This is a genomic window from Candidatus Pelagadaptatus aseana, from assembly GCF_040362265.1.
Lineage (GTDB): Bacteria > Pseudomonadota > Gammaproteobacteria > Pseudomonadales > Cellvibrionaceae > Pelagadaptatus > Pelagadaptatus aseana.
On record NZ_BAABNJ010000003.1, the window covers coordinates 56,496 to 171,838 of the forward strand.

The 115,343-nt window shown below is 51.8% G+C and carries 101 protein-coding genes (2 of these 101 cut by a window edge); 48 read left to right on the forward strand and 53 right to left on the reverse strand.

The window, feature by feature from the left end:
- The 7 genes from ACPXV9_RS05020 to ACPXV9_RS05050 all read left to right on the forward strand — a co-directional run.
- Positions 1 to 932: the 3' portion of a phosphotransferase family protein gene (locus ACPXV9_RS05020; protein WP_423895137.1), read on the forward strand. Its footprint begins 109 nt before the window's first position; 932 of the gene's 1,041 nt are visible here — the last part of the coding sequence; its start codon lies beyond the left edge, outside the window; it ends in the stop codon at positions 930 to 932.
- A 35-nt stretch (positions 933 to 967) separates the two neighbouring features.
- Entirely contained in the window at positions 968 to 1,732 is a 765-nt protein-coding gene (locus ACPXV9_RS05025) for an SDR family oxidoreductase (protein ID WP_423895139.1), read from the forward strand.
- A gap of 97 nt (positions 1,733 to 1,829) precedes the next feature.
- Positions 1,830 to 2,603, forward strand: coding sequence for an SDR family NAD(P)-dependent oxidoreductase (locus ACPXV9_RS05030; RefSeq protein WP_423895141.1), 774 nt, complete (start codon positions 1,830 to 1,832; stop codon positions 2,601 to 2,603).
- A gap of 21 nt (positions 2,604 to 2,624) precedes the next feature.
- Positions 2,625 to 3,377, forward strand: a complete 753-nt coding sequence (locus tag ACPXV9_RS05035; RefSeq protein WP_423895143.1) for an SDR family NAD(P)-dependent oxidoreductase — start codon at positions 2,625 to 2,627, stop codon at positions 3,375 to 3,377.
- Between the two features lie 28 nt (positions 3,378 to 3,405).
- Positions 3,406 to 4,077 carry a nitroreductase gene (locus tag ACPXV9_RS05040; RefSeq protein WP_423895145.1) on the forward strand — a complete coding sequence of 224 codons (672 nt, stop codon included), beginning with the start codon at positions 3,406 to 3,408 and terminating at the stop codon, positions 4,075 to 4,077.
- Positions 4,078 to 4,204: 127 nt separating this feature from the next.
- A complete protein-coding gene (locus ACPXV9_RS05045; protein WP_423895147.1) occupies positions 4,205 to 4,714 on the forward strand; it encodes a DUF3087 family protein in 510 nt (169 codons plus the stop codon).
- Between the two features lie 134 nt (positions 4,715 to 4,848).
- Positions 4,849 to 6,576: a sensor domain-containing diguanylate cyclase gene (locus ACPXV9_RS05050; protein WP_423895149.1), complete on the forward strand. Its 1,728-nt coding sequence runs from the start codon at positions 4,849 to 4,851 to the stop codon at positions 6,574 to 6,576.
- 13 nt (positions 6,577 to 6,589) lie between these two features.
- Here the strand turns inward: ACPXV9_RS05050 and ACPXV9_RS05055 are convergent, their stop codons facing one another.
- From ACPXV9_RS05055 to ACPXV9_RS05070, 4 genes are all read right to left on the reverse strand, one after another.
- Positions 6,590 to 7,147, reverse strand: coding sequence for a DUF2058 domain-containing protein (locus ACPXV9_RS05055; protein WP_423895151.1), 558 nt, complete (start codon positions 7,145 to 7,147; stop codon positions 6,590 to 6,592).
- Positions 7,148 to 7,181: 34 nt separating this feature from the next.
- The gene (locus tag ACPXV9_RS05060) at positions 7,182 to 8,060 is read right to left on the reverse strand and encodes a hypothetical protein (RefSeq protein ID WP_423895153.1); all 879 of its coding nucleotides are present in this window, start codon (positions 8,058 to 8,060) and stop codon (positions 7,182 to 7,184) included.
- A gap of 163 nt (positions 8,061 to 8,223) precedes the next feature.
- The gene (gene uvrB, locus ACPXV9_RS05065) at positions 8,224 to 10,221 is read right to left on the reverse strand and encodes an excinuclease ABC subunit UvrB (RefSeq protein WP_423895155.1); all 1,998 of its coding nucleotides are present in this window, start codon (positions 10,219 to 10,221) and stop codon (positions 8,224 to 8,226) included.
- A 2-nt stretch (positions 10,222 to 10,223) separates the two neighbouring features.
- Positions 10,224 to 11,033 (reverse strand): DUF599 domain-containing protein, encoded by an 810-nt coding sequence (locus ACPXV9_RS05070; protein ID WP_423895156.1) that lies wholly within the window; start codon positions 11,031 to 11,033, stop codon positions 10,224 to 10,226.
- 81 nt (positions 11,034 to 11,114) lie between these two features.
- Between ACPXV9_RS05070 and ACPXV9_RS05075 the strand changes: the two genes are divergently transcribed.
- Positions 11,115 to 11,684, forward strand: coding sequence for a tRNA-uridine aminocarboxypropyltransferase (locus tag ACPXV9_RS05075; RefSeq protein WP_423895158.1), 570 nt, complete (start codon positions 11,115 to 11,117; stop codon positions 11,682 to 11,684).
- Between the two features lie 105 nt (positions 11,685 to 11,789).
- Positions 11,790 to 14,705: an insulinase family protein gene (locus ACPXV9_RS05080; RefSeq protein WP_423895159.1), complete on the forward strand. Its 2,916-nt coding sequence runs from the start codon at positions 11,790 to 11,792 to the stop codon at positions 14,703 to 14,705.
- Between the two features lie 86 nt (positions 14,706 to 14,791).
- On the opposite strand, the gene arfB is transcribed toward ACPXV9_RS05080, so the two are convergent.
- A complete protein-coding gene (arfB, locus tag ACPXV9_RS05085; protein ID WP_423895161.1) occupies positions 14,792 to 15,211 on the reverse strand; it encodes an alternative ribosome rescue aminoacyl-tRNA hydrolase ArfB in 420 nt (139 codons plus the stop codon).
- Positions 15,212 to 15,350: 139 nt separating this feature from the next.
- On the opposite strand from arfB, the gene ACPXV9_RS05090 reads away from it, so the two are divergent.
- Together ACPXV9_RS05090 and ACPXV9_RS05095 are read left to right on the forward strand one after the other, a co-directional pair.
- Positions 15,351 to 15,689 (forward strand): MazG-like family protein, encoded by a 339-nt coding sequence (locus ACPXV9_RS05090; protein WP_423895162.1) that lies wholly within the window; start codon positions 15,351 to 15,353, stop codon positions 15,687 to 15,689.
- A gap of 45 nt (positions 15,690 to 15,734) precedes the next feature.
- Positions 15,735 to 16,349: a helix-turn-helix domain-containing protein gene (locus ACPXV9_RS05095; protein WP_423895164.1), complete on the forward strand. Its 615-nt coding sequence runs from the start codon at positions 15,735 to 15,737 to the stop codon at positions 16,347 to 16,349.
- 33 nt (positions 16,350 to 16,382) lie between these two features.
- Here ACPXV9_RS05095 and ACPXV9_RS05100 read toward each other — a convergent pair whose 3' ends face one another.
- Entirely contained in the window at positions 16,383 to 17,081 is a 699-nt protein-coding gene (locus ACPXV9_RS05100) for a sensor histidine kinase (RefSeq protein WP_423895166.1), read from the reverse strand.
- Between the two features lie 21 nt (positions 17,082 to 17,102).
- Positions 17,103 to 18,740, reverse strand: a complete 1,638-nt coding sequence (locus tag ACPXV9_RS05105) for a response regulator (protein ID WP_423895168.1) — start codon at positions 18,738 to 18,740, stop codon at positions 17,103 to 17,105.
- Between the two features lie 132 nt (positions 18,741 to 18,872).
- Between ACPXV9_RS05105 and cmoA the strand changes: the two genes are divergently transcribed.
- On the forward strand, positions 18,873 to 19,613 hold the full coding sequence (gene cmoA / locus ACPXV9_RS05110) for a carboxy-S-adenosyl-L-methionine synthase CmoA (RefSeq protein WP_423895170.1): 741 nt from the start codon (positions 18,873 to 18,875) through the stop codon (positions 19,611 to 19,613).
- A complete protein-coding gene (gene cmoB, locus ACPXV9_RS05115) occupies positions 19,610 to 20,581 on the forward strand; it encodes a tRNA 5-methoxyuridine(34)/uridine 5-oxyacetic acid(34) synthase CmoB (protein ID WP_423895171.1) in 972 nt (323 codons plus the stop codon). The genes cmoA and cmoB overlap by 4 nt, the downstream gene beginning before the upstream one ends.
- Before the next feature lie 69 nt (positions 20,582 to 20,650).
- Here cmoB and fldB read toward each other — a convergent pair whose 3' ends face one another.
- Entirely contained in the window at positions 20,651 to 21,193 is a 543-nt protein-coding gene (gene fldB, locus ACPXV9_RS05120) for a flavodoxin FldB (RefSeq protein ID WP_423895173.1), read from the reverse strand.
- A gap of 231 nt (positions 21,194 to 21,424) precedes the next feature.
- Here fldB and ACPXV9_RS05125 point away from each other — a divergent pair, with 231 nt between their 5' ends.
- Both ACPXV9_RS05125 and ACPXV9_RS05130 read left to right on the forward strand, forming a co-directional pair.
- Entirely contained in the window at positions 21,425 to 22,114 is a 690-nt protein-coding gene (locus ACPXV9_RS05125) for a response regulator (RefSeq protein ID WP_423895175.1), read from the forward strand.
- Positions 22,115 to 22,133: 19 nt separating this feature from the next.
- Complete coding sequence (locus tag ACPXV9_RS05130) at positions 22,134 to 23,516, forward strand: ATP-binding protein (protein WP_423895177.1); 1,383 nt, start codon at positions 22,134 to 22,136, stop codon at positions 23,514 to 23,516.
- A gap of 17 nt (positions 23,517 to 23,533) precedes the next feature.
- Here the strand turns inward: ACPXV9_RS05130 and ACPXV9_RS05135 are convergent, their stop codons facing one another.
- On the reverse strand, positions 23,534 to 24,199 hold the full coding sequence (locus ACPXV9_RS05135) for an energy-coupling factor ABC transporter permease (RefSeq protein ID WP_423895179.1): 666 nt from the start codon (positions 24,197 to 24,199) through the stop codon (positions 23,534 to 23,536).
- A 278-nt stretch (positions 24,200 to 24,477) separates the two neighbouring features.
- Here ACPXV9_RS05135 and ACPXV9_RS05140 point away from each other — a divergent pair, with 278 nt between their 5' ends.
- From ACPXV9_RS05140 to ACPXV9_RS05165, 6 genes are all read left to right on the forward strand, one after another.
- Entirely contained in the window at positions 24,478 to 25,404 is a 927-nt protein-coding gene (locus tag ACPXV9_RS05140; RefSeq protein ID WP_423895181.1) for a GGDEF domain-containing protein, read from the forward strand.
- Between the two features lie 267 nt (positions 25,405 to 25,671).
- Complete coding sequence (gene bfr, locus ACPXV9_RS05145) at positions 25,672 to 26,136, forward strand: bacterioferritin (protein WP_423895183.1); 465 nt, start codon at positions 25,672 to 25,674, stop codon at positions 26,134 to 26,136.
- 36 nt (positions 26,137 to 26,172) lie between these two features.
- On the forward strand, positions 26,173 to 26,640 hold the full coding sequence (bfr, locus tag ACPXV9_RS05150) for a bacterioferritin (protein ID WP_423895185.1): 468 nt from the start codon (positions 26,173 to 26,175) through the stop codon (positions 26,638 to 26,640).
- Between the two features lie 208 nt (positions 26,641 to 26,848).
- Positions 26,849 to 31,762, forward strand: coding sequence for a response regulator (locus ACPXV9_RS05155; RefSeq protein WP_423895187.1), 4,914 nt, complete (start codon positions 26,849 to 26,851; stop codon positions 31,760 to 31,762).
- Positions 31,762 to 32,799, forward strand: coding sequence for an HD domain-containing phosphohydrolase (locus tag ACPXV9_RS05160; RefSeq protein WP_423895700.1), 1,038 nt, complete (start codon positions 31,762 to 31,764; stop codon positions 32,797 to 32,799). Before ACPXV9_RS05155 ends, ACPXV9_RS05160 begins: the two co-directional genes overlap by 1 nt.
- Before the next feature lie 67 nt (positions 32,800 to 32,866).
- A complete protein-coding gene (locus ACPXV9_RS05165) occupies positions 32,867 to 33,874 on the forward strand; it encodes an AraC family transcriptional regulator ligand-binding domain-containing protein (RefSeq protein ID WP_423895189.1) in 1,008 nt (335 codons plus the stop codon).
- A 75-nt stretch (positions 33,875 to 33,949) separates the two neighbouring features.
- Here ACPXV9_RS05165 and ACPXV9_RS05170 read toward each other — a convergent pair whose 3' ends face one another.
- From ACPXV9_RS05170 to ACPXV9_RS05190, 5 genes are all read right to left on the reverse strand, one after another.
- Positions 33,950 to 35,110, reverse strand: a complete 1,161-nt coding sequence (locus tag ACPXV9_RS05170; protein ID WP_423895191.1) for a CaiB/BaiF CoA transferase family protein — start codon at positions 35,108 to 35,110, stop codon at positions 33,950 to 33,952.
- A gap of 15 nt (positions 35,111 to 35,125) precedes the next feature.
- A complete protein-coding gene (locus tag ACPXV9_RS05175) occupies positions 35,126 to 36,277 on the reverse strand; it encodes an acyl-CoA dehydrogenase family protein (protein ID WP_423895193.1) in 1,152 nt (383 codons plus the stop codon).
- Positions 36,278 to 36,330: 53 nt separating this feature from the next.
- Entirely contained in the window at positions 36,331 to 37,983 is a 1,653-nt protein-coding gene (locus ACPXV9_RS05180) for an AMP-binding protein (RefSeq protein ID WP_423895195.1), read from the reverse strand.
- A gap of 84 nt (positions 37,984 to 38,067) precedes the next feature.
- Positions 38,068 to 40,224, reverse strand: a complete 2,157-nt coding sequence (locus ACPXV9_RS05185) for a 3-hydroxyacyl-CoA dehydrogenase NAD-binding domain-containing protein (protein WP_423895197.1) — start codon at positions 40,222 to 40,224, stop codon at positions 38,068 to 38,070.
- 46 nt (positions 40,225 to 40,270) lie between these two features.
- On the reverse strand, positions 40,271 to 41,479 hold the full coding sequence (locus tag ACPXV9_RS05190; RefSeq protein ID WP_423895199.1) for an acetyl-CoA C-acetyltransferase: 1,209 nt from the start codon (positions 41,477 to 41,479) through the stop codon (positions 40,271 to 40,273).
- A 112-nt stretch (positions 41,480 to 41,591) separates the two neighbouring features.
- Here ACPXV9_RS05190 and ACPXV9_RS05195 point away from each other — a divergent pair, with 112 nt between their 5' ends.
- A complete protein-coding gene (locus ACPXV9_RS05195; RefSeq protein WP_423895201.1) occupies positions 41,592 to 42,641 on the forward strand; it encodes an AraC family transcriptional regulator in 1,050 nt (349 codons plus the stop codon).
- 9 nt (positions 42,642 to 42,650) lie between these two features.
- On the opposite strand, the gene ACPXV9_RS05200 is transcribed toward ACPXV9_RS05195, so the two are convergent.
- Genes ACPXV9_RS05200 through ACPXV9_RS05220 form a run of 5 tightly spaced genes read right to left on the reverse strand, consistent with a single transcriptional unit; the run spans position 42,651 to position 45,837 of the window.
- Positions 42,651 to 43,052 carry a GFA family protein gene (locus tag ACPXV9_RS05200; RefSeq protein WP_423895203.1) on the reverse strand — a complete coding sequence of 134 codons (402 nt, stop codon included), beginning with the start codon at positions 43,050 to 43,052 and terminating at the stop codon, positions 42,651 to 42,653.
- 27 nt (positions 43,053 to 43,079) lie between these two features.
- Positions 43,080 to 44,228, reverse strand: a complete 1,149-nt coding sequence (locus tag ACPXV9_RS05205) for a low temperature requirement protein A (protein ID WP_423895204.1) — start codon at positions 44,226 to 44,228, stop codon at positions 43,080 to 43,082.
- A 19-nt stretch (positions 44,229 to 44,247) separates the two neighbouring features.
- A complete protein-coding gene (locus ACPXV9_RS05210) occupies positions 44,248 to 44,610 on the reverse strand; it encodes a hypothetical protein (protein WP_423895205.1) in 363 nt (120 codons plus the stop codon).
- Positions 44,611 to 44,653: 43 nt separating this feature from the next.
- Positions 44,654 to 45,211 (reverse strand): carboxymuconolactone decarboxylase family protein, encoded by a 558-nt coding sequence (locus ACPXV9_RS05215; RefSeq protein WP_423895207.1) that lies wholly within the window; start codon positions 45,209 to 45,211, stop codon positions 44,654 to 44,656.
- A gap of 44 nt (positions 45,212 to 45,255) precedes the next feature.
- Positions 45,256 to 45,837, reverse strand: coding sequence for an NAD(P)H-dependent oxidoreductase (locus tag ACPXV9_RS05220; protein WP_423895209.1), 582 nt, complete (start codon positions 45,835 to 45,837; stop codon positions 45,256 to 45,258).
- A 136-nt stretch (positions 45,838 to 45,973) separates the two neighbouring features.
- On the opposite strand from ACPXV9_RS05220, the gene ACPXV9_RS05225 reads away from it, so the two are divergent.
- From ACPXV9_RS05225 to ACPXV9_RS05235, 3 genes are all read left to right on the forward strand, one after another.
- The gene (locus ACPXV9_RS05225; protein ID WP_423895211.1) at positions 45,974 to 46,330 is read left to right on the forward strand and encodes a winged helix-turn-helix transcriptional regulator; all 357 of its coding nucleotides are present in this window, start codon (positions 45,974 to 45,976) and stop codon (positions 46,328 to 46,330) included.
- A 58-nt stretch (positions 46,331 to 46,388) separates the two neighbouring features.
- Positions 46,389 to 47,339: a class I SAM-dependent methyltransferase gene (locus tag ACPXV9_RS05230; RefSeq protein ID WP_423895213.1), complete on the forward strand. Its 951-nt coding sequence runs from the start codon at positions 46,389 to 46,391 to the stop codon at positions 47,337 to 47,339.
- A gap of 210 nt (positions 47,340 to 47,549) precedes the next feature.
- Entirely contained in the window at positions 47,550 to 48,359 is an 810-nt protein-coding gene (locus tag ACPXV9_RS05235) for a substrate-binding periplasmic protein (protein ID WP_423895215.1), read from the forward strand.
- A 52-nt stretch (positions 48,360 to 48,411) separates the two neighbouring features.
- On the opposite strand, the gene ACPXV9_RS05240 is transcribed toward ACPXV9_RS05235, so the two are convergent.
- Positions 48,412 to 49,215 carry an enoyl-CoA hydratase/isomerase family protein gene (locus tag ACPXV9_RS05240; protein ID WP_423895217.1) on the reverse strand — a complete coding sequence of 268 codons (804 nt, stop codon included), beginning with the start codon at positions 49,213 to 49,215 and terminating at the stop codon, positions 48,412 to 48,414.
- Between the two features lie 184 nt (positions 49,216 to 49,399).
- On the opposite strand from ACPXV9_RS05240, the gene ACPXV9_RS05245 reads away from it, so the two are divergent.
- The 3 genes from ACPXV9_RS05245 (at position 49,400) to ACPXV9_RS05255 (ending at position 53,234) form a co-directional block, all read left to right on the forward strand.
- Positions 49,400 to 50,398 carry a GlxA family transcriptional regulator gene (locus ACPXV9_RS05245; protein WP_423895218.1) on the forward strand — a complete coding sequence of 333 codons (999 nt, stop codon included), beginning with the start codon at positions 49,400 to 49,402 and terminating at the stop codon, positions 50,396 to 50,398.
- Between the two features lie 89 nt (positions 50,399 to 50,487).
- On the forward strand, positions 50,488 to 51,951 hold the full coding sequence (locus ACPXV9_RS05250) for a flavin-containing monooxygenase (RefSeq protein ID WP_423895219.1): 1,464 nt from the start codon (positions 50,488 to 50,490) through the stop codon (positions 51,949 to 51,951).
- Positions 51,952 to 52,058: 107 nt separating this feature from the next.
- Positions 52,059 to 53,234: a TMEM143 family protein gene (locus ACPXV9_RS05255; protein WP_423895221.1), complete on the forward strand. Its 1,176-nt coding sequence runs from the start codon at positions 52,059 to 52,061 to the stop codon at positions 53,232 to 53,234.
- Positions 53,235 to 53,290: 56 nt separating this feature from the next.
- Here the strand turns inward: ACPXV9_RS05255 and ACPXV9_RS05260 are convergent, their stop codons facing one another.
- The 7 genes from ACPXV9_RS05260 to ACPXV9_RS05290 all read right to left on the reverse strand — a co-directional run bounded on the left by ACPXV9_RS05260 (position 53,291) and on the right by ACPXV9_RS05290 (position 60,858).
- Positions 53,291 to 54,490 (reverse strand): hypothetical protein, encoded by a 1,200-nt coding sequence (locus tag ACPXV9_RS05260; protein WP_423895223.1) that lies wholly within the window; start codon positions 54,488 to 54,490, stop codon positions 53,291 to 53,293.
- A gap of 109 nt (positions 54,491 to 54,599) precedes the next feature.
- Positions 54,600 to 56,012, reverse strand: a complete 1,413-nt coding sequence (locus ACPXV9_RS05265) for an SPOR domain-containing protein (protein WP_423895226.1) — start codon at positions 56,010 to 56,012, stop codon at positions 54,600 to 54,602.
- Positions 56,013 to 56,316: 304 nt separating this feature from the next.
- Positions 56,317 to 57,204, reverse strand: a complete 888-nt coding sequence (rluB, locus tag ACPXV9_RS05270; RefSeq protein ID WP_423895228.1) for a 23S rRNA pseudouridine(2605) synthase RluB — start codon at positions 57,202 to 57,204, stop codon at positions 56,317 to 56,319.
- A gap of 41 nt (positions 57,205 to 57,245) precedes the next feature.
- Positions 57,246 to 58,178, reverse strand: a complete 933-nt coding sequence (gene scpB / locus ACPXV9_RS05275; protein ID WP_423895229.1) for an SMC-Scp complex subunit ScpB — start codon at positions 58,176 to 58,178, stop codon at positions 57,246 to 57,248.
- Between the two features lie 55 nt (positions 58,179 to 58,233).
- On the reverse strand, positions 58,234 to 59,064 hold the full coding sequence (locus ACPXV9_RS05280) for a segregation and condensation protein A (protein ID WP_423895701.1): 831 nt from the start codon (positions 59,062 to 59,064) through the stop codon (positions 58,234 to 58,236).
- A 244-nt stretch (positions 59,065 to 59,308) separates the two neighbouring features.
- Positions 59,309 to 59,929: an L-threonylcarbamoyladenylate synthase gene (locus tag ACPXV9_RS05285; protein ID WP_423895231.1), complete on the reverse strand. Its 621-nt coding sequence runs from the start codon at positions 59,927 to 59,929 to the stop codon at positions 59,309 to 59,311.
- A gap of 50 nt (positions 59,930 to 59,979) precedes the next feature.
- Complete coding sequence (locus tag ACPXV9_RS05290) at positions 59,980 to 60,858, reverse strand: PHP domain-containing protein (protein WP_423895233.1); 879 nt, start codon at positions 60,856 to 60,858, stop codon at positions 59,980 to 59,982.
- A 17-nt stretch (positions 60,859 to 60,875) separates the two neighbouring features.
- Between ACPXV9_RS05290 and ACPXV9_RS05295 the strand changes: the two genes are divergently transcribed.
- The 9 genes from ACPXV9_RS05295 (at position 60,876) to ACPXV9_RS05335 (ending at position 67,564) form a co-directional block, all read left to right on the forward strand.
- Entirely contained in the window at positions 60,876 to 61,622 is a 747-nt protein-coding gene (locus tag ACPXV9_RS05295; RefSeq protein WP_423895234.1) for a VC0807 family protein, read from the forward strand.
- Between the two features lie 51 nt (positions 61,623 to 61,673).
- A complete protein-coding gene (locus ACPXV9_RS05300; protein ID WP_423895236.1) occupies positions 61,674 to 61,973 on the forward strand; it encodes a YciI family protein in 300 nt (99 codons plus the stop codon).
- 156 nt (positions 61,974 to 62,129) lie between these two features.
- Positions 62,130 to 62,804, forward strand: coding sequence for a TIGR04211 family SH3 domain-containing protein (locus ACPXV9_RS05305; RefSeq protein WP_423895238.1), 675 nt, complete (start codon positions 62,130 to 62,132; stop codon positions 62,802 to 62,804).
- Positions 62,805 to 62,838: 34 nt separating this feature from the next.
- Entirely contained in the window at positions 62,839 to 63,366 is a 528-nt protein-coding gene (locus ACPXV9_RS05310; protein ID WP_423895702.1) for a peptidylprolyl isomerase, read from the forward strand.
- 3 nt (positions 63,367 to 63,369) lie between these two features.
- Complete coding sequence (locus ACPXV9_RS05315) at positions 63,370 to 64,140, forward strand: pyridoxine 5'-phosphate synthase (RefSeq protein ID WP_423895239.1); 771 nt, start codon at positions 63,370 to 63,372, stop codon at positions 64,138 to 64,140.
- Between the two features lie 131 nt (positions 64,141 to 64,271).
- On the forward strand, positions 64,272 to 64,685 hold the full coding sequence (locus ACPXV9_RS05320; protein WP_423895241.1) for a CBS domain-containing protein: 414 nt from the start codon (positions 64,272 to 64,274) through the stop codon (positions 64,683 to 64,685).
- Between the two features lie 41 nt (positions 64,686 to 64,726).
- On the forward strand, positions 64,727 to 65,623 hold the full coding sequence (locus tag ACPXV9_RS05325; protein WP_423895243.1) for a Rossmann-like and DUF2520 domain-containing protein: 897 nt from the start codon (positions 64,727 to 64,729) through the stop codon (positions 65,621 to 65,623).
- The gene (locus tag ACPXV9_RS05330) at positions 65,620 to 66,768 is read left to right on the forward strand and encodes an NAD(P)/FAD-dependent oxidoreductase (RefSeq protein WP_423895244.1); all 1,149 of its coding nucleotides are present in this window, start codon (positions 65,620 to 65,622) and stop codon (positions 66,766 to 66,768) included. Before ACPXV9_RS05325 ends, ACPXV9_RS05330 begins: the two co-directional genes overlap by 4 nt.
- A 19-nt stretch (positions 66,769 to 66,787) precedes the next feature.
- A complete protein-coding gene (locus tag ACPXV9_RS05335; RefSeq protein ID WP_423895246.1) occupies positions 66,788 to 67,564 on the forward strand; it encodes a TrmH family RNA methyltransferase in 777 nt (258 codons plus the stop codon).
- A 4-nt stretch (positions 67,565 to 67,568) separates the two neighbouring features.
- Here ACPXV9_RS05335 and ACPXV9_RS05340 read toward each other — a convergent pair whose 3' ends face one another.
- The 4 genes from ACPXV9_RS05340 to ACPXV9_RS05355 form a co-directional block, all read right to left on the reverse strand.
- The gene (locus ACPXV9_RS05340) at positions 67,569 to 68,801 is read right to left on the reverse strand and encodes an MFS transporter (protein ID WP_423895248.1); all 1,233 of its coding nucleotides are present in this window, start codon (positions 68,799 to 68,801) and stop codon (positions 67,569 to 67,571) included.
- Positions 68,802 to 68,996: 195 nt separating this feature from the next.
- Positions 68,997 to 70,286, reverse strand: coding sequence for an ammonium transporter (locus ACPXV9_RS05345; protein WP_423895250.1), 1,290 nt, complete (start codon positions 70,284 to 70,286; stop codon positions 68,997 to 68,999).
- Between the two features lie 235 nt (positions 70,287 to 70,521).
- Positions 70,522 to 72,585 carry a transglutaminase TgpA family protein gene (locus tag ACPXV9_RS05350; RefSeq protein WP_423895251.1) on the reverse strand — a complete coding sequence of 688 codons (2,064 nt, stop codon included), beginning with the start codon at positions 72,583 to 72,585 and terminating at the stop codon, positions 70,522 to 70,524.
- Positions 72,586 to 72,606: 21 nt separating this feature from the next.
- Positions 72,607 to 73,587 (reverse strand): DUF58 domain-containing protein, encoded by a 981-nt coding sequence (locus tag ACPXV9_RS05355; RefSeq protein ID WP_423895253.1) that lies wholly within the window; start codon positions 73,585 to 73,587, stop codon positions 72,607 to 72,609.
- Positions 73,588 to 73,742: 155 nt separating this feature from the next.
- Here ACPXV9_RS05355 and ACPXV9_RS05360 point away from each other — a divergent pair, with 155 nt between their 5' ends.
- The 3 genes from ACPXV9_RS05360 (at position 73,743) to ACPXV9_RS05370 (ending at position 76,043) form a co-directional block, all read left to right on the forward strand.
- A complete protein-coding gene (locus ACPXV9_RS05360; protein ID WP_423895255.1) occupies positions 73,743 to 74,303 on the forward strand; it encodes a DUF416 family protein in 561 nt (186 codons plus the stop codon).
- Positions 74,304 to 74,386: 83 nt separating this feature from the next.
- Positions 74,387 to 75,592 (forward strand): Na+/H+ antiporter NhaA, encoded by a 1,206-nt coding sequence (gene nhaA, locus ACPXV9_RS05365; RefSeq protein ID WP_423895256.1) that lies wholly within the window; start codon positions 74,387 to 74,389, stop codon positions 75,590 to 75,592.
- A gap of 31 nt (positions 75,593 to 75,623) precedes the next feature.
- On the forward strand, positions 75,624 to 76,043 hold the full coding sequence (locus tag ACPXV9_RS05370; RefSeq protein ID WP_423895258.1) for a hypothetical protein: 420 nt from the start codon (positions 75,624 to 75,626) through the stop codon (positions 76,041 to 76,043).
- Between the two features lie 279 nt (positions 76,044 to 76,322).
- On the opposite strand, the gene ACPXV9_RS05375 is transcribed toward ACPXV9_RS05370, so the two are convergent.
- Positions 76,323 to 77,708, reverse strand: a complete 1,386-nt coding sequence (locus tag ACPXV9_RS05375; RefSeq protein WP_423895260.1) for an RICIN domain-containing protein — start codon at positions 77,706 to 77,708, stop codon at positions 76,323 to 76,325.
- A gap of 92 nt (positions 77,709 to 77,800) precedes the next feature.
- On the reverse strand, positions 77,801 to 78,355 hold the full coding sequence (locus ACPXV9_RS05380) for a hypothetical protein (protein ID WP_423895262.1): 555 nt from the start codon (positions 78,353 to 78,355) through the stop codon (positions 77,801 to 77,803).
- Between the two features lie 247 nt (positions 78,356 to 78,602).
- Here ACPXV9_RS05380 and ACPXV9_RS05385 point away from each other — a divergent pair, with 247 nt between their 5' ends.
- The gene (locus ACPXV9_RS05385; protein ID WP_423895264.1) at positions 78,603 to 80,102 is read left to right on the forward strand and encodes an EAL domain-containing protein; all 1,500 of its coding nucleotides are present in this window, start codon (positions 78,603 to 78,605) and stop codon (positions 80,100 to 80,102) included.
- An 18-nt stretch (positions 80,103 to 80,120) separates the two neighbouring features.
- Here ACPXV9_RS05385 and ACPXV9_RS05390 read toward each other — a convergent pair whose 3' ends face one another.
- The 18 genes from ACPXV9_RS05390 to leuC all read right to left on the reverse strand — a co-directional run bounded on the left by ACPXV9_RS05390 (position 80,121) and on the right by leuC (position 102,430).
- Complete coding sequence (locus tag ACPXV9_RS05390) at positions 80,121 to 81,317, reverse strand: PilT/PilU family type 4a pilus ATPase (RefSeq protein WP_423895266.1); 1,197 nt, start codon at positions 81,315 to 81,317, stop codon at positions 80,121 to 80,123.
- 89 nt (positions 81,318 to 81,406) lie between these two features.
- The gene (locus ACPXV9_RS05395) at positions 81,407 to 82,528 is read right to left on the reverse strand and encodes a zinc-binding dehydrogenase (RefSeq protein WP_423895268.1); all 1,122 of its coding nucleotides are present in this window, start codon (positions 82,526 to 82,528) and stop codon (positions 81,407 to 81,409) included.
- 36 nt (positions 82,529 to 82,564) lie between these two features.
- Entirely contained in the window at positions 82,565 to 83,482 is a 918-nt protein-coding gene (locus ACPXV9_RS05400; RefSeq protein ID WP_423895269.1) for an AAA family ATPase, read from the reverse strand.
- 24 nt (positions 83,483 to 83,506) lie between these two features.
- Positions 83,507 to 84,703, reverse strand: a complete 1,197-nt coding sequence (locus tag ACPXV9_RS05405; protein WP_423895271.1) for an O-succinylhomoserine sulfhydrylase — start codon at positions 84,701 to 84,703, stop codon at positions 83,507 to 83,509.
- 160 nt (positions 84,704 to 84,863) lie between these two features.
- Positions 84,864 to 86,408 (reverse strand): amidophosphoribosyltransferase, encoded by a 1,545-nt coding sequence (purF, locus tag ACPXV9_RS05410; protein ID WP_423895273.1) that lies wholly within the window; start codon positions 86,406 to 86,408, stop codon positions 84,864 to 84,866.
- A gap of 10 nt (positions 86,409 to 86,418) precedes the next feature.
- Entirely contained in the window at positions 86,419 to 86,913 is a 495-nt protein-coding gene (locus ACPXV9_RS05415) for a CvpA family protein (protein WP_423895275.1), read from the reverse strand.
- A gap of 135 nt (positions 86,914 to 87,048) precedes the next feature.
- Complete coding sequence (locus ACPXV9_RS05420) at positions 87,049 to 87,606, reverse strand: SPOR domain-containing protein (RefSeq protein WP_423895277.1); 558 nt, start codon at positions 87,604 to 87,606, stop codon at positions 87,049 to 87,051.
- A 31-nt stretch (positions 87,607 to 87,637) separates the two neighbouring features.
- Entirely contained in the window at positions 87,638 to 88,882 is a 1,245-nt protein-coding gene (gene folC, locus ACPXV9_RS05425; RefSeq protein WP_423895279.1) for a bifunctional tetrahydrofolate synthase/dihydrofolate synthase, read from the reverse strand.
- 338 nt (positions 88,883 to 89,220) lie between these two features.
- Complete coding sequence (accD, locus tag ACPXV9_RS05430) at positions 89,221 to 90,087, reverse strand: acetyl-CoA carboxylase, carboxyltransferase subunit beta (protein ID WP_423895281.1); 867 nt, start codon at positions 90,085 to 90,087, stop codon at positions 89,221 to 89,223.
- A gap of 48 nt (positions 90,088 to 90,135) precedes the next feature.
- The gene (trpA, locus tag ACPXV9_RS05435; RefSeq protein WP_423895283.1) at positions 90,136 to 90,945 is read right to left on the reverse strand and encodes a tryptophan synthase subunit alpha; all 810 of its coding nucleotides are present in this window, start codon (positions 90,943 to 90,945) and stop codon (positions 90,136 to 90,138) included.
- Between the two features lie 6 nt (positions 90,946 to 90,951).
- Positions 90,952 to 92,175: a tryptophan synthase subunit beta gene (gene trpB, locus ACPXV9_RS05440; RefSeq protein WP_423895285.1), complete on the reverse strand. Its 1,224-nt coding sequence runs from the start codon at positions 92,173 to 92,175 to the stop codon at positions 90,952 to 90,954.
- 54 nt (positions 92,176 to 92,229) lie between these two features.
- The gene (locus tag ACPXV9_RS05445; RefSeq protein ID WP_423895287.1) at positions 92,230 to 92,847 is read right to left on the reverse strand and encodes a phosphoribosylanthranilate isomerase; all 618 of its coding nucleotides are present in this window, start codon (positions 92,845 to 92,847) and stop codon (positions 92,230 to 92,232) included.
- A 121-nt stretch (positions 92,848 to 92,968) separates the two neighbouring features.
- On the reverse strand, positions 92,969 to 93,856 hold the full coding sequence (gene truA / locus ACPXV9_RS05450) for a tRNA pseudouridine(38-40) synthase TruA (RefSeq protein WP_423895288.1): 888 nt from the start codon (positions 93,854 to 93,856) through the stop codon (positions 92,969 to 92,971).
- Between the two features lie 87 nt (positions 93,857 to 93,943).
- Complete coding sequence (locus ACPXV9_RS05455) at positions 93,944 to 97,669, reverse strand: FimV/HubP family polar landmark protein (RefSeq protein WP_423895290.1); 3,726 nt, start codon at positions 97,667 to 97,669, stop codon at positions 93,944 to 93,946.
- Between the two features lie 372 nt (positions 97,670 to 98,041).
- Entirely contained in the window at positions 98,042 to 99,151 is a 1,110-nt protein-coding gene (asd, locus tag ACPXV9_RS05460) for an aspartate-semialdehyde dehydrogenase (RefSeq protein WP_423895292.1), read from the reverse strand.
- Positions 99,152 to 99,241: 90 nt separating this feature from the next.
- Positions 99,242 to 100,327, reverse strand: coding sequence for a 3-isopropylmalate dehydrogenase (leuB, locus tag ACPXV9_RS05465; protein WP_423895294.1), 1,086 nt, complete (start codon positions 100,325 to 100,327; stop codon positions 99,242 to 99,244).
- A gap of 17 nt (positions 100,328 to 100,344) precedes the next feature.
- Positions 100,345 to 100,998 carry a 3-isopropylmalate dehydratase small subunit gene (leuD, locus tag ACPXV9_RS05470; protein ID WP_423895295.1) on the reverse strand — a complete coding sequence of 218 codons (654 nt, stop codon included), beginning with the start codon at positions 100,996 to 100,998 and terminating at the stop codon, positions 100,345 to 100,347.
- Between the two features lie 13 nt (positions 100,999 to 101,011).
- Positions 101,012 to 102,430 carry a 3-isopropylmalate dehydratase large subunit gene (gene leuC, locus ACPXV9_RS05475; RefSeq protein ID WP_423895297.1) on the reverse strand — a complete coding sequence of 473 codons (1,419 nt, stop codon included), beginning with the start codon at positions 102,428 to 102,430 and terminating at the stop codon, positions 101,012 to 101,014.
- 486 nt (positions 102,431 to 102,916) lie between these two features.
- Between leuC and ACPXV9_RS05480 the strand changes: the two genes are divergently transcribed.
- Entirely contained in the window at positions 102,917 to 103,780 is an 864-nt protein-coding gene (locus ACPXV9_RS05480; RefSeq protein ID WP_423895299.1) for a LysR family transcriptional regulator, read from the forward strand.
- Here the strand turns inward: ACPXV9_RS05480 and ACPXV9_RS05485 are convergent.
- Both ACPXV9_RS05485 and ACPXV9_RS05490 read right to left on the reverse strand, forming a co-directional pair.
- Positions 103,777 to 103,998, reverse strand: coding sequence for a DUF2835 domain-containing protein (locus ACPXV9_RS05485; protein WP_423895301.1), 222 nt, complete (start codon positions 103,996 to 103,998; stop codon positions 103,777 to 103,779). The genes ACPXV9_RS05480 and ACPXV9_RS05485 overlap by 4 nt on opposite strands.
- Before the next feature lie 39 nt (positions 103,999 to 104,037).
- Positions 104,038 to 108,954: an NAD-glutamate dehydrogenase gene (locus ACPXV9_RS05490; protein WP_423895303.1), complete on the reverse strand. Its 4,917-nt coding sequence runs from the start codon at positions 108,952 to 108,954 to the stop codon at positions 104,038 to 104,040.
- Between the two features lie 255 nt (positions 108,955 to 109,209).
- Here ACPXV9_RS05490 and ACPXV9_RS05495 point away from each other — a divergent pair, with 255 nt between their 5' ends.
- The 6 genes in view from ACPXV9_RS05495 to ACPXV9_RS05520 are tightly spaced (at most 19 nt apart) and all read left to right on the forward strand, a layout consistent with a single transcriptional unit that may run on beyond the window.
- The gene (locus tag ACPXV9_RS05495) at positions 109,210 to 110,169 is read left to right on the forward strand and encodes an AAA family ATPase (protein WP_423895305.1); all 960 of its coding nucleotides are present in this window, start codon (positions 109,210 to 109,212) and stop codon (positions 110,167 to 110,169) included.
- On the forward strand, positions 110,162 to 111,133 hold the full coding sequence (locus tag ACPXV9_RS05500; RefSeq protein WP_423895307.1) for a DUF58 domain-containing protein: 972 nt from the start codon (positions 110,162 to 110,164) through the stop codon (positions 111,131 to 111,133). The genes ACPXV9_RS05495 and ACPXV9_RS05500 overlap by 8 nt, the downstream gene beginning before the upstream one ends.
- Complete coding sequence (locus ACPXV9_RS05505) at positions 111,121 to 111,702, forward strand: DUF4381 domain-containing protein (protein ID WP_423895308.1); 582 nt, start codon at positions 111,121 to 111,123, stop codon at positions 111,700 to 111,702. Before ACPXV9_RS05500 ends, ACPXV9_RS05505 begins: the two co-directional genes overlap by 13 nt.
- Positions 111,696 to 112,733 carry a VWA domain-containing protein gene (locus ACPXV9_RS05510; protein WP_423895310.1) on the forward strand — a complete coding sequence of 346 codons (1,038 nt, stop codon included), beginning with the start codon at positions 111,696 to 111,698 and terminating at the stop codon, positions 112,731 to 112,733. The genes ACPXV9_RS05505 and ACPXV9_RS05510 overlap by 7 nt, the downstream gene beginning before the upstream one ends.
- Complete coding sequence (locus ACPXV9_RS05515; protein ID WP_423895312.1) at positions 112,726 to 114,654, forward strand: VWA domain-containing protein; 1,929 nt, start codon at positions 112,726 to 112,728, stop codon at positions 114,652 to 114,654. The genes ACPXV9_RS05510 and ACPXV9_RS05515 overlap by 8 nt, the downstream gene beginning before the upstream one ends.
- 19 nt (positions 114,655 to 114,673) lie before the next feature.
- On the forward strand, positions 114,674 to 115,343 hold the 5' end (the start) of the coding sequence (locus ACPXV9_RS05520) for a BatD family protein (RefSeq protein WP_423895314.1). The gene runs 1,031 nt beyond the window's last position; only the first 670 of its 1,701 coding nucleotides appear in the window; the start codon lies at positions 114,674 to 114,676; its stop codon lies off the right edge, out of view.

Below are 115,343 nucleotides of genomic sequence, written 5' to 3' on the forward strand. Positions count from 1 at the left end.
CCAACCCGACCTTTAAAATTGAAGCGACTTCCGGCACCTATGTGCTGCGTCGCCAGCCTCCGGGCAAACTGCTGAAATCTGCCCATGCTGTGGATCGCGAATACCGCATCCTCAAGGCGTTGGCCGACACCGACGTGCCGGTCGCCAAGGTTTATCACCTGTGTGAAGACCGCGATGTACTGGGCTCCATGTTTTACGTCATGGAATTCTGTGACGGCAACATTCACTGGGATTCAGCACTGGCCGATGCCGACAGCAACGAACAGCGCGCTGCCATGTACGATGAAATGAACCGCGTCCTGGCCGCCATCCACTCAGTGGATTTGGAAAAAGCGGATCTGTTGGATTACGGCAAACCCGGCAATTATTTCCAGCGCCAGTTCGATCGCTGGTCCAAGCAATACAAAGCCGCCGAACTCGAGCCCATTGCCGAAATGGACCAGCTCACCGAATGGCTGGGAAGCAATCTGCCAGAGGATGATGGCAAGGTTTCCATCGCCCACGGCGACTACCGTCTGGACAACGTCATGTTCTCCAAGGACAACGGGAAAATCATTGCCGTACTGGATTGGGAGCTGTCCACTCTGGGGCACCCCTACTCCGATCTGGCCTACCAGTGCATGTGCCTGCGTTTGCCACCCAGTGAGGCGAAAAACACCATGTCCGGTCTGATGGGAGTTGATGCCGCCGCTCTGGGCATTCCTTCGGAAGAAGAATACGTAGCCGCTTACTGCAAACGCATGGGCATCGACAAAATTGATAACTGGAATTTTTATCTGGCCTTCAGTTTCTTCCGTCTGGCCGCCATTGCTCAGGGTGTCGCCAAACGCGCCGCCGACGGCAATGCCTCCAATAAATCAGCCGGCAGTATCGGCGCCATGGTCAAGCCCATGGCGCAAATGGCACTGGCTATCGCACTCAATAAACAATAAGTGCCGCGACCAATAATTTTGAAAGAGAGAAACACATGAGTACAACACTGTTTGATTTAACCGGCAAAGTGGCCCTGGTAACCGGCGCCAGTCGTGGCATCGGCGAAGAAATCGCCAAACTGTTTGGCGAGCAAGGCGCCCACGTCATTGTCTCCAGCCGCAAAATTGATGATTGCCAGAAAGTCGCCGACGAGATCGTCAGCAATGGCGGCAAGGCCGAGGCCATCGCCTGTCATATTGGCGACATGGATCAGATTCAAAACATCTTCAGCACCATCAAAGACAAGCACGGTAAGCTGGATATTCTGGTCAACAACGCCGCGGCCAACCCCTACTTCGGTCATATCCTCGATACCGATCTGGGCGCGTTCAATAAAACCGTGGACGTCAATATCCGTGGCTATTTCTTTATGTCTGTCGAAGCGGGCAAGATCATGCGCGAAAACGGCGGTGGCTCTATCGTCAACACGGCTTCGGTTAACGCCCTGAACCCGGGCCCCGGTCAGGGCATCTACTCCATCAGTAAGGCCGCCGTGGTAAATCTGACCAAAGCCATGGCCAAGGAATGCGCGCAGTTTGGCATTCGTTGCAACGCCCTGCTGCCCGGCTTGACCAAGACCAAGTTTGCCGGCGCCCTGTTTACCAACGACGACATTTACCAGCACGCCATTCAGAATATCCCCATGGGACGTCACGCCGAACCACAGGAAATGGCCGGCACCGTATTGTATCTGGCATCCGACGCCAGCTCCTACACCAATGGTGAGTGCATCGTAGTCGACGGTGGCATGACCATCTGATCAAGCCAGCCATCACTATCGGCTATTACCCACATCCCTGCGCAAGCGGGGATGTGTGGATTTAAACTCCAGAAATAACCAAGAACAGAGAGAGAATATGTCGCGCTTTAACGATCAAGTGGTCATGATTACCGGAGCCAGCGGTGGTCTCGGTCGCGAAGCCGCCCTAAGCTTTGGCAAAGCTGGCGCCAAACTGGTGCTGTCCGATGTCAACCAGCAGGCCCTGGCGGATCTGACCGAAGAACTGCAAGGTTTGAACATTTCTGTATTCAGCCAGACTTGCGATGTCACCAATCCCGAGCAAGTACAAAACTTCATCGACGCAGCCGTAGCCCACTATGGCAAGTTGGATGCCGCCATCAACAACGCCGGCATTGATCCCGCACACAACAAACTGGCTGACACACCGGTCGATGATTTTGATCGGGTGATGGACATTAACGTCAAGGGGGTCTTTCTGTGCATGAAGGCGCAAATTCCTCATATGCAGCAGCAAGGTGGCGGTAATATTGTTAATGTATCTTCCGTTGCCGGTGTCGGCGCCGCGCCGATGATGTCATCCTATGCCGCCAGCAAGCACGCCGTATTGGGGCTGACCCGGTCGGCTGCGGCCGAATATGGCAAGCACAATATTCGGGTCAATGCGGTTTGTCCCTACATCACCCGCACGCCAATGCTGGATCAAACCCTGGAACTGTTCCCCGAAAACGAACGCGAAGCGGTACTGAGAGACATCACCAAAAACACGGCCTTGAAACGCGCCGCAGAACCACACGAAGTCATCGAAGCCATGCTGTTTGCCTGTGACAAGAACAACAGCTTTATGACCGGACACACTCTGATGGTAGACGGCGGCTTTAGCGCCATTTGATTTTTACAAAGGACTAATTTTATGGATCCCTTACTCGATTTTACCGGCAAAGTTGTACTCATCACCGGTGCCGCCAGCGGCTTCGGAGCCCAGTTGGCTGAAGAATTTTCCAAGCGCGGTGCCAAGCTGGTACTGGGCGATATCAATGAGCCCGGTCTGGAAGCCGTTGCCTCCAATCTGCCCGGCGATGCCACCACCGTCCTGTGTGATGTTTCCCACGAGCGCGATTGCCAGGCCATGGTCGAAGCAGCCGTAGAAATCTATGGCCGATTGGACATTGCCATTAATAACGCCGGCGGCGGCCACCCCATGGGCTCTATCCATACCCTGACCGAAGACATTATGGATCAACAGTTTGCCCTCAACACCAAGGGTGTGATGTTTGGCATGAAGCACCAGATTGCGCAAATGTTGAAACAGGAAGACGGCACCATTTTGAATGTCAGCTCCATGGCGGGTCTGGGTGCGTCGCCTAAAATTGGCGCCTACGGTGCCGCCAAACACGCCGTAATTGGTTTAACCAAAACCGCAGCAGTGGAATACGCCAAGAAAGGCATCCGCGTTAACGCCGTCTGCCCGTTCTTCGCGCTGACGCCACTGGTTACCGACAGCGTGCTCGGCGAATCCCAGGACTTCCTGAAACAGGGAGCCCCCATGAAGCGCCTGGGCGAAACCGAGGAGATCACCAACCTGATGGTCATGCTCTGCTCACCGGGCAACAGCTATATGACCGGGCAGGCCATTGCCATTGATGGTGGTGTTTCCGCCCTGTAAGCAAATCAACAGAATCAGAGAGAAGCCAATGGACGTTATTGAAGCCATTCAAACCAGAATCTCGACTCGGGCGTTTACCGACGAGCAAATATCCAAAGAAGCCATTCAGGAAATTCTGGATATCGCCCGCTATTCACCCTCAAGCTCCAATCTGCAGCCCTGGAAAACCATTGTGGTCACCGGTGATGAGAAAAAAGCCATTACCGATTTGGCCCTGCAAACCCTGATGGCCAATCCGGCGGGTGAAGATGATGAGTACCCCATCTACCCCAAAGACTTGCCACAACAGTATCAGGAGCGTCGTGCCGGTGTCGGCAAGGCCATGTATGAGCTGATGGGCATCGAGCGCGATGATGCGGCGGCTCGACAAGGCTGGATGCTGGAAAACTTCAATTTTTACGGTGCTCCAGCTGCGATTTTCTTCACCATTGACCGGGTTCACGGCCGCAATCAATGGGCCTCACTGGGCATGTTTATGCAGACCGTTTGTCTGGTGGCCGAAGCCAAAGGTTACGGCACCTGCATGCAGGAAATCTGGGCCATGGTGCGCAAAACCCTGCACAGTCATCTGCAGTTAAGTGACAATGAAGTAATTTATGCCGGGATGGCGCTGGGCGTACCCGATAAAACCAAAGCGGTTAATACTCTGCGCACAGAGCGTGAATCCGTCGACGACTTTGCCACCTTTATCGGTTTTTAACGATATTGGTTTAGCAGAACGCCATTGACGATCCCGGAGGGGTGGACGAGATTATCGCCCACCCCTTTTTCGTTTCAGGGTAAACTGTGGGGCAAACACCACCTCACTCTGAATTCAGGTATCCCTTGTGCAACTTCACCCCATAGACAAAGCGGTTTATCAACACCGCCACAAGCGTGTAGTCATCGCCCTGATTGCCGCTCTGACAATTCTGTCACTGACTTTCTCAAGCTTACTTATTGCGTTCTATGGCAGCCCGGAAGACGGCAGCAACACCGCGCTCAATGCCGCTGGGGTCTTGCTGGCTGTTGCCGTGCTGCTGGTTCTGGGCAGCAAACTCAAACACAAGCCCTACTTCGCCGAGGTCCTCTATGTCTGGCAACTGAAACAGGAACTCAATCAGATCAATCGACGCATCAGCAAAATCAAAGTGGCAGCAGAGCAAGGCGACAGCAATGCCATGGTCATTCTCAATTATTGCTATAAAGCCTCCGAGCAGCTGTGGCAGCTGGAAAACAATACGCTGGTTATGGAAGAACTCCATAAATGGATGGCCGATCTGGAGCTGTGGCAAAAAAAGTACAATGTGCAACCCTCTCTGGAAGATTATCAACGTGAACTGCTAAGTCGCTATTGAAACAAGACTCTGGATGACAACCCTGACAATTCTGCCCGGAAGTATTATGCGCAAAGGCTTTTGATAGGTCATACTGTAGCCGTGAGGGTTTATATGATATTGGCTAGATTACGCCATAAGGTACTGCGCAGTTCATGGACGACCGCTTGAAAAGCATCCAACTATTTTCGGGGCTATTGCTATACCTGCTTGCCTGTACAGTCAGGGCAGATGCCCTTAATGTTTCAGTGGAATACCAGAGTGCCGTTGGCTACTACGCCAAAGTGTTACCAGAAACCCATCAGACACTCACCGCAAACGACATCCTCGAGCATGATCAAGCCGGTGAACTGAATCGCTATTACTATCAGGCTTTTTTCGGAAAGTTATCCTCTCCTCCCCTCTGGGCATTGTTTCAGATTGATAACGACACAACGGTTAATGTCACTCGGCGATTCAATGTCAAAAATGCCTGGATCGATGAAATCGATATTTATCTGTTCCAAGACGGCGCTCAAATCCGAGCCATCCATACCGGTGATCGCTACCCGTTTCAGCAACGACCTCTGCAGCAACGCTTCTTTGCCTTTGATCACGATTTCACGCCAGGTCGCACCACGGTGATCATGCGTCTGGCAACGCCGGATGCGTTTATTGCCCCTGTGTACTTTTCCACTCCGACCACCGACAACCAACAGCAAGTCCTTGCCGGTTACGGTCACGGTTTGATATACGGCGTGGTCGGCGCACTGTTGATCTACAACCTGATTCTCGGGATCAGTCTGAAAAGCCGAAAATATCTGTTTTACTCCTGTTATATGGCTGCCTTTCTGGCCATGAACCTGACCTATACGGGCCATAGCTACCCACTGTTCTGGCCTGAATCCCCAGCGATTCAGGGCTTTTCGATTCCAGTGCTGATGACAGTACACGTGATATTCGGGCTCACCTTCGCTTCGAGTTTTCTGGCGATATCCCAGCACCTGCCCAAATTGCACTGGGCGATCAGCAGAGGCTGCTGGTTTATGGCCGCCAGCCATTTATTGGCCGTAGTGCTGGACGATCAGAGTCTGGCGATCAATCTGGCCTTTATCTACATGCTGATTTGCACTCTGGGGATGATTGCCATCGGCTTTATTTCGTTGCGCATGGGTGAACGAACCGCGGCTTATTTCCTGCCGGCCTGTATTCTAGGCGCAGGGGGGGCTGCCATTACCTGCATCACGGTTATGGGGGTAATTCCATTCAACCCCTATACTTATGCCGCAGTCGATGTAGGCATGACACTGGAGGCCATTCTGTTTGCCGTGGCACTGGCCAAGCAAATGAACCAGTTCAAGGAAGAGAAACTGCAGGCAGAAAAAATGGCCCGCATGGATCCTTTAACCGGGATCGATAACAGGCGCGGTTTCTTCGAACAATTGACCCCGATCTGGAACGGCATTCTCAGAAACAATCATGCGGCATCGGTGATAATAATAGACATCGACCATTTTAAATCCATCAACGACAATTATGGCCATCATCATGGTGACGCCGTTCTGATCAAGGTTTCCAACGAGCTTCGCAAACTCACTCGTAACAGCAACCTGTTATCACGCTGGGGCGGTGAGGAATTTATTGTTTTTTTACCGGAGACCGACCTGAACAAAGCGCTTCAGGCTGCAGAACGATATCGACAGGCCATTGAAGCACTGGACATCAATATTGAGGGCAGCAAACTGTTTCTCTCAATCAGCTTGGGAGTTGCCGAAAAGCAATCTTTTGAAAGCTCCATTGATGACCTCATAGTGAGCGCAGACAACAGGCTCCTCAAGGCGAAAGAACTGGGCAGAAATTGTATTTATGCAGGCTCAGAAGTCGAAACGTCAAAGCCCGCATAGCCACTTGTCCTGATTACCACATCAGATCATCGGGAATCTGGTAATCCGCGTAAGGATCGTCTTCATCAATATCGGCAGTCTCCTGCCTCGAAATCACACATTCCTGATCGCGCTGACTGATTTTATCGGCCACCGCCGCCGGCACCAGTTCATAATCCGGCTCTTGCTGACCCACATGAACCAACTTAACAATGGCCAATTGGCCTCTTTCCAGCTGCTTCTGAATGATTCCAGTAACGTGAATCTTTTTGATCGATTTGCCATCGGTAAAGTTGTACCCCAACAGATCCGCACCGGAGCCTTTCTCAATCCGATTCATGCTGATCAGCTGTCTTATCTGGGCCTGAATGGCTTTCTTTTCCTGCTCCGCTTTGCGTTCTTCATTTAACTGACGGTCACGTGCCGCTTTATCTTCACGGGCTTTTGCCGCAGCGGCCTTGGTTTCATCCACAACCACCTGTTTGGATTTCTTCTGCACCTTCTGGGCTTTACGCTTGTCTTTACTGGCCTTTTTGGCCTTCTTGGCATCCACCAGCCCGGCTTGCAGTAACTGATCCTGTAATGAACTCATAACATCAATTCCGACTTAATAAACTTTAAAATTTTTAATAAACCTTGATACCGAACGACAACAGCTTGCGAGCTAAAACCTCATCCAGATTGGCAAGATCATCATCCTCCAGCTCAATCAGATTCAGATTGTGGCTACGATATAGATCGAGCTTTGCCAACTTATCGGACAACTGCGCAGGGCTGCTACTGCCACCCCAGTATTCAATAAACACTCTGGCTGATGGCAGGTAAAAATCGCTGCAATGATTGCTGTTTTCAACAGGCAATGGTCTGTCACAGGCATGAGCAAGACCATTGATGTACAGCCAATTATCAATCAGTGTGTACGCCTTGGTATTCGAGCGATGGCCATCCAGACACTGACCACCATCGCGATCATCTTCACCATCAATTTCACCTTCGCCTTCCGACAGGGAAAGTGCCCTGATTCGAGCCATTAAAGCTTTATGTCCGGACAACTCGGCAGGCCAAATGACATAAAGCGCACCGCTCTTTTCATGCTGTACCGGCTGACCACCCAACGCTTTACCGGCGTCAGTCAACTCCCAGCCATTGATGTGCTTTTCCATCCAACCCAACTCCGCCAACACCTGATTCACCAGCCGGCCACTAACACCAAACGGTTTACCCAACGCTGTGGCTGTCACGGGTTTGTCTTGCAGTTCCTGCAACATCGGGTGTTTTAAAACGTCCTCAGGCCAGACGATGTAGGTACCAAACTTATCGGATGTAAAATACTCCCCACCTTCAAACTCGCCCTTGGCCGTCAGCAACCATTTGGAAGCATTCTCACCTTTGGGCTGGTCATTGCGTTTAATCCAGCGGGCACCAGACAACAACTCAAACATATCGCGGCTGTCGAGACCTGCACGTTTGGCTATTTGAGTTGTTGAGATCTTTTTATTTTCCATTGCCTAGTCGCTGCTCTTTATAGTTTGGTCTTGATAGTTGGCTGATTGTTACAGAGCAGCGCTATAACCCTTACAGAACCGTCAACAGCATGGATGCTGTTGTCGAGCGTACAGGGATGTATTCACCGCGTGTTCTGTAAGGGTTATAGCGCTGTGACCATCCCTAGTTCAAATGTTCTTTTAGCTGACTGATCTGATCACGAATTCTGGCGGCTTCTTCAAACTCCAAATCCTTGGCCGCCTGGAACATTTTTTCTTCCAGCTGTTTAACCTGCTGCCAGACATCACCACCGGACAGATCCACATCGTAATCGCCCTTCCTCTCGGCCACTTTCTTGTTACGGCCCTTGGCGCCCGGCACGTAAGTACCTTCCAGAATGTCCGTGACATTCTTCTCGATGCCCTTGGGCGTAATGCCGTGCTCCTCATTAAAGGCCATTTGCTTGGCGCGACGTCTTTCGGTTTCATCAATGGAGCGCCGCATGGAGCCGGTGATTTTGTCCGCGTATAAGATCGCCTTGCCATTGACGTTACGCGCGGCACGGCCAATGGTCTGAATCAAAGAGCGGTCTGAACGCAAGAAGCCTTCCTTATCGGCATCCATAATCGCCACCAAAGCCACCTCCGGCATATCCAGACCTTCGCGCAACAGGTTGATCCCCACCAGCACATCAAATTCACCGATGCGCAGGTCGCGAATAATCTCCACCCGCTCGACAGTATCGATATCCGAATGCAGATACCGCACTCGCACACCGTGCTCCTGCAAATAATCGGTCAGATCCTCGGCCATGCGCTTGGTCAGAACCGTGATCAAGACGCGGTCGCCACGCTCAACCGATTGATTGATTTCCGACAGAGCATCATCCACCTGCGTGGTTGCCGGGCGAACCTCTACGATCGGATCGACCAGACCGGTTGGCCGCACCACCTGCTCTACCACCTGGCCGGCATGTTCACCCTCGTAGGGACCGGGGGTGGCGGAGACAAAAATGGTTTGCGGTGCCAGACGCTCCCATTCATCAAACCGCATCGGGCGATTATCCAACGCCGACGGCAGGCGGAATCCATACTCCACCAGAGTTTCTTTTCGGGAGCGATCGCCCTTGTACATGCCCCCGATTTGCGGCACGCCCACATGGGACTCATCGATCACCAGCAAGGCATCGCTGGGCAGATAATCAAACAGTGTCGGCGGCGGTTCGCCCGGTGCGCGCCCGGACAAATAGCGGGAATAGTTTTCAATGCCGGTGCAGTAACCCAGCTCCTGCATCATCTCCACATCGTATTTGACGCGCTGTTCCAGCCGCTGGGCTTCCACCAGTTTTTCATTGTCGCGCAACTGTTGCAGCCGATCTTTTAATTCGTCCTTGATGTTATCAATGGCATCGAGAATGGTCTGGCGCGGGGTCACATAGTGGGATTTGGGGTACACCGTGTAGCGCTGTAATTTCTGTATGGCCTCACCGGTCAGGGGATCAAACAGGGTCAACTGCTCCACTTCGTCATCAAACAACTCAACCCGCAAAGCCTCCCGATCAGAGTCTGCCGGAAAGATATCGATCACATCGCCACGCACCCGGTAGGTGGCCCGCTGAAACGCTACGTCGTTACGGGTGTATTGCAGTTCCGCCAAGCGGCGCAAAATCTGACGCTGGTCAATTTGGTCGCCACGCACCAGATGCAACACCATCTTCAGATAGGAGTCCGGATCACCCAGACCGTAGATGGCCGATACGGTAGCGACAATAATGGCATCCTTGCGCTCCATCAGCGCTTTGGTCGCCGACAGCCGCATTTGCTCAATGTGCTCGTTAACCGAGGCATCCTTCTCGATAAAGGTATCCGATGCCGGCACATAGGCTTCCGGCTGATAGTAATCGTAATAGGAGACAAAGTACTCAACCGCGTTATTGGGAAAAAACTCCTTGAACTCCCCATAGAGTTGAGCAGCCAGAGTTTTATTGGGCGCCATAATCATGGTCGGTCGTTGCACCTGGGCAATGACGTTGGCCACGGTGAAAGTCTTACCGGAACCGGTAACCCCCAACAGCGTCTGATGCGCCAAACCGGCTTCAATACCCTCAACCAATCCTTTGATGGCTGTGGGTTGATCACCAGCAGGCTGGAATTTGCTCTCGACAGAAAAAGGTTTACTCATAGTTACTCGCCATTTTCCTGTTGCTTATCATGACTTTGCTTTTCCAGTGCCTCGTCCTTCTTGCGTGCCAGTTTTTCACTGCCGGCATGCCAGTCGGCACTGACCTGCAACAACGCCTTGAGGGTCCCGGAATGGAATTCCCGGCGGTAGAGAATCCAAACGACCAGAGTAACCGCAGCCATAAACAGCAAGGGATTGATAAACCAACAAAACAGAGCCATGGCAAAGTAGTATGAGCGGAGCCCGAAGTTATAACTGTGTGCGGCTTTGTCGAGAACTTTACCGGCACTCTCCGCGTAGCGATTGCATTCTTCTTCGGATAATTCAGAGCGCTCTTTGTAAGGCATTGCACCTACCAGAACCCCACCAAAACCAAACTGACGCAGCGACCAGGTAAAGGTAAAAAAGGCGTAGACAAAGATTCCTGACAGCACCAGCAATTTCAACTGAATTACCGCCGGGCTGGTATTGTTAACGAATGGCAATATGGCCAGCAGCTCATAGAGATCGCCACTGCGGGCCAGTACAGTAACCAGACCGGCGAGAACCAGCATGCTGGTAGAAGCCATAAAAGCGACATTTCGCTCCAGGTTGGCAATAATCGAGGCATCCTGCACTCGCATTTCCCGACTGACAACCTGTTTCATCCAATCAATTCGATGATGGTGCATAACCAACGCCAGGCATTCCGTATGCGGGGCTTTATGCCGGGCATACTCTGAATAGCCAAGCCAGCATGCCGCAAACCAGAACAGGCTTAGCAAGTTTAACCACTCGCTGATAGCCCATAGCCATACACCTTCAAAGGTCATTCGTTTACCTCAAACAAGCCTGAATAAAATAAGCCCTCAGTGTACCATTAGGGGCCGGATGAAACCCACAAAACGCTCATCATGCCCAGAGTAATTTGCCCCAAATGCCAAAAACCTCAACGCACCTGCCAATGCGATTTGGTTACCCCTACCGACAACGCCATCGAAGTGGTGATCTGGCAGCATCCGAGCGAGGCCAAACACCCCAAAAACAGTGCCCTGTTGTTGCAACAGAGCCTGGCGAATTGTCGCACCCTGATGACAGAAACCATCAGCGAACAGGATTTTATCGATTGGTGCGGCAACAGTGGAAAAATCAATCTGCTGCTCTCGCCACTACCGGATCAAAAGATTGCAAGTTCAACCTTTTCCACCGATTCATCCCGGCTAATTGTCATCGATGGCACCTGGCGCAAGGCGCGCAAGATCTGCTATCTCAACCCATGGCTGCAACAGCTACCAACCATTGCCCTGCCCGATGACTACCAGAGCCATTACCGAATTCGCAAAGCCGAACAGCCCGGTCAATACTCAACACTGGAAGCCACCTGTCTGGCTTTAAGCCAGTTAGAGCAAAGCTCAGACAAGTATCAACCACTGCTGCAAGCCTTTGCCCAGCTAATGGACCGTCTGGAGCAATTCAGCCGCTAACATCGACAAAGCTGTGATAAACTCGATCGATTGCATTAGTGAATCCGTACAACGTTTAACGGTCTGGGGCATTACACCACGCCCGACCACTCTCTGAGGTAAACCATGACAGCAGCACACCCGGCCTTTGAACACCTGCGCAGCGAAACCATTGATTCTCTGCAGGTAACGGTTGAGGAATATCGCCACAAAAAAACAGGCGCCCAGCACATCCACGTTGCTGCCGACAACAACGAGAACGTCTTTCTGGTAGCACTGCGCACCGTGCCCCATGACTCAACCGGTGTAGCGCATATTCTGGAGCACACCGCCCTGTGCGGCAGTGAGAAATACCCGGTGCGCGATCCGTTTTTTATGATGATACGGCGCTCACTCAATACCTTTATGAACGCGTTCACCAGCTCCGACTGGACCGCCTACCCCTTTGCCAGCCAAAATCGCAAAGACTTCGACAACCTGCTGAGCGTCTATCTCGACGCCGTGTTTTTCTCGCGTCTGGATCCATTGGATTTCGCCCAGGAAGGCCATCGTCTGGAGTTTGCCGAGGCCGGTAACAAAGAATCCGATCTGGTGTTCAAAGGGGTGGTTTTCAATGAAATGAAGGGGGCCATGAGCTCGGTACCCAGCCAGCTTTGGCAAACCCTGTGCAAATACCTGTTCCCCACCAGCACCTACCATTACAACAGCGGCGGTGAACCCGAGGCGATCCCGGATCTCAGCTACGAACAGCTGGTGGCGTTCTACAAAACCCACTACCACCCCAGCAACGCCATTTTTATGACCTATGGCGATATCCCGGCTGCGGAGCAACAGCAGAAATTTGAAGACCAGGCCTTACATCGTTTCGAACGCCTTGATCGTGAAATTTCCGTTACCGACGAAAAGCGTTATCAGGCCCCGATTAAAGTGGAAGAAGCCTATCCGCTGACGGACGCCGACGACCTGACCGCCAAAACCCATGTGGTCATGGGCTGGCTGCTGGGGCAAAGTACCGATCTGCACGCCTCACTCGAAGCCCAATTACTGGCCAGCGTGCTGCTCGATAACAGTGCCTCGCCACTGCAACACGCGCTGGAAACCACCAGCCTGGGCACAGCACCATCCCCCCTGTGTGGTCTGGAAGACTCGCAGAAGGAACTGACCTTTATGTGCGGCCTGGAAGGTACCGAAGCCGAACACGCCGACGCCATTGAAACCCTGATTCTGGAGACCATCGAACAGGTTGCTGACAAGGGCGTGCCCTTTGAAGAACTGCAAGCCTGTCTGCGCCAACTGGAACTGCAACAGCGGGAAGTGGGCGGCGACTCCTACCCCTATGGCCTGCAGATCATTCTGACCGCATTGACCTCAGCCACTCACCGTGGTGATGTGATTGATCTGCTGAACCTCGACCCGGTGTTAGAGCGACTTCATAAGGCCATTGAAGACCCTGAGTACATCAAAGGCCTGGCCCGCAAACTGCTGTGCGATAACCAGCATCGGGTGCGCCTGATTATGGCGCCTGATGAAGCTTTATCAGAGCGCAAACAGCAGGCAGAAGCAGCCCGTCTGGCGAACATTAAAGCCGGTCTGGATGACCAACAGAAGCAGGCCATTATTGATCAGGCGCAAGCCCTGCAAGCCAGACAACTGCAACAGGATGACGAATCCATCCTGCCCAAAGTCGGTCTGGACGATATTCCCACTGAAATGCACTACACCGCCCGTGAAAGTGTTCAGCAACTCAGCGCGCCACTGACCCGCTACGCCGCCGGCACCAACGGTCTGGTTTACCAGCAAATCATTATTGATCTGCCACAGCTGAGTGAAGAACTGCTCTCGGTGCTGCCTTACTACAGTATCTGTCTGACCGAACTGGGGGTTGGCGATAAGAATTATCTCGACACCCAGCGCTGGCAAGCCCAGATTGCCGGCTCCATCAACGCCTTCACCTCCATCCGGGGCGCCAGTGATGACGTACAGAAGGTCACCGCCAACCTGACCTTGTCCGCCAAAGCCCTGAAAGGCGAGCAAGAGGGTTTGTGTGAACTGATGCAGGCAACACTGCAACAGGTGCGCTTTGATGAAACCGGGCGCGTCCGTGAGTTGATTTCTCAGACTCGCGCCCGCCGAGAGCAATCGGTCACTGGCAACGGTCACAGTCTGGCCATGGCCGCGGCCTGTGCTGGCATGAGCCCGTCAGCCCGAATTTCACATCGCCTTAACGGCCTTGAGGGACTCAAGACCATCAAGCTGCTGGATGAAAAGCTGAAAGACGACAACGAGCTACAGGCTTTCGTTGATTGCCTTTCACAACTGCACCAGAAAATACTGGCAGCACCACGTCAATACCTGCTGGTGGCAGAAAAAGATCACCTTGATCAATACCAGCAATCCATTGAAGCCCTATGGCAAGCGGATCAAACCAATGGCGGCAACGCCTTTGAACTGGCTCCTGTGAGCGAACAGATCAAACAGGGCTGGATCACCAACACCCAGGTAAACTTTTGCGCCAAGGCCTACACCACCGTCCCGGTCGAGCACCCGGATGCCGCAGCCCTGAGTGTACTCGGCGGTCTGCTCCGCAACGGCTATCTGCATCGCACCATCCGTGAACAGGGTGGAGCCTATGGCGGCGGCGCCAGCCAGGACAGCAATATTGCGGCCTTCCGCTTTTATTCCTATCGCGACCCGCGCCTCGGTGAAACGCTGGATGACTTTGATAAATCCATCGACTGGCTGATGAACGAAAACATTGAATGGCAAGCTGTGGAAGAGTCCATTCTGGGGGTTATCAGCTCACTGGACAAACCCAGTTCGCCGGCCGGTGAAGCCAAACAAACCTTCCATGCGGAACTGTTTGGCCGTACTCGCGAAAAACGCGAGCTGTTCAGAAAGCGTTTGCTGGATGTCACTTTGGAAGACCTGCGTCGCGTTGCCAGCACTTACCTCAAGCCGGAGTTGGCAAGCATTGCAGTGATCAGTAATGGCGCTCAGAAAGACAAGCTGGAAGCTCTGGGCTTAGACATCAAGAACGTCTAATTGATTCACGTTCACGATGTGTCTTACACATAGACACTTGGTAATAACCACTACCATAAGGGTTCGCCATCGAGGCGAACCCGGTTCTAATAATCCACTCGACCACGATTTTTTTTGATGGCCCCACGCTGGGTTTTCTTATCCATACGGCGCTTTTGTGAGGCTTTGGTCGGTTTGGTTGGTCTGCGTTTTTTACGCACCACATTGGCCGAACGGATCAACGCCACCAAACGCTGTAATGCATCCGCACGATTTTTTTCCTGAGTACGAAACTGCTGTGCCTTGATCACAATAACGCCCTCGCGACTGATACGACTGTCACTCAGCGCTAACAGCTTCTGTTTCAGGGTCTCGGGCAACGAAGACTGGCCTATATCAAAACGCAGATGAATGGCACTTGAGACCTTGTTGACGTTCTGGCCTCCGGCTCCTTGAGCCCTGATTGCGGATATTTCAATATCCTCTTCACTCAGTGACACCGTATTGGATATTTTCAAATCAGCCATAAACATTGCATGCCAGTAAACAAAGCCTGTGAGTTTACGTGTCAGAAATCGTTGAAAGAAGAGAAAAGGTCTATAATTTTGTGACATAAAGTATAAAAACGCCGAATCAAGGCATCACTCTCCCAAGGACTCAATCACCATGGACATGAAAGAGCTGCTCGATCGCTATAACGACCTCTGTGAAGACAATGACTGGAATGTATTCCACACCCCAAAGAATCTCTCAGCGGCACTGAGTGTCAATGCGGCCAAAATTTTGGAGCATTTCCAGTGGATTACTGAAGAAGAGTCCTTTAGTCTTGCAAGAATTACTGACCGAAAAGAAATAATCAGTCAGGAGCTGGCCACCACTTTTTTCAATATTCTGGCTCTAGCCAACAAGCTAAACATTGATTTGGAAAGCGCCATCATTAACAAAATGGATGAGGATTCGGCCCGCTATCAGGGCATGCCTGACGATGAAATCGTGGATGAATAACACCACCACTTTTCACCTAAGGGCACTCAGGGGAAATCGATTTTTATGAGTGATGACAAGCCGCGCCGTTCCGGCGTTTTCAAAACCCTCAGAAATTACACGGGAGCCATTACCTCCAGCGTAGTGGATGTGGCCAAAGCGGGGACAGCCATCCCGCTGATGTACACCGACAACTGGCTGAAAGACGTGTTTATGAAAACCGCGGATCCTGAGCGGATACAGGCCATGGCCGATGCCGGACGTTTTCTTAAAGACGCACGGGAAGTAGCTGGCCTGAATTTGCTTGAGCTATCTGAAGCACTGGGTCTGAAAGACGATGAACTCCTGCGTGAAGTGGAAGAAGGCCGGGCTACCCTGCCCTTCGATATGATTTTGCGCATTGCCGCACTGATTGCACGCCACGACCCCATCCCCTTTATCATCAAATTTGTCCGTACCTATAATCCGGCTCTGGAACAAAAGCTCGATGCCTGGGGCGTAACCATACTGCCAAAGCAGTACGAGCGGGAAAGACGCTTTATCAATCTGTTGCGCAAGCACGATGCCCTGCGCAGCATTACTGATGAAGAGTTCGAGCGACTGATCAATTATCAGGACGCCTCGGTTGAATACGCCCTGACCATTATGAGAAATGAAAAGGAAGTGAATAACCCGGGTTAGACTCCGGGTTATTTTTTGGGGACCTGTCCGGCATCAGGGCAAGTAAATCTTAAATACCCCGCCGCCCAAACTGCCGCCATTGCACAATTCGATGCGCCCCTGAACCTCACCGCGCTTATGCATCTCGGCGGTCTGCTGGGCAAAGTACAAGCCCAGATGAGTGCTGCCTTCACTAAAGCTTACCGACTGCTTAAAGCTCTGATCCAAAGCCCCCAACATAAATTGCGGATAACCGGCACCATCATCTTCAATGGTGATCACCAGCTGATCGTCCTCGACAATGGCTGACATTTTCATGGACTCTTTGGAGTAACGGGCACCGTTGACCAGAATATTGTGCACCACGCCACCAACCAGCTCGGAATCGTAATACCAGTACAAATCCTCATCGCAATCCACCTCAACATTCAGGCCATGCATTTCAAATAACATGTGATTGCGGGCAATCTGCTCTTCCAGTGTTTCGATGGGATAATGCTCATCGACCTGAACCGGCATGCGATTATGTTGCATCCGGTAAATCGACAGCAGCTGAATTAACTCGGTATTGATGCGTGCAGCTTCGTATTGCAGTACGCCGAACTGTTCGGACTGTTTCTCATTCTGGGGTGGCGTGTCACGGATAATCTCTTCCAGAGAATTCAGCAACATCCCCAGAGAATTCTTCATATCGTGAACGCTGGAGGCCAAAATCAGGGAAAAATCCGCGGCCTGGTTACTTTTATCGGTCATTGGGTTTCTCTTACCTTATTTTTAAGCGTGCGCTTCGCGGCTCAACACCCGCATCATATCCTGCAGCTGTCGATAGCGATTGAATTGAGGATGACTGGTAGAAATCCTCGACTCGACTTTCTTGAGAATACTCAGGCAAATATCCATCTGTTCTTCGTGAATACCATACTCTTTCATCTCGGAGGCCATGGCTTGCACCAGATTCAGGTGCACCCCAAGATGATTGGGAAACAGGCGTTTGGCACGGGAGAAGCACTCAATGGCGGCTTTGTAATCTTTGTTTTTGTAATGACCAATGCCCTCTTTATTAAGCCGTGCCACTTGCTTGCGATTGTGATCACTGACCGGCTCTTCCAGCAACTGATCAATTTTGCGCAGTGCTGCCTCATCATCCTTGTACTTCTCGAGCAATTGTTTCAGTAACTGGTCGGCGCGATCTTTCTGATCCAACTGTCGATAGGTACTGACCAGATCCAGTTCGGAATCCAGCGTCAGATCATCACCCAGAGAATCAATCTTTTCCCTGACTTCGTCGTAAAGTTTACTGGCCTGAAGTTTCTCGCCACGATTGTGTAGTAACTGACACTCAAGCATTTGTGTCTGCAGCTGCACCTGACTGTCGAGAGTAAAATGCTTATTGGCATTTTCCAGTGTTCTGAGCGCCTCCCTAGATACATCAGACGCATGTGAATCATGCTCATCAAACAACTTAACGCTGACCCGTCCCAACTGCATGTGATTGCTGAGACGGTCATGACAGGAATGGGCCCCAAGACGCACTGAGCGACTGTAGGCTTTGGCCGCCACCGAGAAGTCGTTATTGGCCTCTGCCGTCTCGGCCAGTGACGTTTGTCGCAAGATTGACTTAGGGGAAACGCCCACCGCCGATTCCAGAATTTTTTGCTTGGCCTCCAGATCCTGCTTGGTATCGTAGGCTTCAGCCAATAAATCATAGGCTTGCATGCAGTACGGATTGTCTTTGAGGATTTTTTTCAACCACTCAATGCTGGTATCCACATCGCCCTGACGCAACTTCACGGTCGACATCCCCACCTGAGCCCAATCCAGAGCCCGGACTTCCAGAATTTTCTTGAAAACCGCTTCGGCCTCGTCCAGATCGCCGTTTTTCAGAAACAGATCACCCAGTAATTTCTGGTAGCTGGTGGCATACCGGCTACCACTGTTAATGGCGGTACGAGCGACAGCAATGGCCGCGTCAGTATTGCCGTCGTTAAGCTGCTGAAAGACAGGCATCATCTCCTGGCGCTGCAGCAGAAGACGATCAAGCCGCTTACGCAGAGTATTACCGGTAATGGGTTTAGTCAGATAGGCATCCGGGGAATCATCATAGGCCGACAGTACAGTGCTGACACTGGATTCGGCCGACACCATCACAAACAGACTTTCGCGCTTAAGCAAGTTTTTATGGCGCAACTCCTCCAGCACCTGCTGGCCATTCTTGCCCTGCCCCAGGTTGTAATCACACAAAACCAGATCATAGGCACGCTCGCCACAATGTTTAATTGCAGCTTTGCCATGAATGGCGCTCGCAACATTCTGGCAGCCGAACTCCTCCAACATTTTAATCACCGCAATGCGGAAATTGTTGAAATCGTCCACTACCAGGACTTGCAGCCCACCGTATCCACCAAAAGCCATATTTGAATCCATACCCCAAAATGGTCACAGCTCAATAGTAGAGTGAAACCACAGAAATTTCACGACAACATTGGCATGATCACAGACGACCCATTAAAATTGCGGCCCAGATTCAACTTCGCGATGATCACCATGACCACATCTAACGACAAACCGGACACGCTTTATGCCAACCCGCTGGAGCAGGTAAAAGGCTTCCGCTTTGACCAGTCAGTGGTGGAAGTGTTCCCCGACATGATCAAGCGCTCTGTGCCCGGCTACGCCACCATTATCAGTATGATTGGCAATCTGGCTGAGCGCTACGCCCGCAGTGACAGCCGCTGCTTTGATCTCGGCTGTTCACTGGGCGCGGCCACACTGGCCATGCGCCACCGCATTCAGGCCGCCAACTGCGACATTGTTGCCGTCGACAATTCTGCGGCCATGATAGAACGCTGCCGGGAAGTGATGGCCGCCGACAGTGGCGAAGTGCCGGTGGACCTGATGTGTGCCAATCTTGAAGACGTAAAAATCAGCAATGCCTCGATCGTTGTACTGAACTTTACCCTGCAATTTATTGCCCCGGAAAAACGCGATGACATCATTCACAGCATCTATCAGGGGCTTAATCCGGGTGGCATATTGATCCTCTCGGAAAAAATTGAGTTTGGCGACAAGCCGCACGACGACCTGATGATCGAACTGCATCACAACTTCAAGCGTGCCAATGGCTACAGCGATTTGGAAGTTGCCCAGAAACGCTCAGCCATTGAAAACGTGCTGATTCCGGAATCTCTGGACAGCCACCTTAAACGCATGCAGCGAGCGGGCTTTGCCAGCTCTGACGTCTGGTTCCAATGTTTTAATTTTGCCTCCATGATTGCCATCAAATGATCGACTTCACAGCCTTTATCAACAGTCTCAAAGGAACTCAACTGGAAGACTGGTGCGATACCCTGCCACAACAACTGGCCGATAACTTCAACACCCGCCGCTACGGTGATTTACCCGGTTGGCTTGATGCTCTGGCACAACTGCCAGAAGTCACAACCGATCAAATCGAACTGAAAGATCGAGTGGCACTCACCAGTTCAGAGCGTTTGCCGGAAGCTTCTCTCAAGCTCATCGATCAAAGCCTGCGCGCACTGATTCCATGGCGTAAAGGCCCCTATCAGGTTCACGACAGTTTTATTGATACCGAGTGGCGCTCAGACTGGAAATGGGACCGGGTTTTGCCCCATCTCGACAAACTGAATAATCGCACCATTCTCGACGTGGGTTGCGGCAACGGTTACCACTGCTGGCGCATGCTGGGTGAAGGCGCACAACGGGTGATTGGCATAGACCCATCACCGCGCTTTATTGTGCAGTTCAATATGATCAAGCACTTTATCGGCGAAGCCCCCGTGGATGTACTGCCTCTGGGAATTGAAGACTTGCCAGCGGATCTGCAGGCCTTTGACACCACTTTCTCCATGGGCGTGCTCTATCACCGTCGTTCACCCATGGATCATCTGCGTGAGCTGAAAGCGACCCTGAGGCCGGGAGGCCAACTGGTACTGGAGACTCTGGTGATCGAAGGCAAACTCGGGGAGGTGCTGGTACCGGAGGGACGTTACGCAAAAATGAATAATGTCTGGTTTTTACCCAGCTGCGACACACTCGTTTCTTGGATGCGCAAATGCGGATTTAAAAACCCCAGAGTCGTGGACATTAATACCACCACCACCGAAGAGCAAAGGGCCACCGAGTGGATGACCTACCACTCACTGGCGGAGTTCCTCGACCCCAACGACAGCTCCCGGACAGCGGAAGGTCACCCGGCACCGGTTCGCGCCGTGATTGTCGCCGAAGCAGGATAACCACCGAAGCCTGATAACCGATGATTGAAACACGAGGGTCCTGACGGCGCCCTACCTCAATGTCGGCAATCAATCGTCCTGAGGGGTTACCGCAAGCGCCAGACCGAACTCGGCCACTACCTGCTCACACCATGTATTCAGGCGAGCAGCGGACATCTCTTCCTGCTGATCTTCATCCAGAGCCAGACCAACAAAATGGGTTTTATCCGGAGTCAGTGCTTTTGAGGCATCGAAATCGTAACCTTCCACCGGCCACAAACCGACGATGGTAGCGCCGTTTGGCACAATCACATCGTGCAACATGCCCATGGCATCAAGAAAGTAATCGCCATAACCAAATTGATCACCCAGGCCAACCAATGCCACCAGTTTGCCCGTGAAGTCCACCTCGGCAATATCGTCCCAGAACTCCTCCCAGTCCGACTGGATCTGGCCAAAGTCCCAAGTGGGAATACCCAGAATCACATATTGATAATCTGCAAATTCCAACTGGGTAACATCGGCAATATCGTGCACATCCACATTATCCTCACCCAGCCGTTGCTGGATACGATAGGAAATGGACTCTGTATTGCCCTCGTCACTCCCAAAGAAAAGACCAATTTTTGACACTGAAGCACCCTGCTGGCTATTAGATTTCGGGGGCGAATTTTCCCAGTTCTAATCGCGATAGGCAACCATCAGCCGGCCAGATGAAAATGGCGGTGTTAAGATTGGTAAAAGCCGGTTATAGCGCCATGACAGTCTCAGCTCAACTGGTTAACCTAGACATATTGGTAAACAAAGATTATTGCGCCAAACTTACGTCAACAGATCAATCAGCCGGACCATACCCATAACAATATGAGCAAACTTCTACTAGTCGATGACGATAAAGAACTGAGTAAACTACTCGGGGAATACCTGATCAACGAGGGCTTTGAAGTCACCCTCGCCCACGACGGTGAAGAAGGCGTTATACAGGCGTCGAAAAGAGACTACGACGCCATTGTGCTTGACGTTATGATGCCCAAACTCAATGGCCTGGAAGCCTTGCGCAAAATCCGCGAACAAAAGCAGACCGCCATATTGATGCTCACCGCCAAAGGCGAAACCATCGATCGTATCGTTGGTCTGGAAATGGGGGCCGATGACTACCTGCCCAAACCCTGTAACCCAAGAGAGCTGGTGGCTCGATTACGGGCGATCTTACGCCGCGGCAACACTGAGGAAGAAGCTGAACCGGCCCAGGATGAAATCCAGGTCAATCAGCTCTATCTGCACAACAAAAGCCACTCGGTATTTTTTGATGAGAAACCCGTCACCCTGACCGGTGCAGAATTCACCGTTCTGGAATTGCTGATGCGCTCGGCCGGTGAAGTGATCAGCAAAGAATTACTGACCGAAAAAGCCCTCAACCGCAAACTGACCCCCTACGACCGCAGCATTGATGTCCACGTCAGCAATATTCGCAAAAAACTGACCAATGCCGGAGCCAACAAAGAGTTGATCATCAATATCCGCGGCGCCGGTTATATGTTGACCATCCAGTGACCAGCTACCCGACCCAGACATGAGCAAGCTCTACTTCAAAATCTTTCTGTCCTTCTGGCTGGTAATGATCCTGACCGTGGTGAGCTCCAGCTTTATTACCCACTGGTTCAATCTGGGCGCAGACAAACATCTGGTAGCAAAGCACGATGATCCTTTTGACGGACCAGGCGGCCGCCTGTTAAGGGAAATAGTCAGTAATGCGGTTAACTTCCCTCTCGAAGAAGTCACTCATGGCTTACAGCAAATGCCGGAATGGGCTATTGAGAGCCTGTATATTCTTGATGAAACCGGTGAAGACGTATTGCGGCGACCGTTGCCAGAAACTGTCGCAACCTTCTCCGGCAAAGTGACCGACAAACACCCCTTCTATCGCAAGCGTCTCAACCAGTACACCGTCTATGTCCGTCAGATTCAGCTGATTGATGGCCACAGAGTCAAACTGATAGCCACTCCTCCCAACGACAACAGCTTTGGCTGGAAACTGTTTTTCAACAACGCCTGGATCTTTCTACTGACCTGCATCCTGATCACGGGGCTGTGTTGTTATTTTATTGCCCGCTATATGAGCAGGGACTTCAACACCATCAAAAAGGCCACCATGAGCCTGGCTGAAGGCGACTGGAATGCCCGGATTTCTGATGGGGTGTGTAGCGGCCACACGGAGTTCAGCAAGCTGGCCCGTAACTTCAATTACATGGCCGACAATCTGCAGAAATCAATGCTGGAGCAAAAGCGCCTGATCAAGGATGTCTCCCATGAGCTCAGATCGCCCCTGGCTCGCCTGCAAGTAGCGCTGGCTATTGTCCAGCAAAAGGCCAACGATGAGATCAAAGACGAACTCTTCAGAATCAAGGACGCTGCCGACTACCTTAATGATGTGATTTCCAACATCCTGTCTCTACCCATCAACGATCAGCAAAGCTGGCAACTCGATGACGTAGTGGAGCTTAATTCCATGCTCTCGCTGGTGGTGGATCAAAACCGTCCGGAAGCCGACGACAAGCAGGTTAACGTTATCTTCAGAAGCAAACTGGATGAAGCTATTGTCATGAGCCGGAGCAACACACTGGTCGGCGTATTTGACAATGTGTTACGTAACGCCGTGCACTATACCGCCGAAGCCACAACCATCGACGTGTTACTCGATCAGTGTGGCGAAAACTACTGCATTCGCTTTCAGGATCAGGGCCCCGGGGTGCCTGAAGAAAACCTTAAGGGTATCTTCAAGCCGTTTTTCCGAACCTGTGAGGCCCGCAATCGTGAGAGTGGTGGCTACGGCCTGGGACTGGCCATTGCCGAGCGCACCATCAAACTGCACCACGGTACCATCAGCGCCAAAAACGTCGATCCGACCGGTCTGGAAGTTGAAATCAACCTGCCCCGAACCAATCTGGATGAATAATCGATTAACCTCAGAATCTATTTATCATCCAGATATTTTTCCTCATCAAAGGTTTTCATCAGATCCGGTCGCAACACCGTAACCACAGTGGCAACGGCACAATTGATAAACCCCTCGGGAAACATCATCAACAGCAGTAAGTAGGCATACTCTTCAAACAGCGCCAACAAACCGGCATTGTCGATCCACAACAGATACAGCCAGCTGGATACACCCACCGCCAGTAATGTGGGTACCGCGCCAAAGAAAGCCGCACCAAACAGATAAAAAAACAGGTTGGAATCGGGGATGCGGTGAATCAGTTTCAATAGCAGGCTCACCACCGCAACCGGAACCAACACCATGGTCACCAATTCAAATGGCAATACCGACCAGGGCTGTTGGTTAAACAAATGCGTGAGAAGCAGTGCGCCACTCCCGGATAACAAGGCAAGAGGTGCGCCGAACATCATGGTCACCACATTCATGGCAATAGGATGCAACAGCAACTCATCCCGTATCTCAATCTGCAACTGCCAGAACAGCGCGAGCAGTAAAATGGAAGCGAAAAACAGATGCTGGCGCTCCTGCCGCTGATGCAACTGCTTCCATGGGGCATGCCATAGCCCCCAGAGCAAAGCGGGAATCGCCAAAATCAAGCCCGGCAGCATCTGCCAGAAATTCAATACCGTTAAAAAACTCAACGAACCCTCTCAGTAACATCTGGCCGACAATTTTTGCCGCCAATATATTGGCAGCGGCAATAAATCACCTGTTAAAACTTGCGCCACCGTCATAAAGCCGTCCAAACAACAAACCCTCAGCCGCCCTAAACAACCTATAACCCATTGTTTTTAAAGGATATTAAAGCCTTTAAATAAAACTGGCACACATTTCGCAGAACAGGCAACACAATAACTCACTGCGGGTGTTTTGCCATCTGGCTTTGATGCCCCAATACAGGAAACGACAGGATCAGGTTATGGTCACATCGGTTAGAACTTTAGGAAGTGTAGCGTCAGCTAAGGATAACGCCGTCCGTTTACGCCCTCCGGTCAGACAGAATGACTCGACGGAAACCCTGTTTCATCTGACCCAGTCGCTGCAGACATCACTGGACATCAGCCGCATTCTGGAAATGTTCTTTGAACAGTTACAGTCCATTGTGCCAGTCAGAGGCATGGTCTACAAAAATCCCATCGCTTTTACCCAGACCTTCAGTCTCGGTAAAGAGAGTGCGCATCATGTCGACTATCGCCTGAACCTGCAGCAGGAAAGTCTGGGCGAGCTGACATTTTCACGCAGCCGCCGTTTTGCTGAACCGGAGCTGGAAACCATCGAAGGGCTGATCAGCGCCCTGATCTTTCCACTTCGCAACGCTGTCCACTACCGTCAGGCACTTCTGAGTGCCTTGAGAGACCCCCTGACCGGCGCTGGCAACAGAGCAGGAATGGATCAGTCTCTCGAGCGTGAAATTCTGCTGGCCCAACGCTATGAGCAGCCGCTGTCGATTCTGGCCATTGATATTGATTTCTTTAAAAACATCAACGACAAGTTCGGCCATGTCTGCGGCGATGATGTACTCAAAGAAGTGGCTCAAAGTATTGCCGAGGTCACACGCCAGACCGATATGACGTTCCGTTTCGGCGGAGAAGAATTTATGGTCATCCTCAGTAAAACCGATCTGCAGGGCGCTTCGCTGATCGCTGAGAGAGTTCGCAAGTTCATCGAATCCCTGCAGGTGGAAAGCCACAAAGAATTGATTAAAACCACCGTCAGTATTGGTGTTAGCACCCTGCATCAGGGCGATGACAACACCAGCCTGTTTGATCGGGCCGACAAAGCCCTGTATCGGGCCAAGCGCTCAGGTCGGAACCGTGTGGTGACAGAGACGCTCCCCAAGGCCTGAGCGTCGCACTGACTTAGAACCAACAACCTCTGATGCTCCGGGTGTCAGGGGTTTTTTATTGCCCGATTGCTGATCATGCCTGCTGTTCTGCCGTAACAATAATTCTTATCAATTGATAAAGCCTCTCCTAAAAGAATGAAAATATTTCTTATTACTATTTACAACCTATTGATTTTAAAAGGTTTTTTTGACAAAGGCTGACACCTGCCCTAGACTTGGTCGACGATTCAAAAAACCAACCGTTTCACTTGGGTTTAGGACAACATCATGAAAGGCGACGCCAAGGTTATCGACTATCTGAACCGGGTTCTGACACTGGAACTCACCTCAATCAACCAGTATTTTCTCCACGCGCGCATGTACCGCAATTGGGGACTGGAAGAGCTCAATAACAAGAGCTACAGGAAATCCATCAAGGATATGAAACAGGCAGACGATCTGATTGAGCGCATCCTGTTTCTTGAAGGTTTACCCAACCTGCAGCATCTGGAGAAGATCCGCATCGGTGAACACACCAAGGAAATGCTCCAGTGTGATATGGCCTTTCAGCAGGAGCAGCACAAGCTACTGAAAGATGCTATTGCCTACTGCGAAACCGCTCAGGACTATGTCAGTCGCGATATTCTTGAAGACATTCTGAGCTATGAAGAAGAACACATTGACTGGCTGGAAGCTCAAGAGTACCTGATCGACAACACCGGTCTGGAAAACTACCTGCAATCACAGATGTAACCATCAGACAGCAACGATTTAAGCGGAGATTTAACAATGAAAGGCAACGACAAGGTTATCAAGGCTCTCAACGGTCTGCTTGGTTATGAACTGGCAGCCATGGACCAGTATTTTATCCACTCTCGCATGTACGACGATTGGGGTATCTCGAAACTGTTTGAGCGTATCGATCACGAGTTTGACGATGAAAAAGGCCATGCCGCAGCTCTGATCGAGCGTATTCTGTTTCTCGAAGGCACACCTGATATGGTCACTCGTACACCCATCAATATTGGGAAAACCGTACCGGAAATGCTGCAAAGCGATCTCGACGTAGAATACGCTGTCGATAAAGCGCTCAAGGACGCCATCAAGATCTGCGAACAAGAGAGCGATTACGAAAGCCGCAACATTCTTGAAAAACTGCTGGAAGACACTGAAGTCGACCACGCCTGGTGGCTGGAGAAACAACTGGGTCTGATCGACAAAATCGGGCTGCAAAACTACATCCAGTCTCAGATGTAAATGGTTGCAGCGCATCGCTGACCAAAACCCGCCAAACGCCGCACCCCGCGGCGTTTTTTTTGCCTTAAATCAATTCCCTCCTCGCTCTGGCCACTTGCCATAACACCTTGGCCGCCAACCATAACGTCTGCCTGTTTGCGCCTTGGAAGAATGCAATGGCCAAAAAACAACCACCGTTTTGCATGCAGCATAGCCAAGGAGACTACAGGTGTTTGAGACAACTCGATCAAAACACGCCACCCTTTCCCTGTCGACCTGTATCAGTGTACTGATCGGTCTGGGGGTCATTGTGGTGTTTGGCTGGCTGACCTTCAGTCTGCCATTGATGCAAATAAGCCCTGACTATGCCCCGATGCAAATGAATACGGCAATCGGCTTTCTGCTGTGCGGGATGGTTCTGCTGGCACTGAAAGACAACTACCCTCGTCTGCTTCAGATCAGTAGCTGGGTGCTGATCGCTCTGTCTACCATGACTCTGTTGGAGTATGTTGCCGGGATTGATCTGGGGATTGATCAGCTGTTACTGGAACATTATCTGGACACCAAAACCTCTCACCCGGGCCGCATGGCACCCAACACCGCGCTGTGCTTTCTACTGATTGGGTTATTCGGCGCCTATGTCCATCATCACTCAAAAAAAAGTCATCGCAAGCAGATAAAAAAAGGCTATATCTACCTGTTGCCTGCCATTCCTCTGGGATTATCCACGGTAACGCTCGCCGGTTACGCCATGGATCTGGAATCGGCCTATGGCTGGGGAACACTGACTCGCATGGCACTGCACACCGCATTGGGTTTTGCCATTATGTGCATCGGTATATTCACCTGGTTACACATCACCCCTGAAGTGAGCGGTTCATCGGCAGGCAAAGAAAAGTCCATTCACAGCCCCTGGTGGGTCTATCCATTAAGCGTTGCCATCCTTACCGCAACGCTGGTTCTGACACTGTGCCTCAACCAGTTCTATCAGGAACTGGAATCGCCTTTTATCAATTATCTGGAATGGGCCGTACTGGCCACAGGTATCAGCATGGCCGCGGGCCTTTATGCGGTGGGCAAGCTGACCCGAAAAAGCTATTACCAAAAAATCACCCGTCAGATTTATGCCGGCTACCTGCTTTTGGCGCTCGGTACTCTTGGTGCCCTCACATTCTATGCCTGGCTGCACAACAACTTTGAACAGGATGTCAGCTCCCGTTTTCATCAGGAAAGCATCGACAGTCGTGAAGCACTGATTGATGGCTTTTATCGCTATGAAAATGTCCTGCTGGAAGCGCGTGATGACCTCGAACTGTTTCCTGATATCACACAGGACACTATGAATCAGGTTTTCAAAGGGGAAATTGACAGGGCCTACAATGATCTGGGGTTTCTCTGGGCCCCCTTTGTCATGCACGAAGACCGCGGTGACTTTGAATCCCATATCCGGGCAAATGGCATCCCCGATTTTCGTATCGTAGATTTTTCAGAGGATCAGACCCGGCGCATGTTGGCGCCTGAACGTCCTTATTATTTCCCAACCACCTACACGGTCATCCATGTACCGGACGTTAACGACTGGATCGCATCACTGTCTTCCGGGCACCCTGGCCACGGCACAATCAAAGGTGGACTGGATTGGGCCATGTTCGATAATTCCATTGCACAGATTGCGCTGGCCATCAATCGCGACGGCGCCAGTGCGGCCCCTTTGGGGCTGACCCAACTACAGTCCAATGTGGTCAAAATTATTTTGCCGGTCTATAACCGCAGCCAGGATATCAGCTCTCTGGACGATAATTTCTCAGCCCTGCGCGGCGCCCTGATAGCCATCGCCAATATCGATCAGATTCTGGAAGAGCTCCTCGACGCCATTAACCCAAAAGGTGTGGGCTTCAAACTGAGCCATGAGCAGTTCACCTTCTACTCCAATGTTCCGGATGATTTTGACCCGGACAAAGTCGGCAATATTTTGCAGAACACGATGGACATTGAAATCCTCGGTACCCATTGGCAAATGACCACCTACGCGCTGGATAAAGACATCTACCCGCCCTGGTCCACCACAAATCTGATTATTGCCCTGATCATGTGGGTTTATATTGCCGGGGGCGTTTATTACATCTGGCGCCAAAGCCTCGACACCATCAAAACCCAATCCTTACAGGCCTATCTGCAAGCGATTGTTGGTGCCCTGCCAATCCCGCTCTACGTACACAAAAAAAGCGGTGAATTATTACTGGCCAATGAAGCAGCGCAACACACTCTGAACAGAGAAAACTTTAATCGACTGATCAATGACGATTTGCACCGACCTCTGAATCCGGGAGAAACCTTCGAAGACGAAATCGAGCTGGTGCATAGAGCGAATAATCTGAACAAACGTTATATCCGCCAGCTGGTCGATTACTCACTGCCTGATGGCACCCAGGGCACGGTTGGCGCGCTGTCCGATATTACCGAGTTAAAACAGGCAGAAGCCCGGGCAAAACTGGCGGCACGCTATGCCGATCAGGTTTTTGATTTGGCCCCGATGGCCATGGTGATAACCGACGAGCAGGGCCGCATAACCAAAATCAATCAGCATTTTACGGAAATGCTCGGTTACAGCTTTAAACAGCTCGAAGGTTCCAAGCTGAGCTCTGTGCTGCCAGGTATCAACATCGCCATCGAACACTTGATGCACAACAACCTTAACCATGGTCACACCATCGAACTGACACGGGCAAAAAACCACAACCCAGACATTGAGCTAAATGCCATCACGGCCAGCCGAGAAGTTCTCGCCATTGAGCTCAGCCTGGGGCTGGTTCACTTTGGCCATGACAACAAAATCATCACTGCGATCAAGGACGTTAGCCAGTCTCTGATCGTTGAAAAGAATCTGCGTAAAGCCAAGCAGGAAGCCGAATCGGCCAATCAGGCCAAATCGGATTTTCTGGCCACCATCAGCCATGAAATCAGAACCCCGATGAATGCCATTATCGGTATGACTACGTTGGCACTGGAAACAGATCTGACACCCAAACAACAGGATTATCTGAATAAGGCATCCAGCTCCGCCAGAAATCTGCTGAGGTTAATCAACGACATTCTGGACTACTCCAAAGCCGAGGCAGACCATCTGGAAATCGATGTTCACCCCTTTAACTTCCATCAGGAAGTATTGATGCACGTTGCCAACATCATTCGGGTAAGAGCCGAGGACAAAGCCATCGAATTCATTTTCGATACCCCGACTGACCTACCGACAATGATGATTGGCGATGCCCTACGCATCAATCAAGTGCTGATCAACCTGCTGGACAATGCGGTCAAATTTACCGACAGCGGTCAGGTTGAACTGCGCGTCACCGTCAAGGAACTTCATGGCAATGAGGTACTACTGAACATTGCGGTGGCCGATACCGGTATTGGTATGACAGCTCAGCAAATGGAGAAGCTGTTCGACAAATTCACCCAGGCAGACAGCTCCATCACCCGCCGGTTTGGCGGCACAGGATTGGGGCTTTCGATCAGCAAAAAGCTGGTACAACTCATGGGCGGTGATATTCGGGTCTCGTCGGTATTTGGTCATGGCACCACCTTCGAGTTTGACCTGAAGTTGCAACGCTCAGCTACCACCAGCGATACCCCCGTCGACGAGGCCAAAGCCTACCCGAACTTCAGGCGTGCGCTGGTGATAGACAACAATGACACAACCTTGAAGGTGATCAGCCGTCATCTGGAAAATTTCAAGATTGCCAACAACAGCGTAAGCAGTTACAACCAGGCCATTAATGAGCTGCAGGCCGACCACGGTTACGATCTGATCATTGTCGAAAGAAAGTTGGCCACACTGTCCGGTCAGGACATTGTGCAATGGCTCCAACGGCAGGAAAAATCGCTGCCCAGAATCATCATTCTCTCAGGCTCGGACATCCCAGAGCTGGAGAGCGATATCAGACACATGCCCAATATCAGCCTGTTGCGAAAGCCGGTATCACCCTCCTCGCTTTACGACACATTGATGGGGGCTTCTGCAGACAAACAACAAAACCTGTCTACCCCAATCGCCCGCGTCAATCCTCTGGCAGGGTGCCACCTGTTGCTGGTTGAGGACAATGAAATCAATCAGGAAGTTGCCATTGAATTTCTCCGCCACATCGACATCACCACCAGTGTCGCGGAAAACGGCCAGCAGGCACTGGAGATGCTCGAGCAACAGCCCTTTGATGGGGTGTTAATGGATATGCAGATGCCGGTAATGGATGGTCTGACGGCCACCCGTCGCATTCGCGAGTTGGATAAATTTCAGAATTTGCCAATCATCGCCATGACCGCTAACGCCTCGGAACAAGACCGGCACAATTGCCTCGAAGCCGGTATGAACGATCACATTGCCAAACCCATTCTTCCGGAGGTACTGCGAAGCACTCTGGAAAGCTGGGTTCAACCGGCTGGCCGTCACGATAACAAACCAGCCGAAGATTCGGTCCCGGATGACATTCACGACATCGATCAGAGCGCCACAGAAGCTCTGACAATTGAGGGAATCAACTACCAGTCGGCCCTGTATTATATGAACGATGACCATGCCTTTCTGAAAAAAATGCTGCTGCGCTTTGCCCAGGAACAGCGACAGTTACCGGCCATGATTCAATCCGCGCTGGAGTGCGGAGATCAGCAGGAAGCCAAGCGCAGAGCTCACACACTCAAAGGCCTGGCCAAAGGTCTCGGGGCAGACGCAGTCAGCGAACTGGCACTGAACCTGGAAAAAGCCATTGGCGAACACGGCGACACCCAACAACCTCTGGCGCAACTGGAATCCAGCCTCGGACAACTGACAGATAACATCCTGCAGGCCATTAATGCCCATCCTGCAAATGCAGCCGATGGGGTGTCAGCTGATGGCTCAACGTCAAAAGCCAAACCGGAACTGGCAACCGCGGCGCTGGATGAAGCTCTGACAAGATTGCGCGATCAGGTTTGTGACTGGGATACGGCGGCACTGGATACCCTGTCGTATCTCGATGGTTTTGCTTTACCTGATACCATCCAGACGCTGATTTTACAGCTGTCAGAACCGATCAAAGGTTATGACTTTGAAACCGCCTGCGATCTGTTCGACGCCTGTGATTGTAACCTGGGAGGTCAATCGTGATGAACACAACCCAGAACACCATGCCGTTCACAACTAAATACAGCATCCTGATTGTCGATCAACACGCTGAAGATCTGCATAGCTTGCGTAAGGCTCTGGAACCGGAGTTTGCCGTAAACGCCACCACTGACACAGACCAAGCACTGGATCTGACCTGGGAACAGCAACCGGACAGTATCCTGCTGACACTCAAGGTCGATCAGGGCAACAGTTTCAATGTTTGCCAGCAGCTCAAGCAAAACCCGGCCACCAGCCACATTCCGGTAATTTTCGTCGCCGACAGAGTTTGTGACCACAGTCAGGCCAAAGGAATTGAATTGGGTGCGGACGATTTTATTTACAAGCCGGCCCACGCCACCATCATCAACCGCAGGGTCAAACTGCATCTGGACAACGCCCAACAGCGGAATCGGGGGAATCAGTTGCAGGACATGCGGACAACCGTGGCGCAATCGCGGCCGGCAATGTTTCAACGACTCTGTCACACAGCAAAGTTCAAGAACGACACGGATGTGCACCTTGTCCGTATGAGCCACTATGCCCAGGCCATCGCTCTGGAATTGGGATTGGATGAAAGTCAGGCCAGTCTGCTGTTGGAAGCTTCATCCCTGCACGATATTGGCGTGGTTGGCATTCCGGATCACATTCTCAACAAACCCGGCAAACTCACTGCCGAAGAATTCGAGATCATCAAACGCCATCCGGAGATCGGTGCCAAAATCATCGGCGATGACAGCAGCCCACTACTGTCCATGGCCCGGGATATTGCTCTGAGTCACCACGAGAAATGGGATGGCAGCGGCTATCCGTCTCAACTCAAAGGGCGCCAGATTCCACTGCCGGCAAGAATCGTGGCACTGGCCGATGTATTCGATGCCTTGACTTCCAGCCGCCCTCACAAACAGGTTTGGTCGCTGGAACAAACCGTTAATTTTATCCGTGCCGAAAGTGGTCAACACTTTGATCCAGACGTTGTGGACGCGTTCTTTGCCGCCCTGCCGGTACTGGTGGAACTCAGGAATATTTATCATGACTAAACTCTGTACACTGGGGTATCTGCAGCTACCCTGAAGATACCGTCTATGGCCTTTCAGAGGATGATTCATGTCTGCCAGCAGCTTTATTCACCACCTGCGCTATGGTTGCCGGCATCTGCTTCAGGAAGGTCATGACATTGATCAATTGCTGGCGGGCAGCGGCCTCACCCCGGCACACCTCGAAGAAATCTATGGCCTGGCCAGTGCTGAACAGTTTCAAACCGTATTCAGCAATTACCTGAGCTGTGCCGGGCAAGAAGTCTCCTTCCAGCTGGCCAATAAATTGCGGCTGTCGGATCTTGGGCCACTCGGTTATCTGCTGTTGTCGTCTGCAACTCTGGAAGAGGCCCTGTACCACCTGCAGAGGTTCACGCCACTGATCGGCCCGCTACTGCAGTTGGATATGCGATTTGAAGGTGATTGCGCACGAATCCAGTTGCACTCGCCCAAATCACTGGACCCGGCAGTACATCGCTACACCGTGGAATATCTGATTACAGTATTCAACCGCTGTATGTCAGAGTTGCGTAGCGCCCCTTTGATTCCGGTTAAACTGGAGCTGATGCACAGTGAACCGGGCGCCAAACAGACATATTGCATGCTGCCAATCCGGGAAATTCTGTTCGGTCAAAACAGGGATTGCGTCTCCTACGCTCTGGCCGATCTGCGCCAGCCCCTGCCCTTTTCCGATCCGGAAATGAAAGCCTGCACCGAACAGCTCTGCAAACGATTGATGTTGAAACTGGAGCAAACCACCAGTTTTGGAGACAAGGTCAAAGCGATCCTGTCTGATCAACCGGGCGATTACCCGGACATCGGCAACCTTGCCGCTCGCCTGGATATGTCAGCCCGCAGCTTGCGCCGTCATCTGGCCGATGAAGGCACCAGTTATCAGGAACTGGTCAGTGAACACCGCCAGAATCTGGCCATTTCACTGTTGCGTTACGAGCACTTACCCATTCAGTCTGTCGCCTATGCCTGTGGCTTCAGTGAGGTACAAAACTTTTCAGCAGCGTTTAAACGCTGGAGCGGATTATCGCCGACCCAGTTTCGCAATCAACTTCAACAACCGTGATGGCGAATAACAAAACCGAATCGGACGACAACCCCATCGGACGAAAAGCCTTAGGTTAAAGGCGTAAAAAACACCTTATATAACCTGTTTGGCTTTCAGCTCGGCAACAAAGTCCGCATCCCAGCCAGAGGCAGCAATCAGCTCATCGCGGTTGCCACCGGCTATCGGAGCAACACCCACCTCGGGTTGATTCAAGCTGAGCTTGGGGGCCGGTGCCGGCTGTAACACGCCTTCGATTTCCAGAAATGTCTTGCGCTCGACGTTGTGCGGGTGTTCAGCGGCCTCGGTAAAGTTCAACACCGGGGCAAAACAGCTGTCGGTTCCCTCCAGCAATTCACACCACTGATCCCGGGTGCGACGACGGAACAGGGTCGCCAATTCCACCTTGGCCTTGTCCCAGCTGGCCGTATCCCATTGATTACTGAACAGCGGGTTATCGGTCAACTCCAACAGCTCTATCAACTGCTGGTAAAACTGCGGCTCCAGCGCACAGACATTGATAAATCCACCATCGGCACATTCATAGGTCTCACTCCAGGGAGCACCACCATCGGCCCAGCCGGTGCCGAACTCATCGGCAATCTGCCCGGTGTTGTTCATCATCATCAACAGACTCGACAAATACGCCGAACCGTCGGTAATGGCGGCATCCACCACCTGTCCTTCACCGGTCTGACCGGCATGATTCAATGCGCACATCACGCCCCATAACAGCATCATGGTGCCACCACCGAGGTCGCCCACCAACGTGAGCGGTGCAGTCGGTACGCTACCCTTGCGGCCGCCATACCACTGGGCACCGGAAATGCCGGTGTAGTTGGAGTCATGACCCGCCGCGTGTGACAGAGGGCCATATTGCCCCCAGCCCGTCATCCGGCCATACACCAGTTTCGGATTGCGCTGCAGACAGACATCCGGACCAAGCCCCAGTCGCTCCATCACGCCGGGGCGAAAACCCTCGAGCAGAATGTCGGCGTCCTCGATAAATTTGAGTGCAGCCTCGACACCCTCGGGGGCCTTCATGTCGATGCCAATGGATTTCTTGCCGCGGTTAAAGAACATGTGTTTGTTCATGTCATTCGCGGTGCCCATGGCGGCGGCCGCATCGGCGGCCGATTTACGCTCGATCACGATCACCTCGGCGCCCATGTCCGCCAACATCATCCCAGCACAGGGGCCGGGACCAATCCCCGCGATCTCAACTACTTTGATTCCCGCTAGCGGTGCTTTACTCATCTCACCCTCCTCGTGTTAGGCGATCAGAGAACGACCAATGATCAGTTTCATCACTTCACTGGTGCCGCCATAAATCCGCTGTACCCGAGCATCGGCCCAGGCGCGAGCCACCGGATACTCCCACATATAGCCGTAACCACCATGCAATTGCAGGCATTCGTCCATCACCTTGCCCTGCAATTCGGTGGACAACAGTTTGGCTTTGGACGCACCCACCGCATCAAGCTTGCCTTCCAAATGCAACTCCAGACAGCGATCGATAAACACCCGCATGGCGGTGATTTCGGCATCCAGTTCAGCCAGTTTGAATTGGGTATTCTGGAACGCCGCAACCGGACGATTAAACGCCTTGCGCTCTTTTACGTAGTTGACAGTATGTTCCAGAATGCCTTCACTGGAGGCCACAGCGCCGATGGCCACACTCAACCGCTCTTGAGGTAACTCACCCATCAGATAGAAAAAGCCAGCCCCCTCATCACCAATCAGATTCTGTTTTGGCACCTGGACATTCTCGAAAAACAGTTCAGAAGTATCCTGAGCCTTCATGCCCGCTTTTTTCAGATTCTTGCCACGCTGGAAACCCTCTGAATCGGCTTCCACCAAAATCAGACTGAAAGCACCGGCACCAGCTTCAGGATCCATATTGGTCTTACAGACCACAATCACCAGATCCGCCAATTGACCATTGGTAATAAAGGTTTTAGCGCCGTTGACCACATAGTGATCTCCGTCGGCTACGGCCGTGGTTTTAATGCCCTGCAAATCAGAACCGGTACCCGGCTCCGTCATGGCAATGGCGGTGATCAACTCACCGGTAAGGCAACGGGGAAGATACTTCTGCTTGAGCTCGTCGCTGGCATTGTTAAGGATATAGGGCACCACAATATCGGAGTGCAAACTTAAACCGGCCAAGCCGCTCAGGCCCAACCGTGAAATTTCTTCGGTAATAACGGCGTTGTAGCGAAAATCCACACCAACGCCACCGTATTCTTCGGTTACAGTCGGGCATAAAAAGCCATGTTCACCGGCTTTACGCCACAGACTGCGGTCGACCTGCCCACTCTCTTCCCACTGCTCGTGATAAGGAACAGCTTCCGCTTCAAGGAATTTACGAACGCTCTCGCGGAACTGTTCGTGCTCGGATTCAAACATTGATCTTGGAAACATAATTTCTCTCCAAATAATTTAATTTTTAGGTAACAAGAAACGCCAACCAATAATCAGCAACACCAGTGAATCAACAGCGACTTCTGCTCTGCCGAGCGTCTTGCCAGTTGTTCAGCCGTGTCGCCATAGGCGTCCTGCACCATTTCTCTTCGGACTTTCAGGGTGGGGGTTAAAAACTCATTGTTAATGGTCCAACCATCCTTGCAGATAATCACGGCACCAATCCGGGCGTGCTTGTCGGTCGTGGCATTTACCTGTTCCACGGTTTGGGCTATCGAGTCTTCAACATCGAGCTTGTCCTGATCCAAGGCAGCATCGGTTAACACTAACACCATCACGGTTTTAGACAGACCGCGTCCCAATAAGCAGCGTTGTTCCACCAACGCATTTTTCGAAAATTCGGACTCGATGGGCACAGGCGATACAAACTTGCCCTGAATGGTTTTGAAATAATCTTTCACCCGTCCGGTGATAAAGACAAAACCGTCTTCGTCAATCCGCGCCTTATCGCCGGTGTGCAGCCAACCGTCTTGCAGCAACTCCGCGGTTTTCTCCGGTTGCTGGTAATAACCCGGCGTCAGTCCCTGAGCCTTGATCAGCAGCTCACCTTCGTCTGAAAGTTTGCACTCTACTTCACCCAGCGGTTTGCCCACCGAGCCTAACCGGCAGTCTTCCGGGGTGTTGACGATCAGGGTCATGGCTTCGGTCTGACCAAATCCATCCATCAGTTGGATACCGATTTTCTGCCACCATTCAGTCAGGGATACCGGTGTCGGGGCTGATCCGGTCAAACAGAACTTAACGTCATTTAATCCGAGTCCTTCAACAATCAACGCCCCCACATCTTTGGGCATGGCATTGAAGGTACTGTCGAATTTTTCAATCCCGCCAAACTTGTCAATCACCGCATGTTGCAACTGTTCCCAAACTCTCGGCGCACCGAAAAAGAAATGGGGTTTGGCCCGTTGCAGATCGGTAATCAGGGTTTCTTTGGACTCGTTGAAAAACACCTCGCCGCCTTCACACAGAGAGGTAAATTCAACCAGTTGCCTTTCAGCCAGATGCGATAAAGGCAGATAGGAAAAATAACGGGGATAATCACCAAGATTGAGATACTGTTGACCCCTCACAATCGGTGTCAGATTACTTCGGTGGGTTTGTATCACGCCTTTGGGTTTACCCGTAGTGCCCGAAGTGAATACCAGAGAAATAACGTCATCGGCCTCACATTGATAAACACAGGTTTTATCCCTGCCTTCATCCACAAGCTGTTGCCAGGTCAAATCCGCTTCTTCCATCTCCACCCCCGGCAGAGAAATAATCAGGGTGTCGTCAGACAGCACCGGACGGACTTGGGCCCAATTCTCGGTATGGCCAACAAAGATGACTTTGGCTCCGGTAAATTCAGCGATGTACCCGGCGGTATCCGCGGTGTGGGTGGTAAACAACGGCACGGTGATATTACCCGAGGCAATGATCGCCAAATCAGACAGCACCCAATGGGCACAATTAGCGGAAAGCAACAGCATATTGGCGCCGTTACCAAAACGATGTTCCAATGCAGCAGCAACGTCGGTGATTTCGGTTCGAGCATCCGACCAGCTGTAATCGACACAGCTGTCGCCACGAAATTGTCGCAGCCAGATCCGGTCGGGCTGAGTCCTTGCCCAGTGGTTCAAATAATCGATTAAGGTATTGTGTTGCATGTTTGCCTCTCGTTCACTGTCAATTAATCCTGTTGCAAAAAAGGCCTGCTGCGGCCTAGGCCGACAGCAGGCAACACAACACAACTAATTAAACAGTTCACCGGCAGCCAGTTTTTCGGCCACCATGGCAGGCGCTTTGAAACGATCACCGTAGCGCTCAGACAGTTCATCACAACGATTGATGAAACGCTCTAGGCCATAGGTATTGATAAATTGCAGATAGCCTCCGGTCCATGGCGGCGCACCAATACCGAAAATGGAACCGATGTTGGCATCAGCCACAGTGCGCAGCACACCCTCTTCCAGACAGTTCAGGGTTTCAATCACGCAGCTGAACAGCAGGCGATCCTTGATATCCTGATTATCCACCGCTTCGTTGACTTCCGGCTTGAAGTACATTTCACGCAGCTTGGGCCACAGCACCTTGCCTTCATCGGTGTAATCAAAGTAACCACCGTCACCGTGATAACGGCCACCGCGGTTGTATTCGTGCACCAGTGTTTCACGCAACGCCCAGGCTTCGGGGTACTTGTCATCTTCCAGCTTGATCAGACCGGACTCCAGATGCGCTTTACGCACCTTCACCAACAGACTCAGGCTCACCTCATCATTGATGGCCAGAGGACCAATCGGCATGCCCACCGCCTTACCCAGATTATCGATGCGTATGGGGTCAATACCGTCGGACAACATCTGTGCCGCTTCGTTAAGCTGAGCGGCAAAGGCACGACCGGTAAAGAAACCCACCTTGTCGTTAACCACGATCGGGGTCTTCTTGATTTGCTGTACAAAATCGAAACCTTTGGCCAGAGTCTCGTCACTGGTCTTGTCACCACAAATGATTTCTACCAAAGGCATCTTGTCTACCGGCGAGAAGAAGTGCAGACCGATAAAGTTCTCTGGTTTGTCACTGGCTTCAGCCAATTGGGTAATCGGCAAGCTGGAGGTATTGGAAGCCCAGACACCACCATCGGCCAGTTGCGGCTCCAGATCTTTGGTGATTTTGTGTTTCAGACCCATGTCTTCAAACACGGCCTCTACCACCAGATCACAACCCGCCAGATCTTCGTTTTTGTCGGTAGGATGGATCAGGTTGAGCAATTGAGCCTTTTTGGTTTCATCGGAGCGACCACGACTGATGGCTTTATCCAACAACTTCTCGGAGTACGCCTTACCTTTCTCAGCGGCCTCCATGGACATGTCTTTCAGCACCACTTCGATACCCACTTTGGCAGCCACATAAGCGATGCCCTGCCCCATCATGCCGGCACCGATCACACCCACTTTTTTCACCTTGGACGTGTCAATACCCTGCGGTCGACTGGAACCTGCGTTGACTTCATTGAGCTGGAAGAACAGGGTGGAAATCATGTTCTTGGCCTGTGGCGAGGTGGCCAATGCCGCAAACTTGCGCGATTCCACTCGCTGGGCCGCATCAAAACCACTGGTGATGGCTTCTACAGCGGTTTCCAGAATGCTTTCCGGCGCGGGCATCAAACCACGGGCTTTCTGGCGCAGCATCTGGGGTGCTACCAAAGCAACCTGAGCAATTTTCGGGTTCATGATATTGCCGCCAGGGATCTTGTGCCCTTTGCTATCCCAGGGCTGTATAGAGGCTTGCGGATCGTCTTTGTTCTCCAGAATCCAGGCTTTGGCGCGGGGCACCAGTTGCTCCAGTTCCGCCACGGTCTCATGCACAAAACCAACTTCTTTGGCTTTGGCACCGCGCACTTTTTTCGCTTCCAACAGGAACGGCAACGCCCCCTGCAGGCCCAACAGATGGGTCAATCGGACCACACCACCAGCACCCGGCATCAGACCCAGTTGCACTTCCGGCAGCCCAATTTCTACGCTCTTGTCTTCCCAGGCAATGCGGTGGTTACACGACAGACACAATTCAAAACCGCCACCCAATGCAGCGCCATTAATGGCCGCGACTACCGGTACAGGCAGTTTTTCCAGACGGCGGAACATGTCTTTCAGTTTTTCAACGTTATCGAATACTTCTTTTTCCTGACCGGGCTGCATCGCCAGAATCACGTTCAGGTCACCACCGGCAAAGAAGGTTTGCTTGGCCGACGCAAAGACCACACCACTCAGATCCGATTCGTCTTCCAGACGGGCAACGGTTTCGGACATTACCCCTTCAAACTCTTCGTTAACCGCATTGACCGGACCGGTCATGTCCATAGTGATGGTAACGATACCGTCTTGGTCTTTTTCGTATTTGAATACACTCATTTTCTATTTCCTCTCAATTCAGCCTGTCGCTTTTATCCGAAGACTCTTAAACGCGCTCGATCAGGGTTGAAATGCCAATACCACCGGCCGCACAGAGCGACAACATGGCGCGTTTCTTACCGGTGCGCTCCAGCTCATCCAGCATGGTGCTGACCAACATGGCACCGGTGGCGCCCAGAGGGTGACCCAGGGCAATAGCGCCACCATTGACGTTGGTAATTTCAGGGCTGATATCCAGATCTTTCATGTAGCGCAGTACCGCAGAGGCAAAGGCTTCGTTGATCTCCCACAGATCGATGTCACTGGGTTTGAGGCCGGCAATTTTCAGACAACGCTCGGCCGCAGGCGCCGGGCCAAGGAAAATCAGGGAAGGATCGGTGGAAGTCACCGCACCGGCCAGAATTCGACCGCGAGGGGTCAGCCCCAGATCTTTACCGGCCTGCTCGCTACCCAGCAGTACAGCACTGGCACCGTCGACAATGCCGGAGGAGTTACCCGGGGTGTGGACGTGATCAATTTCTGCAATGTGCGGGTATTTCTGTAGCAGATGGTCGTCCATGCCCATGCTGCCCATCAGTTCGAAAGAAGGTTTCAGGGAAGCCAGCTTCTCCAGAGTCGTGTCGGGCTTAACAAAATCGTCTTTGGCCAGAATGGTCATGCCATTTTGATCAACCACCGGTACGACGGATTGATCAAAGTAGCCATTTTCCAGCGCATGAGCCGCACGTTGCTGAGATTGCAGCGCGTAGGCATCCATATCTTCGCGACTCCAGCCACCCATGGTGGCAACCATGTCCGCCGCAACGCCCTGAGGCACCGAGGTCTTCTTCATGACAAACTCGGGATCCATCAGGAAGGCTCCACCGGCCGTGCCCATGGGAATGCGTGACATACTTTCCACACCACCGGCAACAATCAGGCTGTTCCAGCCCGACAGGATGTTCTGTGCAGCGGAATTCACGGCGTCCAGAGAAGAGGCACAGTAACGATCCATCTGTACCGCAGGAATGCTGTTGTCCCAACCCGCGAAATCGGTAATGGTCTTGGCCACATTGGCACCCTGCTCACCCACAGGCGCGGTGCAGCCCATCATCACATCGTCAACGTAGGCAGTATCCAGATCGTGGCGCTTTTGCAGCTCGCGGAACAATCCCGCACCCAGCTCAATGGGTTTCACTTCGTGCAGTGCACCGTCTTTCTTGCCTTTACTGCGCGGTGTACGTACCGCGTCGTAGATATAAACGTGATTGGTCATAGTTATTTACCCGTCAATTGTTGAATGACAAAAGTCGAGCAAATTTTAAAAAGACCGGGGGAGTGTTTTCTATGATTCTGACAAACACAAAAAATTGATATAAAGTTACACCATGAGCATTGACAACACGCCCCTGAAAAAAGACAGAATCACCACCAATCCGATCCTGTTTGCGCACCTGATCACCGGTGTCAAAGACGCCGGTTACGATATCGAACAGATTTATACCGCCTGTGATATTGATGTTAAGGCGATGCAGAATCCGGATTACCGGTTGCCGGTCACCTCGGCGGTGAAACTGTTACATCAATGCGGTTATCTGCTGCAGGATGAATTTCTGGGCATGCTCGAATCACCCATTCCGCTGGGCTATTTCCGCCATTCGGTGCTGGCGGTAATCCACCAGAACACCCTTGGTCAGGCGCTGCAACGCTATATCGAATTCAATAACACCTTCTTTAACAGTCTGAGTTTTCAGTTCAAAAAGAAGGGGCGCTTTGTCGAAGTGGTGATGGTCAGAGACCCCAGTAAACGGATTCGCGATAACGTCGCCATTGAAAGCGCCATGGCCACCCTGCACCGAACCGCTGGCTGGCTGTGCAATGAATTGATCTTTCTGGACAAGGTCACACTGGATTACCCTCCGCCAAGCTACCACAAAGAGTACAAGCACCTGTTCTATGGTGCACCGGTGCAGTTCGACCACAAACTCAACAGCATGGTTTTTGAAGCCCGGTATCTGGATCTGCCCATCGTGCAAAATGAAACCTCGGCCGAGAGTTATGTGCGCAGGGCACCGCTGGATATTTATCTGCCACAGGACGTGCACGGTGAAACCAGCCGGTTGATTCGGGAGAAATTAAAATCCAGCGTTGCCAGCAGACACTTTACCCAGGAACTGCAGGATATAGCTCTGGATATGGGTATCAGCTCACAGACCATTCGCCGCCGCCTGGCCAAAGAAGGCACCAGTTTTAACGCAATCAAATCCCAGGTGCGACGCGACATTGCCATGAACGCTCTGGGTAACCGTGATGCCAGTATCGAAGACGTGACCATTCAGGCGGGCTACTCGGAACCCGCCGCGTTTATTCGCGCGTTCAAGAGCTGGACCGGGGTGTCACCGGCCAGGTTCAGAAAGATGATCAATGCCCCGGGTTAACCCAAACCATCAGCGCTTGGGCAATGCATCATCAATGGATAACATGCGACGGTCATAGAAAAAGTGGGCATTGGCCTGCAGCGCGTCCGGTAACTGATCGTTGTTGCACTTGCGGTACATCCACTGCGATACCAGTTTCCAACCCATGGCATTGGTGTTGTACAGCACATCCCCACAGTGTTTGCAGAATATTCGCTTCATCCGCTTGGTGGGATGCTGAAACTCAATGATGTCATCGGCCCCTTTACTGATACTCAATTGATCGGCCTCCCAGGCCAGTACCGAGTGAAACGGCACCTGCAGTAATTCCCGACAATCCTCACAATGGCAATAGGCATGCACTCGCGGCTCATCGGTCATGGTCAGCTCTACCGAGCCGCAATCGCAATGCACATGATGTTGTTCAGTCATAATCATTCTCCTGAAAACGGTTATTGATTACTGATGGCCATGATGGGGCGTCAGGTAATCATCCACATTGACTGACAGAATCCGGGTAAAAGTCAGGTACACATACACCAGCATACCCAGCGTCATACCAATCAACGAATATTCCAGTCTGGGTAAAAAACAGCTGGCGGCGGTGATACCGACACACACCAGAGTGTTGCCAATAATGGCTTTACGCCAAGGCGGGAAGGCATACCAATAGGGAATCTGCTTACCCAGATAAAAAAATGTCAGACCGGTCAGTGCCAACAGGCCAAAGGTAGGTCGATCCAGATCCCCCAGGATTGCATGGCGAATCATATTGGCCAGAATCAACAGGCCCATGCATACCAGCAAATGGGTATATATCAGAACATTGCCCGTATGCAGTCGCTTGGCGCGCTCGAGCGTGGGAAAACTGTCAAAGTAAATCCACCAAATGGCACCAATCAACAGAAAACCGGTTGCGGCAGAGACGATGTCATAACCATCCCAGACACTGTGGTTGAGAGATCCCACCATGGCGATCACAGATTCCCCGAGAATGATGATCGCCAACAGGCCGATGCGCTCAACAAAGTGCTCCTGATCAATCGGATCGGCCGTGTTGTCTCGTCGAATAACCGCTTGCCACACCGCATCAAGCAACAGACCACCGTGAAACAGAACGTACTTCACGGGGCCCTCGAAGAATAACCCACTCAAACTGATCAGCGCACCGACGCCGATGGCAATCGACATACGGCGGGCAAAATGCACTCCCTCTGCTGCGGCATGGTGTACCCGCCAATACAACAGTGCCATCATCAATCGAATCAGACCGTAAAGACCAACGAAATAGACAAAACCGTCCGCCTGAATATCCAGAGCAAACACGGACATCAGAATCACCAGCGTCATAATACTGAGGCTGAACAGGCGATGCTCGCGGCTGTCTTTATCAAACCGATTGGCCCACAGGGTATGGGTCATCCAAATCCACCAGACCGGAATAAACACCAACGGAAAACGCAGTAATTGCTCGACCCCGATATGGCCATGGTGGGTGTGCGCCAAATCATGGGTAATCACACCGATGACGGCCACGAATACCAGATCGAAAAACAGCTCCAACCAGGTGGCGTGCCGGGTTTGTGACAAATACAGAGACTGGCTCAAGACGCTCCTCCCACCCTGATCAGGGTTTCTGTTCCACGATAATGGCAACCACTTCGCTATCGCCGATATTGGTCACCTGATGATTCCAGGCCTTGTGCCACATGACATGACCATCGGGCACCGCCACTTCCATAGCGCCCTTTCCGGGTTCGCTAATCTTCAAGGTACCACCCTTTTGAAAATACACGGTTTCATTGTGGTGACTGTGGGCAGTGTCCTGTTCTCCCGGTTGCAGCACCATTTTCAATACCAGTACGTCATCGGTTTCCAGCAACAACTGGTATTGATCCGGTGACGCATGATGCGCTGCGGGCAAATCGCCTGCCTTTGCCGCCATCACACAAAAAACAACCACTAGAGAAACCATAGATCGAATAAACATTCTTGCACCCCTCGCTATCGCAATAAGTTAAAAACAAATCCAATTAACGCTCTGAGGGATGAGTCCAGGCGTACTTCTGAAATGCCTGATCCGGCTTGGTATGAGCCAGGGCATTGGTAAAGTTTGAGATCAACTTGGAGGCCAGACCGGTTAACACCTCGAGCGCCTGACGTTTGTTGTAACCGGCATCCAGAAATTCCTGAAGTCTGTCGTCACCAATATGGCCACGGTTATCCAACAGTTGCTTGGTGTAATCGTGCAGCGCCTGCAATTTGGCATCGGGAATTTCTGTGCCTTCACGCAGAGCCTCAATAACGTCTTCAGGCATCTTGCCTGCGTGCATCATCCAGGTGTGTCCAGGTACACAGTAGTGGCAATTGTTTTCATAGTTGGCTGTCATAAACACCACCTGCTGCTCTAGCGGGCTCAACGTGGTGTTTTTCATAAACAAACCGAACACGGTGTTATAGGCTTCGTAGGTTGCAGGCGCTTCGGCCAGCACCTTGTGCAGATTGGGGACCATGCCAAAGCCCTGTTGTGATTGCTCTAACAAAGGTTGGGACTCTTCCGGTGCGGTTTGGGTATCGTGGTAGGTAAACATTGCTCTTGCCCTCGAGGTAATCGTCGATTTATGGGATGTTGTCATTAAAAGTTTTCATGGATATGGGCAGCAAAGCGCTGCAGATCCGATTCCACATCCGCGTTTTTCATCACGTCGTAACAGGCGAACGTAGGCAGTGATTCCATGCCAAAAAAGCGGAAGTTCATGTGCATTGGGAACCACAGGTCATCCACGCTCTTGCCCTGGAACAAGTACTCATTGGCGTCATTGAAAGATTCTTCCGGTGCATTAAAGGTCAGCGACAGCAGATAGCGCTTGCCTGTCAGAGTACCGCCTGCACCGTAATTTGCTTTAGGACTGTCATGGTGACGACCATCGCCATTACACAAGGCACCGCCCATGCCGGCGGTGTAAACCTCATCCATATACTTCTTGAACGTCCAGGGCACACCCATCCAATTCACCGGTGATTGCAGCATCACCACATCAGCCCACTGATGATTTTGTAACTCCGTCTCTACATCCCAGCCATCATCGATGACAACAACACGGGTATCGTGGCCCTTGGCTTTTAACAGCTCATCAGCGGTCTGCACCAGAGTGGAATTAAGGCGCCCTTCTGAAAACGGGTATTGATGATGAGCATTGATAATCAAGACATTCATGGCGGTCTCTCCTGTAATATTTCTTCAACAAGGTATATAATCGGTTACAGGTTTATTATGGTTACCTGTAAAACAGATTCAATTAGTATACTTTTGGTAACCTTGTCTTTTGGGTGGGCTCGTCAGGAGAAATTCTTTGGAAAGTTATGTAGAAACAGACAGTTACGGGCGAAAAAAAGCGTTCAATGTTTGTCTTGAGCCCTGCGCAATCGAAAAAGGCATGCGCCTGATTGGCGGCAAGTGGACCGGTTCTATCATCTATCACCTCAAAGATGGACCGGTGAGATTCAATGATTTGACCCGTATGCTCGGTGGCGCCAGCAAGAAGATGATCGACCAGCGGCTTAAAGAGCTTGAGAGCAGAAATATGGTGATCCGCAAGGTCATCAATGATCGCCCCATTGCCGTGACCTATGAACTGACAGATTTTGGCCGATCAGCACTGGGGATTCTGGAAGACTTAAGGGTATGGTCCGAGTCCAATAAACTGTAATCATCCGCTGACATCTTGGGACCTTTACCAAACTTCATTTAACCCCCGGCAAGAATCTATGGCAGTCGACTACACCTTTTTACAACAAGAACTGAACACGAATCTAAAAAAATACCCCAATCGGATTGCCCGGGTATTCCACGGTCGGGGGCGGTTTTTTCCCTCGCTGGAGGACATCAATATTGAATGGTACCCGCCGATTCTGTTTGTTCAGTGTTATCAAGAAACATTGAGCGATGACGCTAAACAAGCACTGCGACAGGTGTTTGAAGCACACGAGTCAATCGAAACCATTGTGCTGCAATCTCGCCCCTGGCCCGATGTAACCAATGAGATTCTGTGTAGCCGCAGCACAGCTGCGCAGACGTTGCCAATGGAGTTTACTTCCCCCCTTGATGAAGGAATTGAGTGCCAGGTGAGCCTGGGGGCCAATCGCAATACCGGCGTATTTCCGGATATGCGCAGCGGCTGGGACTGGGTTAAAACGCACGCCGAGAATAAGCGCGTGCTGAATCTGTTTTCCTATACCTCAATTTTCTCCCTGTTTGCTCTGCGTGGCGGAGCCAAAAAAGTGGTCAATATGGATATGTGTGGCAGCGCGACCAAAAACGCCAAAGCCAATCATGAGCTAAACGGTTTACTGGGGGACAATGAATCAAACGCAAGTAAAGTATCCATCTGGAAAAAGGACATTCTCAAATCCAACAGCCAGATCGCCAAGCAGTCAAAATTTGACCTGATCATTCTCGATCCACCGCCGTTTCAGAAAGGCTCATTCAGAGGCTGGCCCGATTATCAGAAGTTGCTGCGTCGCTGCCCCAATTATCTTAAAGACAATGGCGTTATATTGGCCGCGCTCAATCACCAGCAGGTAACTTTTGCCGAGTTTAAGCGAGACATCATAGAGACCATGGGGGAGGTAAAGTCCGTCAGCCAACTCCCCCTGAGCGATGAAATTAAAGAACTTGAGCCGGACAAAGGATTAAAACTGGCGTTGATTACCCTGTAGTACTTCTCTGGCCATGGCTCATGGCATGCAGCAGGAGATTAGACCATGGTATAAATCCCATAATTTAGCCGCCGGGGCCTGCTCACTTTACTGGATTTTAGAGCGGGCTTCTTATAGCTTTGTCATACTGTTTCAGGATGCATAAACACCATGGGCCGATGCCAGCCCCTCAACAGATTCAGCCTTCATCAGACACGACAGATTGCCGTATTGAGATACCTGCAACTTGCGCTGGTGGTTATCGGTTCGTGCTTATTTGCTGTATCGGCCCCTGCCACCGCGACCAAAGCCTCCCCTGCTGACGCCACAGCCTGCAGCTTCCAAACCTTTGCAACCAGCAACCCGGAAACCTTGCATGTGGGCTACTTTGAGCTGCCCCCCTACGCCGTTACCGGCACCAATGGCTCTGTCACCGGGATTTGGGCCGACTATTTTAAAGAGTTGCTGGGCAGAAGTGGCATCCAGTACACCGAAGCCATGTACCCTCCCAACCGACTGGCAAGGAAAGCCTTTACCGGGCAAGTAGACATCACTCTGGTGGCCAACAACATCCTGCTGACTGAGGGACAAAAAACGGTGATCTTTCTCCCCACTCCCGCCATGACCATGAATCTGGGCCTGATTTCATTGAAACACTCGCCCGTGCTTTCCATTGAGGCCATGCAAGGTAAAAATCTTGGGGTAAACCGGGGTTATGGCTATGGCGGTTATATTCACCAGTTAAAACAGCCCGACATACAATTGAACCTCTGGCCAGAAGACTCCGAAGTGCAATTGATCAAAATGGTTCTCAGTCAACGCCTTGAAAGCGCCCTGCTTTACGAGTCTGTATGGGAGAGCCCTCCGAAACACTGGCAGGTGAACACAGACCCTCTCCACTTTGAACCGCTGAAGAAAAGTAATTTCCACATCGCCATCAATCGTCAGATCGATAACGTCGAATCGCTACAGCGTGTGTTGATTCACAATATGGGATTATTTGACAAGAACCTGAAGCTGAAGCCCTGCATCAAACAGTAAGAGATTCTTCAGCTTGCGTAACAAGCCTGAAGAACCTCCTTCGTCGTATAAATTACAATTCAGTTTTGTTTTTACCCACACGTCCCTTATCGGCAAAGTTTTTCAGTAGCTCTGCAACTGGCGGGTTGGAGGCACCGGTGTAACCCATATAGGCCTCGTAAGCGAGCTGATCATCCAGCTGGCGACCAATCACACCCATAATGGTTTCTTTACCGGAGCGAACGGCCCACTGATCGTTGCGCAGAATCTTGGCGGCCATTTCTTCGGCGGCCTCCATCAGCTGATCGTGTGGCACAACTTTATTCACCATATTGCATTGCAGCGCGCGCTGGGCATCAATGGGCTCGGCCGTCAGATTCATTTCCATGGCAATGCCCACACCACAAGTGTTCACCACGCGAACGATGCCACCGTCACCGTGGTGGTAGCCTCGACGAGGTTCAAAAGAACCGAATTGAGCGCGGTCAGAAGCGATACGGATATCGCAAGCCATCGCGGTTTCAAGACCGCCGGCCAGAGCCCAGCCGTTTACCGCGGCAATTACTGGCTTGTAGATGCGGTGCAGACCACGTGTCAGGCCGCCCAGACCGTCCTTGATTTTTTCGCGAGGGAACAAGGCGCTCTGGGAGCGTTTCACCCAGTCAGTCGCGTGCGTTTTCAAATCCGCGCCAGCGCAGAAGGCTTCATCACCGGCGCCGGTCACAATAGCCAGATCAACACTGTCATCGGCATCAAACTCCTGCCAGATTTCCCACAATTTCAAATGCATTTCTTCGTTAATGGCGTTCATATGCTCGGGACGGTTCAGGGTGATGTAAGCAATGCGACCACGTTTTTCATACAGTACAACAGACATAACAGTTTCCTCTCTCAGGGGTATTCACGAATTACGTGGGACCATAGTAGGCCGATAGAGAGAGGCTGACTCTGGGCTAAAAACCCCATTATTAGGACAAAACGGCCAAACTGATTACACTGCTGTTGAACTCCGAGTGTTAAGCAATACCATCCATCGTCAAACGCTGACAGGCCAATGAAAGATGACCACCAAGAATCAACCGAACCACATCAATCGCGTTGCCATACTGGCCTTTGATGGCTCTACCGAGATGAGTATTTCCATGTCGCGGGATATGTTCTACGCCGGTGCCATTGCGTTACAGGACAAACAACAGCAACCATCACCCGGCGATCTGGTGAAGGTGGTCAGCCAGAATGGCAAACCGGTTCAGACATTCAGCGGCTCCCTGTCTGAAGTGGATGGCGCCATCACTGATATAGATCACGCCGATCTGGTGATTGTGTCGGGCATCTGGCGCAAGATGGATGAGTTTATCAAACAGCATCAGACCACTGTCGAGTGGCTGCGGCAGCAACACCAGCGCGGTGCGGTCATCGCCTGCATGCACACTGGCGCCTACCTGCTGGCCGAAACCGGCCTGCTGAATGATCGCACGGCCACCATCTACTGGCGATTGGTCGATCAGTTCAAAGCCCGCTACCCCAAGGTCATCCTGCAACCGGAAAAAGGCATTACCTCTTCAGGCAACCTCTACTGCTCGTCCGGGGTTACCTCTGGTGTGGAAATGGGCATCTATCTGCTGGAAAAAATGTGGGGAGTCAGTGTCGCTGCCAAAGTCTCGCGTCATTTTCTGATGGACATTCCCAAGGCCCCGCTGGAATTTCAGCTCGCCCTTGAACAGCAGAAAAACCACAGCGATGAAAAAATCCAACAGGCGCAGGACTGGATGGAATCAAACTTCTCTTCAGAATTTATGATCGAAGAAGTGGCCGACAGGATGGGGCTGAGTATGCGCAGTTTTCGTCGTCGCTTCAGGGACGCAACCGGTGAATCCCCCATTCAGTATCTGCAACATATCCGCATTGAAACCGCCAAGCAGATGTTGGCTACCAGCAGTCTCGGTATTGACCAGATCGGATATCGGGTGGGCTATCAGGATGGCAGCTATTTTACCCGGTTGTTCAAACAGAAAGTCGGCATGACCCCCAGTGAATTTCGCCTGAACGAGCACGTCTGACAGCAGTTTTGTTAAGTTCCACTAAGATGGATGAGACAACCGAGGCTTTGAGCTAATGTAATAGCCAAATAACAATAAGGACAGAGACAATGACTGCTGCAAACACAGACATAGTGATTATTGGCGCCGGCATCTCAGGTATCGGATTTGGCTGTCATATTGCCCAGAATATGCCCGCCAAGAGCTTCCAGATTCTGGAAGGCCGTGATAACCCCGGTGGCACCTGGGATCTGCATCGCTATCCCGGCATTCGCTCTGACTCCGACATGTACACCTTCGGCTATCGCTTCAAGCCCTGGAACAAACCCAAGGATATCTCGCCGGCCGGTGACATTCTGGACTACCTCAACGAAACCATTGATGAATTCAAACTGCGCGACCACATCCAGTTCGGCCAGTCTGTCATTGCCGCCAACTGGAGTTCATCGCACAAGCTCTGGCGCCTGACCGTTAAGGATAAAGCCAGTGGTCAAACGCGTGACATTGAAGCCCGTTACGTGATCGCCTCCACCGGCTACTACGACTACAACAACCCCTTTATCCCCCAATTTCCAGAGATGGATAAATTCACGGGTCCGATCATTCATCCCCAGCTATGGCCTGAGGATCTGGATTACTCCGGCAAGCGGGTGCTGCTGATTGGCAGTGGCGCGACAGCCGTGACCATTCTGCCGGCCATGGCCGGTAAAACTTCCCACATCACCATGTTGCAACGCTCGCCCAGTTATATGTTACCGCTGCCCGAGCAATCACTGTTTAACCGAAGCCTGCGCGCCTTGCTGCCAGAAAAAATGGCCCATGCGGTCATCTGGCGCAAACAGGTAGGTTTACAGCGCTTGCTGTACCGCCTGTGTCACCACTTCCCCAATATGATGAGCAGGTACATGAAATCACAGGCTCGCCGTCTGACCGAGGGCAAGGTCGACGTCGACAAACACTTTACGCCCCACTACAAACCCTGGGATCAGCGTCTCTGTTATATTCCGGATGGCGATTTTTATAAGTGCCTGGCGAGCGGCGAAGCCTCGGTGGTCACCGACGAAATTGCCCACTTCAGCGAAGACGGTGTGGTGCTTAAATCCGGAGATAAAATCGAAGCCGATATTATTATCTCTGCCACCGGGCTTAACGTTAAAATTCTACAGAATTTTGATATCAGTAAAGATGGCGAGGCGGTAGACACCAGTCAGCTACTCTCCTACAAAGGCATTATGCTCAGCGAACTGCCTAACATGTTTCCCGTGATCGGTTACACCGCGCAATCCTGGACGCTCAAGGTGGATCTGGCCGCCCAGTATTTTTGCAAGCTGGTACAGCAAATGGACGCTCAGGGACATAAATCGGTGGAACCAGACAAGGTGGATACCGAGGGCCAAACCCTGCACGGCATGTTTGGTCGGCGCATTGAAAGCGCCTCTTACCTGCAGCGCTCTTATGATCAGGTTCCCAAGCAAATCGACAGCCTGCCCTACGGCAGCCATGACATGATGCAGGAAGACAGCCAGTTACTGTCTAATAAAGCATTGGACGAGCAGTATCTTATTTTTAACTGACTGCGTCAGTATCAAGCCGGCCAACCTTGTCACCAGTGACCCTGCTGGCGACAAGGGCCGGATTATTTTAAGGTAGGTCTCTTTTAATCGCCTCGCCGACGTTCGCAATGACACATCTTGCCAATTTTATTCCCTTCAGAAAGCGCGACATCATCGAGATGTGCCTGCATCAGACACCACTCAATGCCACGCAGCAACAGCAGTTTCGCCAACTGGCGCAGGATATTCAGCGCTTTTACCACGCTGACTTCCATCAATTACTGGAACAACTGAAAGACAGCTACGCACCCATTAACCCCGATGCGGATACTCGCAATCCACCGCCTACCTTGGATCTGGAACCGACGGCCGATTTTTCAGCGCTGTTGAAATCCCTGCTGGATAAAGCCAATTATGACCAGTTGTCAGAGCAGGATATCCAGCAAGCCTTTGAAGAATCGTCCCTGTTTGATATTCGTTTAAGTGTCGACTTTTCGCCCTATGAAGAAGTGTTGCTGTTTTGTCGTGGGGCATCCGAGCGCGAGGAGGTGGTCAATCGACTGGGAGGGCTCTACAAGAAAAAAATACGTTTTACCAATTACGATCGGGTGGTGATCTTTATCCGTTTTAAACAGGGGCTGGATTCAATTCACAGTCAGGCAACAAACTGCCGCCCCGGTGCCACACTGCTAAAATTATTTCAAAATGTACCCAAAGCCGATCTGGAAATGTTATTCCCCAACACCCGTGTGGGGATGCGTTTAATAGATAAACTGATGATTGGTGTGCCAGCGGCAATCAGTGGCGGCATAGTACTTACCACCAAGCTGGGAACCACGCTGGTGCTACTGGGCTCGCTGTTGGGTTATTGGTTGGGAATGCACCAGCAAAGTGTTGAACTGGATAAACCGGCACTGCTTGCTTTGGCGGCAGGATTGGGAACTCTAGGAGCCTATCTCTGGAAACAGTTCTCCAGCTTTAAAAACAAAAAGCTGCGCTTCACTCAAGCTCTGACCGAAAACCTGTATTTCAAATCACTCGACAACAATGCGGGTGTGTTCCACCGATTGCTGGATGCCGCAGAAGAGGAAGAGTGCAAAGAAGCCATCCTCGCCTATTATTTTCTGCAAATATCTGAAGTCCCTGTGACTCAGGAGCAACTCGATCAAACCATTGAACAATGGTTCAAACAGCAATGGGATTGCGATCTTGATTTTGAAGTCGATGACGCTCTGAATAAGCTGGAGCGATTACAACTGGTTAATAAATCCGGCAATCATTATTCAGCAAAACCCCTGCCCTGAAAGCCTAAGGATATGGCTTCCGGCCAGCCAACTGATAGAGGCAGGCCTATCAGGCATTAGCGAATGGGTACCAGTACCACCGAATCCCAGTAACCGACAAATTGACCTCGCCCCTGCACACTCTGAATCAACTCAACCCGGGCCGAGCGGGCATCCGCAGGTGCGATCAGATCATCAACCTTCAATGATTGCCAACCGGCAATATCCTGCGGGTCCTTGTGACGCCAGACCGGACTGGAAGAACCACGGCAGTCTGCTTCACCATACCAGGTTAAGCGCAAGCGTCCCCCACCCTTTTGGTTAGACTTATAATCGCGTAAAAATCTCGCACTGAGTGAATAATGTCGCTGCTGCCCCAAACCAACACACTGATTGGCCACTCCGGTCCCCAGCCCTTTCTCAGACGATTGGACTTTGGTTTTCAAAGCACCAAAGCCGGCATCTCTCGACCATCGACCTGAAGCGGTTTTACCTTGACTCACATGCCAGCCTTTAACATTGGAATCAAAATCACCGTTGCGGATGAGATTCACTCTGGGAGTCAGTCGGGGCAGATTTTTCGGGCCTGATGCCGGATTTTGTCGCTGAGTTTTCTGCAAAGGATAAAACTGGATATTGTCCCACAGGACTTTACCATCGGCGGAGAAGCGCCCATTTTGTGTCAACTTGATCAGGGCCGCCACCGCCCCCATGGTTGGCTTTAACTGTTTGCGAGAAAGGGTTTGCCAGCCACCTTTGGCTTGGGGTTCAAGATAATCGGCAAAGGATCCCAAGGATTCACAATCGAGGGATTTATACCAATAGAGGTTAAGCCGGATGGCCGATTTTTTAGCCGGCATCCCCAACAGTTTTACATCCGCCGACAAACCATATTTACCGTTGCCCCGGAGGGGGACGCATTGCTCAAGGGCTGTTTCATGAATGTATTGATCATCCGCCGGCTTGATCGCCTGAATCGCTGCAGACCCGAGATTGTATTTGCCATCGGTTGCTTCCCACCAGGCGTATTTGGGGACTTGCCACTGGGCCAGATCTTTATCAAAGCCCGGATTCAAAATCAGATTATTGGAATGAATGTAGCGACTGGGAAGGGTGCTGTTAACCAGAACCGGCAGCTCCAGCTTTTTGACAAATCCCTCGCCAGCCTCGCATTCGCTGTCCTTGAAGATGGTTTTCCCAGATGAACTGGTGCACTCATAGATTTCGGCATGGGCCGCTGAAATCAGCAACGCTAAAACTAAACTTATGATTCTCATAACAGTGTGATCTGATTTCATGGCAACCGCAGTTACGCGAAAAGAAAAAGCCCGACATTCATTGGGAATCTCGGGCTTTATTTAAATCAATCACACAGGTTTAACAACATCAGCGCCCTGCACTTTGGACATCCGCCATACGGCGCACCCAGGGACTGTTACGCTGCACCTTCATCGGCAGAGAATCCAATGCCTGCTGAGCCTCTGCAAAAGTCGCAAAGCTGCCATAAAACAGGTTGTACCAGTTCTGCCCCCGGTACTGGCTGACATTGGCCGACAGAGGAAATTGTGCCAACTGCTCCGCAAAGCGGTTGGTAAAACCAATCACCGAGCCCTCCCGATAGACACCCACCAGCTGGATCACATAGTGCTCGGGGTTTTGGGCCTGTATCCAATCGTTGTTATGAATGGTCAGCGCGGGCGTGGAGAGCGATCCGGCCTCTTCTGGTGCGCCGTAGAGACTCAACTCAAGCGCAGCAACCTTGTCTGCCACCTGGCTCAGGGATTCCTGCAGGGCGAGGGATTCAGAGGCTGTCGTTGAATGATGACTCGCCACCTGATCACCCAGAACTGCCAGCGTGGTTTCCAGTGACATAATGGCCTGATCCGTTTCAACCTTGCTGGAGAAACGATCACTGATGTCTGCCTGGAATGCTGCCAACCTGGCATCCAGCATGGCCACAACAGGTGCATTGCTGTAATGCAGATACGTCATGGTGGCAGCGATGGTCAGGGTCACCGCGGCGGCAACACCGGCTGCAACTTTCTGCAGCTTGGTGGTCTTGCGTTTATGCTCCGACAAATCGGTTTGCAGTGAATAAACGTCATCCGCTGTGGCATTGGATTTGGCTCGTAATTCGTCCAGATGCTCGGCAAACAATTTCTGGGTTTTTTCCTGGCGGGTATCGGCATCAACCAGTGCTTCTATTTGGGCACCCGTTGTCTGACTGAGCTGGGCAATGCGCCCTGCCAAATTCTGATGGGATTTATCCAGCTCCTGCTGTAACAGATTTAAGTCCGACTGCTGGTTTTGCAATTGCTGGAAAATTGAGCTTATCTCATCATCGATAGAAGCCTCAGTTTGTTTGAGGTGCTGTTCCAGACCGCTGATCAACTCTCTCTTTTCTGCGTCGCTGACCGAAAAGCTTTTCTCCAGCTCATTAATCAAAATCAGATTTTTGGCACTGGTATCCCTCAATCGAGCTTCCAGCTCACTGATGAGCGCATGCTTTTCTTCGTCGGATTGTCTCAGTTGCTCAGTAACCTGTTTGGCTTCGGTACTGATGCGTGCCGCCAAAGTTTGCAGTGAATCGGAAAATGTCTGTCGGGATATTTTGAAACCCTGAGTCAGCTGTTCAAGCTCCGCATGGAGTTCATTTATCTTGTGATTGATATCGAATGCAAAGGTTCTGGTTGCTTCAATCTGGTGCCCGTTTGTGTCCATTGCCTCGTTGTTGTGCTCGGATTCATCGACCGAATAGGCAACATCCTGTATTAACAAGTTTTTGGCTTCAGTAGACATAGCTTGCTCCATTTCATGTAGATATTGAACTTTGACAGCACGTTACCGGCAAGATGGTCCATTTATGTCACTGACAACGAAACCACAGCAACGGCTGAGAGAGTGTGTGAACGGAAAATTACGCTAAATAAAAAAGTAACAATAAAAGACACAGCAATTTTGACGCCACAAACACACCATTGCGTTCAAAAATTAAACAAACTGTGTGAAAGCCAGAGGGGGATTAAACAAAACAAGCAATGGATAAAATAAAAAAAGGCCCGGTATTGATTCAATACCGGGCCCTGAATTTGGCAGGAGCAGATTAGCGTTTGCGACCTGGCCGCTTGGCCTTCCCTGCTCTCAATTTCTTCTGATGACGCTCGCGCTTTTCTTCGTGTTTGCGAGAGGTCGGTGCAGGCTTGGGTGGTTTCACACCCGCGGTCAGACACAGGTCGGTAATTTCTTTGTGGTTCATTTCGATCCACTGACCAACCCGAACATGGGATGGAATAAAAATACTGCCATAGCGCACGCGCTTGAGTCGGCTGACCTTAACCCCCTGAGATTCCCACAGGCGACGAACCTCGCGATTGCGGCCTTCCATGACCACGCAATAGAACCAGCGATTGCGACCCTCGCCCTGTCCATCGACGATATCGGTAAAGCGGGCCTCACCGTCTTCCAGCAGCACACCTTTGCGCAGCCGATCTTTCATATCATCGTCTACATCGCCCTGAATACGCACCAGGTATTCACGATCGATATTGGAGGACGGGTGCATCAACTTATTCGCCAACTCACCATCGGTGGTAAACAGCAACAAACCACTGGTGTTAAAGTCCAGACGACCGACAGAAACCCAGCGCTCGCCCTGCAATTTAGGCAAGCGATCGTAAACCGTAGGACGACCTTCCGGGTCGGAGCGGGAACAGATTTCACCTTCGGGTTTGTTGTAGAGCAAAACGCGAATGGGCTTGGCTTCGACACTGCCTGGTTTTAAACGCTTGCCATCCAGAGCAATGGTATCGCCAGCCTGGACTCGATCACCCAGCTGGGCGGGCTTGCCATTGACAGTGACCCGGCCACTGGCAATCACCTTTTCCATTTCCCGGCGAGAACCTGCACCGGCGCGAGCCAGTACTTTCTGCAGTTTTTCGCCTTTTACTTCCGGAATTTCAGATTCATCCGGGATATTGTGCTCGTCTACCATAAATTGTCTTACTGAATATGTTCTTTCAAAGAATCACACTGTCAGGAATCAAACAGTGAATTCCCATGATTACTCCAATCCTTATTAGAGGAGTTTGTTTCGCTCTCATCGGAGTCCGGGCCATCGACGTCTGCAACGACCGGCTCTTCGCTAACGGCATCTTCCTCGGATGGTATGTCTGTTTCTGGACGTCCATCATCGGCCCCATCATCTTCGATTGGATCCGATGCCTGTTCTTCTGCCAGTGCCTGAGCCAGGGATACGGATTGGCTACCGTCCTCGTCGGTTTCAAGCTCTGACTCGCTGTCTTGTACTTCCGCGCTTTCCGTTGCCTCTACCACTACTCCATTTGTCTCAGGCTGTTCTGCCGGTTCGGTGCTGCCCCCCTCGGCCTGTAGCTTCTGATCGGTTTCAAAGTCCAACTCTTCGTTAAGTTTTTCAATGTCCGCCAGTTCATTCAGAGAAGGCAACTCCTCCAGACTCTTCAAATTAAAGTAGTCGAGAAATTGTCGGGTTGTCGCATAGAGAGAAGGTCGACCCGGCACATCACGGTGCCCCACCACTTTGATCCAGTCACGCTCACTCAACGTCTTGATGATGTGCGAGCTTACCGCCACACCGCGAATTTCTTCGATATCGCCGCGGGTAATAGGCTGGCGATAGGCGATCAAAGCCAGTGTTTCCAACATCGCCCGCGAGTACTTCTGAGGTCTTTCCTCCCACAGGCGATTAACCCAGGGAGCAACGTCTTCAACAACCTGAAAACGCCAACCACTGGCCACCTGCTTCAGCTCAAAGCCACGACCTTTGCAATCGGCCTGAATCTCTTCCAGAACCGCCATCAACTCATCTTTTTCAGGCTGCGCTTCATCTTCGGGAAACAACGACAGTAATTTATCGCGACTCAGTGGCTCACCGGCGGCCAACAGGGCTCCCTCAACAATTCGACGTAACAGGCTTTGATCAAAGCTCATGGTTTCTCTACTCGCTTGCGACTCTTGTTTTCGTTATTAGACGTTTATTTCGACATTAAGTGGAACGGGCTTTGACATGAATCGGACCGAAAGCGTCACTCTGGACGATTTCCACCAGAGATTCCTTGATCAGCTCCATAACAGCCAAAAAGGTCACCACCACACCCAGTCGACCTTCTTCCACATGAAACAGGCTGACAAAGGGCACAAACTGAGCACCTGAGAGGCTATCAAGCACCTGAGTCATGCGCTCACGGGTTGATAACTTCTCTTTTTCCACATGGTGACTTTCAAACATGTCGGCACGACGCAACACTTCGGACAACGCCAGCAACAGCTCTTTGATATCCACTTCCGGTTCCGGACGGGACAAATTGCGATCCGGCGCCTGAGCCTTGGCCTGATGGATATCGCGGCCAACCCGGGGCAGCTCATCGAGATCTTCGGCGGCGACCTTGAAGCGCTCGTACTCCTGCAATCGACGGATCAACTGGGCTCTTGGATCCTCTTCATCCTCTTCGACCTCGTTGGAACGAGGCAGCAGCATTCGCGACTTGATTTCCGCCAGCATGGCGGCCATCACCAGATACTCGGCCGCCAGCTCAAAATGCATGGCGTCCATCAGCTCGACGTACTTGACGTACTGATGGGTGATATCAGCCACATTGATATCGAGAATGTCGATATTCTGCCGACGAATCAGGTACAACAAGAGATCCAGCGGCCCCTCGAAGGCCTCCAGAATAACTTCCAGTGCATCGGGCGGAATATAGAGATCTTTGGGCAGATCGGTCATGGCCTGACCATGGACAATGGCAAAAGGCATTTCCGACTGTTCAGGCTTAAGGGCCTCTTCAGCAGCGGATTCCGCCGCCGCGTCCGTCACGTCGGCTGAGGCACCCACATCAGTCTCACTGGAAGCGGAAACAGACTGAGCTTCTTGGGCCGTCTGCGCTTCAACGCTGATTTCTTCGATGTCATCACTCACTGTTAATCACCACTGGGGATCCGGATTCAGGCCCTGATCTACAGGCCCGTTAACAGGCGGACTTTCGCCGCCGGAAAAAGCGCACAAGTATAGCGGTTAAACGCCTGAGCTTATAGCGCCGATTAACCTAAATCACGGGGTTTTAAAGGAAATCCGCCGGATCACCACAGCCCTTGCGGATAACTTCCGGGTAATCGCCGGTCATATCCACAACCGTGGTCGCCTCCATACCGCAATAGCCGCCGTCGATCACCAGTTCCACATGGTGTTCCAGCGTCTCGCGCATCTCGTAGGGGTCAATGGGTGGATACTCTTCGTTGGGCATGAGCAGTGAGCTGGACATCAGCGGTTCACCCAACTCCTCCATCAATGCCAGAGCAATGGCATTGTCGGGCACACGCAGACCAATGGTCTTGCGCTTGGGGTGCATCAGACGCCGGGGAACCTCTTTGGAGGCTTCCAGAATAAAGGTGTAGGGGCCGGGGGTGTGATTTTTCAGGGCCCGATAGGTCTGGTTATCCACTTTGGCGTAGGTAGACAGCTCCGAGAAATCACGACACATCAGGGTAAAGTTGTGGTGCTTATCCAGCTGACGAATGGCGCGAATGCGATCCAGCGCCTGTTTGTCTCCAATATGACACCCAAGAGCGTAGGCCGAATCGGTAGGGTAAGCGATCAACCCGCCAGAGCGAATAATGTCGACGGCCTGACGTATCAGGCGAGCCTGGGGATTATCCGGGTGAATCTGAAAAAATTGCGCCACTGAGGGTCCATCCTTATCGGTTTAAAGTCAGCCACCTAGTTTATGGCATATCACCAGTGACACCAAACGGGATCACACTTTTCAGGCAAGGGTGTAAAACTTCCAAGCTCCTGCCATGGCTGATTGGGAACGTGAAAATCGCTGCCACAGGATGCCCACAGGCCATAGCGCTCGGCAAGAACGGCCATATCCCGGGTAACTTGAGATTGCTGCTTGCCACTGACCACTTCAATGGCCTGACCACCCGACTCCACAAACAGATCCAGCAGAGCCCGCAGCTTGGTCCGGGTCATATTGTATTTATCCGGGTGAGCCAACACCGCGACACCACCACTGGCACGAATCCAGCCAACCGCAGTGGCGATATCAGGCCAAAGCTGTTTGACATCGCCGACCTTGCCTGCGCCCAGATAGCTTTTAAAGGCTTCGGCCTCGTTTTTGACATGCCCCGCGGCAACCAGATGACGGGCAAAATGAGGGCGACCAATGATGCCGTCACCGGCAAATTGCGCGGCCCCGGCGTAGGTGTCGTGAAACCCGCATTTCTCAAGCTTCACCGCGATCTGCCGGGCCCGCTGCTCACGGGATTCCAGTTGCTGCTGCACCGCCTGCTGCATGACCGGATGTTGTGAATCGACTTTGAGCCCAACGATATGGATTCCGATACCGCGCCAAAGACTCGATAACTCAATGCCCTCGATCAGCTCGATCTGCAACTCCCCGGCCATTTTCTTGGCTTCGCTCAGGCCGGCAGTGGTATCATGGTCGGTCAGCGCCAGAGTGGTAACGCCCTGCTCTTTAGCTCTCGACACAAGGTCCTGAGGCCGTAAAATACCGTCCGAGAAATTACTGTGGCTGTGCAAATCGTACAACTGCTGAACCCTTTTAAATGCCCTGTGTGGCCAACGCCACTGATCGTGAGTGGCCATTATCTCCGAGATCATCCATGACGCAAATAGCGCCTGATAACAAACCGAATCAAACCGAACATCCTGTTGACGGCAAACCGCCAGAAAAGAAGGAAAGCCTGCTGGCGAACCTGTTGCTCAACATTATTATCCCGACGTTGATTCTCACCAAACTCAGCGGCGCGGACTATCTGGGCCCGAAATGGGCCATCGTGGTCGCACTGGCCTTCCCCATTGGCTACGGCCTCAATGATTTCCGCCGCACCAGCAAGGTCAATCTGTTCTCGGCACTGGGTGTTATCAGCATCTTTCTCACCGGTGGCATCAGCCTACTGGAGCTGGACCCCAAATACATCGCCATCAAGGAAGCGGCCATTCCGGGCCTGATCGGTCTGGCGACCCTGATTTCCATCAAGACACCTTACCCGCTGGTCAAAACCTTTCTGTACAACGACAAGGTGATGCAAATCGATAAGGTCAATGCCGCACTGAAACACTACAACAATGAATCCGATTTCCAGAAAGCACTGCAAAACGCCTCCCTGCTGGTGGCGGCATCCTTTTTCGTTTCATCGGTTTTAAATTACGCACTGGCCAAATACCTGCTGGTGAGTCCTCCGGGTACCGAAGCCTTCACGGCAGAGCTGGGAAAGATGACCGCACTGAGTTTTCCGGTGATTGCAGTCCCCGCCACTCTGGTGATGATGGTCGCGCTGTTTTATCTGTTCAAGAGCATCAAGAAGCTGACCCATCTGGATCTGGAAGACATTCTTATTCACCAATAACTGTTTGATTTTCAATAACCACTTGAACCACCTGATTTCAAAGGAACCGCCATGTTTTACGCCATTATCAGTGAAGATATTCCCAACAGCCTGCCATTGCGCAAGCAGTCCCGTCCCGATCACATTGCCCGCCTCGAAAGTCTGCGCGATCAGGGTCGCCTGCTGATTGCCGGCCCACACCCGGCGATCGACAGCGAAGATCCCGGCGAAGCAGGCTTCACCGGAAGTCTGGTGGTTGCCGAATTCAGCTCGCTGGAAGAAGCACAGAACTGGGCCGACGAGGATCCCTATATCAAAGCCGGCGTCTACGCCAAGGTCATCGTCAAACCCTATAAAAAAGTACTGCCCTGATTGAGGTCTGCAGATTCCGGCAGCTCACCTCGGTGAACCCGGCATCATTGTGACGAAGTTGACAGTCAAGTTGATAATATTAGGGTAAGATCAGCGATATTTACTGACAATTAACCCCAAATAATAACAACTGCCCAAAACCCCATAGGAACCACCGTGAAAAAGATCTTTGTCGTTTTTGCCCTGCTTGTGTACGCCTCCGCCAGTTACGCTGAGTACCGCTGGATTCGTGACACCCTTTACGTCCCTCTGCGCAGCGGCATGGGCAACTCCTTCCGCATTCTGGACAAAGGCCTGATTTCAGGCACCCGTTTGACTCTGATTGAAATCACCGAAGACGCCAACGACTCCTGGGCCAAAGTCAAAACCGAGGAAGGTGTAGAGGGCTGGGTTCGGGCACAGTATCTGATAGACACCCCGACTGCGGCCCAAAAATTGGCAACGGCGAACAGCCGAATTGCCAAACTGGAAAAGCAGAATGGCGAACTGCGCGACAACCTCAGTGGCAAGTCTTCCTCCAACAAAACCCTGAATGCCGAATTAAAAGCCGCCCAGAAGCAGGCCAAAGAGCTGGCGAAAGAGCTTTCCGAGTTAAAGCGCATCTCCGGCGAGTCCATCAGTCTGTATGAAAACCACCAGAAACTGATGGAAACCCACCAGCTGGTTCAGACCCAACTGGATATCCTCAAGGCCGATAACGAACGACTGCGCGGTAACAACGATCAGCAATTTATTCTCGCTGGCGCTGCGGCTGTCCTTCTGGGCGTTGCCTTAACCTGGTTGATTCCGAAAATATTCAACCGTCGTAAAAAATACTCTGAATGGGGTTAAGCCAATGATGGCCATTGCTCGACTGCTAATCCTGATGACCATGATGCTGTTCAGCCTGAACACGCTGGCAGACAACCCCAGACTGACTCTGACCACCGATCTGGGTGACATCACCCTCGAACTCTACCCGGAGCGGGCACCTCAAACCGTCGCCAACTTTCTTCAGTACGTTGAAGACGGTTTTTATATTGGCACCATTTTCCATCGGGTAATCCCCGGCTTTGTAGCACAGGGCGGCGGCCTGACCTTTGATTTTGTCAAAAAGAAAACCCGCGACCCGGTCATCAACGAATCCATCAATGGTCTGGCCAATCACAAGGGCACCGTAGCCATGGCTCGTCTGCCTCATCCGGACAGTGCCACCTCACAGTTCTTTATCAACCTGGAAGACAACCCACACCTCAATGCCAAAGGCGATAAACCCGGCTACACCGTGTTTGCCAAAGTGGTTAACGGTATGGACACCGTCACCAAAATCACTCAGGAACCTCAGGGCAGATTCCGCCCTCAGGCACCGGATACGCCTGTACGCATCCTCTCCATCCAATACCCGAAAGACTGATTTATGACCCAGAAAACCCCCACTGCCCTGAGCGTCAATCTCAATAAAATCGCACTGTTAAGAAACTCTCGTGAAGGCAGTTACCCCGATGTGGTGGCCCACGCCAGAACCTGTATCGCCGCCGGCGCCGATGGCATCACCATCCACCCCCGCCCGGACCAGCGTCACATCCGGGTTGGCGATGTGGTTGATTTGCACCAGATGCTGCAGAGTGAAGCCACCATTGAATTCAATATCGAGGGTAACCCTTTTGCCGGGGCAATGGGCAGCTACCCCGGCTTTATGGAATTGGTTGAGCAGAATATTCCAGAGCAGTGCACCCTGGTACCTGACAGCAACGATCAACTGACCTCCGATCACGGATTTGATCTGACCCAGTCCGGTGACCGACTGCTGCCGATTATTGAAAAGCTGCAATCTCTGGGCTGCCGCATCAGTCTGTTTATGGACCCGGACATCGAACAGATCAAGCTGGCCAAAGACATCGGAGCCGATCGCATCGAGCTCTATACCGGCCCCTACGCAGAGGCCTACAAAAACCAGTCTCCCGAACTCGAGGGCATTTTTCAAAGCTACTACGAAGCCGCTGTTGCCGCACAGGAAATTGGACTGGGCCTTAATGCCGGCCACGATCTGAATCTGGATAACCTGCCAAAGTTTCGCGAGATTCCCAATCTACTGGAAGTTTCCATTGGCCACGCTTTGACCGTGGACTCGATTGCCATGGGCATGAGCACCGCCGTTGCCCGATACAAAAACATCTGCATCAGTTAATGCCAGGCGATGTTTAAACTGGCATTTTTTTATTAGCCTGATAGCTAAATACCAAGGTCCATATTGTTCCCCTAACTCTTTTTTTTGGTCTAACCTCTTAGTAAACAGCAAAGCCAAAAAGGAGCACGAGAATGCAATCCATTCTGGTCAAAGATTATATGGACCATAACCCCCATGCGATCCCGAAAAGCACCAACATTAAAGACGTTGTTGAGACCCTGCTAAGGGACAAAATTATCGGCGCCCCCGTAGTTGATGAGAACAACCAGTTGATCGGCTATGTGTCTGAACAGGATTGCGTTAAAGACTTGCTGAACGATGCCTTCTACTGCGAAGAACCCGGTAATGTCGCTGACGTGATGAAAACCGAAGTTGCCACCGTCACCCCTGACACCTCCATCGTCGAGATTGCCCAGTCAATTCTTGAAAAGAAACACAAGAACTACCCGGTTGTGGAAAACGGCAAGCTAGTGGGTCTCATCAGTCGCAGCCTGATATTAAAAGCCCTGCTGGAAAACGATAACGACTGCTACATCAAACATTAGTCTTTAACCGGACTCTCGCCGTATAATTGCCGGCACATCCTGTGCTGGCAATCTTCTCACCCTACATGAAACCCACTCTCAACATCATTGGCTGCGGCAAGCTCGGTCGCACTCTCGCTCACTTGTGGCACACCAGTGATCTGGTCCGCATTGGCAACATTCTTAACCGTCGCATCGACAGCGCCCGGGAAGCCACAGATTTTATCGGTGCCGGTACAGCCATCGAAACCATCGAACAGTTATCCGCTGCCGAGTTGTGGTTAATTGCCACACCCGATGGCGAAATTGCCAGTACTTCGAAAGATCTGGCAAACCAGAGTTTACTCAGTGAGGACAACATCGTATTTCACTGCAGCGGCGCACTCGGCAGTGACATCCTGAAAAATCCTCGGCAGAACCCGGTTGCCAGTGTGCACCCGATTCACAGCTTCGCCGATCCCAAAAAATCCATTGGTTCTTTTGCAGGCAGCTATTGCGCCTGTGAGGGTGACCCCATCGCACTGCAACAACTCAAACCTCTGTTTGCCCACCTGGGGGCCCACCTGTTTGATGTCGACGGCCAGGCTAAAACCGTTTATCACGCTGCCTCGGTAATGGCCTGCAACAATCTGGTCGGACTGCTGGATGCCAGTCTGCAATGCTTTAAACAGGCCGGTGTTGATCCACAACTGGCCAAGTCGCTACTGCTGCCGATTGTGCATCAAACCGTGGATAACACCCTGCAGGGCTCACCAACCCAGGCACTCACCGGACCGGTATCGCGCGGCGACCAACAAACCGTTACTCACCAACAACAGGCTCTGGATCATTTCGATTCCGACATTCTCGACATCTACAACAGTCTGGGCCGGCAAGTACTCAAAGTTGCCAGACAACAGGGCCTGGATGACAACCAAGCCAATACGCTGCAACAGCTTTTCAGCAAAGTCCCTCAATGAACAGCGAAACCCTACAGATTGAAACCGTCGTTATCGGCGCAGGTGTGGTTGGCCTCGCCGTGGCCAGAGCACTGGCCATGCAGGGGCAGGATGTGGTGTTGCTGGAGCAGGAAGCCAGAATTGGTCATCACACTTCTTCCCGCAACAGCGAAGTGATTCACGCTGGACTCTACTACCCTCAGAACTCCCTCAAAGCAACACACTGTGTTGCCGGCAAGCACAGGCTCTATGAATTTTGTCAAAGCCATCAGGTCGCTTTCAAACAGTGCGGCAAGTTAATCGTTGCCAACAATTCGCAACAGCAGGAACAACTGCAACAGATCGCGGTTAAGGCTCGCAATAATGGCGTCGACGACTTGAAACTACTGCATGGAACTGAACTGCAGGAACTCGAGCCGCACCTTAACGCCACCGCAGCGCTGCTGTCCCCCTCCACCGGCATTATCGATTCTCATGGGTATATGCTGGCACTGCAGGGAGACCTGGAGCAGCACAGTGGTCATCTGGTACTGAACAGCCGGGTAATCGGTGGCCGGGTTGCCCCCACAGCCACAGATCATCACCGGTTGTTGATCAATACAGCGGACGGTGACATCGAACTGTTGAGTCGCAATGTCATCAACTGCGGCGGATTGTTTGCGACCGCCATGCTGCAAACCCTTGAGCAGTTTCCCAACGAGCATATACCCACTGTGTATTTTGCTCAGGGGAATTACTTTGCCCTGCAGGGACGAGCGCCTTTTTCCCATCTGATATACCCGGTACCGGAAGCAGGTGGCCTGGGTGTACATCTGACACTGGATCTCGCCGGTCAGGCTCGCTTTGGTCCGGACGTTCAATGGTTACCGCAAACCAATCCGGACGAGCTTGAATATCGGGTCAATACCGATCGTGAATCCCACTTCTATCAAGCCATTCGCTGTTACTGGCCCGATTTGCAGGACGGCAAATTAACTGCCGATTACTGCGGCATACGCCCGAAACTCACCAGCAAACACAGCCAGTCGCCAGCCGACTTCCGCATAGATTGCCAAGCACAACACGGCATTCCCGGCTGGATCAACCTGTTTGGAATAGAGTCTCCCGGATTGACCGCCTCCCTGTCGTTGGCCGAAGCGGTTTGTAATATACTTGCCCGCAATTGAAACCCAGCGGAAAAACACCATGTCCCAGACTGACAGTGAAGCCTATCTGAAGAAGAAACAATTTTTTGATTCGCTGCTGACCGTCTATGGCCGCAAACCGGTTTTGGAAGCGTTGCAAGACCCTCACACCCGGGCCCACCGTTTACACTTGTCGGACAGCAACAAGCCCGCCGTCATTCTTGATCAGATTACGGAACTGGCCAGAAGCAAGGGCGCCGAGGTGCTGCACCACGATAAAAAAGCCCTGTCTCGAATTTCCAGAAACAGCAAACAGGATCAGGGCGTGGCCGTGGATCTGGTGTGCCGTGACAATCAGGATTATCAGACTTTTCTTGAACAGAATCAGGAACAGAACGTCGAGCTGATTGCGCTGGATCGAATCACCAACCCACAAAATCTGGGCATGATCATCCGTTCCGTCTGCGCCGGAGGCAGCCGTGCATTGCTCTTGCCAGAAAAAGGTTGCGCCCGTCTGGACGCATTGGTCATCAAAGCCAGTGCCGGCACCCTGTTCCGCACGCCGATCCTGCGTTGCAAAAGCCTGTCAGCGGCACTGCAGGATTTTCGTCAGCGTGACTATGATATTTACGGGCTGTCATCTCATGCCGACGCGGGTCTGCAGCAAATACCACCAGCGGGCAATAAAATATTTGTTCTGGGCAACGAAACCGATGGCGTATCAAAAGAAGTGGAAACACTCTGCAACAAAATGGTGTCTATTCCCATGAACAATGGCGTGGAATCATTGAACGTTGCGGTAACGGCGAGCCTGTTGGCCTATCGAAACCTGCTCTGACACTTCAAGCCTTCCACAAAGAGCGCGCAAATAAATACCGCACAAACACCAACAGGGTAAAACAGCCGCCCACCCAGAACAGCTGTAAAGGCCCGGTAAACTGCATGGTATAACCACACACCAGTGCCCCCAATGGCGCCGCGCCAAATAACGCCAGCAAATACACCGACAACGCCCTGCCCCGGTACTCTTCCTCCACCTGCTCATGCAACAAGGCTTTACCCAGACTGGCAGAAATACCGGCCACCACACCCCAGCAGAAAATCAAAAAGAACAGACCCCGCTCATTGGGACCGGCGGACAAGGCAATCATAATCAGTCCCGTATACAGCAGACAAAAAAGGATCGACTGCCCCGGTTTATGGGTATCGCCTTTTTTCAACAGCCCCAGTGTCGCCACCACATTGCCAACCACAAACGCCAACTGCAAACCGGCAAAAAAAGCGCCGGATTCACCATAGGCATCGCGTACCAGCAATGGCATGGCCACCACATAAACACCAATATGGGTAAAGCCATTAAAGCCCACCAGCACAATCAATTGCCTGAGCACCTTGTGGCCGAAAACAAAACGCAATCCCTCACGAACGGAGGAATCCTCAGCGGTACTGTCCGTAATAACCGGGCCTGTATCAGTTCCTTGTTTGCCCAGATTGAGGGAATACATCAAGGCGGCCACCAGCATTACGGCAACAATCTGGATCGTCAAAATCCACTGAATTCCCAGATGCTCTCTCTGACCTGCCAGAGCCACACCCAGTGCCTGAGCAACGTAAATGGCCAGACTCATCTGAATCACACTGATCTGCAGCGAGGTTTGCCCGCTGCGGTCCTGAACCTCTGGCAATACTCTGTCGCGAAGCGGTTGAATCAGAGTGGAAACCGATCCCGCCAACATCGCATAGACAAACAGCAAGGGCACAATTAATGCCTGCTGATTTATCAGCCAGAGCAATCCCAAGTGCAACACGGCCAGCGTCAGATACAGGTAAGGCAACAGTGGAGCACTGCCCTGGCGGTCAGCAAAAGCACCGCCGGACAACATCAGAATAACAACCGGAAACAGACTGAAAAATTGCAGCCACCCCATCTGCAAAGAGGACAATTGCAAATCACCCACCGCGATCCAAGGCACCACCACGGTCTGAACGCCCATGGCAAGCGCAGCCAAAGCGGCAGCAAGGTGATAGCGCATTAAAGGATTGGAAAGTAGCGAGTTCGGGGAGGAATTGTTCATGGCAGGCATTCTACCATCAGAATAACGCAACAAACATCGCCGCTCCTGCGCATCGACCACCATGGATGGTGGAAATGCAGCTTATGCAGGAGCAATCAGCTGCCATGCGCCCGCGGCATACCGTACATCCTGTACATAAAAAAACCGGCATACCCCAAAGGCTATGCCGGCTTTTCAAGACGATAACAAATTGAATCAGAACTTGTAACCAGACTCTTCGTGCAGAACCAGATCCAGACCTTCGGTCTCCTGCTCTTCGCTGACGCGAATACCGGAAGTCATAATGCCAGTAACCTTCAGCAGGATATAAGTCGCCACAGCGGTATAAACAAAAGTAGCCACCACGCCGATCACCTGCACCTTGAACTGCTCGGCGATGCTGTTGATGCCATCGGCAAAACCGAAGCCGCTGAAAATACCCAGATCCGGAGAGGCAAAAACACCCGCCAGCAGAGTACCCAGAATACCGCCCACGCCGTGCACCGGGAATACATCCAGAGAATCATCAATCTGCCATTTACGCTTAATGGCCTGAGTCATGTAGAAACAGATCACACCAGCACTCAGACCGATAACCAACGCCCCCGCAGGACCCACAAAGCCGGAGGCCGGAGTAATGGTACCCAGACCAGCAACCATACCGGTTACGATACCCAGTACGCTTGGCTTACCAAATTTAACCCACTCCATGGTCATCCACGCCAGAGAGCCCGCCGCCGCGGAGATATGGGTAACCGTCATCGCCATGGCCGCATCGCCATTGGCTGCCAATGCCGAGCCGGCATTAAAACCAAACCAGCCCACCCACAGCATACCGGCGCCGGTTACGGTCATGGTCAGGTTGTGGGGCGGCATGGCAGTGGTCGGGAAACCACGACGATTGCCAATCATCAGTGCCGCAACCAAAGCAGCCACACCCGCGGTGATGTGCACCACGGTGCCACCGGCAAAGTCCAGCAGCCCCATGCTGCCCAACCAACCGCCGCCCCATACCCAGTGGCACACAGGGAAGTAGACAACAATCAGCCAGAAGGCACTGAAAATCAGCATCGAGGAGAATTTCATACGTTCAGCAAAAGCACCCACGATCAGAGCCGGGGTGATGATGGCAAACGTCATTTGAAACATAAAAAACAGAGATTCGGGAATATCACCCGAAAGATCGCCTTTGCCCATACCGGCCATAAAGACGCGGCTGAAATCACCGATCCAGGCATTGCCTTCACCGAAGCTCAGGCTGTAGCCAACAATCAGCCAGATCAAAGAGGCCATGCAGGCAATGGCGAAGCACTGCATCAGAACAGACAAAACGTTCTTGGTACGCACCAGACCGGCGTAAAACAGTGACAGACCCGGCAGGGTCATAAATAGGACCAGAGCCGTAGCCGTTAAAATCCACGCCGTATTGGCACCACTCAGTTCATCGCCCGCCATCGCAACAGGCGAAAGGGCCAGCAATGCCCCCATTCCCAGCAACTTTTTCATAGTTGAAATACCTTAAATAAACACACAGTCGATTATTGGTGGCGGCTTGATAAGTCTGCCAACCACACTTTATTTTCCGTCAGCGATGTACCCCGCCGATCGTGAACGCAAGCCATTCTGCACAGACATGGGGCACGCCTCAAGCGCGTTTTTTAACTATCTCAAAAACGCACCAATCTTGAACATTTATTATCAGGCAAAAATTAAAAGGCACAGAATTTGTGCAATTTTAGGATTAATTAAGCTGCCGACGCCTGGGTATCTGCTGCTTTAATTGCTTGAAAAGCAACTGCCACTCCTGCGGCTGAAATTCGCCATTGCCATAGAGGGCTTGCTCCATCATCAGCACCATCTTGGCCACAATACTTTCCACGGAAGGATTCGCTGACGCCACCCGGCGAAGAAACTCGCCCACAGGTTCACCTCGGGCGCGCTGAAAGCCGCGCCGCTCAAGCACCCTTTCAGTGCGAGCAAACGCTTTCAACGCCGGAGCCATGGGTTTGGGTCTGGACCGCCACCACAGGTGCAGCGTCATAAGCACCAGAATGGCGCCACCTGCACCAAGTACAAATAACACCATTTTTAATGGGGTTACACCGTTAAGCCAGTTATCCAACAACTGATCCTGAGCTCGACTATCGAAGCCCATCACCGATTTGTGCCAACGGTAATTGAGGGCATCCCACTGCAATCGTAACTGATTGAAAAACTCCAGATGACGGTAACGCCCCAGCGACCAGAAGTTCTCCACCAGACTGGCCTGCAGATCCCCGAGGCTTTGCTGGACCCTCTCCGGGGCAACGGCCGCAGTCGGATCAAAGCGCACCCACCCCTCCCCTTGCAACCAGACTTCGGTCCAGGCGTGGGCATCGTACTGATGCACCACATAATAATTTTCCAGCGAGTTGTACTCCCCGCCCATATAACCGGCCACCACCCGGGCAGGAATGCCCGCGGCCCGCATCATCACGACAAAGCTGCTGGCGAAATGCTCACAGAAACCCTGCTGAGTCTCCCACAGGAATTCATCCACGGTGTGCCTGCCTAACAGAGGCGGGTCCAGCGTGTAGACAAAACTGCGGTTGTAAAATTGCATCAGGCGTTTGATATAGGCTCTATCTGACCCCGCTTCTCTGCGCCACTGCAGCGCTTTTTCCTGAGAGTCAGGATTAAAGCCCTCAGGCAACAGCAGATTCGTCCGGCGCACAATGTCCGGCAAGCCTCCGGCTTCCACCCGGTAATCGAGGCTGGACTGCACCGAGTACACCATCCGCTGACGGATCGGATCTTGCGCCACCAGACGCTGATTGGTGGTTTGCACAATACTTTTATCGGCTGGGCTTTCGAACTCAGTGGCCAACATCAGACTGAATAACCAACGCTGTTGAGTCGGCTCTAGGATAATTTCATAGGAGGTATGGCGCCCAAGCGGTTGTTCATTGTCATTGGCATAATTGAGGACCGAAGGCGTATTTTGGCTCTCCCCCCAGCGGATCCAGTTTTCTCCCTCGGTTCCCAGCTGGTTTTTGGACGGTTGCCATCTGCGCCCATCAAAATCGGAAAATATCAGTCCCCGCCAGTACAATTCCTCCTGTCTGGGCAACTCCCCATCAAACGTTGCTCGAAACGCCACGCCACCGGCACGGGAAAGATTGCTGAAATCCCCGGGTGACATGCTGTCGCTGACCCCGGTGGTATTACCGTGATTTTCCAATGGAATGGACCACAGCGAGCCAATGCGTGGCATCACCAGAAACAACAGAATCATCAAGGGAATGCTGTGCAGCACCAATCGCCCCCCCAGCCAGAAACTTCGTTTGGGCTGCAGGTGTCCCTGAGGCTGATAGACCACCAGCAAAGCGGTGGTAATGACCCAGATACAGGCACCACTGATCAATAACGCACTGATGGATTGATCAAACAGAAATTGGGTACCCACCACAAAATAGCTCAGGTACAACAACAGCTGGGCATCCTTGCGGCTTTGCATCTCCAGCAACTTGAGCAGTATCGCGCACACCAGCAGCGACACCATCGGCTCCAGCGCCATCATTCTCCCAAAGGTAAGATACAGCCCACAGCTACAGACAATAACCAGTACGACTTTGTTCAGCGCCGATGGAGCCTGCCACCGGCCACGAAACAGCTGCACCCGCCAGGCCACAACAAAAATCCAGATGGCCGCCAGCCAGCGCGGCAATTCTCCGGCGATGGGCAGGATACTCAGTGACAATGCCGCCACCAGCCACAGCAGACTGTTGCGCGGAGGTAAATAGCGGATCGACTTGCCTGCACTCATAACCCGAGTTTCCTCATCGATTCAGCCCTCGAACAAGGCCAGTGCTTTTAACAGCTGCTGTTTATGCTCTATCCCGGTATCAGGGTCAAAGCTGACACCGGGCAAGCGCAGGCCGAAGGGTTGTTGGGTCGCGCTGATTTTCAGCACCCAATAACACAGAACCGACAGGCGCTGTTCCCTGCCCATGCCATCGAGCGCATCCCAGTCCAACCACAGTTTCTGTTCCCGGTAGGCCACGTATTCCTTACTCAGCAGCTGCTGTCCGCGAGCGTATTGTTTCCAGGCGATATGCCTTGGCGACATGCCATCGTGGTGGCGTTTGAAACCGTTAAAATCTTCAGAGCCACTGTCATCCAGTACATTGCCCTCCGCCTCCGATCCGGCACCACTGACTGGCATCTCGATACCCGCCAGTGGCTTGGGGTACACCAGAATTCGAGCGTCCAGATGCGGGTAACTCCAGCAGCGGATAATCCCCAGGGGAAAGCGGCTGCTCACCGTGATGCGACCGGGCTCGAACCAACCCCGGCGCGGGGTATCAACAAACAACTTGACCCTGACCTGCTTGTCCTCGAGCAGATTGACTCGAACTTCAGAGCCATGAGGGTACTGCAGCACAATATTTTCTTTTTCCTGCGTCTGCGGGCAACTGACCAGCACCTCCACCTCACCCTGCTCTCCGGCGTAACAGGGTGCCGATTTCAGGTATTCCAGTGTCAGCCCCGACATATTGAAAAAGGTGTGATGAATAGAAATCACCAACAGGGCCACCATAAAGTAAGCCAGCCCCAGCACCATATTGTTCTCATAGTTGGTGCCCATCAGCCACATCAAAAGATTCACAAACAGGAATCCGAAACCGGCCATACTCGGGAAAATATACAGATTCTTATTATTGAGCTGCTGTTTTCTTGCCGGTTGCTGGCGACGGTTGACCCACTGCCTGAAGCGCTCATTGAGGCGCTGTCGTATATTTAGTGTGGGTTTAATACTGGCTGACACTGTTTTGCCCAACTGTTCTGTCTTATAAGATTATTCTTAAAAGCTAATACCTTAAAAGTAAGGTGCCTGATAAGATTGGACCGTTTTCGGCACCCAAACAACCACTTTGGTGCTTTTTACACAATATTTACAAACCATTAACCCGATAGCACTTTATGTCGCCTCACTTCCCCGTACATTGGCAGAAGATCGCCTTTATCGCCTCTCTGGCCTGCCGCCATCAGGGTAATTACATCCTCTTTTGCGAAGCCATCGAACAACCCGATAACGCCGCGAGCTATCGAAAAATTTTACATAAAGTCTGGGAGTATCTCGCCGGACAGCTGAATTCCATGAAGAATCTGGAAAAGGCGCTGTTGTTGTTGGAAGAGATCACACCCAATCCTGAAGAGCATGACAACTACGGGGTCTACCCGGCACTGGACGCCTGCACCCTGCTTACCAGTGCCCTGCAAATGATTCTCGACCACGACATAGATGATTTGCAGGATGCCGCGCAACTGTCGCTGGGTACCGTTGCCCAATTTCTTGAGGTCTCGGTTGAGGCAGACGCTGACGAGATTGCCCAGCACCCGCTATTTGAACGCGAACAGCAATTGCAGGATGAGGTACAGAGGCAATTGCTCAACGGTGAAAAACATAAACATGAAACCATCCGACAGTTGCGCAGAATGCTGTCGGAACTGGACTGCAGTAATCTGGGAATACCCAACTGACGTATCATCAAACGTCATACAATTAATAAGTAGAAACCATGCGGCCACGGATATCAGGCATGGAAGCCAACTGAGGGACCATTGTGACACCAGACCAAAACACCACTCCCAGCCCAGAAAATTTTATTGCCAGCTTTTTCAAAATGGAATCCGCTGGCGGCATCCTTTTGTTTTTTGCTGCAGTGCTGGCCATCATTTTTGCCAACACTGGCCTGGAACCCTTCTACCAACTGCTGCTCTCTACCCCAGTTGAGGTTCGTGTTGGCGCTCTGGAGATCGCCAAACCTCTGTTGCTGTGGATCAATGACGGTTTGATGGCCATCTTCTTTTTTCTGGTTGGACTGGAGCTGAAACGAGAGCTGATTGAAGGCGAGCTTTCCGACAAGCGCAATATCATTCTTCCCGGTATTGGAGCCGTGGGCGGCATGCTGATCCCCGCCCTGATTTACGTGTATTTCAATCACGACAATCCACAAGCCATTCAAGGCTGGGCCATCCCTGCCGCCACCGACATAGCCTTTGCCCTTGGGGTGCTGACACTATTGGGGTCACGCGTACCAGCTTCCATCAAAGTCTTCCTGACCTCGCTGGCCATCTTTGATGACATCGGTGCCATCCTGATCATCGCCTTCTTTTACACCGATAACCTGTCATTTACTTCGCTGATGGTGGTGGCCTGTTGCGTTCCAATCTTGATCCTACTGAACCGCAAGAACATCACCTCCAACAGCCCCTACATTCTGATTGGCGTAATCATGTGGATTGCCACCCTGAAATCCGGCGTGCATGCCACCCTGGCCGGTGTGCTGCTGGCCATGTTTATTCCCATGTACAGCAAACAAGACCCGAAAATTTCTCCGGTAAAAATCATGGAGCACGATCTCCATCCAATTGTGGCCTTTTTTGTTCTTCCCGTTTTCGCGTTCGCCAATGCGGGCCTGAACCTAACCGGTGTCGGCATGGAACAGATTGCTCACAGTGTCCCGGTAGGCATTGCTCTGGGCCTGTTCTTTGGCAAACAGATTGGCATCTTCGGGCTCTGCGGCCTGGCCATCAAAATGGGCTGGGTGAGTTTGCCAAAAGGCATGTCCTGGGCCAGCCTCTACGGCACCGCCGCACTGTGTGGCATAGGTTTCACCATGAGCCTGTTTATCGGCTCACTGGCGTTTGAAGGCAGTGGCGTTACCCTGTTTGACGATCGTTTGGGCATTATTCTGGGATCCCTGGCCTCAGGCATTGTGGGTTATCTGGTGTTGAATAAGAGTTTGCCAAAAACTGAAAAGACGTAAGACCGGACTCTCAAGGAAGTACATATTACACATGGCCAGTTTCAAGGTTTTTCAAAACCTCAATATACTCTTAGCCCCAGTCATATTAATCAGCTGTGTGTCCGTACATGATGCCAACACCGGTATGGCCAATCCAGTACAGGCTTACCTTCTGAATAAAGAGAACGTTACCCAACACAATATGCTTGGTACGACTAACAAAACTTATTTATACAGAGTATGCAATAGAACGTTTGCCGCTGTTTACAACAATCCATCCGAGGAAATGGATTATTTAAGCTTGCGATTTAATCATAAGCTGGTTGATGAACTCACGAATGGCGACCCTGCTATTCAACCAGAGAATCAATTTGACAGTATCAGTTGGATAAAAATTAAATTAGACACAAACAAAGAGCTGTCTGAGCTTTATAGTCTGATTGATTATTCGTATTCATTTTATGGGTGTTGATCCTAATCCTGTCAGAGAAATTCAATAGCCACGAACCCTACGCCTACCTGAAAGATATGCTGACCAGGATGTCGACTCAGAATAATAATTGATTTAAAGGCGTCTACCGCATAATTGGAGTGGGCCGGTCAACTTGTGACGCCCGGACACTTACGTTGAATTTTACTAATATTCAAGTGAGACGCTTGAGCTGACAATGCAGTAATTCAGCTTTGATATACCCGCTGAATTACTACCACTGCACTTAGGTCTGTCTACAACTCTTATGCCAAATATTCTTTATTTTAAATGCTTTAAATAGAGTAACTGATTTTCATGATTGTTATCGCAATGAGGCCAAGTTCCAAAAGAACCTCCATTACGCTTACCTCCAGCTAAATCTACACAGTGCCCTGATGCTGAACTTTGAATAACGGCAAAATGGGTGCCATGGTTATAAGAAGGCTTTATTTTAAACCGTTGATTAGGGTCATCAATATTACAATCCACAAGCTTAAGTTGATTGTGTTTATTACCGTGCCATTTTTCCCCTGTATCACTTAAACAGAAATTATGATCGTTTCGCTTAATAAGATACTCATTAAGATTTCCTGAAGGCTTTAGTGACCAAACTCTATTACGATTATTACGGTTTTCATCATCACAATTACCGGCAATAGGAGATTGACCTTTCTTCCTTGAAACTAAACAAGTTTTTAATCCCCCCATAAGAAGATTAATTTTTTGATCAGTAAAACGTGAGATATAGGCATCAAAGTGAGCTTGATTGTGGCACCCTCTTAAATAAACATCATCAACCAGGAATTGATCGTATTTATTAAATTTATAGGTGTAATAACCGTCAGGACAATGCTTTAAGTCCCCTCTATCTCCGTCTCTATCTAACTTATGCTGCCAAGGCCGACCTGAACAGCTCGAATCCGGACAGGACAAACAATCGTTCGTACCACACAGCATATAGTTGTTTACTTTTTCAGCATTCTTTAAGCCTTCTGGATCAGGGTATACCTTGTAAGTGACATAATAGATGCTGCCATCTTCGTCTCTGGGAGCTAAGACTAAAGCATTTTCCACTCGATACTGATCTATTGTGTCACCGAGCGAGGCACTGCCTTTTAATGGCTCTATACCTTTTCCCGGGTGGTATGAAATATGACTATTAATATTAATTGAACCCAGATCGTCATTATCACTACCACTATCGTATTCAATTAACTGTAAATACGCCGAGCCAGAAAAATATATTTTGTCCTTGTATGAAACCACGTCTTGAGCATTCATGCCGTGATATTGATGACCTATAGGGATAATTTTATCGCCATTAACTCTAACAATAAGATCATCTTGGCCGGGGTAATGATCCAACAATTCAAAGGTACCCTTCTTGGCCAAATCCATTGCAAATTTAACAGCTTTTGCAGTTGTTGGACCGGCCTCTGGTGCGGCTGGTCCCTCTTCTGCAACCACCGCAGCCTGAATGGCTTTAGTTGCAGCCCAAAATCCTGCTTTAATTGCTGCTTGGCCAGCACTATCTATAGCTCCCGCCGGCTTAATGTTTTTAATTCTTTCTATTTCCAGAACATAAACTACATCTTTTGCCTCACTTGCCGAGACCTGAAATTGAAAAAATGAAAAGGCTAAAAGTATTAATACTATTCGCTTCATAAAAATTCCCTTTATAATTTTTTGATTAAGTCGACTTTTACTAAAAGAATTCATCCTGACTGTGATATTTGAATAACTATTAAGCCGGATTGCTACAAAGATCCGTCGTCTGTATCATCTTCATAGCTATCATCATCTTCATAGCTATCATCATTTTCATTATTTGATGGTTTAGAGTTGAGTCCAATTGATCCAACAACCGGCGATGAATCCATTGGTGAAGTGCCTTTATCCTTTTCATGCTGAAGCATTTGTTCAGTCGCATCAAAAAAGAGACTATAAATATTTATCGCTTCCTGTTTGTTTGCATTGATATTAATAGAAAGCTCACAAGCTCGATAAAGCATTTCTCTAACAATAAGTACACTCGGAGATCTGCCTCCAAGAGACAGAGCCCCAACCGAGTCTTGCTCACCAAGGGAATCCTTCTCGATCGAGCTGGAAAAACCTGCTGTCACTCCATCATACTGAGTTTCAGCAAAATCAGATTCCCTTGGCGCACAGATCCTATTCGGATTATCACTCTCCTTTATTAGAGAGATCTCCAGACCCGGTCTGTTCTCAATAATGAGCATACCGTCTTCTTTTATGGATTTATTATGCAGTGAGTGTGTGCAGCCTGATAAAACCAGGACAAATAAAGCCACACCACTCCTTAAGCGGTATATAGATTTCAATTGAGAGCCCCCAAAGGATGATTATTGTGCCAAAGTCTAATATGGCAAGTGTGTTACAAACAATACCTTTTTTAATAATCACACTTTTGGGTGATACCTAACCTATAAATAACGGCTGCACTTGCCATCAAACCACAATATGTTAGGTTACTTTCGAACTGCTATCCGCCCAGACTAGGCGGTAAGCCTAGATGTATAAAAACAGACATACAAAATAATGAAAAAAATAATAATAACTGAATTCACCACACTTCTTATCCTGCTGCTGTGCAGTGTTGGCTTTGTAAACCACTTCTACGCCGTCAGATCCCTGCAAAACGATGCCGATCAACTGCTGTATCAACTTCACGATGCCCTGACAGAATCCCACGCGGTACTAAAATCACTGTCGGGATCCATGGGCGATGAATGCGATGCCACAGCCAAAGGCAGAACATCGACATTAACCTACAGCCACCCATCGGTTCGCTTTTTAGGCTTCCTGGATAGCAACGGCAGCCTGTGTACTGACGATACTCACCAAAACAAACTGATCGATCATCAAAGTGCCAGCCACCATGCCCTGTCAGAAAGCCTGTTGTTGTCTCAGGCCTCAACCGATGGAAAGCTGGACCTATTGATGATTCTGGAACAAAACGGTAAGCGTTACATATCCAGTATTAACCCTTTTATGGTTGATAATCTGGCTGAATTTGCCTGTACCGATTGCCTACAATACAGCTTTACCATTCGCGGAAATCCGGATCTCAAATTTAACAGCCCGACCATGGGCTCAGCTTCATTTATTGATTACCAGACAGCCCGTAATGAAATGGGATTATCCGTCGGGCTGCAAGTCAGTGCCTCTCGCGAGTTTTATAACTACTACAAGGAGCTGAGCTGGCTCAGTACCCTGATACTTTCGGTACTGATCTCCGCATTGGTTACCTACCTTACCTACAAGGTACTGGTCTACAGGCTTTCTCTTGGACGGGTTATCACCAGCGCTCTTGAAGACAATGAATTTGTGCCCTACTACCAACCCATTGTGGATAGCCGCAATGGTCAGGTTGTCGGTGCAGAGCTATTGGCACGCTGGCAAACCCGTCAAGGCAAGCTCATTCCTCCCTACCAGTTTATTCCCTATGCCGAAGACAGCGGCCTGATCATTGATATTACCAACCAGCTGTTGGAAAAAGCGGCGGCGGATATTGTGGATCTGGGCTGGGCCTCTTCGGGGCAGTTTGTCAGTGTTAATCTGGTTGCCGATCACTTGCAGGATGACACACTATTTGAGTTTATCGATGCCCTGCTGGAAAAAAATCAACTAGCGCCTTCGGCGATCTCTCTTGAGATCACCGAGCGCAATCAAATCGATGACCTCCAATCGGCCCGCACCCATCTGGACAAATTCTACGACAGGGGTATTAACCTGAAACTGGATGATGCTGGTACCGGCTACGGTGGCTTTTCCTACGTTCAGGAGTTAGGGGTTAACACCTTAAAGATCGATAAAATGTTTGTTGATACGATTGGCAGAGATGACATCAAAGGCTCGGTACTGGATGCCATTATTGCCTTTGCGCAATCTTCAGGATTGCATATGATTGCCGAGGGAGTGGAGGATCAACATCAGGTCGACTATCTGAAAGAGCGAGATGTCTACCTGATTCAGGGCTATGTCTATGGTAAACCCATGCCCATTAAAGAATTTAAAACCTGGCTTAATAAAAATTAAGTAATGACAACGAGGTAATTACAAATCCGGAAATGGATTATCCTCATCCTCTTCCGGCTGATCATCCTCAATAGACTCCAGAGATAAACTCAAGCCACTCTTGGTTTTCATCTCACCGGAGTCAGAGTCAGCTTCAGCCGTGGAGAGATCGCCACCACTTTCATCCAGCTTGATGCGCAGACGCAGATTATTGGCCGAGTCAGCATTGCGAATCGCCTCGTCCAACGAGATACGGCCTTCTTTGTAGAGATGGTACAAAGCGGAATCGAAGGTGCGCATACCGAGGTTCTCCGACTTTTCCATGATCTCTTTGATGTTTTCAAACTCGCCTTTGATGATCAGCTCTTCAATGGTTTTAGTACCCAGTAATACTTCAACGGCCGCACAGCGTTTACCATCCACGGTGGGCACCAAACGTTGAGAAACAAAAGCACGTAAATTTTGCCCTAGCCCCATCAATAGCTGAGGGCGACGCTCCTCGGGAAACAGGTTAACGATGCGATCCAAAGCCTGATTGGCGTTATTGGCATGCAGCGTTGAGATCGCCAGATGACCGGTCTCGGCAAACGCCAAAGCGTGCTCCATGGTTTCGCGATCGCGGATTTCGCCGATCAGAATCACATCGGGAGCCTGGCGCAGGGTATTTTTCAGAGCGTTATGGAAGCTGCGGGTATCAACCCCTACTTCGCGCTGATTGATGATGCACTTCTTGTGTTTGTGGACGTACTCAACAGGGTCTTCAATGGTGATGATGTGACCGCCACTGGTGCTGTTGCGGTGATCAATCAGGGCGGCCAGTGAGGTGGATTTACCGGAGCCGGTCCCGCCGACAAACAGGATCAAACCGCGCTTGGAATTGATCACCTCCTTCAACACAGGCGGCAGTTTCAGGTCTTCAAATTTGGGTATTTCCGTATTGATGTTACGCGCAACAATAGAAACCTCATTGCGCTGTTTGAAGATATTGATCCGAAAGCGGCCCACCTGGGGAATGGATATGGCCAAATTCATTTCCAGTTCGTGTTCAAACTCTTCCTTCTGCTCAACATCCATGATGTCGTTGGCGATCTGTGAAATCATGCCCGGCCCCAAAGGGTCTTTGGCCAAGGGTTTTAACACCCCCTGAAACTTGGCACAGGGTGGCGCACCGGTGCTCAGATACAGGTCGGAACCATCGTTTATTGCCAAGACCTTGAGGTACTCTTCTATCTTCACACCCTGCTCCTGTTTCTGACGGTGTTAAAACGGCAGACTTAATTACTGATGCCTACCAATCATTAATTGATAGGCAATCCTGAACCGGCTTACAAGTCTTTCTGCGGACACAGCAAATATTTTTCGCCCGTAAGTTTGGCGTTGTATTGTCTGGCCATATCGGCATCGAGCATTTCTGCAAAAGACAATTCGCGGGTGTAGTGACTGGCGAAAGTAGTTTGCAACTCACTGGCAACACGAGTGCGCATTGCAATGACTTTTTCCATACCGGCGCGGGCCAGAAAGTTGGGTAGCAGCCAACCACCGACGCCCCAGGACATGCCGTAAGCCCGATTCAGAGTCGTGGGTGACATATCGAGACTGCCGTAGAGATAAACCTGTTTGTGTACCGTGGTGCCATAGATGCTGTAGTCCGTAGCCGAGCGCAACTGAGCCTGCTCCATAGCCGTGAGGATATCGCTGGCCAACTGTCCGCCCCCCGTTGCATCAAAGGCCAGGGTGGCACCTGTCGCAGCAATGGCCTCGATTAACTCGGCCATATAATTGTCTCTGCTGCTGTTGATGACATATTTCGCACCCAACGCCTTGAGAATGTCTTCCTGCTCCTGCTTGCGAACAATATTGACCAGCTCAACGCCATCGGCGATACAGATTTTATTCAACATCTGCCCAAGATTTGAAGCCGCAGCTGTGTGCACCAGTGCCGTGTGCCCTTCCATTCGCATGGTTTCAAGCATACTCAACGCCGTCATCGGATTTACAAAACAGGATGCGGCATCGCGGGCCGGTGTACCTTCTGCTACCGGCAGACACATCATCGCCGGGACCGCGCGGTACTGAGCGTAGTAAGAACCACCGGAAACGCCCACGGTCTTGCCCATCAGGGCCTGAGCTTCGGGGCTGTTCCCAGCCGCTACAACCACGCCAGCGCCTTCATTGCCAACGCTCAGCGCTTTACCCAGCCGCTCTTTAAAGCGTGGCAATACCTGAGGGTGCACGGGTGCGGTTAAAACGCCCTCTGCGGAAGTTTCTACCTTGCTGATATCGGCAGGGCCAAACAGTACACCCAGATCGGAGGGGTTGATCGGCGATGCCTCAATGCGCACAACCACTTCATGATCGGCCGGGGTGGGAATATCAGTTTCTTGTAACGACACATTCAGGCTGCCGCTTTCCTGCAACAGTGAACGAATTTCCAGTGCTTTTGACATAAATCCTGCGCTTATTATTTTAAATCACGTCTTATTTTAAATAACGTCAACGCTGCTCAGCGCTTTTTCTACCAATGCGTAACCGGTTTGATCGGAAAAATCTGCCGCATCCCTTAACCGATGTCCCGCTACCGCCGGCATCACCGCCTGAATATCTTCCGGTAAAACGTGTTTGCGACCATGAATCAGAGCCCAGGTTTTGGCACAGCGCAGCAGGGCCAGAGCCCCGCGGGGTGATAAACCGAAGGCAAAGTCCGGAGCGGTCCGGGTAAAGTGGACCAGCCGCTGTAAATAGCCCAACAGATTGTCGCTGGCTTCGATGGTATCCACCGCTCGCTGAATCTTGCCCAACTGCTCCAGTGAAATTTGAGGTTTGATGGTGTTTAGCTTGCGCGACGGGTCCAGCCCCCTGTACATGGCGACCTCCGCCTGCGCATCAGGGTAGCCCAGTTCAATCCGCATCAAGAAGCGATCAAGTTGAGATTCCGGCAGAGGAAAGGTGCCGGACTGACTAATGGGGTTCTGGGTGGCAATAACAAAAAACGGGTTGGGCAGTTCGCGAGTTTCACCGTCTACCGTGACTTGATACTCCGCCATGGCTTCCAGCAAGGCACTTTGAGTTTTGGGTGTGGTACGGTTGATCTCATCAGCCAGCAGCACCTGGGTAAATACCGGACCGGGATGGAATTCAAACTGGTTGTTGTTGCGATCAAACACCGAGACACCGACGATGTCGGCGGGCAGCAGATCACTGGTAAATTGCACGCGGTTATAGCTCAGGCCCAGGACATTGGCGAGCGCATGAGCCAGAGTGGTCTTGCCCATGCCGGGTAAATCTTCCAGTAACAGATGGCCGCGGGCCAGCAGGCAGGTCAATGCCATCTTGACCTGCTCTTCTTTACCCAGCAGCACCTTGTTAACTTCACCAAGCAACGCCTGAATCAACTTTTCCATACGGCCGGGTACTCCTTTTAATGGTTACAGGGCATCGATACCACGTTGTAAATCTGCAATCAGATCATCGGCATCTTCAAGACCTACCGCAATCCGAATCAGATTATCGGTAATACCGGCCTGAGCTTTTTCCTCCTCCGACAGGCGACCATGAGTGGTGGTGCCCGGGTGGACGATGGTGGTCTTGGCATCGCCCAGATTTGCCGTTAACGACATAATCTGAGTCGCATCGATAAAGCGCCAGGCGGCGGCCTTATCACCCTGAACCCGGAAAGATAAGACACCACCAAAACCCCGCTGCTGCTGCTTGGCAAGTTCGTGCCCCGGGTGCGCTTCAAGCCCGGCGTAAAACACTTTTTCGATGTGTGGCTGAGCATCCAGCCACCGGGCCAGTTTCAGGGCATTGGCACTGTGGGCGTCCATCCTCAGCCGGAGCGTCTCCAACCCCTTCAGGAAAACCCAGGCATTGAACGGGCTCATGGTTGGGCCTGCGGTTCTCAGGAATATCACAATATCTTCGATGATGCAGGCATCACCAACGACAACACCGCCAACGCAGCGGCCTTGTCCGTCCAGATACTTTGTCGCCGAATGCACCACCAGATCCGCCCCCAGTTCCAGTGGCTTTTGCAGAGCCGGTGTACAGAAACAGTTATCCACCACCAACAGACATTTATTGGCTTTGGCAATGGCAGACAGGCCTTGCAGATCCACGACATCGCACAGCGGATTGGAAGGCGTTTCCAGAAACAGCATCTTGGTATCCGGGGTAATGGCCTGCTGCCACTCATCCAGAATGGTGGGTGTGACAAAAGTCACGGTGACCCCAAACTTTTTCAGATAGCGATTGAATAACGCGGTCGTGGTACCAAACACACTGCGGGAACAAACGACATGATCACCCGCCTCGAGCAACGCCATACAGGTACTGAGAATCGCCGCCATACCGGATGAGGTGGCCACAGCCGCCTCTCCACCTTCCAGAGCGGCAATCCGGTCTTGAAACATTCTTACGGTGGGGTTGGTGTAGCGGGAGTAAACATTGCCCGGATCCTCACCACTGAACCGTGCTGCCGCCGCTTCGGCCGAATCAAACACATAGCTGGATGTGGTAAAGATGGGTTCACTGTGCTCCCCTTCCGGCGTGCGAATCTGGCCAGCGCGTACCGCCAGTGTATCCAGTCCGGCATTTTCGAAAGGGTTTTGGTCCTGCTTGCTCATTGTGTTTCCGCTTTAAATAAATGGTATTGCGATCAATCAATTGGCCATGATAGCTCAAAAGTTATAGCCGCCAACAGTTTATCCTGATCTATAAACAACACAGGCCGCCTTGCTACAAAGTAGCTACAGCAGCCTGTATCAATATAAACAACAATCGGGGTTAGCTAGCTTCAGCGGACTCGTCGTTGTGCAGACCAACGACCGCATTGTCACCCTGATCAATGCCCTTTTCCTTATTGGCCTTGGAACTGTCATTACGCGCCTCATCCAGACGGTCCAGATAGGCCTGATCGACATCGCCCGTGACGTATTCACCGGTGAATACCGAGCAATCAAACTGATCAATTTCCTGCTTGCCACCGGAAGACGCCGTAATCAGATCTTCCAGATCCTGATAAATCAGCCAGTCTGCACCGATTTCTTCACAGATTTCTACGTGAGTTCGACCGTGAGCGATCAACTCTTTGGCGGACGGCATGTCGATACCGTATACATTGGGGTACTGCACCGCAGGGGCCGCTGAAGCAAAATACACTTTCGCAGCACCGGCATCACGTGCCATCTGGATAATCTGCTGACAGGTTGTGCCGCGCACAATAGAGTCATCAACCAGCAGCACGTTTTTGCCTTCAAATTCCAGATTGATGGGGTTCAACTTCTGGCGTACCGATTTCTTGCGCTGCTGCTGACCCGGCATAATAAAAGTTCGACCAATATAGCGGTTCTTCACCAGACCTTCACGGAATTTCACACCCAGCACCTGAGCCACCGACTGACCGGCTACACGGCTACTGTCAGGAATGGGAATAACCACATCAATATCGTGATCCGGGCGCTCTCGCAGAATTTTTTCTGCCAACTGTTCACCCTGACGCAGTCGCGCCTTGTAAACAGAAACGCCATCCATGATGGAATCCGGGCGAGCAAAATAGACGTGTTCGAAGATACAGGGGGTCAGCTTGATTTGCTCAGGTGAGGCACACACCTGACGATGCAGCTCGCCATCACCGGTAATAAACACGCCTTCACCGGGCTGAACATCACCGATCAACTCGTAACCGAGCACGTCCAGTGCCACACTTTCGGAGGCGATCATATATTCTTCACCAGCCTTGGTTGTGCGCTTGCCAAATACCAGCGGTCGAATACCGTGAGGATCGCGGAAGGCCACCATGCCATAGTTGGCAATCAGTGCGACGCAGGCATAGCCGCCACGCACACGACTGTGAACACCTTTGACCGCGGTAAAGATATCTTCCGGGGTGGGCTGCAACTTATTGAGCTTGTGCAGCTCCTGGGCGAAAACATTCAGCAGAACTTCTGAGTCGGAATCGGTATTCACATGACGCAGGTCGGTCTTGTAGAGATCCTCACTGACTTCCTGAGCATTGGTCAGATTGCCATTGTGGGCCAGAGCAATACCGTAGGGAGAGTTCACATAAAAAGGCTGAGCCAGAGCTGGTCCGGAGCTGCCCGCAGTCGGATAGCGCACATGACCGATACCCGCTTTACCAATCAGGCGCTGCATGTGACGCGTGCGAAACACATCCTTCACCAGACCATTGGCTTTTTGCTGGGCAAACTTGCCCTGGTGGCAGGTCAAAATACCGGCAGCATCCTGCCCCCGGTGTTGCAACATAGTAAGCGCATCATAGAGCTGAAGATTCACATCGCTCTTGCCAACGATACCGACAATGCCACACATACAAAAACCTCTAAAATAGATTCACAAAATAATCGGTTAGCCGAGCAGTAATCAGCTTAGCCCAGTCTTCCATTGCCTGAAAGTGAGGGATCAATTTTGATTGCTGCCACCAGGAGTCCTGATCGATGGCGATCAGGGGCGGTAAAAGAATAATAATGGCCAGCACCACGGCAGCACCTCTGGCGACACCAAACATCATGCCGAACAGGCGGTCGGTTCCGGACAGGCCGGTCATTCGCACCAGCTCACTGATAAGGTAATTGACCATGGCACCCACGATCAGGGTAGCCACAAACAGGATTGCAAACGCTGCCATCTGCCTGACCGATGGGGTATCAATCATATCCACCAGCAGTAATGACATGGGGTCCCTGAATGTCATGGCCAGCACAAAGGCCACCACCCAGGTTAATAGAGACAGAGCTTCCTTGATAAAGCCCCGGTACATTCCAATCAGGCTGGAAACAACCAGTATTGCGATAATGCTCCAGTCAGCCCAATTCATAAAATGTCCAAAATTCCGGTATCAATCAGTCCGCAACTGATTCGTCCGGTCACTATCGAGGCGGGCATTCTAACAAAACGTTTACCTCGTAATACAGTGCTAAATTCAGACATTTCCACTTACTTTTCAGGATCTTCAGGGCTGAAAACGAGCCACAAGTGTTTTCAGGCCATACTTCTTGTTTAGCTCCTGCTGCAATAATACGGCAGAGTCTTTACTGATTTTGGGGCCTGCATAGATACGGGTAACTGTGCCCTTGCGGGTATCCAGTGTTTTGGTAAACGCCGGATAGCCGGCCTTTTGCAGTTTACCCAGGAAAGATTTAGCCGCTTGAGGGGTATTGTAACTGGCCACCTGAACCACCCATCCCTGCGGCACGCCCGCATCGGACAGCTTAACCGCCTTTTGGGGGGCAGGCTTGGCTTCTTTAGCAGCGGTTTTAACAGGCTCCGGTTGTGGATCTTCCACCGGCAACAGACGATACATGTCTTTGGGTGACTTGGCCGGTTCTATATCAGGATTACTCACCGGTTCGCGAATGGTCAGCGGCTCGATCGTCGGGGCCACGGGCACCTGGGGAGTGCGATCAATCTGGCGACGATTTTCCGGCTCAAATAACGCCGGGATAAACAACACACCCAGCGCAATCAGCACCAAAGCTCCAACCAGCCGTTGTTTTACACCATCATCCACAAAGCGATCCTCACCTGCCTTACATTCAGACTCAGAATTCTACATCATTGAGAAGCTTCTGTGCGTCGGCCACGGTAAAAAATGAACCAAAAATCACCAGACGATCACCGGCATCAAGGCTCGGCAAGATCGCTTCCACGGCCTGCGGGATAGATTGATACTGCTGACAGGGTCGCTGCAATGCCTGCGCCATTGTCTCCACATCCGCAGCCCGGTCATTACCGGGCAATGCTGATACATGCCATTGATCAATACAGGCCAACAGAGGGCTGAAAACTCCCGTCAGGTCCTTATCCGCCATCACTGCCACCAAGCCATGAGTTTGCCCCTGTACCGGTTGATCCATCAGGGTTTCTGCCAACAACTCGGCGGCCGCCGGATTGTGGGCAACATCCAAAACGACATCGACACCACCCACAGCGTATTTCTGGCCTCGACCTGCCAGAGTCAGAGACCCCAGTATATCCACCAGTGATTCGGGTAAATCGGACCAGAGTAGCTGATAAGCCTTGAGTGCAGCCGCCACACTGGGCTGCGGCAGGCCCGGTACCGGCAGCCCATCAAGCTGCAGATCAGAACTGCGCCAGAACCACTGGCCTGCGGTAATTCCCCAGTCAAACGCCTCACCAACACGATAGAGCTGTGCACCACATTCACCCGCATAAGCAGCAACGCTTTGCGGGGCATTTTTATCGGCACAGATTGCCGGCTTGCCCTGACGGAAAATGCCGGCTTTCTCACGACCAATCACTTCCCGATCTGAACCGAGCCAGGCTTCGTGATCAATCGCAATGGAAGTCACTATGGCAACATCGGCATCGATGATATTGACCGCATCCAGACGCCCGCCCAGCCCCACTTCCAACAGCGCCACCTCTACCCGGTGCCGGGCAAAAACTTCGAGTGCCGCCAATGCGCCAAATTCAAAATAGGTCAGACTGATGTCACCACGCGCCTGATCAATGCGCTCAAAAGCAAGACAGATGTCCTCATCGCTGGCCATTTCGCCGTTGACACGAATGCGCTCGTTGTAATCATTCAAATGCGGTGACGTAAACGCCCCAACAGTCTTGCCATCGGCCAGACACATGGCTTCAAGGGTGGCAACACAGGAACCTTTACCATTGGTTCCGGCAACTGTGATAACCGTGGACTCAGGTCGCAAAAGATCCAACCGCTCGGCTACCTGACGAATACGATCCAACCCCATATCAATTTCTTTGCTGTGCAGGGATTCCTGCCAGGATAGCCATTCATTCAGGGTTTTATAGCGCATAGTAAATACCGTTTTTTATTTCTGTCAGGTGCTAATAACAGAAGCAAGGCGCTTTCTCTCAAGACACGCCGTGAATACATCCCTGTAGGCTCGACACAGGCATCCATGCCTGTGACGGTCCTGAGAGAAAGCACCTTACTTCCCTAACATACGACTGTGTAGAAAGTTCTATTGGGTAGTATTTGGGGATAGAAGGGAAGATCTGTGGCAGGAATTGTTTCCCGAGACCGTTTGCCGCATGGATGCGGCAAACGAGCCTACATGGAAGTATCTACGGCGTGTCTCGGGAAGCAATTCCCGCTGCAGATCGCCACAGTCTAATTAAATAGCAATTTAATTTAAGCAGCCGGCTGTTCAGTAAACTTGGCCAGCAAACCGCCAATACGGTCACGCATCTCATGGCGGGGAATGATCATATCGATCGCACCGTGCTCCAGCAAAAACTCACTGCGCTGAAAGCCCGGTGGCAGTTTTTGACGGATAGTCTGCTCAATAATATTGGGGCCAGCAAAACCAGCACGTGCACCAGGCTCTGCGGCATTGATGTCACCCAACAGCGCCAGACTGGCGGAAACACCACCATACACAGGGTCGGTCATGATTGAGATGTAAGGTGTCCCCTGCTGCTTCAAGCGCTCGATTACCGCACTGGTTTTGGCCATCTGCATCAGCGAAATCAAAGCCTCCTGCATACGAGCACCACCGGTTGCTGAAAAGCACACCAGCGGAATATTCTGCTCCAGAGCAACCAGAGCCGCGCGGGTAAACTTCTCACCTACCGCATAGCCCATGGAGCCACCGTGGAAGGCGAATTCAAACGCTACAGCAACCACAGGCTGACCGTGCAACTCTCCCTTCATGGCAATCAGGGCGTCTTTCTCACCGGTGTTCTTCTGAGCCGCGGTGAGACGATCCTTGTACTTTTTGGTGTCTTTAAACTTAAGGCGATCGATTGGCTCTACATCGGTAGCCAGCTCTTCGCGGTTATCCTGGTTGAGAAAAATATCCAAACGCTTACGGGCGCCAATGCGCATATGGTGCTCGCACTTAGGGCACACATCCAGATTACGCTCCAGCTCAGGCCGATACAGAACCGCGCTGCACTTCACGCACTTCTTCCAAAGACCTTCTGGTACCTTGCTGGCACCACGCTCTTTTCGCTCTGAGCGGGCTACATTGGGAACAATTTTATCCAACCAACTCATAATGAATCCTTTATCCTGTTAAAGACTGATGTCTCGTTAATAGAAAACTTACAGTTCATCCAATCCTGTACGGATCGGCTTCAGCAATTCCGCCACGGCAGACGCCACCTCATCGGGTTCTGCATCAGCCAATTCACCCATCCGATTCACCAGCAGACTGCCCACAACCGCTCCATCTGCCTGAGCGGTAACCGCCTTGGCAGACTCGGCATCTTTAATGCCAAAACCTACGCAGATAGGCGTATCCGCCATGGCACGCAAACCCGCCACCTTGGCGTTAACCTCTTGGGTATCCAAATGACCGGCACCGGTTACGCCCTTGAGCGACACGTAGTAAACAAAACCGCTAGCCAGCTCCAGAATTTCTCTGGAGCGCGCCTCTGTAGTGGTAGGTGCAACCAGGAAGATGTTATTCAAATCAACCGCTTTCAGCTCTTTGTCGAAGTTGGCGGCCTCCTCTGGTGGCAGGTCAACAGTCAGGTAACCGTCGACACCGGATTCTGCAGCAGCTTTTGCCGCATTGGCATATCCCATCCGCTCAATGGGGTTAGCGTAACCCATCAGCACGACCGGGGTATCGGTATTGGTTTCGCGGAAACGTTTTACCAGCTCAAAACTTGAGTGGAGTGAAGTACCGTGCTCAAGGGAGCGTTCATGGCCCAGCTGAATGGTCGGACCTTCCGCCATGGGATCAGAGAAAGGCACACCCAGTTCAATAATATCGACCCCAGCAGCTACCATCGCATGCATGGTAGGCAAGGTGGCCTGTGGGTAGGGGTCGCCATTTACAATGTAAGCAACCAACGCTTTGCGCCCTTCTTTACGGGCAGAATCCAAACAAGAAGCAATACGAGTCATCTGTTGTTAAACCTCAATACCGTCGATGGCTGCTACGGTTAAAATATCCTTGTCACCGCGGCCAGACAGATTGACCACAATACTTTGTTCCGGGGAAAGCTGTTGAGCCAGCTTGGCGGCATAGGCCAGTGCGTGACTGGACTCCAGTGCCGGCATAATACCTTCAATGCGAGTCAGATCGCGGAAAGCAGCCATGGCCTCATCGTCGTTGATAGCAACGTAGTTAACCCGGCCAACATCCTTCAACCAGGCGTGCTCAGGACCAACACCCGGGTAATCCAGTCCGGCCGAAACCGAATGAGTTTCAATAATCTGGCCGTTTTCGTCTTCCATCAGATAGGTGCGGTTGCCATGCAAAACACCCGGAATGCCATCATTCAACGGGGCCGCGTGTTCACCGGTTTCAACCCCGTGACCACCGGCTTCTACGCCATACATGGTCACGCTTTCATCTCCCAGAAACGGGTGAAACAGGCCAATGGCATTGGAACCACCGCCCACACAGGCCACCAGGGCATCCGGTAATTTGCCGGTTTGTGCCAGGTGTTGCTCCCGGGCTTCACGACCAATAATGCACTGAAAATCCCGAACCAGCTGTGGGTATGGATGTGGGCCGGCCACAGTGCCGATGATATAGAAGGTATCATCCACGTTGGTCACCCAGTCGCGCATGGCTTCGTTCATGGCGTCTTTCAGGGTGCGTGAACCGGACGTTACCGGGATAACTTCGGCACCGAGCAATTTCATACGATAAACATTGAGTGACTGGCGCTGAACGTCATCGGCGCCCATATACACCTGGCACTTCAGGCCCAGACGAGCGGCGACGGTTGCTGACGCCACGCCGTGCTGACCGGCACCGGTCTCGGCGATAATTCGGGTCTTGCCACTGTACTTGGCCAACAGCGCCTGACCAATGGTGTTGTTCACCTTATGAGCGCCCGTGTGATTCAGGTCTTCACGCTTAAGATAAATCTGCGCACCACCCACCTTCTGGCTCCAGCGCTCGGCATGATACAGAGGGGATGGTCGGCCAACATAGTGGGCCATATCCTTGTCGAACTCCGCCTGAAAATCAGGATCGGACTTCAGACGGTTGTACATTTCTTCCAGTTCATCAAGGGCGTGCATCAGGGTTTCTGACACAAAACGACCACCATAGGGGCCAAAGTGGCCTTTACTGTCTGGAAACTGGGAATAGTCGATAGACTGATTCTTACCGTCACTCATTATTGATTCTCTAACTTACATCACGATTATTGTTTAAAACTTGCCTGCACTGCTCTAACCGGCTCTAGCGTTGATAATAAAAGACTCAATCAACTGCGCCGATTTGATCCCTGGAGCCGACTCAACGCCGCCACTGACGTCCACACCATAGGTACCTGTCGTAGTTACAGCCAACGACACATTTTCCGGCTCAAGTCCGCCCGCCAACACAATGGGGCGGGACGAGCGTTTTGGCACCCGGGTCCAGTCAAAACTCTCCCCTGTGCCGCCGGGCACCCCTTTGCGATAGGCATCCAGCAAAATGGCTGAAGCGGATGGGTATTTAGCCATCTCGACCTCAACATCCAACTCCGGACGCATACGCAGCGCTTTCATATAGGGGCGTTGGAACTGCTGACAGAAGGCTTCGGTTTCGTCACCGTGGAACTGCAGAACATGCAAATCTACCTGCTCAAGGGTGTTACGCACCAATTGTTCAGTAGGATTTACAAACAGACCCACCACAGTCACAAAGGGACCAACCGACCGGGCAATTGTCGCCGCCTGGTCAATCGTCACCGCTCTTGGGCTGGGATCATAGAACACCAATCCTATGGCATCAGCACCGGCTTGCACCGCGGCTATGGCATCGTCAGTACGGGTAATTCCGCAAATTTTGACCCTGCAAGGCATCACGCAAATCCACGCTATTCTCTCACCGAATGACCGATTAGTCACGCAGTAGTACTAATGGGAGGCGGAAGCTTATCAGATTAATGCCAAAAGTGCTTGATTTTCACTGGCTTAGACAGCATCAGAGAGACACAAGTGGACGAGGAACAAACCGCGGCCCAGGCGCGCAATCGGGCAAACCAAACTCGTCAGAATAAGACACAGAAACAAGATACAAACCATCCGGCCGAGCCGTCACACCGCCCTGACGCCGGTCACGCGCAGCAAGCACCTCCGAGGCCCAGGATACCGGCTTCTCGCCCGCACCAATGGCCAGCAACACACCGGTAATATTGCGCACCATATGATGTAAAAAAGCATTGGCGCTGATCTCCAGCACCAGCAGATCACCCTCTTCGAAAAGCTCTATGTAATGCACCCGCCGAACCGGACTCCGAGCCTGACACTGCGTCGCCCGAAAAGACGTAAAATCGTGCTCACCCACAAGCTGTCTGGCAGCCTGTTTCATGGCATCAATATCAAGCGTCCGACGTTCCCAGGTGAGCAGGCCGGCACCAATGGCAGGCCGCGAACTGGATTGGCAAATCAGATAGCGATAGGTACGATCCCGCGCCGAAAAGCGGGCGTGAAAATAAGGGCTGACAGGCTGAGCCCAACGCACACTGACGCCATCTGGCAGCAATGCGTTCACCCCTCGCACCCAGGCCTTCTCCGGCCGCTCGGCCAGCGTATCGAAATGCACCACCTGATTGGTCCCGTGCACTCCGGCATCGGTTCGCCCCGCACACACCAGTGTCACTGTTTCGTTGGCCACCTGCGACAAAGCCTTCTCAAGACTTTCCTGCACGGTAGCCACACCACTGGGCTGCTTTTGAAACCCATGAAACGCCGAACCATTGTATTCAACCCCCAGAGCAATGCGCCGCATGCCATCAGGAAAAACACCCTCCTGAAGGATTTCACCGTTGCGAGTGTAGGGTTTTTGAACTGGCGGATAGAATTCTGACATAGAGAAATGGATACTTGGTGCACAAAAAAGGCTCTGCACATTACTGCACAGAGCCTTATTTGAAAAGTCCCAGGGACTCAGAAACAATCAAACTCGGGAGAGTAGCTCTTCGGCCTGTTGCTTCTGCTCGTCATTACCATCCTGAACCACTTCATCCAGAATATCCTTGGCACCTTCCTTATCACCCATATCAATGTAAGCACGCGCCAGATCAAGCTTGGTGGACACCTCATCGGTTTCAGACAGAAAATCGAGTTCAGCTTCAAGCTCATCTTCTGCCACTAAGCCATCAGTACCGGCAGCAAGATTTTCCGCACTGAAATCCAGATCACTGGCATCCGGAAGATCAGACAAAGCCTGTGAAAAGACCTCATCTTCGGTTTCCGCCAGATCCGTCTCAGTTGCCGATGCATCGTCAGCAGACTCGCCCAGAGACTCAGCCGTTTCAGGCTCGCCATCCTCAGATTGAATATCTGCAGCCAAATCCAACTCAACATCGTCGGTTTGATCCAACTCGACACCTTCCGCTTCAATGTCTGAAGACTCATCGACCGCGGACATATCAAGACCCAAAGAATCATCGCCCAGATCCAGATCTTCAGCCGCCAAGTCGACACCCTCAACCGCAGACAGATCTGACTCAGACGCCAACTGCTCGCTATCAAAACTGGCGATGTCATCCGACTCAGTGTCCGATTCTACCGACAGCTCCTCAATATCTGAGAGGTCGCTCTCCAGATCGGATGAGATATCCATGTCGAAATCTTCACCCAGCGACAACTCCCCAGCCTCTTCATGCTGCTCTGCAACAGACTCAGCCAAAGACTCCAGCGCTTGATCAGCAGAAACATCAGCGTCCGGATCAAAAGAGGTATCCAGTTCCACAGCGACATCCAGATCATCTGACACCGCGCCCTCATCACCTTCCAGACTCAAATCAAGATCCGAACTCAGATCGAGATCACCATCCAGATCCGCCTCTGGCACTTCCAGTTCTGCCTCTGGTACTTCGTCTTCAGATGCCTCCAACTCGCCGGACAATGCCTCCAGATCTTCATCCAAAGAAGCCAAATCGACATCACCACCAAGCTCCAGATCAAAGTCTGCTTCCTCTGAATCTTCGGGAACATCGGGCTCCAGAGCGTCTCCACTCAAATCAAAAGACTGAAACTCATCCGCCGGCTCAGCGTCGGCGTTTTCAGCTTCGCTAACAGCCGTGGCCTCTTCCAGATCCAGTGAAATAGCATCCAGACCGGGCTCTTCATCTGTAGCCACTTCCAGTGAGCCTTCATCCAGATCGAGATCCAGCTCAACACCCTGATCGTCAATCTCACTCAGAGCATCGACATCGAGTGCAAAACCTTCGTTGAACTCTGCTTCCTGTGACGGACCGGCATCCTCGACGGAGCCGCCATCCATACCCTCAATTTCACTCTCCAGATCAAGATCGAGGTCCAAATCCAGCACAGCGGACTCGGAATCAGTTACAGCCGACTCACCCAATTCGAGATCAAGTGACTCCAGCTCAAGCGCGCCATCAGAATCCAGATTAAGCTCAAATTCATCGGACTGAGCAACGTCTGTACCGGCATCTGCCTCGGTACCTGAATCAAAATCGAAGTCCAGATCCGGCAGACCATCACCAGCTTCCGCGGTCTCAGAATCCAATTTCAAATCTTCATCCAGATCCAGATCAAAATCGAACGTCTCGGTTTCTTCCTGACCTGCATCAACCGCAGTATCTTCCGCAGCCTCCAGCTCACCGAAATCGAAATCCAACCCTTGATCGCCCTCGGTTTCAGCCAACTCAGCTTCTGCACTTTCAGCCTGATCAAGCTCCAATGCAGACGCATCAAATTCTGGTGCATCAGCAAAATGCTGACGCAACTCAGCCGCTCGAGTCGCAGCTGAATCATCACCAAGCCCCAATACTGTTGCGTACTGGCGATCAAATTTATCGAGGTTATCTGACTCTGCATAAACTTCGAGAAGCTTCAAATGAGCATCAACGCCAGCATCGCCTTCGTCGATTGCCTTAACCAACATTTCTTCGGCCTGATCGAATTTGCCGTAGGCAATGTAAATATCCGCTTCAGCGACAGCATCACCGGTTTCAGAACCAGTAACACCATCATCTTCGGACAGATCTTCCTGATCGACATCCAAATCCAGATCTTCACCCATATCGTCGGATGCAAAATCTTCCGCTGAACCGATTTCCTCACCAGAATCGAAACTGTCATCCATTTCCGAAGCCGTTGTGGAATCCAACGACTCCAAAGCAACGTCTTCATCTTCAGATTTACGACGACGCAGAATCAGAAACAGCGCCAACAGCAAAGCAGCCGCACCAGCAGCCACCAACTGGATATTGGCCATAATGGTATCCATTAGGCCAGTCTTAGGTTGAGGTATGACCTGAGTCTGAGGGGTCACCACAGGCTGAGCCACCTCGGCTTGCTCTTGGGCAGACATTTCAGGTTCAGTGACAGCAATTTGATCTTCTTCAGCTGAAACAGTCTCTGTAGACGCCTCAGAATCATCCGCACCCTCTTCCAACAAGGCAGAATCCTCGGCAACAACACCTTCAGCGGCGTCAGCCTGCTGCAGAGCGTCATCAGCAGCAGCGACGGCTTCTTCAGCCTGAGCTTTTTGCTCACTGGCCAACTGCAATGCACGCATTTCCTGATTTGAGACCTCAATCAGGCGCTCCATGGTAGAAATCTGATCTTCAAGCTCGTCAATGCGTTCTTTTAATTCTTTATTCTCGCGGCTGGCTTTATCCAGCTCCTCCAGAGAAATGGCGAGTTCGTTTTGCAGAGCTTCCGTGTCGGCACCATCACCACCAGAACCCATTTGTCCGTTGCCTGAGCTATCAGTAGCGGAAGACGACGCCAGAGTCAGACGCCCTTCCACTTTTTCGGCCTGTGGACGACTCTGGGCCACCGGCTTGCTGGCATCCAATTGTGGACCTGCAACCGATGCAGCACCTTCCCAGGCATTATTTTGAACCGCCACCTGACTGATGGCCTCACGGGCACTCATAGAGCGAATATCATCCGCGCTTGGAACACGCAGAACCTGACCTTTGCGTAACAAATTGATGTTACCGCGAATAAAAGCCTCTGGGTTAATGCGCTGAATGGCCAACATGGTCTGCTGTACTGAAAAACTGTTATCCGGGCGTACCTTCAGAGCAATTTCCCAGAGAGTGTCAGAAATTTTGACGGGCCCATAACTGTCTGAGCCATAGCTTTTACTAGCCCGCGGCTCTGCAGCAGCCTGGCGAGGCTCAGGTTTTGACTCGACCTTGGCTGGTTCAGGGGTTCTGGGAGCCGGGGCTGGTTGGGGTTGTGACGCTTTTGGCTTTGGGGCAGCTGCAGCACGCACCACCGGCTTGGCGGTGTCCTGACTGAACACGGGCAAGTCCATCAAAAGAGTGTATTCACGCAGAATACGCCCATTGGGCCACTGAGTCTGGATCAGGAAATTCAGATAGGGCTCACGCACAGGCTTCTTGGAGGTAACCCTAACAACGGCACCTCTGGGACTGTTGAGATCAACTTTGAACTTGAGATCATTTAGGAAGAATATGCGCTCAACTCCGGAATTCCTGAAATCATCCTTGGATGCCAGAGAAACAAGAATTTCACTGTCAGTGAGCTCTCTTGTTTGCAGCAGCTTGATTTCAGCATCCAAGGGCTCATTCAAGTCTGAATTCAGCTTGATTTCCCCGAGTCCCAGAGCGCTTGCCATTTCGGCACTCAAAGCTCCTGCCAACCCTACTGCCAACGCCAGCTTACGAAGACGCATAATACTCTTCCTTTATATTTGTTTTCCGTGGCGATACGCCATTCATTATCTTCCGGATTCCCTACCGGCTTATCCCCAAAAAGGCTTATCAAGCATGCACAAATTCACCCCAAGTCATGCAGCTTAGACGACAAACCTAGAATACTTCTTCACTAATCGTCGTAAGTATTCATTATAAATAGCTTTTTCGCAACAAACGGGGGTAAACAAAGCCCTTAGAACGCAAAAATCAAGAAGCACAACCCAGTGGACTCTGACCAAGCGCGTCAAGCGTATGGTTAAGCTTGCAGAATTCGGCACTCAATCTCCTTGAATTCGCGCACAAAAAAGCCCGCATAAGCGGGCTTTCGAGGAATTCGAAGAAGGTTATGCTTAACCCTCAACAAGAATTCGTAACATTCTACGCAGCGGCTCTGCAGCCCCCCACAATAGCTGATCTCCCACGGTGAACGCATTCAGATAATCAGATCCCATATTCATCTTACGCAAGCGACCCACAGGCACATTCAACGTACCGGTGACTTTGGTTGGCGTCAGATCACGCATAGTTGCTTCCCGCTCATTGGGCACAACCTGAGACCAGTCATTGGCCTCAGCCAGGATCGACTCTACCTCATCCAACGGCACACTTTGATTCAGCTTGATGGTTAACGCCTGACTGTGACAGCGCATGGCACCAATCCGTACACAGGTACCATCGATGGCAACCGGGTTGCCGGAGCGACCCAGGATTTTGTTGGTTTCCGACTGACCCTTCCACTCTTCTCTGCTCTGGCCATTATCGAGCTGAGTATCAATAAACGGCAGCAAACTGCCGGCCAGCGGATGACCAAAATTATCCGTCGGGAAGTCAGCCGAGCGCATAACATCGGTAATTTTCTGATCGATATCCAGAATGGCACTGGCCGGATTGGCCAGTTCATCAGCCACGGTATCACGCAGCACGCCCATTTGTGAGATCAACTCACGCATATTCTGAGCACCGGCACCACTGGCGGCCTGATAGGTCATAGCCGAAACCCACTCAACCATACCCTGTTGGAACAAACCACCCAGCCCCATCAACATCAGGCTGACCGTACAGTTACCACCAATGTAGTTTTTAACACCTTTGGCCAGACCGTCCTTGATCACATTCATGTTGACCGGATCCAGCACAATAATGGCATCGTCAGCCATGCGCAGACTGGAAGCCGCATCAATCCAATAGCCATCCCACCCACTGGCGCGCAAGTCAGCAAATACTTTCTTGGTGTAGTCACCACCCTGACAGGAAACAATGGCTTCCAATTTGGCCAGCTCACTGATGTCGTAGGCGTCTTTCAATGTAGGAATATCCTTACCAATAGACGGTCCTGTACCACCTACATTGGAGGTGGTAAAAAACACCGGTTCGATATCGGCAAAGTCATTGGATTCGAGCATACGCTCCATCAATACGGAGCCAACCATGCCCCGCCAACCAACAAATCCTACACGCATTATTACTGCTCTCTAAATAGATTAAATCAACTGAAGTGAATGAGCCGGCGATGATACCACATAGCCGACTCATCAGTCGCCTACACCAATTTACAGTTCGGCAACCGCTTTGGCGACGGCATCACCCATCTCAGATGTGGACACCCGGGTCATACCCTCCGACATGATATCGCCCGTGCGCAAGCCCTGATCCAACACATTGGAAACCGCCTGCTCAACCTTGTCAGCAGAAGCTCCAGCACCCAGGGAATAACGCAGCATCATGGCCGCCGACATAATCGTCGCCAGTGGATTGGCAATATTCTGACCGGCAATATCGGGCGCTGAACCGTGAGACGGCTCATAGAATCCCTTATTAGACTCATTCAATGAAGCCGATGGCAGCATACCAATGGAACCGGTCAGCATGGAGGCTTCATCCGAGAGGATGTCACCAAACAGGTTACCCGTCACAATCACATCAAACTGCTTGGGATTAACCACCAACTGCATGGCGGCGTTGTCCACGTACATATGGGTCAGCTCGACATCCGGGTAGTCCTTGGCCACCTCTTCCATGACTTCACGCCAGAGAACCGTCACTTCCATAACATTGGCTTTATCGACAGAACAGACTTTCTTGTCGCGCTTCTGTGCCGCTTCGAAAGCAACCTTGGCAATGCGGCGGATTTCGGACTCAGAATAAACGTCGGTATTGAAACCCTGACGCTCACCGTTCTCCAGAGTGCGAATACCTCGAGGCTCACCAAAGTAGATACCACCAGTCAACTCGCGCACGATCAGAATATCCAGACCGGCAACCAATTCAGGTTTCAGCGGCGAAGCATCGGCCAGTTGGGCAAAGGTAATAGCCGGGCGCAGATTGGCAAACAGATCCAGATGACTGCGAATATCCAGCAAGCCAGCTTCCGGACGCAGATGGCGCTCGGTCTTGCCATCCCACTGCGGACCACCCACAGAACCAAACAGGATGGCATCGGCAGCCAGCGCCGCTGCGCGGGTCTCTTCCGGGTAGGGATGACCGTGCTTATCGTAGGCGCGACCACCCAGCATGGCTTCAGTAAATTGCAGGCCCAAATTGTCCTGCTCGTTAACCACTTCCAGCACCTTGCGGGCCTCAGCGATGATTTCGGGGCCGATACCGTCCCCTTCCATAATCAGTACGTTCTTACTCATTTTCCAATTCTCAACAATTATTCAGGCTGGATTGCGCCAAACAACCAGGGCGCGGATTGCTTACGCTGTTCTTCGTAAGCGCGAATGGCGTCGGCATCCTGCAGGGTCAGACCGATATCATCCAGGCCATTGAGCAGGCAGTGCTTACGGAACTCATCCACCTCAAAAGAGAAAGACTCACCGGACGGTGTGGTTACGGTCTGGGCCGCCAGATCCACGCTCAGCTCATAGCCTTCGGTTGCGTACATTTCCTCAAACAACTGATTGACAATCTCTTCGGAGAGAATGATCGGCAACAAGCCGTTCTTGAACGAGTTGTTAAAGAAAATATCGGCGTAGCTCGGCGCAATCACGCAGCGGAACCCATAGTCATCCAGAGCCCAGGGCGCGTGCTCACGACTGGAACCACAACCAAAGTTTTCACGGGCCAGCAAAACCTGAGCACCTTGATAGCGCGGGAAGTTCAACGGGAAGTCCATATTCAGCGGACGACCACTGCAATCCTGATCCGGCTGTCCCTCATCCAGATAGCGCAGTTCGTCAAACAGGTTTTTACCAAAACCGGTACGCTTGATGGATTTCAGGAAATTCTTGGGAATGATCATATCGGTATCGACATTGGCGCGATCCATAGGCGCGGCGATACCTTTGATTTGAGTAAAGCTTTTCATCAGTTATCCCCTATTAAAGATCACGAACATCAACAAAATGACCGGCAACCGCCGCAGCAGCAGCCATGGCCGGGCTCACCAGATGGGTGCGGCCACCGTAGCCCTGACGACCTTCAAAGTTGCGGTTAGAGGTAGACGCGCAATGCTCACCATTGCCCAACTTGTCGGCGTTCATCGCCAGACACATGGAACAACCGGGCTCACGCCATTCAAAACCGGCCTCAACCAGAATCTTGTCCAGCCCCTCTTCTTCAGCCTGAGCCTTAACCTCACCAGAGCCCGGCACAACCAAAGCCTGAATCACATTGCCAGCCACCTTGCGGCCCTTGGCCACTTCAGCAGCAGCGCGAACATCTTCGATGCGAGAGTTGGTGCAGGAACCGATAAACACACGATCAACCTTGATATCGGTGATCTTCTGGTCCGCTTCCAGCCCCATATATTCCAGCGCGCGTTCGATACCGGCTTTCTTAACCGCATCGGACTCATTGGCAGGATTGGGTACAGAGGCGTCAACCGGCAGAACCATCTCTGGAGACGTACCCCAGCTCACCTGAGGCTTGATCTGGCTGCCGTCTATTTCAACCACTTTGTCGAATACCGCATCGTCATCACTGACCAGATTGCGCCAGTCGGCAACAGCGGCTTCCCACTGATCGCCTTTTGGTGCGTAGGTACGGCCGTTCACGTAGTCGATGGTAGTATCATCCACCGCCACCATGCCGGCGCGAGCGCCCGCCTCGATGGCCATATTACAAACGGTCATGCGACCTTCCATGGACATATCGCGGAACACCTGACCGCCAAATTCCATGGCGTAACCGGTACCACCGGCAGTGCCGATCTCACCAATAATGGCCAGCACCACATCTTTGGAGGTCACCCCAGCGCCCAACTGACCTTCAACCTTGATCAGCAGGTTTTTCATCTTCTTGGCCACCAGACACTGGGTCGCCATTACGTGCTCAACTTCAGACGTACCAATACCATGAGCCAGAGCACCCAGTGCGCCATTAGTCGCGGTATGAGAGTCACCACAGACAATGGTCATACCCGGCAGACAGGCGCCGGTCTCAGGACCAATCACATGGACAATACCCTGGCGGCGGTCGTTAATCTTGAATTCAGTGATACCAAACTCGTCGCAGTTATCGTCCAGGGTCTGCACCTGAATACGGGATACGGAATCTTCGATACCTTGCACACCAGAGGCGCGTTCTTTCGAAGTGGTAGGCACGTTGTGATCCGGCGTAGCCAGAATACTGTCCACCCGCCATGGCTTGCGATCGGCCATACGCAGACCTTCAAACGCCTGGGGCGTGGTCACTTCGTGAATAATGTGACGATCGATGTAGATCAATGCGGAACCATCGTCGCGCGCTCTGACCAAGTGGGCATCCCACAATTTGTCGTAAAGGGTTTTACCTGCCATGACAGACCTCTGATTTGATGTTTTAACTATCGATATACCGCTTAAGAAAGCGTTCGAATTTCTTTTCCCGGTCGGCCACCGGGGTGAGGGTTGGAGACACGCCGTTAACCCATCCATGGGGGCTCTTTACAGACATCCCTGTCTGTAAAGGTCTCCAACCCTCACACCGACACCCGCCCTGCTATGAACCAATTTCGAGAAAGGCACAATGCAAGGGAGGATGCTGGGTGGTGCTTTCTGGGACCGTTTGCCGCAGGGATGCGGCAACCGAGCCTACAGGGATGTATTCACGGCGTGTCTCAGAAAGCATTACCCAGTAGCCGACCGATGGCTTGAAAGCCAAAGTCACTTTAATAAGACTAATTTTACAGCCGCCATAATATTCACAGGCCAACAATAAAACAAATTCATAATTTTCATAAATTGAATTCCTTTTTGGAATAGAATTTAATAACCCATGAATTCCCTGCGAATACAAAAAACGCTATGGACACATCCCAACTCAAAGCCTTTGTTACGGTAGCCGACTGCCAGTCCTTCTCGGTGGCGGCAGAAACGCTGCACCTGACCCAACCGGCGGTGAGCAAACGGGTGGCCAGCCTCGAACACAATCTCGACAGCAAACTCTTGGACCGCATTGGCCGCAATCTGCAATTAACGGAGGCCGGCAAAGCACTGCTGCCCAGAGCCAAAACCATTCTGGGAGAGCTGGAGGATGCCCAACGGGAAATTCACAACCTAAGCGGCACCGTACAGGGCACACTGCGTGTGGCCACCAGTCACCATATCGGCCTGCACCACCTGCCGGCGATTCTGAGCCGCTACACCGAGCAATACCCAAACGTTCAACTGCAACTGGAATTTCTCGACTCCGATACCGCCTATGAGGCAGTGCATCGGGGTGATGTGGAATTAGCCATCATTACCTTAACCAGCGGCACCATCCAAGGGATTGATACCACCCCTCTCTGGACCGACCCACTGGAATTTGTGGTTGCCAAGCACCATCCGCTGGCAGAACACCCCCACCCTCAACTCAGAGATCTGGTCAATTACCCGGCCCTGCTTCCCGAATCCGGCACGGAAACCACCCGCAAAGTAGAGGCCCTGATGCACCGCCACAAACTCTCGCTCAACCAGACCATGCCCACCAATTATCTGGAAACCATCAAGATGATGGTCACTATTGGTTTGGGTTGGAGCGCCCTGCCCACAACCATTATTGACGATCAGTTGCAGCCATTGACATTTAAAGAGGTAAAGCTGGAGCGCACACTGGGTTGCATCAGCCATTCGGGGCGATCCCTGAGCAATGCCGCCGAAGCTTTTCTGCAGGAATTGCGGGCTTAGCCCACTTTTTCAATGCGCTCGAATTTATTGTCTGGCGAAAAATGAATATGAAAACGCCCTTTGATACCGTCTCGGGTAACAAAAGGGCGCAAGATATTGGCAGGAAAACGGACTGTGCGCCCATCGTGAGCGCGAGTAATCACATCCTTGACCGTGCCCGCATAGCTGCGGACGTATTCATCAGCACTGATATAAATATCAACCTGTAGTACAGACATAAGTACTGCCATAAAACCTGAATGGTAAACACTGCTCTATCAGGGGTTAATGCTACAGGCGATTGAACCATCCTCCAAGGTCTGACAGTGCTGACTGGCTTGCGCCAGATCCAGTAATTCACGTAAGGCCACTGAGAACATGGCGTAGTCGGTACCAGGAGCTGCCTGCAACTCAGTGATCATGGCGCGCCAGCGATCCACCAGCAATTGATGCTGCTCAATCCACATCTCGATCACCTGCTCCAGATTTTCATTGCCTCCCGACAGGCGCAAAATGGAAACCGCCAGGGTTTTCATCTGCGATTCCACGTCGTCCATAAAGGCTTCACGCGCCATCGCCTGCCAAAAGCTTTCAACCGTGACATCGGCAATCTGTTTGGCAAACCAATGCAGCCCCAGTTTATCGGCTAACAGAAAATACACCCGAGCCACCACCAATGGGTCGGCATCGATGGTTTTCGCGGCATCGACGATGCTCAGTCCGGAGTAGAGAATCCTTGGCAAAGCCGTTTCAGCAGCCAGCTTTTTCGGGATGCCCTTATCCATCAACTCCTGACATTTTTCCTGCCACTCCTGCTGGGGTGCACCGCACATCACATCCGGCATTTTTGCCACCACGTTCTGGACCGCCTTGGCATAGGTGGTTACTTCGATTTTCGGTGACAGATGCCCCCGGCGATTGCGCAGCAACCAACGGGTCGCCCGACGCATACGGTGCATAAAGCGTGACTGAATATCGTGCTGCAATGCGGAATCCACCTGATAGTCGAGACTTTCAATGGATTCAAAAACATCGTGCATAGCGTAGATATCGCGGGCAGCCACATAGGCCTTGGCCAGATCAATCAATCCCGAGCCGGTTGACTCCGTCAGGCGATGGGCAAAGTTGATCCCCATGTGATTGACCATATCATTGGCCACCTGAGTCGCCACGATCTCCTTACGCAGGCGATGATCAAATATCTGTGGCGAATATTTCTTGCGCAACACCGGTGGAAATACCTCTTCCACGGAACGGGCTACGTATTCGTCATTAGTCAGTTCTTCATCGGCCAAAGCCTCTTTGAGCATCACCTTGGCGTAGGAAATCAACACCGACAGTTCAGGACGGGTCAGTGATTGACCGGCTTGCAGACGCTCCAGCAGATCATCGTCGGAAGGCAGGAATTCCAGCTCACGATCAAGATGACCGGTCTCCTCCATATAATTCATAAAGCGCCGGTATTCACCTGCACGGGATTGCACCTGGCTCTCCGCCAGAGAAATCGCCTGCGTCTGCTTGTAGTTGTTATCCAATACCAGCTCTGCCACGGTATCGGTCATATCTGCCAACAACTTATTGCGCTGTTTGGAGGTCATATCCCCCGACGCAATGATGCCATCAAGCAGGATCTTGATATTTACCTCATGGTCAGAGCAATCAACCCCGGCGGCGTTATCAATAAAGTCACTGTTACAGGCGCCGCCATTGAGACAGAATTCGATCCGGCCCAGCTGGGTCAGCCCCAGGTTGCCGCCTTCACCAAACACCCGACAGCGCAGGTCTTCACCGTTGACCCGAAGCGTATCGTTAGCCTTGTCTCCCACGTCCGCGTGACTTTCGGTTTTGGCTTTGACATAGGTGCCAATACCGCCATTCCAAATCAGATCCACCGGCGCCTGTAACAGCGAGTGAATCAACTCGGTAGGTGTCAGGCGATCCTCTTTGATATCGAATCGCTGCTGCATCTGCTTTGAGATGGGAATGGCTTTCGCCGCACGGGAGAACACACCCCCACCGGCCGAGATCAGCTTGTCGTTGTAGTCTGCCCAGGTCACCCCCGGGGTATTGAACATCCGCTGACGCTCTTTAAAGCTTTTGGCCGCATCCGGATTGGGGTCGATAAAAATGTGGAGATGATTAAAGGCCGCCGTCAACTGGATATGCTCAGACATCAGCATGCCATTGCCGAACACATCACCGGCCATATCGCCAATACCAATAACCGTAAAGTCTTGCTTCTGGACATCCAGCCCCTTCTCTTTGAAATGGCGCTGCACCGATACCCAGGCACCCCGCGCGGTAATACCCATACCCTTATGGTCATAACCCTGACTGCCTCCGGAAGCGAAGGCATCACCCAGCCAGTGGTTGTACTCCAGCGAAATTTCATTGGCGATATCGGAAAAGGTGGCCGTGCCCTTATCCGCCGCAACCACCAGATAGGGATCATCGGGATCGCGGCGCACCACGTTTTGTGGCGGCACTATTTCACCTTCGATGATGTTATCGGTGACGTCGAGCAGACCGCGGATAAAGATCTGATAGCAGCGCACCCCCTCTTTCATAAAGGCTTCGCGACCGCCTTCTTTGGGTGGGCGCTTGACCACAAAGCCACCCTTGGCACCATTGGGAACAATCACCGCATTTTTTACCTGCTGGGCTTTGACCAGACCCAGAACTTCTGTGCGGTAATCCTGCAGGCGGTCGGACCAGCGTAAGCCGCCACGCGCCACCTGACCGCCGCGCAAGTGCACACCTTCAATGCAGGGCGAAAACACAAAAATTTCAAACATGGGCCGCGGTTCTGGCACATCCGGGATATCGCGAGTGCTGAACTTGAAGGAAATATAATCTTTATGCTCCCCGTCTTTATCCATCTGGAAAAAATTGGTGCGCAAGGTGCCACGTATGACGTCCAGATAACGGCGGATAATGCGGTCTTCATTGAGATTTGAGACGTCATCCAGACTCTGGATAATCTTGCTCTCCAGCCGGGCAATTCGCTCCAGATCTTTTTCCGTACCGTGATTCAGGCGGGGATCAAAGCAGGACTTGAACAGTGCCACCAGATTGCGGGTAATCTCCAGATGATTGGTCAGGGTAGCCGCGATATAGGTCTTGCTGAAAGGGAAATTGGTCTGCTTCATATAACAGGCATAAGCCCGCAAAACAGACACCTCACGCCACTCCAGACGCGCCCCCAGCACCAGATGGTTAAAACTGTCACTCTCGGCACTGCCCCGCCAGATGGATTCAAAGGCATCCTGAAAGTGTCCTCGGGCCTGATGAAAATCGATACTCTCGGAATTGGCGTACTTGAGATCAAAATCGTGCATCCAGACATCGTCACCATCGGCACTGCGAATCCGATACGGGTGCTCACCAATAACCCGAAGCCCCAGATTTTCGAGCAGCGGAATGATGTCGGACAACTCCAATTGTTCGCTCAGACGAAACACCTTGAAGCGCACCATATTGGTCTCGGCACCAATGGGCTGGTAAAAGCTCATCGCCAGGGTATCACTGTCATCCAGCTCACAGATGGAATCTATGTCATGGACTGCGGCACGGGCTTCAAAGTTTTCCTGATAGCCGGAAGAAAAAGCATTCTGATACTGCTCAAACAGGCGGGCGCCACTTTCCTCTCCATGGGAATCACACAGGGAGTCTCGCAAACGATCTTCCCAGCTCCGGGTGATATCAATAACCTGAGACTCAAGGCGTTTTACATCGTAATCCAGCTCTGCGCCGGCTTGTAGCTTAAAAACGATGTGGCATCGTGCCAGCACCGACTCGGAGAAATAGGTGGTAAACTCCAACTCTTCGGAGTGAACAGCCTCACCAATCAACGCCTGAATTTTTTCCCGAGTCTGGGTATTAAAGTCATCCCTCGGAACATAAAGAGTGCAGTTGACGAACTTGCCGTAGGGGTCGCGGCGCATATACAGACGCACCATATGGCGCTCCTGAATATTGGCCACATCCAGCGCCGTTTCAAACAGCTCCGATTCACTGCTTTGCAGCAACTCGTCGCGGGGGAAGGTTTCCAGTACGCGTCTGAGGGCCTTGCCGTCGTGGCTGTCGTTATGCAGACCCGAGCGCTCCATTACCCGCGACACCTTTTCGCGCATCACCGGAATCAGGGATGGCGACAAACTGTAAACCGGAGACGTGTAGAGTCCCAAAAAGCGAGACTCGCCAATCACTTTACCGTTCCCATCAAAACGCTTTACCACCACATAATCGGAATAGGCGTAGCGGTGCACTCTTGAGCGCATTGAGGATTTGGTAAATGACAGCACCTGAGGGCTCAGGTAAAAGCGCGACATCCCGGGGTTAAAATCATCCACCGCGACAGGCTCGGTAGTGGTGTTACTTTCGCGGAAGATCCCCAGACGCTTATCGGGAACCTCGCGCAGCAATTTCTCACCGCCCTGCTCTAAAAATTCATATTCGGAGTAGCCCAGAAAGGTGTAATGGCCCTTTTCCATCCACTTGAGAAACTGCTGACTCTCTTTCACAGCAGCAGGCAATACCGACTCTCCCGCCTGCTTGAGACCCTTGGCGACTTCGCCACAGGCCTTGATCATAGGCTTATAGTCTTCGACCGCAGCGTTGACGTATCGCAGTACCTGTTCAATCCCCTTTGCCAGCTCCGACATAGCCGACTCATCCGTGTGAAGATTGATTTCAAAATACACCATGGCTTCCTGATGGTGTTTTTTGTTCTTGGTGTTTTTGTAGTCACCATCACGGGGCAACAGGTCAAGCAACTCGCCCTTGGCATCACGTGCCGCGGTGACCAGCGTGCTCTTCACCGCATGTATTTCAATATTTCTGCGCTTGATTTCAATGCGGATGGAGTCCACCAGAAAAGGCATATCCTTCTGCGCGACAACAATAACCGTGTGCCCGCAAAGCCAGCCATCCTCTTCGAGATTGGGGTTAAAGACACGAACCTTGGCGCAGTCATCGGGGCGGGACTGGACATAATTCCACCAGAAGTAAAGGCTGCCGAACACATCGTTAATGGCACGCCCTTCCAGCTCGCTCAGAGGGTATTTATCAAAATAGATGCTGGAAAAAGTTTTCAGTTGCTGAGCTTCTTTTTTCTCGAGCTTTTCATCAATACACTCTCCCAACTGGCGCAACAGTGATTCTTTTGATTCTGACGCCACCATGCTTATATCCATTCAATCATTCCTTAAACAGTCCATCACTCATTATTATCGGCAGCCCACTTCTTAGAATTTACATTAAGAGTTGGCCATAACTGTGTCTAAGCATAGACCATGAAATCATCATCAAAGGGAACCTGAATCAAAAAAATCGGCCTACCAAACCAGCGTGACACCGGGTAAATCGCTGGAGACAATGCACTTCGCCCTGTAGAATCCTTCGCTGCCTAATAAAACAAAATAATTTCCGGAAAAGGACAACTGAACGACATGACCCAACAAGCGGCTCTCGACTCTCTGAAACAATGGCTGGAAGCTCAAATTATTGGCCAGGAGCACTTGATAAACCGCCTGCTGATTGCCCTGCTGGCCGATGGCCATCTACTGGTGGAAGGCGCCCCCGGGCTGGCCAAAACCAAGGCCATTAAAGATTTGTCCAAGGGTATTGATGGTGAATTCCACCGCATCCAGTTCACCCCCGATTTGCTGCCGTCAGACGTCACCGGTACAGATATCTACCGCCCGGAAACCGCCACCTTCGAATTCCAGAGCGGCCCGATCTTCCACAATCTGGTGCTGGCCGATGAAATCAACCGGGCGCCTGCCAAGGTGCAATCAGCATTATTGGAAGCCATGGCCGAGCGCCAGATCAGTGTGGGACGTCACACCTATCCCCTGCCCGAGCTGTTTCTGGTGATGGCGACCCAAAACCCCATTGAGCAGGAAGGCACCTACCCTCTGCCAGAGGCACAGCTGGATCGCTTTCTGATGCATGTCCCGGTCTACTATCCCGGTGCAAGTGCCGAAAAAAATATTTTGCGACTGGCTCGCAATGAAGCCGCTCATGTCGAAGCCGCTGCGCCACCCAAGTTGAGCCAGCAAGACCTGTTTGCCATGCGCGAGCAGGTTTTAAATATCCACATGGCTGAGGCGGTCGAAGACTATATCGTGCAACTGACCATCGCCACCCGGGAGCCCGCGCAATACGGTGAGCAGCTGGCACAGTGGATCGAGTTTGGCGTCAGCCCCCGAGGCACCATTGCCTTGGATCGCTGTGCCCGTGCCCACGCCTGGTTGCAGGGCAAGGATTTTGTCAGCCCCGACGACGTACAGGCCATCTTGCCCGACGTATTCCGCCACCGTCTGTTATTGAGTTTTGAGGCCGAAGCCAGTGGCATCAATGCCGACCAGGTGATTCAGGCACTGCTGCAAGCGGTTCCCGTTGTCTGATTCGTACCCAAGTATGAACACCAAGCTGGACTTTCAAAAACCCGCCGAAGGGGCCTATACCCGCCTCGAGGATTTGCTCAACCTCCGATTTGTCGCCGGTGATCTGCGTTTATCGCCTCTCCAGCTGAGTCGCTCACAACTGGCCGGCGGCTTTCGCACCCGCTTTCGCGGTCGCGGCATGGAGTTTGAAGAGGTTCGCCACTATCAGGCCGGTGACGATATTCGCAGCATTGACTGGCGGGTAACCGCCCGCACTCAGGTGACCCACACCAAGCTGTTTCGCGAAGAGCGTGAGCGTCCGGTAATCCTGATGGTCGACCAACGCCCGGGCATGTTCTTTGGCAGCCGTACCTGCTTCAAGTCGGTACTGGCGGCCCATTGCGCCGCCATTCTGGGCTGGGTCGCTCTGGGCAACAACGATCGTATCGGCGGACTGATCTTTAACGATACCGAAGAGCGTGATTTGCGCCCTCAGCGTAACCGTCATGCCCAGCTCAGCCTGCTGCAGGAAATTGATCGATTCAATCACTCGCTTACAAGCCCTGTTGACGATGATCAGGCAATACCACTGGCCATTCGGCTTAACGATCTGCGCCGCATCGCCAAACCCGGCAGTGCCGTGGTGATCATCAGTGACTTCTCAGGCTTTGACAGCGAATGCGAAGAACGACTCTACCAACTGAGTCGCCACTGCGATGTGACCCTGTTGCACATTGTCGACCCACTGGAACAAAACCTGCCCGCCAGCAACCTGCTGACCATCAGCAACGGCCGCCAGAGGAGACGACTCAATAGCCATAACCGGCAATTGCGCGACCAGTACCAGCAAGCCTTTGAACAAGAACGGGGAAAATTGCAGCAAAGCGCCAGAAGACTGGGTTTGCCTCAACTGTCATTGACCACCGAGCTGTCGGCTTACAGCCAACTGCAATCAATGTTCGGGAAAAAGCCATGCCGACGTTAACACCCGCAATGACACAGCAAGCATTAACGCCGGGCATGCCACAAGCGCCTCAAGCGGCTGATCCTCTGGCGCAACTGCGGGACATTCATCTGCCTCAGGAAGCCATCAGCAATCTGCCTCTGGCACCGGGCTGGTGGCTGCTCGCCCTGTTATTGATTACGGCCATCAGCACCGCCATTGTACTTTGGCGCCGCCAGCGCCAACGCAACCGCTATCGGCAAGAGGCACTGACGCATTTGGGCCGGATTGAAACCCAGCAAAACAGCGATCAGTCTCTGCTACAAGCGATTAACACTCTGCTCAAACGAACCGCAATCGCCGCTTACCCCTGCCACTTCAGTGGCAATCTGCACGGTGAATCGTGGCTGGATTTTTTGCAGCACAGCAGTGGTATCAGCATCCCCGAAGATCTCAGACAATTTTGGATTGATAGCAGTTACGCCCGGCCCAAGGCAGACAATCATCAGGCCTTGCAACAGCAGATCTGCCAGTTTGCCCGAAGCTGGATTAGGCAACACAGGCACAAACTGGATGACTCGGTCAGCAACGGAGGGCAAACGACATGCTGACTCTGGAATGGCCGCAATTACTCTGGCTGTTACCCCTGCCCCTGCTGGTTTACTGGTTGGTGCCGGCAGCGAAAAAGGACTCCGCCGCCCTGCTGGTACCTTTTTATGATCGTCTGCAACCCGACAGTGGTCACAGCCTAAAAGCCGGTAACAGTTCCAAGCTAAAGTTATTCGCTCTATCGCTCATCTGGACAGCAACCCTGCTGGCTTGCGCTCGCCCCATGTGGATCGGTGAGCCCATCAACCTGCCCGCCAGCGGCCGGGATCTGTTACTGGCCGTGGATATTTCCGGCAGTATGGAAACCCCGGATATGGAGTGGCAAGGTGAAACCATCAATCGCCTGATGACGGTGAAAAAAGTCGTGGGGGATTTTGTCCAGCGCCGTGAAGCCGATCGCCTGGGCTTGATCCTGTTCGGCACCCGCGCCTACCTGCAGGCGCCACTGACCTTTGATCGCAATACCGTCGACCGCCTGCTTCAGGAAGCCCAGCTGGGTTTTGCCGGAGAGAAAACCGCCATCGGCGATGCCATCGCCCTGAGCGTTAAACGCCTCAGGGAACGGCCACAGGAAAGTCGGGTATTGATTCTTCTGACTGATGGCGCCAACACCGCCGGCGAAATCCAACCGCTGAAAGCGGCGGATCTGGCCACTCAGGCTCAGGTAAAAATCTACACCATCGGCATTGGTGCCGATGAGATGATCAAGCCGGGGCTGTTCGGCACCGGCTTTGGTGCCCGCCGGATCAATCCTTCGGTGGATCTCGACGAAGATACGCTGCGCACCATTGCCGATAGCACCGGGGGCCAGTATTTTCGGGCACGCTCACTGCAGGACCTGCAACAGATTTACGCTGTGATGGATACTCTGGAACCATCCGAGCAGGACAGTGAGGTATTCCGCCCCACCAAATCCCTGTTCCACTGGCCACTGGGGTTGGCTTTTGCTCTGAGCCTGATATGGCTGTTGGTGCACGTTGCCAGCTTCGCCCGGCCGCGGCTATCAGGATCATCGGAGGCCGCCCATGACTGAAGGCTTATCCGCCGCCATGGATATTTTTATTGAACACTTTCACTGGCAAAGACCGCTCTGGTTGCTGGCATTGCCCCTGTGTCTGATAGCTGTCACCCTGCTGTGGCGCCAGCAAAGTCGCCACAGTGGCTGGCAGCAATTAATTCCCGAAGCACTGCTGCAACATCTGCTGCAAGGCCAGCGGCAAGCCATCAGCCGCCTGCCACTGCTGGGACTGGCACTGATCTGGACCATCGGATCAGTGGCCATGGCGGGCCCCAGCTGGGAAAAAATCCCGCAACCCATTCACAAATCCGAGCGCGCCATGGTGGTCCTGTTGGATCTGTCGCCCTCGATGCTGGCACAGGATGTCAAACCCTCACGGCTGGTTCGGGCCCGACTGAAATTGATTGATTTCCTCAAAGCCCGTGAGGAGGGCCTCACGGCTCTGGTGGCATTCGCCGGTGAGGCCCATGTCATCACCCCGCTCACCGATGACACCCGCACCATAACCAGTCTGGTGCCATCCCTGTCACCCAATGTTATGCCTCTGGCTGGCAGCAACCCCGAAATGGCGGTTGAGCTGGCACTGCAATTATTTTCCGACAGTGGCATCAGTCAGGGTGAATTGCTCATGATTACCGATGGCATTGATCCTGCTGGCATCAGCACCATTAATGACCAAATCGGCAACCAGATTACGCTGTCGATTCTGGGCGTAGGCAGTGACGCCGGCGCCCCCATTCCGATCAGCAGTGGTGGCTTTGCCAAAGATCGCAATGGCGGCATCGTACTGGCGAAACTCAACAGCGGTGAACTGCAGCAGTTAAGTCGCGCCCACGGTGGCATCTACCGCACGCTGGCAGCCACCGATGCCGACATCAAAGCACTGGCGCAGCCGCCGAAGTTGCTGGATCAAAATACCCGGGAAGTGGAACGTGAATTTGACCTCTGGCAGGACCGCGGTCCCTGGCTGGCCCTGCTGTTGTTGCCGCTACTGCTGCTGGGATTTCGTCGCGGCTGGCTTTTGTCTGTGGGTTTGCCGCTGGTCCTGATTACCCTGCCCAACCCGCAACCAGTCTACGCATTCGACTGGCAAGACCTGTGGCAAACCGCCGATCAACAGGGACAGGCGCTGCTTGAACAGGGGCAACCCAGCGAAGCGGCCAAAACCTTTAAAAACAACGACTGGGCCGCCGCATCTCATTATCAGGCGGAAGAATTCGAGGCCGCCGCCGACTCTTACGCCCGTCAGGACACCGCCAGTGGCCACTACAACCGGGGTAATGCTCTGGCCAGAGCGGGCAAACTGGAGGACGCGGTTGAGGCCTATGAACAGGCTCTGGAGAAAAATCCGGAGCTGGAAGACGCCCGGTTTAATCAGAAACTGATTGAAGACCTGTTACAGCAACAGCAAAACCAGCAGCAAAACCAACAAGGCGACTCGCAGGAAAATTCTGACCAGCAGAATCAGGATCAACAAAACCAGCAGGGCCAACAACAAAACCAACAACAAGGCGAACAACAGCAGAATCAGGGCCAGCAGTCACAATCCGATCAGCAGTCGGGCAATCAGAGCGATTCTGAATCACAAAATCAGCAATCGGAAAATTCCCAGCAACAAAATCAACCGCAACAGCAAGCCAAACCAGACCAAGCTGAGCCACAAGATTCAGAGCAATCGCCCGAACAGCAATCCCCTGAACAACAGTCACAGCAACAAGCCGACCAGCAAAATCCTGCTCAAATGCAAGCCAGTGAAGAGCTGACACCGGAGCAGAAAGAACAACAACAGGCTCTGGAGCAATATCTGCGCAAGGTGCCGGACGATCCTTCCGGGCTGATGCGCAAAAAATTCGAATACCAATACCACCAGCGTCGCAAACAGTACCAACAGGGCACCTGGCAACCCCCAGAAAACAATGCCACCGAGCGCTGGTAATACCATGATGAAAGATTATATGAACAAAAAACGCCCGCTTATTGTGTCACTGGCATTACTGCTTGCCATATCGATGGTCAATGTCGCCAATGCGACAACCCAATTTACAGCGCAAGTGGATCGCAACACCCTGTCAGTGGAAGAGACTTTGACCTTACAACTGCGCTATTACGAGCAGGTGCTGTTTGGTGAACCGGACCTGAGCCAACTGGAAAACAATTTCGATATCCTCAGCCAACGCCGCAACCAGCAATACCACAGCGTCAACGGCAAAGCGGAATCCTGGACCCAGTGGAAAATAACCTTGGCACCCAAGCGTGAAGGCAAGTTACTAATCCCCTCTTTCGAGTTCAAAGGTGCCTTTACCGATGCCATTGAGGTGCAGGTGAAAAAATCCCCGGTTTACAGTGGGCAGGTCGCCAATCAACCGGTGTTTATGGAAGTCGCCCTCGATAAAACATCGGCCTTTGTGCAAGAGCAAATCATCTACACGGTGCGGCTGTTCACCTCGGTCAACCTGCACAGTCTGGATCGAACCGATTTCGATGTTCAGGGCGCTGAAGTTAAAAAGATCAGTGAGAACCAGTATCAGAAAACCATCAACGGCAAAGCCTACGGCGTTGTCGAAATCAAGTACGCTTTATTTCCGCAGCAAAGTGGCAGCTTAACCGTACCTTCAGGTCTGTGGA

What these genes read in the sequence shown, in the direction of transcription:
- ACPXV9_RS05055 (WP_423895151.1), bottom strand. Translation starts at nt 7,147, where the DNA reads ATGAGTTCATTACAGGATCAGTTACTGCAAGCCGGGCTGGTGGATGCC.
- ACPXV9_RS05255 (WP_423895221.1), top strand. Translation starts at nt 52,059, where the DNA reads ATGACACATCTTGCCAATTTTATTCCCTTCAGAAAGCGCGACATCATC.
- rluB (WP_423895228.1), bottom strand. Translation starts at nt 57,204, where the DNA reads ATGGTAGACGAGCACAATATCCCGGATGAATCTGAAATTCCGGAAGTA.
- ACPXV9_RS05130 (WP_423895177.1), top strand. Translation starts at nt 22,134, where the DNA reads ATGAGCAAGCTCTACTTCAAAATCTTTCTGTCCTTCTGGCTGGTAATG.
- ACPXV9_RS05240 (WP_423895217.1), bottom strand. Translation starts at nt 49,215, where the DNA reads ATGTCTGTTGTACTGTATGAAAAACGTGGTCGCATTGCTTACATCACC.
- ACPXV9_RS05375 (WP_423895260.1), bottom strand. Translation starts at nt 77,708, where the DNA reads ATGAAGCGAATAGTATTAATACTTTTAGCCTTTTCATTTTTTCAATTT.
- purF (WP_423895273.1), bottom strand. Translation starts at nt 86,408, where the DNA reads ATGTGTGGCATTGTCGGTATCGTTGGCAAGAGCGATGTGAATCTTCAG.
- ACPXV9_RS05260 (WP_423895223.1), bottom strand. Translation starts at nt 54,490, where the DNA reads ATGAGAATCATAAGTTTAGTTTTAGCGTTGCTGATTTCAGCGGCCCAT.
- ACPXV9_RS05290 (WP_423895233.1), bottom strand. Translation starts at nt 60,858, where the DNA reads ATGGCCACTCACGATCAGTGGCGTTGGCCACACAGGGCATTTAAAAGG.
- ACPXV9_RS05100 (WP_423895166.1), bottom strand. Translation starts at nt 17,081, where the DNA reads ATGACCGATAAAAGTAACCAGGCCGCGGATTTTTCCCTGATTTTGGCC.
- ACPXV9_RS05050 (WP_423895149.1), top strand. Translation starts at nt 4,849, where the DNA reads ATGGACGACCGCTTGAAAAGCATCCAACTATTTTCGGGGCTATTGCTA.
- ACPXV9_RS05125 (WP_423895175.1), top strand. Translation starts at nt 21,425, where the DNA reads ATGAGCAAACTTCTACTAGTCGATGACGATAAAGAACTGAGTAAACTA.
- ACPXV9_RS05030 (WP_423895141.1), top strand. Translation starts at nt 1,830, where the DNA reads ATGTCGCGCTTTAACGATCAAGTGGTCATGATTACCGGAGCCAGCGGT.
- ACPXV9_RS05190 (WP_423895199.1), bottom strand. Translation starts at nt 41,479, where the DNA reads ATGACCAATCACGTTTATATCTACGACGCGGTACGTACACCGCGCAGT.
- ACPXV9_RS05370 (WP_423895258.1), top strand. Translation starts at nt 75,624, where the DNA reads ATGGCCAGTTTCAAGGTTTTTCAAAACCTCAATATACTCTTAGCCCCA.
- ACPXV9_RS05385 (WP_423895264.1), top strand. Translation starts at nt 78,603, where the DNA reads ATGAAAAAAATAATAATAACTGAATTCACCACACTTCTTATCCTGCTG.
- truA (WP_423895288.1), bottom strand. Translation starts at nt 93,856, where the DNA reads ATGTCAGAATTCTATCCGCCAGTTCAAAAACCCTACACTCGCAACGGT.
- ACPXV9_RS05175 (WP_423895193.1), bottom strand. Translation starts at nt 36,277, where the DNA reads ATGTTTCCAAGATCAATGTTTGAATCCGAGCACGAACAGTTCCGCGAG.
- ACPXV9_RS05195 (WP_423895201.1), top strand. Translation starts at nt 41,592, where the DNA reads ATGAGCATTGACAACACGCCCCTGAAAAAAGACAGAATCACCACCAAT.
- ACPXV9_RS05405 (WP_423895271.1), bottom strand. Translation starts at nt 84,703, where the DNA reads ATGAGCAAGCAGGACCAAAACCCTTTCGAAAATGCCGGACTGGATACA.
- ACPXV9_RS05400 (WP_423895269.1), bottom strand. Translation starts at nt 83,482, where the DNA reads ATGGAAAAGTTGATTCAGGCGTTGCTTGGTGAAGTTAACAAGGTGCTG.
- ACPXV9_RS05185 (WP_423895197.1), bottom strand. Translation starts at nt 40,224, where the DNA reads ATGAGTGTATTCAAATACGAAAAAGACCAAGACGGTATCGTTACCATC.
- ACPXV9_RS05160 (WP_423895700.1), top strand. Translation starts at nt 31,762, where the DNA reads ATGAACACAACCCAGAACACCATGCCGTTCACAACTAAATACAGCATC.
- scpB (WP_423895229.1), bottom strand. Translation starts at nt 58,178, where the DNA reads ATGAGCTTTGATCAAAGCCTGTTACGTCGAATTGTTGAGGGAGCCCTG.
- ACPXV9_RS05480 (WP_423895299.1), top strand. Translation starts at nt 102,917, where the DNA reads ATGGACACATCCCAACTCAAAGCCTTTGTTACGGTAGCCGACTGCCAG.
- cmoA (WP_423895170.1), top strand. Translation starts at nt 18,873, where the DNA reads ATGACCACATCTAACGACAAACCGGACACGCTTTATGCCAACCCGCTG.
- asd (WP_423895292.1), bottom strand. Translation starts at nt 99,151, where the DNA reads ATGCGTGTAGGATTTGTTGGTTGGCGGGGCATGGTTGGCTCCGTATTG.
- ACPXV9_RS05510 (WP_423895310.1), top strand. Translation starts at nt 111,696, where the DNA reads ATGCTGACTCTGGAATGGCCGCAATTACTCTGGCTGTTACCCCTGCCC.
- ACPXV9_RS05210 (WP_423895205.1), bottom strand. Translation starts at nt 44,610, where the DNA reads ATGTTTATTCGATCTATGGTTTCTCTAGTGGTTGTTTTTTGTGTGATG.
- ACPXV9_RS05485 (WP_423895301.1), bottom strand. Translation starts at nt 103,998, where the DNA reads ATGTCTGTACTACAGGTTGATATTTATATCAGTGCTGATGAATACGTC.
- ACPXV9_RS05350 (WP_423895251.1), bottom strand. Translation starts at nt 72,585, where the DNA reads ATGAGTGCAGGCAAGTCGATCCGCTATTTACCTCCGCGCAACAGTCTG.
- ACPXV9_RS05200 (WP_423895203.1), bottom strand. Translation starts at nt 43,052, where the DNA reads ATGACTGAACAACATCATGTGCATTGCGATTGCGGCTCGGTAGAGCTG.
- accD (WP_423895281.1), bottom strand. Translation starts at nt 90,087, where the DNA reads ATGAGTTGGTTGGATAAAATTGTTCCCAATGTAGCCCGCTCAGAGCGA.
- ACPXV9_RS05265 (WP_423895226.1), bottom strand. Translation starts at nt 56,012, where the DNA reads ATGTCTACTGAAGCCAAAAACTTGTTAATACAGGATGTTGCCTATTCG.
- leuB (WP_423895294.1), bottom strand. Translation starts at nt 100,327, where the DNA reads ATGAGTAAGAACGTACTGATTATGGAAGGGGACGGTATCGGCCCCGAA.
- cmoB (WP_423895171.1), top strand. Translation starts at nt 19,610, where the DNA reads ATGATCGACTTCACAGCCTTTATCAACAGTCTCAAAGGAACTCAACTG.
- ACPXV9_RS05060 (WP_423895153.1), bottom strand. Translation starts at nt 8,060, where the DNA reads ATGGAAAATAAAAAGATCTCAACAACTCAAATAGCCAAACGTGCAGGT.
- ACPXV9_RS05180 (WP_423895195.1), bottom strand. Translation starts at nt 37,983, where the DNA reads ATGCAACACAATACCTTAATCGATTATTTGAACCACTGGGCAAGGACT.
- ACPXV9_RS05295 (WP_423895234.1), top strand. Translation starts at nt 60,876, where the DNA reads ATGACGCAAATAGCGCCTGATAACAAACCGAATCAAACCGAACATCCT.
- folC (WP_423895279.1), bottom strand. Translation starts at nt 88,882, where the DNA reads ATGCGCTATAAAACCCTGAATGAATGGCTATCCTGGCAGGAATCCCTG.
- bfr (WP_423895185.1), top strand. Translation starts at nt 26,173, where the DNA reads ATGAAAGGCAACGACAAGGTTATCAAGGCTCTCAACGGTCTGCTTGGT.
- ACPXV9_RS05165 (WP_423895189.1), top strand. Translation starts at nt 32,867, where the DNA reads ATGTCTGCCAGCAGCTTTATTCACCACCTGCGCTATGGTTGCCGGCAT.
- ACPXV9_RS05040 (WP_423895145.1), top strand. Translation starts at nt 3,406, where the DNA reads ATGGACGTTATTGAAGCCATTCAAACCAGAATCTCGACTCGGGCGTTT.
- ACPXV9_RS05215 (WP_423895207.1), bottom strand. Translation starts at nt 45,211, where the DNA reads ATGTTTACCTACCACGATACCCAAACCGCACCGGAAGAGTCCCAACCT.
- ACPXV9_RS05455 (WP_423895290.1), bottom strand. Translation starts at nt 97,669, where the DNA reads ATGCGTCTTCGTAAGCTGGCGTTGGCAGTAGGGTTGGCAGGAGCTTTG.
- ACPXV9_RS05505 (WP_423895308.1), top strand. Translation starts at nt 111,121, where the DNA reads ATGCCGACGTTAACACCCGCAATGACACAGCAAGCATTAACGCCGGGC.
- ACPXV9_RS05245 (WP_423895218.1), top strand. Translation starts at nt 49,400, where the DNA reads ATGACCACCAAGAATCAACCGAACCACATCAATCGCGTTGCCATACTG.
- ACPXV9_RS05345 (WP_423895250.1), bottom strand. Translation starts at nt 70,286, where the DNA reads ATGAAAAAGTTGCTGGGAATGGGGGCATTGCTGGCCCTTTCGCCTGTT.
- ACPXV9_RS05140 (WP_423895181.1), top strand. Translation starts at nt 24,478, where the DNA reads ATGGTCACATCGGTTAGAACTTTAGGAAGTGTAGCGTCAGCTAAGGAT.
- ACPXV9_RS05220 (WP_423895209.1), bottom strand. Translation starts at nt 45,837, where the DNA reads ATGAATGTCTTGATTATCAATGCTCATCATCAATACCCGTTTTCAGAA.
- ACPXV9_RS05250 (WP_423895219.1), top strand. Translation starts at nt 50,488, where the DNA reads ATGACTGCTGCAAACACAGACATAGTGATTATTGGCGCCGGCATCTCA.
- ACPXV9_RS05035 (WP_423895143.1), top strand. Translation starts at nt 2,625, where the DNA reads ATGGATCCCTTACTCGATTTTACCGGCAAAGTTGTACTCATCACCGGT.
- ACPXV9_RS05340 (WP_423895248.1), bottom strand. Translation starts at nt 68,801, where the DNA reads ATGAACAATTCCTCCCCGAACTCGCTACTTTCCAATCCTTTAATGCGC.
- ACPXV9_RS05230 (WP_423895213.1), top strand. Translation starts at nt 46,389, where the DNA reads ATGGCAGTCGACTACACCTTTTTACAACAAGAACTGAACACGAATCTA.
- ACPXV9_RS05310 (WP_423895702.1), top strand. Translation starts at nt 62,839, where the DNA reads ATGACCATGATGCTGTTCAGCCTGAACACGCTGGCAGACAACCCCAGA.
- ACPXV9_RS05105 (WP_423895168.1), bottom strand. Translation starts at nt 18,740, where the DNA reads ATGGCTTTTGGTGGATACGGTGGGCTGCAAGTCCTGGTAGTGGACGAT.
- ACPXV9_RS05300 (WP_423895236.1), top strand. Translation starts at nt 61,674, where the DNA reads ATGTTTTACGCCATTATCAGTGAAGATATTCCCAACAGCCTGCCATTG.
- ACPXV9_RS05335 (WP_423895246.1), top strand. Translation starts at nt 66,788, where the DNA reads ATGTCCCAGACTGACAGTGAAGCCTATCTGAAGAAGAAACAATTTTTT.
- ACPXV9_RS05080 (WP_423895159.1), top strand. Translation starts at nt 11,790, where the DNA reads ATGACAGCAGCACACCCGGCCTTTGAACACCTGCGCAGCGAAACCATT.
- ACPXV9_RS05090 (WP_423895162.1), top strand. Translation starts at nt 15,351, where the DNA reads ATGGACATGAAAGAGCTGCTCGATCGCTATAACGACCTCTGTGAAGAC.
- ACPXV9_RS05025 (WP_423895139.1), top strand. Translation starts at nt 968, where the DNA reads ATGAGTACAACACTGTTTGATTTAACCGGCAAAGTGGCCCTGGTAACC.
- ACPXV9_RS05095 (WP_423895164.1), top strand. Translation starts at nt 15,735, where the DNA reads ATGAGTGATGACAAGCCGCGCCGTTCCGGCGTTTTCAAAACCCTCAGA.
- uvrB (WP_423895155.1), bottom strand. Translation starts at nt 10,221, where the DNA reads ATGAGTAAACCTTTTTCTGTCGAGAGCAAATTCCAGCCTGCTGGTGAT.
- ACPXV9_RS05360 (WP_423895255.1), top strand. Translation starts at nt 73,743, where the DNA reads ATGTCGCCTCACTTCCCCGTACATTGGCAGAAGATCGCCTTTATCGCC.
- ACPXV9_RS05315 (WP_423895239.1), top strand. Translation starts at nt 63,370, where the DNA reads ATGACCCAGAAAACCCCCACTGCCCTGAGCGTCAATCTCAATAAAATC.
- leuC (WP_423895297.1), bottom strand. Translation starts at nt 102,430, where the DNA reads ATGGCAGGTAAAACCCTTTACGACAAATTGTGGGATGCCCACTTGGTC.
- ACPXV9_RS05070 (WP_423895156.1), bottom strand. Translation starts at nt 11,033, where the DNA reads ATGACCTTTGAAGGTGTATGGCTATGGGCTATCAGCGAGTGGTTAAAC.
- bfr (WP_423895183.1), top strand. Translation starts at nt 25,672, where the DNA reads ATGAAAGGCGACGCCAAGGTTATCGACTATCTGAACCGGGTTCTGACA.
- ACPXV9_RS05415 (WP_423895275.1), bottom strand. Translation starts at nt 86,913, where the DNA reads ATGAATTGGGCTGACTGGAGCATTATCGCAATACTGGTTGTTTCCAGC.
- ACPXV9_RS05445 (WP_423895287.1), bottom strand. Translation starts at nt 92,847, where the DNA reads ATGCCTTGCAGGGTCAAAATTTGCGGAATTACCCGTACTGACGATGCC.
- ACPXV9_RS05495 (WP_423895305.1), top strand. Translation starts at nt 109,210, where the DNA reads ATGACCCAACAAGCGGCTCTCGACTCTCTGAAACAATGGCTGGAAGCT.
- ACPXV9_RS05170 (WP_423895191.1), bottom strand. Translation starts at nt 35,110, where the DNA reads ATGAGTAAAGCACCGCTAGCGGGAATCAAAGTAGTTGAGATCGCGGGG.
- ACPXV9_RS05490 (WP_423895303.1), bottom strand. Translation starts at nt 108,954, where the DNA reads ATGGATATAAGCATGGTGGCGTCAGAATCAAAAGAATCACTGTTGCGC.
- ACPXV9_RS05075 (WP_423895158.1), top strand. Translation starts at nt 11,115, where the DNA reads ATGCCCAGAGTAATTTGCCCCAAATGCCAAAAACCTCAACGCACCTGC.
- ACPXV9_RS05320 (WP_423895241.1), top strand. Translation starts at nt 64,272, where the DNA reads ATGCAATCCATTCTGGTCAAAGATTATATGGACCATAACCCCCATGCG.
- ACPXV9_RS05395 (WP_423895268.1), bottom strand. Translation starts at nt 82,528, where the DNA reads ATGTCAAAAGCACTGGAAATTCGTTCACTGTTGCAGGAAAGCGGCAGC.
- trpA (WP_423895283.1), bottom strand. Translation starts at nt 90,945, where the DNA reads ATGACTCGTATTGCTTCTTGTTTGGATTCTGCCCGTAAAGAAGGGCGC.
- arfB (WP_423895161.1), bottom strand. Translation starts at nt 15,211, where the DNA reads ATGGCTGATTTGAAAATATCCAATACGGTGTCACTGAGTGAAGAGGAT.
- leuD (WP_423895295.1), bottom strand. Translation starts at nt 100,998, where the DNA reads ATGAAAAGCTTTACTCAAATCAAAGGTATCGCCGCGCCTATGGATCGC.
- ACPXV9_RS05515 (WP_423895312.1), top strand. Translation starts at nt 112,726, where the DNA reads ATGACTGAAGGCTTATCCGCCGCCATGGATATTTTTATTGAACACTTT.
- trpB (WP_423895285.1), bottom strand. Translation starts at nt 92,175, where the DNA reads ATGAGTGACGGTAAGAATCAGTCTATCGACTATTCCCAGTTTCCAGAC.
- ACPXV9_RS05330 (WP_423895244.1), top strand. Translation starts at nt 65,620, where the DNA reads ATGAACAGCGAAACCCTACAGATTGAAACCGTCGTTATCGGCGCAGGT.